We start from the raw sequence: 84,432 nt of genomic DNA, 5'->3' as shown, positions 1-84,432 counted from the left end.
GTCTTCGATAGGCAGCAGGAACGGCTTGTCGATTGCGCGCTCTGGTTCCGGGATGTAGTTATCCAGGTGGCCAGCCAGCTCAATGATTTTAGCTTCCCACTCAGCGTCGCCTTCCAGCGCTTTCAGAGCAGAACCGTGAACGATTGGCGTGTCGTCGCCTGGGAAGTCGTACTGTGACAGCAGGTCACGTACTTCCATTTCTACCAGTTCCAGCAGCTCTTCGTCATCAACCATGTCGCACTTGTTCAGGAACACGATGATGTAAGGAACGCCAACCTGGCGACCCAGCAGGATGTGCTCACGGGTCTGAGGCATTGGGCCGTCAGTTGCTGCAACAACCAGAATTGCACCGTCCATCTGCGCAGCACCGGTGATCATGTTTTTCACATAGTCGGCGTGGCCTGGGCAGTCAACGTGCGCATAGTGGCGAGACGGGGTGTCATATTCAACGTGTGAAGTGTTGATGGTGATACCACGTGCTTTTTCTTCTGGTGCGTTATCGATCTGGTCGAATGCACGAGCAGAACCGCCGTAGGTTTTAGCCAGAACGGTGGTGATAGCAGCAGTCAGGGTAGTTTTACCGTGGTCAACGTGTCCGATGGTACCAACGTTGACGTGCGGTTTGTTACGTTCAAATTTCTCTTTAGCCACGACAATATTCCTTACTTTAATGCTCTCACCCTTTGGTGAGAGCATAGGATCAATATTTTAAAACTGTAGCTTATTTGCTACGAGCTTCAATAACGGCCTGAGCGACGTTATTCGGCGCATCATCATACTTCAGGAACTCCATGGAGTATGAAGCACGGCCTTTAGTCAGAGAACGCAACTGAGTCGCGTATCCGAACATTTCAGACAGCGGAACTTCAGCGTGAATCTGAACGCCAGTAGCGTTAGATTCCTGTCCTTTGAGCATACCACGACGACGGCTAAGGTCACCGATAACGTCACCGGTGTTCTCTTCAGGAGTCTCTACTTCAACCTTCATGATTGGCTCAAGCAGAACCGGACTCGCTTTCTTAAAGCCGTCTTTGAACGCGATAGAAGCCGCCAGTTTAAACGCCAGCTCAGAGGAGTCAACGTCATGGTATGAACCGAAGTGCAGACGAACGCCCAGATCAACTACTGGATAACCAGCCAGAGGACCAGATTTCAGCTGCTCCTGGATACCTTTGTCCACCGCAGGGATGTATTCACCAGGAATCACACCACCTTTGATGTCGTTGACAAACTCGTAACCTTTAGGGTTAACGCCCGGCTCCAGTGGGTACATGTCGATAACAACATGACCGTACTGACCACGACCACCAGACTGCTTGGCGTGTTTACCTTCGATATCGGTAACTTTCGCGCGAATCGCTTCACGGTAAGCAACCTGAGGTTTACCGACGTTCGCTTCAACGTTGAATTCACGCTTCATGCGGTCAACGATGATGTCGAGGTGCAGCTCACCCATACCGGCGATGATGGTCTGGTTAGTTTCTTCATCAGTCCATACGCGGAATGATGGATCTTCTTTCGCCAGACGACCCAGAGCCAGACCCATTTTTTCCTGGTCAGCTTTGGTTTTTGGTTCAACAGCGATTGAGATTACCGGCTCAGGGAACTCCATGCGCTCCAGAATGATCACGTTTTCTGGGTCACACAGGGTGTCACCAGTAGTCACGTCTTTCAGACCGATAGCAGCAGCGATGTCGCCTGCGCGAACTTCTTTAATCTCTTCACGTTTGTTGGCGTGCATCTGAACGATACGGCCCAGACGCTCACGAGCAGACTTAACCGGGTTGTACACGGTATCACCTGAATTCACGACACCAGAGTAAACGCGGAAGAAGGTCAGGTTACCTACAAACGGGTCGGTAGCGATTTTGAACGCCAGCGCAGCAAACGGTTCTTTGTCGTCTGAGTGACGAACAGCCGGAGTGTCTTTACCGTCGTCTAACATACCGTTAATCGCGGTAACGTCAGTCGGAGCCGGAAGATACTCAACAACCGCATCCAGCATCGCCTGAACACCTTTGTTCTTAAATGCAGAACCACAGGTAACCAGGATGATTTCGCTGTTCAGAACGCGCTTACGCAGTGACGTTTTGATCTCTTCTTCAGTCAGCTCTTCGCCACCAAAGAATTTCTCCATCAGCTCGTCAGAACCTTCAGCTGCGGCTTCAACCAGCTTGCCGCGCCATTCTTCGGCCAGTTCCTGCATATCAGCTGGGATCTCTTCGTAAACGAAGGTAACGCCCTGATCGGCATCGTTCCAGTTGATAGCTTTCATTTTCACCAGGTCAACAACACCGGTGAATTTCTCTTCTGCGCCGATAGCCAGCTGCAATGGCACCGGGTTTGCACCCAGGCGCTTTTCCATCTGGTCAACAACTTTCAGGAAGTTAGCACCCATGCGGTCCATTTTATTAACGAACGCAATGCGTGGAACTTTATATTTGTTCGCCTGACGCCATACGGTCTCAGACTGTGGCTGAACACCACCAACTGCACAGTAAACCATTACTGCGCCATCAAGCACACGCATAGAACGCTCAACTTCGATGGTGAAGTCAACGTGTCCCGGGGTGTCGATGATATTTACGTGGTGTGGCTCAAACTGCTTAGCCATACCAGACCAGTAACAGGTGGTCGCAGCGGAAGTGATGGTGATACCACGTTCCTGTTCCTGCTCCATCCAGTCCATGGTGGCCGCGCCATCATGAACTTCACCGATTTTGTGGTTTACACCGGTGTAAAACAGAACGCGCTCGGTAGTAGTGGTCTTACCGGCGTCGATGTGTGCGCTGATACCAATGTTACGGTAGCGCTCAATGGGTGTTTTACGAGCCATTTGATTCCTCTGATTCTTAGACGTTCTAAGTTAAAAAAGCCCAGCAGGTGAGTCACTGGGACGCCCGCTGGGTTTATAACAACTACAGAGCTGTTACCAGCGGTAGTGAGCGAACGCCTTGTTGGCTTCGGCCATACGGTGAACGTCTTCACGTTTCTTAACTGCAGTACCTTTGTTCTCTGCAGCATCAGAAAGTTCGTTCGCCAGGCGCAGAGCCATAGATTTATCACCGCGTTTACGAGCAGCTTCAACGATCCAACGCATTGCCAGAGCATTACGACGAACCGGACGGACTTCAACTGGTACCTGATAAGTAGAGCCACCAACGCGACGGGATTTAACTTCCACGGTTGGGCGGACGTTGTCCAGGGCTACTTCGAATGCTTCCAGTTCGTTTTTACCTGAACGCTGAGCCAGGGTCTCAAGCGCGGTATAGACGATTGATTCAGCAGTAGATTTTTTACCGTCTACCATCAGGATATTTACAAATTTAGCCAGCAGCTCTGATCCGAACTTAGGATCCGGCAGAATTTTACGCTGGCCAATTACGCGACGACGTGGCATGGAAATACTCCGTTGTTAATTCAGGATTGTCCAAAACTCTAGGAGTTTATTATGACATTTAAGATAAAACGTTTGGCCTTACTTAACGGAGAACCATTAAGCCTTTGGCTTCTTCACGCCGTACTTGGAGCGTGACTGCTTACGGTCTTTAACACCTGAGCAGTCCAGCGCGCCACGAACGGTGTGGTAACGCACACCTGGCAAGTCTTTAACACGACCGCCACGGATCAGGATCACGGAGTGTTCCTGCAGGTTATGACCTTCACCGCCGATATAGGAGGTAACTTCAAAACCGTTGGTTAAACGAACACGACATACTTTACGCAGTGCGGAGTTCGGTTTTTTAGGAGTAGTAGTATATACGCGAGTACATACACCACGTTTCTGCGGGCAGGCTTCCAGCGCAGGCACGTTGCTCTTTGCAACTTTGCGTGCGCGTGGTTTGCGAACCAGCTGATTAACTGTTGCCATTAAATAGCTCCTGGGATTTGCTTTTGCTTCGTAAACACGTGATAAATCGCCTCGTGGTATAACGAGGACGCGGAATTTTAGGGCTGAGCAGAAAAGGTGTCAAGAAATAACCAGGATATCGTGCATTACCAGGTCATTTGTTGCGGATTTTTTACCGTCAGCGCGACGAAATCAGTATAGCTTACTGTGGTCGCGCTGGTTGAAATTTGAGCAGAAAGCCCGCGCGCGACGATATCTTCCTGTAGCACATACAGGGATATAGGGGCAGATAACAGGATTTCAAGGGTGCGGCTGCCTGTAAGGGCTGCAATAACGCCATCCTGTAAAAGCAGCAGATCGTCACCGGCAGAAAAAAATCTCACCATCGCGTTAAAATCACAGCGATAGGGCGAATTTACCAGGGTATGCAGCATAGCGTCCTCAAAACGTAATGATCCGATCGTACTTTTCCAGCGCTGCGCGAAGTGCTTCAGGGGCTAAAACTTCAGCGGGCAGCACCGTCACCCGATCGGCGTTTATTCCCCTTTCAGCAAGCGAAGCTGCACAGACGTAAAAATGTTCAAGGTCATATAAAGGCAGCACGCCAAAGGTAGCGATGTAATTTCTCGCCAGAATCTGTTCAGGCTCCTGCCCCTTCAGCAGCTGGAAGACACCGTCGCTCACGAAAAACAGCGCCACCTCTTCGCTTAACGCCGACATAGCCATTACCGCATCCAGCCCTTCCCTTCCGGCACTGCTGCCGTGCGGCGGCTGGGTAAATATAAAGGCGACGCGGTTCATCAGAACTGCACCAGACGTTCACAGGTTAGTGCGGCTTCAGCCAGAGCGCCTAATCCGGCCAGCTGAAATCCTTCTGCCAGATTGGCTCCCGGCAGATTCAGATTATCGGCCTCCTGCCGATCGGTAATCCCCCTGCGCAATGCCGCCGCTACGCAGATATTGAGCCTGATGCCCCGTTCCCGGTGTAGCTGTTGCCACGCCTGGCTTAAATCAAACTCATCGCTGGCAGGGGAGATCAGCTCGCTGGCATTCAGCACCCCTTCCCGATAGAAAAATACGCTTTCCAGCTCATGTCCCGCCGCCAGCAGTGCCCGGGCAAAAAGGTAAGCGCTGCTGGCATGCTGCGTACCATAGGCCGGTCCGGTGACCAGCAAAGCGTAACGCATCAGCGCTCCTGTCCCTGGAAATCACCACTTTTGAACTGGCGGATATAGAGATAAACGGTGTGCTTAGAGATATTAAGCCGTTCGGCCACCTGGTTAATGGCATCTTTGATATCAAAGATCCCCTTCTCATACAGGTTAAGCACGATCTGCCGGTTTTTAGCATTGTTAGAGACGTTGCGATCGCCGCTCACCTCTTCAATGGTGAACTCCAGCGTTTGCATCACTAAATCGTCAACCGAGCTAGCGAAATTTACCGAGGAGGCAGCATCCTGCGTTTCCGGCGGCATAAACGTGGCCATAATTTGGGAGAAAGGTACATCCAGATTCATGTTGATACAGAGCAAACCAATCACGCGCTGCTCACCGTTACGGATGGCAATCGTCACCGACTTCATCAGCACGCCACTTTTAGCACGGGTAAAATAGGCTTTGGATACGTTGCTGTCTGCATCGGTCATATCATGCAACATCCGCAGTGCCAGATCGGTAATGGGGGAGCCAATTTTTCGACCCGTGTGTTCACCATTGGCAATTCTGACCGCCGAGCACTTTAAATCTTCCAGCGAGTGCAGCACGATTTCACAGTGAGAACCGATTAGCATCGCCAGCCCGTCAACCACGGCTTCGTAGGATTTAAGGATATCAAAGTCAGTTTGCGCGAAGGGATGCTGTTCCAGTAATTCCAGATCGGCCACATCACCGGTAAAAATTGAACCAGACATTAAGACACCACCCTTTTAAAGAGCCTGTCGCACGGCACAAGGGCAGACTCGTTCTGATGAAAATGCATGTGGGACAGTCTATCAAATATCAGAAACGCCTGTCCTGACCTTTGTCATGAAATGCCGGAGAGCGCATAAACTGGAAAAGCAGCAGGAGAAAAGCAAACCGCCACATGGGATGTGGCGGTTAAGAGATTATTTAGCCTGCGTTGCCGCTGGGGCTTCTGCCGGTGCTGGCGCATTCGCGTCGGCTTTAGCAGCTGGTTTAATGTCGAGCAGCTCAACATCGAAGACCAGGGTGGAGTTAGCCGGAATGCCCGGAACGCCATTTTTACCGTAAGCCAACTGTGGTGGGATAACCAGTTTGATCTTACCGCCCTTCTTCACATGCTTGAGACCTTCGGTCCAGCCTGGGATTACACCATCCAGACGGAAGGAAAGCGGTTCACCGCGAGTGTAGGAGTTGTCGAACTCAGTGCCGTCAATCAGCGTGCCTTTGTAGTTCACTACAACGGTATCGCTGTCTTTTGGCGCATCACCAGTCCCTTCTTTCTCAACCTGATAAAGCAGGCCAGACTCAGTTTTCTTCACGCCTTTTTCTTTAGCGAATTTAGTGGTGAAGGCTTCACCCTTTTCAGTGTTCTCTTTCGCGTCTTTTTCCATCTTCGCCTGCGCAGCGCCTTTCACGCGGGCTTCAAAGGATTGCAGAGTCTGTTCGATTTCCTGATCAGAGAGTTTGCTCTTGCCAGCAAAAGCGTCCTGAACACCTGAAATCAGCTGATCTTTATCCAGCTTGATGCCCAGTTTCTCTTGCTCTTTCAACGAGTTTTCCATGTAACGGCCCAGCGAGGCACCCAGCGCATAGGCGGACTGCTGGTCATCATTTTTGAAGGCTGCGTTCTTCGGAGCTTGCTGTGGTGCCTGCTGAGCCGTAGTGGCCGGCGTGGTCTCGGCGGACATTGCCAGAGGCGCATTCAGCGCAACGGCCATGGTGGTGGCTAACAGTGTGACTTTAAACAGTGATTTCATCCATTTCTCCAAAACCGAAGCCTCTCACCTCGGAAATCGTTTACAGGCAGGACCTGTATTATAACTGTGCGCGAGAAAATTCCCGCAATGAAAACTAAGTTAACTTCCGACCCCGTTCCTTTGCGAAAGTTTCACCACAGAGATGCAGGCACCGAAACGCTTTTTCAACTGCCAGGCCAAAATTTACCTGAATTGCCTATTTCAGCCTGCGCTTTCCCGTTAGAATCAACGCATTCGGCCAGCATAACGGCCAGCGCAGTAACAAGAGGAACGCGTATGCAACAATCATTGTTTGAAGAGCGAATGGAGATGCTGGAAAGCCGGCTGGCCTTTCAGGAACATACCCTTGAGGAGCTTAACCAAACTGTGATTCATCATGAGCTGGAGATGGCCCGTCTGCGCGAGCAGATGCGCCTGCTGACGGATAAGCTCAAATCTGCGGCGCCGTCGATGATCGCCTCGCAATCTGAAGAGACACCCCCGCCTCATTATTAAAGCCTGAGCGGGCTGGCGATGCAAAAAGCAAAAAGGCCACCCGAAGGTGGCCTTTTACGTCAGGGCAGACGCTTAGTGACTGCAGCCGCAGCCGCCAGTACCGCAACCGCCTTTACCATGATCATGGTCGTGATCGTGGTCATGGTCGTGATGATGACCATCTTCACCATGAACGTGGCCATGGGCCAGTTCTTCCGCAGTTGCTTCACGTACAGCAACCACTTCAACGTTGAAGTTCAGATCCTGTCCCGCCAGCATGTGGTTACCATCAACCACAACGTGCTCATCTTCCACTTCGGTGATTTCGACCGGCACCGGGCCCTGATCGGTTTCTGCCAGGAAGCGCATGCCAACCTGCAGTTCATCAACACCCATGAAAACATCTTTCGGAACGCGCTGTACCAGGTTGTCGTCATACTGACCGTATGCGTCATTGGCTGCGATGTGAACTTCAAACTTGTCACCCGCCTCATGGTCTTCCAGGGCTTTTTCCAGGCCTGAGATCAGGGAACCATGACCGTGCAGGTAGTCCAGCGGTGCGCTCACCGGAGACTCATCGACCAACACGCCGTCTTCTGTACGTACCTGGTATGCCAGGCTGACCACCAGGTCTTTAGCTACTTTCATGATTACTCCTAACCGTTGAGAACGTTGAGTCCTGAATTTGTTGACCTGTTTGCCAACGCATAAAACTCTTGATTGCGCCGATTGTAACGAATTTCAACGCCGCTGTGTGGTACAGCTTAAAAAAAGCTGAGCGATAACGCTACTCAGGATGAAAAATACCGATCACCTGCTCATTGGTTCTGACCTGCTCGCGCGCCTGTTTATCGGCCTCGCGCATCTGATGACCACATTTAACACATTCAACAACATCGATATTATTTTCCTGCCACAGCGCCAGCGTATCCTGAGCTTTACAGCTCGGGCAGGTGGCACCGGCAATAAATCTTTTACGCATAAAGCCTCCTATTCATATTCGTCCCAGCCGTCGAACTGACGTTTTTCGTGCTGCATCTCCGCCTGAAAAATATCTTCCAGCTCGCGTCTTGCCTCTTTCACGCGGGAGATTTGCTGACTGTCGCTATGATTTGGCATCAGTTCACGCAGCATACGCATATCCAGACGGCGGAAATGCTGCTGGGCGCGGAACGCCTGATGTGGATGCATACCCAGCGTCATCAGCGCTTTACGCCCCAGTTCAAGCGCACTGGAGAAAGTTTCGCGTGAGAACTGATTAACGCCCGCCTGCAGCAGTTCGTGAGCTTCCACACGACCTCTCGCCCGGGCAAGGATCTGTAGGTGTGGAAAATGATGCTGACAGAGATGCACAATCTCCATGGAATCTTCCGGGCCGTTACAGGTAATGACGATGGATTGTGCCGTCTCCGCACCTGCTGCTCGTAGCAGTTCCAGCTCTGTCGCATCACCATAGTATACTTTGTAACCATATTTTCGCATCAGACTTACGGCGCTGATATCGCGTTCCAAAACCGTAATGCGCTTTTCATTGGCCATCAGCAAACGGGCAACCACCTGACCGAAGCGGCCAAACCCAACCACGATAACCTGTGGCTTATCATCTTCAACAAAGGGCTTCTCTTCGTTTTCATCCGCCTCGTTAAAGCGCCGCTCAAGGATTTTATCGACCCCCTGCATCAGTAACGGCGTGGTCATCATCGACAGCGTTACGGTGACCAGCAGCAGCGGCATCTGGTCACCACTGAACAGTTTAGCGGAAGAGGCCGCAGAGAAGAGAACAAAGGCGAATTCCCCGCCCTGACTCAGCACGCCAGAGAACTGCAGCCGTTCAGAGCTGCGCAAACCAAAAATGCGCGACAGCAGATAAAGCACGCCAGCTTTGATCGACACCAGCGCTACCACACCCACCAGAATTTCAATAATGTGGGTGTAAAGCACGCCCAGATTCAACGCCATGCCTACCGAGATAAAGAACAGTCCCAGCAGCAACCCTTTAAAGGGATCGATAGCGATTTCCAGTTCATGGCGGTATTCACTTTCTGCCAGCAGAATGCCGGCGATAAAAGTGCCCAGCGCCATAGAGAGACCCAGCGCATCCATAAACAAGGCAGAGCCGAGCACCAGTAACAGCGCCGCCGCAGTAAAGACCTCCCGCACGCCCGAAGCGGCAATAAAACGGAAGATAGGCCGCAGCAGATAACGGCCACCCACTAACATACCGGCAAACGCCAGCACCTTCATGCCCACTTTTATCCAGTCGGTGTGGCCGCTGTCGCTACCGGCAAGCAAGGGTACCAGCGCCAGCGCAGGGATCACGGCGAGATCCTGGAACAGCAGCACGGAGAAGCCAAGCTGTCCGGACTCGTTACGGTTCATGCCCTTGTCGCGCATTAACTGCAGCGCCATCGCGGTAGAGGACATCGCCAGCCCAATGCCGCCGATGATTGCCGCCTGCCAGGAAAAATCAGTGAGCCACAGCAACCCGCCCAAAATGGCCGCGCTGAAGATCACCTGAGCGGCACCCACGCCAAAAATCGAGCGCCGCAGTTCCCAAAGCTTTGAGGGCTTCAGTTCCAGGCCGATGATAAACATCAGGAATACGACGCCCAGCTCGGAGAAGTGCAGGATCTCCTCAACGTCGCTGATAAAGCCCAGCCCCCACGGACCAATGGCAATACCGGCCAGCAGATAGCCCAGGACAGCGCCGATCCCCAGACGCGCAGCAATCGGCACGGCGATCACCGCCGCAAATAAATAGACCACGCCCGCCGTCAGGAGAGATTGTCCTTCCATTCAAATACCTCCATAGGGCAAAGGGGAAGCGAGCCAGTCACCGTAGGCCCGCGAGTAGTTCTTCATCACCTCAGGGGTCTGACGCCTGGCCCAGTAAACAATCATCGGCGTCAGCCAGTGCATACGGCACATCTGCGCCGTCAGCTCAAACGGGCGCATGATATCGGACATGGGATAGCGATTAAGCCCTTCCTGATGGTAGGCCGCTTCAGGTTCACCAGTGGTGATCACGCTGCGCCAGTATTTTCCTTCAAGCACATTGCCGCCGGGTCCGCTGGCAAAGCCGCGCGAAAGCACCCGGTCCAGCCACTCTTTCAGCAGCGCCGGGCAGCTGTAGGTATAGAGGGGATGTTGGAAAACAATGACGTCGTGCTCGCGCAGCTGCTGCTGTTCGTAGTGGATATCGATAAAGAAATCAGGATAGTGCGCGTAGAGATCGTGCACCGTCACATGTGGTAAATCCCCGGCGGCCTTGAGCAGAACCCGATTAGCTATCGAGTCCTGTGATTCCGGGTGTGCGTAAAGCAGCAAAACTTTAGGCGGCTGCGACATCATTCCCCTCCAAATCATCGTCACGGCGGGGAAATTCCGCTACCATGCTCGACGCAACGGAATTTGCGATTCCGAAATCAAATTGATGGTTTAATTTAACATATTCTCACTATTACGGCGCTTATGATTGTCTTCTCTTCATTACAAATTCGACGCGGTGTCCGCGTACTGCTGGACAATGCCACAGCCACCATCAACCCGGGCCAGAAAGTCGGCCTGGTAGGGAAAAATGGCTGCGGTAAATCCACGCTGCTGTCGCTGCTTAAGAACGAGATAAGCGCCGATGCAGGCAGCTTCAGCTATCCTGGCAACTGGTCGCTGGCATGGGTTAATCAGGAAACGCCAGCGCTTACCAAACCCGCTATTGAGTATGTGATCGATGGCGACCGGGAGTTCCGCCAGCTGGAAGCTGAACTGGCCCACGCTAATGAGATTAACGACGGGCACGCCATCGCCACACTGCACGGCAAGCTAGATGCTATTCAGGCCTGGACCATACAGCCTCGCGCCGCCAGCCTGCTTAACGGTTTGGGCTTTTCCCAGGAGCAGTTGCAGTATCCGGTCAGCGACTTTTCCGGCGGCTGGCGGATGCGCCTTAACCTGGCGCAGGCGCTGATCTGCCGTTCCGATCTTCTTCTGCTGGATGAACCCACTAACCACCTCGATCTTGATGCCGTCATCTGGCTTGAACGCTGGCTTAACAGCTATCAGGGCACGCTGATCCTGATCTCCCACGACCGGGACTTCCTCGATCCGGTGGTGGATAAAATTCTGCACATTGAACAGCACTCGATGTTTGAGTACACCGGCAACTACAGCTCGTTCGAGATCCAGCGCGCCACCAAGCTGGCTCAGCAGCAGTCGATGTTTGAAAACCAGCAGCAAAAAGTGGCGCACCTGCAAAGCTTTATTGACCGCTTCAAGGCGAAAGCCAGCAAGGCCAAGCAGGCGCAAAGCCGTATCAAAATGCTGGAGCGTATGGAGCTGATTGCCCCTGCGCACGTGGATAACCCCTTTACCTTCAGCTTCCGCGAGCCGGAAAGCTTGCCGAATCCCCTGCTGAAGATGGAAAAAGTCAGCGCGGGATATGGCGATAAAATTATCCTTAACTCGATCAAGCTGAACCTGGTTCCTGGTTCGCGCATTGGTTTGCTGGGCCGTAACGGCGCGGGTAAATCCACGCTGATAAAAATGCTGGCGGGCGATCTCGCGCCGCTAAAAGGGGATATCGGCCTGGCGAAAGGCATCAAGCTTGGCTACTTCGCCCAGCATCAACTGGAATTCTTACAGGCTGATGAATCTCCTCTGCAGCATATGGTTCGTCTGGCGCCAAAGGTGCTGGAACAGCAGTTGCGTGATTATCTGGGCGGCTTTGGCTTCCAGGGCGATAAGGTGACGGAAATCACCCAGCGTTTTTCCGGCGGCGAAAAGGCACGTCTGGTGCTGGCGCTGATTGTCTGGCAACGCCCTAACCTGCTGCTGCTGGATGAACCGACCAACCACCTGGATCTGGATATGCGCCAGGCGCTGACCGAGGCGCTGATTGATTTTGAGGGCGCGCTGGTGGTGGTATCGCATGACCGCCACCTGCTCCGCTCTACCACCGATGACCTCTATCTGGTGCATGATGGTCAGGTTGAACCTTTTGATGGCGACCTGGAAGATTATCAGCAGTGGCTGAGCGATCTGCAGAAGCAGAGCAGCGTGAGCGAACCAAAGCAGGATACCGCTAACAGTGCGCAGGCCCGCAAGGATCAAAAACGCCGCGAAGCGGAGCTGCGAACGCAAACGCAGCCGTTGCGTAAGCAGATTGAGAAGCTGGAAAAGCAGATGGAAAAGCTGAATGCGCAGCTGGCAGAGGCGGAGTCAAAGCTGGCTGATTCAGCGCTCTACGATCAGAGCCGCAAAGCCGACCTCACGCTGGCGCTGCAACAGCAGGCTACGGCAAAATCGGCGCTTGAAGAGTGCGAGATGGCCTGGCTGGATGCGCAGGAACAGCTTGAGATGATGCTGGCCTCCTGACCAGAGAGCGGCTGAGCGCCTGCTCAGCCGCGCCAGAAAGGCTTATCCCCCAGAATAGTGGCCCGGTGCATGATCCGCCGCTGCGGCATGTAGTCTGCATTGGCATAATGCTGCGTCACCCGGTTATCCCAGATCGCAATATCATTCTCCTGCCAGCGCCAGCGCACCTGAAACTCCGGCTTAGTGATATGCGCAAACAGGAAGCCCAGCAACGCTTCACTCTCTTTTTGTGGAATACCCACAATGCGCGTGGTGAACCCTTCGTTCACAAACAGCGCCTGCCTGCCGCTCACCGGATGGGTACGAATAACCGGGTGCAGCAGCGGCGGGTTTTTCTCTACCGCCAGCTTCCAGCGCGCATGCTCTTCCTCACTGCCGCGGTGTTTGAACTCCTGAAATGATTTAGTGAAATCATGTTCCGCCTTCAGGCCGTTCAGCAAGGTTTTGAACGAGTCGGACAACGCTTCATAAGCGGCGATCCCGCTGGCCCAAAGCGTATCCCCACCTGTCTCCGGCAGCCTTTTAGCCGCCAGAATAGCCCCTGCTGGCGGCGTGGCAATGAACGTCACGTCGGTGTGCCAGTTATCATTATCCGGCGGATTGTTATCGTGGGTATCCAGCACGATGATCTCTTCCACCCCTGGTGCGTGAGGATAAACAGGGTGGATATGCAGGTCGCCAAACTGCGCAGCCAGCGCCCGCTGCTGCTGCGGGGTGACCGGCTGATCGCGGAAGAATAACACCTGATGGCGGATCAGCGCGTGATAGAGCTGCTCAAACTGCGCATCGCTCAGCGGGCGGCTCAGGGTAATGTCAGAAACCTCGGCACCAATATATGGCCCCAGCGCTTTAATAGTCAGACGTTCGTTCATAGGTGTTCTCCATGCCAGGGGGTTAAACGGCGTTGCAGGGCGCGCAGCCCCACCTCAAGAGTGAAAGCGATCAGGGCGATGACGGCGATGCCTGCAAGCACCACGTCGGTAGCCAGAAACTCTCCAGCGGACTGCACCATAAATCCAAGCCCGCGCGTGGCGGCAATCAGCTCTGCGGCCACCAGCGTGGACCAGCCAACGCCTAAACCGATGCGCACTCCGGTTAAAATCTCCGGCAGCGCGCCGGGTAAAATTACATACCAGAGCACCTGCCATCGGTTGCCGCCCAGCGCCTGAGCCGCACGAATGCGAACCTGCTGGGCGCTTTTAACGCCAGCCAGCGCAGAGAGCGCAACGGGCGCAAAGATAGCCAGATAAATCAGCAGGATCTTGGAAGTTTCGCCAATGCCGAACCAGATAACCATCAGCGGCAGATAGGCCAGCGGCGGCACCGGGCGATAAAGTTCAATAAGCGGGTCGAGAATGCCGCGTGCTGTCTCATTCAGCCCCATCAGAATGCCAACCGGCACGCCGATGACTACCGCTGCCAGCAAGGCGATCACAATGCGGATCAGGCTGGCTGCCAGATGCTGCCACAGCGTTGCGTCCATAAACCCTTGTGCGCTGGCGATGGTCAGCAACTGATGGAATACCTGATAAGGCGCAGGTAAAAACAGCGGCGCGATCAGCTTCAACGCGGTAACCGTCCACCAGATGGCCAGCACCACCAGCAATGTCGCTGCGCTAAGCGTGATCTGGCGACTGAAGGGCCAGCTCAACCGCACGCGGCGAGTCAGCGATTTTTCGGTGGATAATAAACTCATGAGAAGACCTCGCGCTGCTGGAAGACCTGGCTCAGGACATATTCACGTTTTTCGATAAAAGCGGGGTCGGACTTGATGCTGCGGCAGGATTCTCCCGCAGCGTAGCGTCGGCCAAAATCCAGCGCCAGGCGTTCAGTCACCCGGCCCGGCCCAGGTGAAAGCAAGATTAGCTCGCTGGCGAGGAACACCGCTTCTTCAATATCGTGCGTAATCAGCAACACCTGCTTGCCGCTTTCACGCCACAGATTCAGCAGCAGTTCCTGCATTTGCTCACGAGTAAACGCATCCAGTGCGCCGAACGGTTCATCCAACAGCAGCAGTTGAGGGTTGGCCGCCAGCGCCCTGGCGATACCCACACGCTGACGCATACCGCCAGAAAGCTGCCAGATAAAGCGTTTTTCCGCGCCTTCCAGGCCAACTTTCTTCAGCATCTGGCGGGCAACGTCACGGCGCTGCGGCTTCGCCATCCCGCCAAGCTGTAAGCCCAGCGCCACATTATCCAGCACGTTGCGCCACGGCAGCAGCCCTTCATGCTGGAACACCACCCCGCGTTCTGCACCAGGACCCGTCACCACTTTGCCATCCAAAGTGATGCGGCCCGACTCTGCGGACAAAAATCCCGCAATGAGATTCAACAGGGTGGTTTTGCCGCAGCCAGACGGTCCCAGCACTACCACCAACTCGCCTGGCTCAATGGTCAGGTTGATCTCCTGTAAGGCGAGTTGACCGCCGTAGCGAGCCGTAAGGTTGGATACCGTCAGCATAGAGACTCCTTTTATTCGGCAAGAGGTTTGACGAAGCGGTCGGTGACATAGGCGCTGTAATCACTGGCGGCCTGCGGTACCTTGCCCTGCTCTTTGAGGAATTTCGCGGTATCGATAATGGCCCGATCCACCGGCTTGCCAAGCTGTTCAACCTGTTGCCGCGCGGTAAGGTAGGTATTCCCCTTTACCAGACCAGGGATCTGCTGTTCAGGCACGCCGCTTAAACGCGAGAGCTTGCTGAGATTGCCGCTCTCTTTCAGCCACTGTTCAGGATTATCGAGATAACCTTTCTGCGCGGTCAGCGCGCTGCGGGCGAAGGCAGTCACCACCTCAGGATGTTTTTCGGCAAAATCTTTTCGTACTACCCAGACGTCCAGCGTTGGAGAGCCCCACTTACCCACCTGCGCCGAGTCGGTCAGCACAGTGCCCTCTTTTTCCAGCTCATTTACTGCGGGCGCCCAGACGTAGGCGCCGTCAATATCGCCCCGTTGCCAGGCAGCAATAATGGCAGGCGGTTGCAGGTTAATGATTTGCAGCTGATCGGGGCGGATACCCCAGTGCTTCAGTGCGGAAAGAAGGCTGTAGTGCGTTGTGGAGATGAAAGGCACGGCGATGCGCTTACCAATCAGGTCTTTCGGGCTGCGGATGCTCTTTTTCACTACCAGCGCTTCAGAGTTACCCAGTTGGGAGGCAAGCAGGAAGACTTCAATGGGCACCTGCTGGCTGGCGGCAACCGCCAGCGGGCTGGAGCCGATATTACCTATCTGCACATCACCAGAGGCCAGAGCTCTGACCACGCTCGAGCCGCTGTCGAATTTGCGCCACTCTACTTTCGCCCCGCTCTCGCTGGCGAAGGTATTGTCGGCTTGTGCAATTTTGGCCGGTTCTGCCGAGGTCTGGTAAGCAACAGTGACATCCACGGCCTGTGCGCTAAGCGTGGAAAGCGAAAGTGCTGCTGCAATAAGTGTAAGAGTGAATTTTCCCGCCATGCCCTGCTCCGGTGGTCGTTATCATTTGAATAACGCCTTTGTAACCGAGAGCAACCATCGCGATAAAGTAATTAGAAATTATCTTTTATAACTAATCGTCCTTAGATCAAATAGTGGATAACTAAGTGAAAGGGTGGGTAAGCGCCATAAAAAAACCACCGCAGTGCGGTGGCTTCTCAGAGGCAGAGGCTGTTAATGCCAGATAAGCAGTACGCAGGCGGCGGTCAGCAGACCCATCGCAACGTTAAAAATAGTCCAGGCACGTCGGCTGCGCAGGACACGGCCAATCACCGCGCCAAAGCCCAGCCAGATTATACCTGACACCAAATTGACCAGCGCCATGCCAATGCTGATGGCGACCACCGAGCTTTGGTAGGCTTCCCCGGCCAGGCTGAAGCTGGCCACGGCCCCCAGAGCCATCAGCCAGGCTTTAGGGTTAATCAGCTGTAGCAGGCCACCCTGCCAGAAGGGCATTGGCGCGGTGGGTGCATTATCCGTTTCCAGCTTCTCATACTCAGCCGTGCCGATTTTCCATGCCAGCCAGAGAAGATAGAGGCTTCCGCCAATTTTCAGCACCAGGTGCAGAGAGGGATAAAGCAGAATCAGCCCACCAATGCCAAACGCTACCATCAGCAGCATTACCTGCATGCCAATCATGATGCCGATCATCAGCCATAACGAGCGAAGAAAACCAAAATTGGCGCCGGAGGCGGTGAGTAACATATTATTAGGTCCCGGCGTGATAGCCGCCACCCATAAAAAGCCCAACATTGATAAAAACAGACTCAGTTCCATATAAAACGGGTGCTCCTCACCCCCTGACCAGAAACGAACCACACGAAGCTAGCAATGTGACAGAGATCGTACAAGCATTTTGAACATGAATTTTAATCAACCTGCGTCCATGCCGTTTCAGCCACTCCCCGGCATGAGTAATGCACATCTGCAAACCATTCTGCCACGGCTGGTTCGCCGCCGCATGTTGCTCACGCCTCACTGGCAGAGACTTACCCTGCCAGATACGGATTTTGTCGATCTCGCCTGGAGCGAAGATCCGGCCCGCGCCCGACATAAACCGCGAGTGGTACTGTTTCATGGTCTGGAAGGCAGTGTTCACAGTCCCTATGCGCACGGGCTGCTTCAGGTCTGCAAAGAACGCGGCTGGCTGGGCGTCGTGATGCATTTTCGCGGCTGTAGCGGCGTACCCAACCGCCTGCAACGCATCTATCACTCCGGAGAAACCGGCGATGCCAGCTATTTTCTCACCTGGCTGCGTGAGGAGTGGGGGCGCGTCCCTACTGCTGCTGTCGGCTTCTCGCTCGGCGGCAACATGCTGGCCTGCCTGATGGGCGAACAGGGAGCAGCCTGCGCGCTGGATGCGGGTGTGGTGGTATCGGCCCCGTTAATGCTGGAACCTTGCAGCCTGAAGCTGGAGCAGGGAGTTTCCCGTTTCTATCAGCGCTATCTGCTCTCTCTTCTTAAACAGAATGCGGAGCGCAAGCTCCTTGCCTGGCCGGGCACGCTGCCCATCGAGCTAAAGGGACTCAGGGCGCTGAAAAAGTTGCGCGACTTTGATGATGCGATCACCGCTCGTGCCCACGGTTTCCTGGACGCCACCGACTATTATCGCCGCTGCAGCGCAATGCCTTTACTACCCAAAGTGGAGAAACCGTTACTGATCATCCATGCTAAAGACGATCCCTTTATGACTCATGAGGTGATCCCCGCCGCCCATTTGCTGCCTTCCGCTGTCACCTACCAGTTGACAGACTATGGCGGGCACGTGGGTTTTGTTGGCGGCACCCTGCGCAAGCCTCAGATGTGGCTTGAACAACGCATTCCGCAATGGCTTTCAACCTGGCTGGACAACTAACGTGATAATTCCCTGGAAAGACTTAGACAGTGACACCCTGGACAACCTGATTGAATCTTTTGTCCTGCGAGAAGGTACCGATTACGGCGAGCAGGAACGCTCGCTGGAACAGAAGGTGAAAGACGTTCGCCGCCAGTTAACCAGCGGCGAAGCGGTACTGGTCTGGTCTGAGCTGCACGAGACGGTCAATATTATGCCGCGCGGTTCGGTCACCCGTTAAAAGGTGGCTGAGCGCCAGGGCCGGGGTTTATCATTCCCGGTTCTGACCGCCAGCGACGAGGCAGCAAGGCGGGAGCGCAGCAGGACTTCTCGCTGATCAACCCGTGTTAAGGTGCCGTTACGCATCACCGGCTCACCATCGATAAAGACATCAGTCACTTCATGGCCTAGTGCAGAATAGACCAGCGCTGAAACAGGATGATGAATCGGCGTCATAGCGGGATGATCCGTGCCAATAACGATAACATCCGCTTTTTTACCCACTTCCAGCGATCCCACCAGATGGTCAAGCCCGATAGCTCGCGCACCATCGATGGTTGCCATCTCCATCACCTTTTCTGCGGTCATGATGGTCGGATCGCGATGGACACCCTTCTGCATCAGTGCTGCCGTTTTCATTGCCTGGAACAGACTGTGGTTGTTGCTGCTGGCTGGTCCATCGGAACCCAGCCCCACCGTCAGGCCGGCAGCCAACATTTCTGGTATCGGTGGAATGCCCGAGGCCAGGTAAAGGTTACTACAGGGGTTGTGGGAAACCCGGACATCATGGTGCTTCAATGCACGGATATCCCGCGAGCTGCACTGAACGCAATGGACGGCCAGCACGTCCGGTCCCAGAAAACCGATATCGCTTAAAAACTCCGTATCGCTACTCTGAAAGCGCAGTTGCGACTGAGCGATTTCAAAGTCCGTTTCGGCCACATGGGTGGTAATCAGCACGCCGGTTTCGTTCGCCAGCGCCCTTGTCCCACGCAAAACTTTTTCATCCAGCGCCCAGATCATGCTGGGAGCCAGTCCCACTTTTACCCGTCCATCAGGACGGTGATAGCGGTGAATAACCTGGCGGGCATCGGCCAGCGCTGCCTCAGGCGTTTCGATCAGCTCCGTAGGAATACCGTGTTCTGCGCCGGTAGTCAGAAATCCACGGCAGACATGCCCCCGGATGCCGCTCAGCTCAAAGGCTTCAATGACTTTTGCCGTTAATCCCGGACGGGGATGTGCATACATAAAGTCCACCAGGGAGGTCACGCCTGACCGGATTGATTCCACACAACCGTGTAAAGCCGCAGCAAACACATCTTCTTCCGTCAGTGCTACGGCACTGGGACCGGTCATGCAGGTAAACCACTTTTTCAGCACCATATCATCGCCCAGCCCTTTCAGCAGAGTCTGAAAAAGATGGGTATGCGTATTTACCATGCCAGGCATAATAATACTGTCACGGCAGTCGATAACCTCCGCCTCCGGGTTCGCTGCCTGTAGGGTTGCGCGCGAGCCAATCGCGGCAATGCGATCTCCGCTAATCAGCAGGCTGGCCTGCTGGAAAATATCGCGGTCCGGATTCATGGTGATTATCCAGCCATCGGCAAGAAGATAGGACAAGAAACCTCCTTAAAGTTGTGGCAAAAGCTCAGCCGAACTCACGACAAAACCAAAACATTGCTGCACGTTGTATAACGTCGCTTCCAGACAAAAAGCTGGAGAAGTAGTGGCGCTACAATCTTCCAGCAACAGGCAGTCATAACCATGGAAGTTCGCATCCTGCAGCGTACACAGCACACATTGATCTGCATTGACGCCCGCAAACAGTAGCGTGGTGATACCCAGATTGCGTAAAACGCTGTCGAGAACGGTGTCCTGAAAGCCCGACATACGATATTTGCTGATGCGAATATCCTCTGCCGCAGGCCGCAGTTCATCCACCACCTCCGCAGCCCAGCTTCCTTCCTGCAGCACCGGCGAGCCGGAGACTGGCAGCGGATCGCCCAGCCCAACACTGGCTCCGTCTGCATTATAAACATGCAGTAAAGCGGGGCTGAGATTCAGCTTGTCAGGCCGGTTGCCCCAGTTAAGCCAGATGATCGGAACGTTGGCAGCACGCAATGGCGGTAGCAAAGATTGCAGCGGTGCAATGGGCGTCCGCGCTGGCGTGATATCCACCCCGATATGACCGAGCCATCCCTCGGGATGGCAAAAGTCATTCTGCATATCAATCACCAGCAGCGCAGTTCGCTGTAAATCAAAGGTGATCTCCCTGCCCCGGCTGCGTAAAGTGGCTGGCTCCTGAGGCACGGATGCACGCACCATATTCACCTCACCAGCAGAGACGCGCCACTGATTACGCGCCGCGCTTCCCAGGGGATTCAGTCCTGATGACATATCAACCCCCGCTTAATACACGCAAATCTTCTTCATCCAGCGCCATCGGCTGGCCGCTGCGAATCAGCTCCGCAAAGCCTTCATCAGGCGTCATCACCGTAAGGGTGTAGAGCTTGCTGCTGCCGGTGTTGCGGATCAGGTGCTCATTACCCGGATGCAGCAGCAGAGCATCCCCTTTAGCAATCGACACTTCATCGCCGTTGCAGCTTGCCACGCCTTGCCCTTCCAGGACGTAGAAAAACTCATGCGCATGGGCGTGTTCGTTTGGTGGGGTGGCTCCCCCGACGGTGAAAATCTCCACCACAAAGATGTTTTCGATGCCGTCCTGATGCCGATCGAACAGCACGGCAAAGTAGTTGGTATCTTCAGGACTGATGCGGAAGACCTGAGCCTCCGCTGGATTGGTCAGGCGGAAATTTTTCATCCATTACTCCTTGCGATAAGGCTGAGTTAACGCCGCAGGCTGTACTGTACGTCCCACAACGCCCGACATGGCGAGGATCGTGAGCAGATAAGGCAGCGCCAGCAAGACCTGCGGGGGAAGGCTACTTTCAAACAGCTGAAGCGAAAGCTGCAGGGCATCGGCAGCGCCAAAGATAAAAGCGGCAATCAGGGCTTTCACCGGACTCCAGCGACCAAAAATAACGATAGCGAGCGCGATAAACCCCTGACCGCTGACAATATTATCGCGGAATAAGCCAATCTGAGCTGTCACCAGATAGCTGCCTGCCAGCCCACCGCCCAGGCAAGAGAGAAGCACTGCCCAGGTACGGATACGCAATACGTTAAGGCCGGCAGCATGGGCCGCCCGGGGATTTTCACCCACCGCTCGCAGCGAAAGGCCGAAGCGGGTATAAAACAGGCCATAATGAGCGACACCCACCAGCAGCAAGGTGAGATAGAGCGGCAACGGCTGGCTGAACAGGACTGGCCCTATGCCGGGTAGCGATGAGAGACCGGGTAGATAAATGGGATCGAGCATTTTGATCACCGGTGAAGAGGCATTCCCCATCACCAGAGAATAGATCCAGGTCGCCACGCCTCCGGCAAGAATATTAAAAACAATGCCGATGACTATCTGACTGGCATGAGCACGCAGATAGAGTGCCGCCAGCAGCAGGCCGACCATCACCCCGGCAAAGCCTCCGGCGATGAAGCCCAGCGCGGTGGATCCGCTGTAAACAGCGGTCATATAGCTGGCCAGCGCGCCCATCAGAATGGTGCCTTCAAGCCCAATGTTCAGCACGCCAGCCCGCTCGGCATAGATCTCTCCCAGCGCGGCCAACAGTACCGGACCGGCTAACCGCACAGCCGCCGCCAGCCAGGTCACAATAAAAGCCGTATCAATCGTCATTACCGTACTCATAATTTTTCCTCCGATAATGAAGAGTGAACGGCTCTGGCAGGCCAGCGCAGACGGTAATAACGTAAAATGTCGCCTGCCAGAATCAGGATCACCACCAGACTTTGCAGGATCAGCACCACGGAGGTGGGTAACCCCGTCTGGCGCTGCATTGCGCTTCCGCCCACTTCAAGACCGCCATAGAGTATGGCTGTGGGGATCACCAGCAAAGGATTGAGCCTCGCCAGCAGCGCAACCACCACCCCAATAAATCCCACTCCGCCAGAGAGTCCTTCCATCAGACGGTGTTGCACCCCTAATACCGCACAAAGTCCCGCCAGCGCGGCCAGGCCACCGCCTAACAGCACGGCGCTCATTTGCCGCCTGCCAACATCGATTCCGCTGTAGCGTGCCGCTTTCGGATTCAGCCCGCTCACGATAATTTCGAAACCGGCTGGAGTTGACCGGATCAGCCACCAGACGTAGAGCGTGGCCACCAGCGCAATACCCAGCCCCCAGTGCGCACGCATGCCGTCCATGATAAAGGGCAGCCAACTCTCTTTGGGTAAACGTGGCGTCTGCGGCAGATCGCCTGCTGCCCGCATCGGGCCGGAAACCAGATACTGAATTAAAAAGAGGGCGACATAATTTGCCATCAGCGAGATAAGAACATCATTACCGCCGAACTTCACCCGTAAATAGCCTACCCATCCCGCCCAGAGCGAACCGGCTGCGAAAGCGGCCAGGATAACCGCTGGCCAGTAGCCCCAAACTGGCAACGTCCATGGCATTCCCTGTGGCGTGCCAGCCAGCGCAACCCAGCTTGCCGCTGCAGCCCCCACTAAAAAACAGCCTTCAAAGCCGATATAGCCCAGCCCTGCTCGCCAGATCACAATCGTGCCGAGCGCGATCAGGATCAGCGGCGTCGCCTGCACCAACGTCAATCCTGCTCTGCGGACCGACCCGAAAGCTTCACGAAACAGAAAGCCATAGGCGCTCAGGGGATCGCCGCCAAAGGGAATAAACAGCAGGCCGGCAAGCAGGAAAGCCACCAGCATCGCGCCCAGGGTTGTAGCGGCAATGGCCGAAGAGGAGTCCGCTGGAGCCAGCCTTTTTTCAAGCAGCCTGATCATTGTCTGCCCCTGAAGAAAGTTTCCCGCCAGCCATCAGCTCGCCCAGCTTTTCTGGCGTGGCTTGTGAAGCATCAAGAATGCCGGCGATTTGTCCGCTATACATTACGGCTATGCGGTCCGAAAGATTGAGGATCTCTTCCAGTTCAGCGGAGATCATCACAATGGCGCATCCGCTGTCCCGTGCGGCCAGCAGGGCCTGCCATACGGCTTCTACTGCGCCAACATCCAGACCTCGCGTAGGCTGTTCAACTATCAGCAACCGCGGTTTGCGCGCCACTTCCCGGCCCAGAATTAATTTTTGCAAATTGCCGCCGGACAGTTTTCCCGCTTCGAAATCGATGTCGGGCGTGCGGACTTTGAAGTGATTAATTATCGCCCTTGCATGAAGAGCGATTTTCTTGCGGTCCAGCAACCAGCCGCGGGCATGGGTAAAACTTTGCTGCGCGCCCAACATGGCGTTGTCAGCAATAGAGAGAGAGGTAACCGAACCCACGCCACGGCGATCGGCGGGTATAAACCCCATTCCTTTAGCCCGCCGTCCCGCTGTTGAAAGTTCAGTGATCTCCTCGGCTCCCAGCCAGATCCGGCCAGCCTCTACTTCACGCAGATTCAGTAAGGCGTCCGCCAGTTCCGACTGCCCGTTCCCGTCTACCCCGGCAATACCCAGGATTTCTCCGGCGGCCACTTTCAGCGAGGCGCGCCAAATTTTCTGCTGTCCGGTTTCATCGCGCACGGCAATATTGTCCACATGCAGAACCTCCGGTCCTGGCTGGCAGGGGGATTTTTCCACCCGCAGCACTACGTCACGCCCGACCATCCGTCGTGCCAGATCGGTTTCTGAAGTTTCCGATACCGCAACGGTATCGATCATCTTTCCGCCACGCATCACGGAAACACGGTCTGCTACTGCCATGATTTCATAAAGTTTATGAGTCACAATAATGACCGAGCGACCTTCCGCCCGCAGGGATTTCAGGGTGGCGAAAAGCCCTGCTTTCTCCTGCGGAGTGAGCACGGCGGTTGGCTCATCCAGGATCAGTACGCTGGCATCACGATAGAGCAGCTTGAGGATCTCCACCCGCTGCTGCACGCCAATCGGCAAATGCTGAACCTGCGCCCAGGGATCGATCGCTAACCCATGCCGATCGGACAGATGTTGCAGACGTGCAGCGGCCGCCCGTAAATTCAGGTGGCCGCTATGGCTCTCTTTCAGTCCGAGGATCACGTTCTCGACCACGGTCATGGGCTGCACCAGCATAAATTCCTGATGCACCATGCCGATGCCGCAGGCGATGGCATCACCGGGATCGCGCAGCGTGACGGGCTTTCCTTCAATGACAATCTCCCCCTCATCGGGTTGATACAGGCCGTAGAGGATCTGCATCAGGGTGCTTTTCCCCGCGCCGTTTTCACCGAGCAGAGCATGAATTTCGCCTGATGCAACCTGCATCGACACACGGTCGTTGGCCGTGACGCGAGCAAAACGTCTGGTTATATTATTGAGCGCAACACGGATTGAAGGAGCTGGTGCCATGACAGAGGATCCTTTGCTTACACTGCAGGGACGATGCTGCCGTTATCCAGCTGTTGCCAGATAGCCGTGAATTTCTGCCAGGCCTCCGGGCTTACCAGCTTGCTGTTGAACTGCTCGCTGCCATGAACAACAGACCAGGCTTTAGCCACAGTTGGCGACCACTCTTTGCCACCCATAAAGGTTTTTTTCCCGACCGAGTCACCGACCTCCTGCACCATCCAGTCGAGATTTTGTTTCAGACTGCAGGCAATATAATCAGGCGAGACATCTTTTTGATCGGCATAGCAGCCTATGGCTTTGACTTTAGCTGCCGCCGCCCCCTGCAGAGCGCCTAATCCGGTGACATCAGCGGCGTGCCAGATAACATCTGCCCCGTTACCAATCATTGTTGTTGCAGCCTCCCGCCCTTTTGCCGCGTTATCATAGTCGCCGGTGACTACACCCAATCCTTTAACACCCGGACGCGTTTTCTCCGCGCCGGCAATAAAGGCACGCATCATCGCCTGCTGCGTGGGGTTGTCGCCGCCGCCCACAAAGCCGACGGCTTTGCCCTTGTCAGAGATCAGCGCAGCCAGAGCGCCAGCAGCATAGGCAGCCTGCAGATAAGCCAGGTTGACGTACTCCACGTTGTCCACAACCTTTTCGTCAGGTTTGAACGTAGAGGCAAAGAAGTCGGTATCCGGGTAATCAGGCGCGATTTCCGCAAAGGCGGAGCCATACTCAAAACTGTGGCCAATAATCAAGGTGAAACCGTCATCAGCATAGCCTCTGATGACCTGCTCCATTTGAGCCTGCGGCACGCTTTCGCTCCAGGCTACCGTAAAACCCTCTTTCTTCAGAGCCTGCAACCCCTGATAAGCCAGCATGCTCCAGCCGCCATCGGCGACTGAGCCGGGCAACAGCAGAGCTATTTTGATATTTTTATCGGCGGCCAGCGCATTGCTGGACAGTAACGGCGCCAACGCAGGCAGCAACACCGCGCCCGCCAGCATTTTTGCAAATCCCCTGCGACTTACACCTGCCATTTTTTATGCCCCCTTAGCTCAAGATGATTTAGTTATGCCGCGATTTTCGTTACCTTAAAAGCACGTATTTTCGTACTCATTGATGCCTTAAAGGCAACGCACGGAGATTTTCATGCTGCAACATCGGCTGTGGACCTATCTGGATGAGGTCGCTCGCAGTGGGTCAATTCGTAAAGCCGCTGGTCGGCTGCATATCTCTGCTTCTGCCATTAATCGCCAGATCCTGGCGCTGGAGGAGGAGCTGGGGACGCCCTTGTTTCAACGTCTGCCGCGTAAAATGGTGTTAACAGCAGCGGGAGAAGTGCTGATTCATCACGTGCGGCAAACGTTTAAAGAGCTGGAATGGGCACAGATCAAGATTGAAGAGCTGAAGGGACTGAGGCGGGGCGAAGTCACAGTGGCCATGATGAGCGGGCTGGCGGCCAATCTTATTCCACGTATGGCAGCAGAGTTTCGCAGGGCAAATCCACGCGTAAAACTGATCCTCAGACAAATGACTACGGGGGAAGATATTACCAGCGCAGTCGCTTCAGGAGAGGCAGATTTAGGGTTGGGATTTGACTTTGACCTGCCACCTTCTCTGCGCAAATTGGGCAGTGCGGTGGGCAGGCTGGGTGCGGTGGTCGCCCCTGGCCATCCCCTGGCGGATAAAACCAGCCTCCGCCTGAGCGACTGTGTTCCTCATTCTCTGGTCATTGCTGATAAATCGATGGTTATCCGTCCCTATCTGAATGAGCTTTTTTCAAGGGCGATGGTGACTGTACATCCTGTTATCGAAACGAATTCCATTGAGGTGATGCGCCAGGCGGCGATGGTCGATCAGGCCTTAACTTTTTTAACCCCGTTTGATATCGAATTCGATCTGCGCAGCGGTCGTTTAATCTATATCCCGGTAAGAGAGCTTTCACAGCAGGCGCAGACCTTAATGCTAATAGGGCACGATCGCGGAACCAGCGCCATCGGCAGCGTACTGGCGGAGACGATCAAAGCCATGATGAACCAGATGGCGTGATATCCGAAGGAAGCTGGCCTGTTCGGCCATCAGGGCAAAACAGGCGCAGCAGTAAAGCCGTCTTAGCGTTGGAAAGAGGGTGTAAAGGCCTGCACTTCCTGAATCAGTTTGATCAACGCTTCAGCAGCGCGATCGGTCTCAACCTTTCCGCGCTCAGCATCAGCCGCCGCCGCGTTCCCCGTGGTACCAGAGGGGTGCAGGTCTTCAGCCATCCAGCCAAATCCCACGCCGCCTTCAGGGGTGAGAATACCGCCCTTTTCGGCCAGAGCTACGGAGGCGGAAACAAAATTTTCCGCATGCTCCATTTGCACCAGTTCGGGGTGTAAATGGAGCATCACGCTGGTTTCTGATTCACCACCGTGGATCCCATGCTGTAACTCTTCAGCGCAAAACAGATCGGCAGAATCGATCGTGCGAAACCAGCTCGCCCCTACGGCAAACATGTTCAGCTCAATTCGCAACTGACGGCAGACGATTTCCATCAGTTGGGGCTGTCCGCCATGTGAGTTCCAGAAAATAAGCTTGCGGACCCCTGCCCGCCAGGCACTTTTAGCCACTTCAAACCATACTTTACCCAGCACATCATAAGGAAGGGTTAACGTGCCCGGAAAGTTAAGGTGCTCGTCTGACTTACCAATGGGCAGAGCCGGAAGGATCAGGACTGGAAGATTTTCAGGCATCATTTCCACTGCCCGGGCGACGATCCCGGCATTGATCGCCGCATCCACCCTGACAGGCAGATGAGGGCCATGTTGCTCTACTGCTCCAATCGGCAATATTGCGATAACTTTGTCCATTTCCAGCTCGCTGAACTCACGGGTGGAGAGATCCCACCACCAGCGGGAAGAAGGCATATTCATAAGGCGTACTCTCCTGCACAATTTTTTTAAGTCTGATCGTTTTCACGCGCGAATTGAAGCAGCAAAATTGCGGCGGAGCGTTGCTTTTTAAGCATCAGAAGGCGACAGAGATGACACCCATGCCTGAAACATGGTACCAATGCGAAGCGACTTTTCTCAGGGAGGTATATGCATGTCAGCCAAACATCCGGTGATTGCCGTAACGGGTTCCAGCGGGGCGGGAACCACCACCACCAGCCTGGCCTTCAGAAAGATTTTTCAGCAGCTTGGCCTGCATGCCGCCGAAGTGGAAGGGGACAGCTTTCACCGCTATACCCGCCCTGAAATGGATATGGCGATCCGCAAGGCGCGGGATATGGGCCGCCATATCAGCTATTTTGGCCCGGAGGCCAACGACTTTGCGCTGCTGGAACAAACCTTTACCGAGTATGGCCGCACCGGCAGCGGTAAATCCCGCAAGTATCTGCATACCTATGATGAAGCGGTGCCGTGGAATCAGGTGCCGGGCACCTTTACACCCTGGCAGCCGCTGCCCGAACCTACCGACGTGCTGTTTTATGAAGGGTTGCACGGTGGCGTGGTTACCCCACAGAATAACGTGGCTGCGCATGTCGATCTGCTGGTAGGCGTCGTGCCTATCGTTAACCTGGAGTGGATCCAGAAGCTGGTGCGAGACACCAGCGAACGCGGCCATTCGCGTGAAGCGGTAATGGACTCAGTGGTGCGCTCAATGGAGGATTACATTAACTTCATTACGCCGCAGTTTTCGCGCACGCACATTAACTTCCAGCGCGTGCCGACGGTGGATACCTCCAATCCCTTTGCCGCCAGGGCTATCCCGTCGCTGGATGAAAGCTTTGTGGTGATCCACTTCCAGGCGCTGGAAGATATTGACTTCCCCTACCTGCTATCGATGCTGCAGGGATCCTTTATTTCGCATATCAATACGCTGGTGGTGCCGGGCGGGAAAATGGGGCTGGCAATGGAGCTGATTATGGGGCCGTTGGTTAAACGTCTGATTCAGGGTAAGAAAATTGAGTAACGCCCCGGTAAAAAGACGTTACTCCCATGCTCAGCGAACTACTTTTCCTGTAATTCGATCACTTCATAGCTGTGGGTCATATTAACCCCTTTACCCAGCATCAGCGCCACAGAGCAATACTTCTCTGCGGAGAGATCGACGGCGCGCGATACCGCTTTGTCACCCAGCCCGACGCCGCTGATGATAAAGTGCAGATTAATGTGGGTGAAGAGGCGGGGAGCCTCTTCACGCCGCTCTGAGGTGAGCTTCACCTCACAATCCTTTACGTTATGGCGGCCCTTCTGCAAAATAGAGACCACGTCGATGGCGCTGCATCCGCCCGCTGCCATCAGCACCATTTCCATCGGACTTGGCGCTTTATCCCCGGCGTTTCCATCCATCAATACCTGATGTCCCGATGAGGATTCTCCCAAAAAGGTTAACCCTTCAACCCACTTGACCCGAGCCTGCATAACAAGTTCCTCTAATTCATTTAGTTAACCTCAGATTACGCTTTAGCCTGAAAAACGGCAATGTGGTAGTTTTCACACTATGCTGAAGCGAGACAACAGAAGACACTCACTGAAAGCTGTGCTACAAACAAAGCTGTAATATTTTCGTCAGTACTCTACAGGCACGACGAAACGAGACAACATAACGAGCCAGGCTTTTCACAGAGGCCCGAATACATTTCCTGATGGGAAACGCTTGATTATTTCAACGCCTGACAGGGAACTCTGCCCCTGTATTTAGGCACGATGACAACAGAGGATAACAGCGAATGGTTCTCGGCAAACCGCAAACAGACCCGACACTTGAATGGTTCCTGTCACATTGCCATATTCATAAGTATCCATCCAAGAGCACGCTGATTCATCAGGGTGAAAAGGCAGAAACCCTCTACTACATCGTCAAAGGCGCAGTAGCGGTGCTTATCAAGGATGAAGAAGGCAAAGAGATGATCCTCTCTTACCTCAACCAGGGTGACTTCATTGGCGAACTTGGCCTGTTTGAAGAAGGTCAGGAGCGTAGCGCGTGGGTACGTGCGAAAACAGCCTGTGAAGTGGCTGAAATCTCTTATAAAAAATTCCGTCAGCTGATTCAGGTTAATCCTGACATTCTGATGCGCCTCTCGGCACAGATGGCCAGTCGACTCCAGGTTACCTCAGAGAAAGTAGGCAATTTAGCTTTCCTTGATGTCACAGGTCGCATTGCGCAGACCCTGCTGAACCTGGCGAAGCAACCCGACGCCATGACCCACCCGGACGGGATGCAGATCAAAATCACCCGTCAGGAGATTGGGCAGATTGTTGGCTGCTCACGCGAAACGGTAGGCCGTATTCTGAAAATGCTGGAAGATCAGAACCTGATCTCGGCACACGGTAAAACTATCGTTGTCTACGGCACACGCTGATCGGCTCTGATCCACGGCGCAACAGCTCTTGTTGCGCCTTTTTATTTGGTACGGAGTGATGTGGCGTCGACTGATCTATCACCCTGAAGTAAACTACGCGCTGCGCCAGACGCTGGTGCTCTGCTTACCGGTGGCTGTCGGCTGGCTGCTGGGTGACCTGCAACGGGGCCTGCTTTTCTCTTTGGTGCCTGCCTGTTGCAACATCGCTGGTCTTGATACTCCTCACAAACGCTTCTTCAAACGCCTGATCATCGGCGGAAGTCTGTTCGCCTTCAGCAGCTTCCTGATCCAGTATCTGGGCGGACATGCGGTGCCTTTACCCGTTATTCTCTTCACCATGGCGATGCTGCTGGGCATAACCGGTGAGATCAGCCCGCTGCATGGCCGACTGCTGCCCGGCTCGCTGATTGCCGCTATTTTTACCCTCAGCCTGGCTGGCCGGATGCCCATATGGGAACCGCCAATGCTCTACGTGCTGGGCACCATCTGGTATGGCCTCTTCAACTGGTTCTGGTTCTGGCTGTGGAAAGAGCAGCCGATGCGGGAAACGCTCAGCCTGCTTTACCGCGAGCTGGCGGGCTACTGTGAAGCCAAATATACCCTGCTGACCAGGCTGACGGATCCTGAAAAGGCGCTGCCGCCGCTGCTGGCACGGCAACAAAAAGCCGTCGATCTGATCACTACCTGCTACCAGCAGATGCATATGCTTTCCGCTACCCGCTACAACCATCACAAACGTCTGACCAGAGCGTTCCAGGTGGCGCTGGATTTGCAGGAACATATTTCGGTCAGCCTGCATCAGCCCGAAGAGGTTCAGAAGCTGGTAGAGCAGAGCCATGCTGAAGCGGTGATCCGCTGGAATGCGCAAACCATCGCCGCCCGGCTTCGCATACTGGCTGACGATATTCTCTATCACAAGCTGCCTGAGCGCTTCACGATGGATAAGCAGCTACAGGCGCTGGAGAAAATCTCCCGCCAGCACCCGGACAATCCGGTGGGCACCTTTTGTTATTATCATTTCAGCCGTATCGCCAGGGTTTTACGTACCCAGCGGCCTCTGTATCAGCGGGATTTGATGGCTGACCGCCAGCGTCGTCTGCCTTTGTTACCCGCTATCAGAAGTTATCTGTCGCTGAAATCAGCCGCGCTGCGCACTGCCTCCCGCTTTGCCGTGATGCTGACTTTTGCCAGCTCGCTGGCGCTGTTCTTCAACTTGCCGAAGCCTTACTGGATCCTGATGACGGTGATGTTTGTCAGCCAGAACGGCTACAGCGCAACCCGCGTGCGGATCCAGCACCGTGCGCTGGGCACGCTGGCGGGACTGATTATCGCCGCCATCACGCTGCGCCTTCATGCGCCAGAATCGGTGGTGCTGCTGGTGATGCTGGCGATTACGCTTATCAGCTATCTGTTTATCCGTAAATTCTACGGCTTCGCGATGATTGGCTTCACGGTAACCGCAGTCTGGTCCCTTCAGCTTCTGTCGCTTAACGGCGCGGACTTCCTGCTGCCCCGCCTGCTTGATACGCTGATGGGCTGCCTGATCGCTTTCGGCGGCATGATCTGGCTCTGGCCACAATGGCAAAGCGGTCTGCTACGGCAGAATGCGCATGATGCGCTTGGTACCTATCAGGATGCATTACAGTTGCTGCTGGGCAACGAGCAGTCACCTGAGAAGCTTGCCTGGCAACGTATGCGGGTGAATCAGGCACATAACGCCCTGTTTAACTCGCTGAATCAGGCGATGCAGGAGCCAGGCTTCGATTCACGCTACCTTTCCGATATGAAACTTTGGGTGACGCACAGCCAGTTTATCGTGGAGCATATTAACGCGATGACCATCCTGGCGCGTGAGCATACGATGCTGACCACTTCGCTGGCAGAACGCTATTTACAGGATTGTGAAGTGGCGTTACAGCGCTGCCAGCAGCGTCTGGAATATGACGGGCCAGGCCCGGAAACCAACGTGATGGATTCGCAGACTGGGGTAAGTCAGGGGCCGACCACTATTCTCGAAAGACACGTAAAGCGTATTCTGGGGCACCTGAGCGTGATGCACACCATCTCTTCGCTGGCATGGAGCGCACGTCCCCATCATGGACGCTGGTTGATACGGAAGCTGAGAAGATTATCCTGATAACGTGTTTTGAAGGGAAAGTGCCGGGGAGCTGCACGGTACAGCTCCCAAGGGCCTGTTAAGCGAGCACTTTTTCCACTGCGCGGGCAAAGCGAACCATGCCCTCCTGGATATCCGTTGGTTCAATCACCAGCGAAGGGGCAAAACGGATCACCTCCGTTCCGGCATTCAGGATCATTACGCCTTCGTCAGCAGCAGCGTTCAGGATATCGCGCGCTTTACCGGCATGTTGCGGCTTCAGCGCCGCACCAATCAGCAGTCCTTTGCCACGAATATCGCTGAACAGATCCAGCTTCGCATCAAGCGTTTGCAATGCTGCCACGAAGAGTTCACGGCGCGCTTCCACGCCGCTCAGCACTTCATCGGTGTTAATGATGTCCAGCGCCGTCTCCGCAATGGCACAGGCCAGCGGATTACCGCCGTAGGTGGTGCCGTGCACGCCGGGCGTCATGGTGGCAGCAATCTCGTTAGTCGTCAGCATCGCGCTGATTGGGAAGCCGCCGCCCAGCGCTTTGGCGGTAGTCAGAATATCCGGCTGCACGCCATAATGCTCATACGCAAACAGCTTGCCGCTGCGGCCCATGCCGCTCTGCACTTCATCCAGCACCAGCAGCGCCTGATGTTCATCGCAGAGTTTACGCAGGCCCTGCATAAATTCAGCGGTGGCAGGCATCACTCCGCCCTCGCCCTGGATCGGCTCCACAACGATGGCGCAGGTATGGTCATCAATTACCGCTTTCACTGCCGCCAGATCGTTAAACGGCACGTGAACGATGTCGGCAGGTTTAGGGCCAAATCCATCAGAATATTTTGGCTGTCCGCCTACGGAGACGGTAAAGAACGTGCGTCCATGAAACGCATTGTGGAAAGCGATGATTTTACTTTTATAAGGAGAATGGCGTTTGGCGGCGTAATAGCGGGCCAGCTTGAAGGCAGCTTCGTTGGCTTCGGCACCCGAGTTAGCAAAGAATACCCGCTCAGCAAAGGTGGCAGCAATCAGTTTGCTGGCCAGACGCAGCGCGGGTTCATTGGTGAACACGTTGCTGGTGTGCCACAGCGTTTCTCCCTGGGTCTTTAACGCTTCAACCAGCGCAGGATGACAATGCCCTAACGCCGTCACCGCAATGCCGCCGGAGAAATCGATATACTCTTTTCCCTGCTGATCCCAGACGCGGCTGCCTTTGCCCTTAACAGGCACAAACGCCGCTGGTGCATAAACAGGCAAAATCACCTTATCGAACGTCGCCCGCGTTACCGCTAATTTATCCGCCGCCATTAACTACCTCATCGTTTTATTCTGTTACAAGAGAGTGAAATTATAATCATAAAATATGCATAAAAAATCACTCAAAAGCAATTTTTTCACGCTTTCAGGAAATTGCTCAGCAACTGATGCCCCTGCTCGCTAAGGATGCTTTCAGGATGGAACTGTACCCCTTCCAGCGGCAAAGAACGGTGACGAAATCCCATGATTTCATCAGGCTTGCCGTCGCAGAGCGTCCAGGCTGTTATCTCAAACGCTTCCGGCAGCGAGTGGGTTTCAACAATTAACGAGTGATAACGCGTCACCTTCAGCGGGTGGTGCAGTCCGGCAAAGACGCCGCCTTCATTATGTTCAATAGCCGAGACCTTGCCGTGCATCACCTGCCGCGCCCGGATGACACGGCCGCCAAAAACCTGAGCGATAGCCTGATGCCCAAGACAAACGCCCAGAATGGGCAGTTTTCCGGCAAATTCGCGGATTGCCGCCAGCGAAACCCCTGCATCGTCGGGCGTACAGGGGCCGGGTGAAATCACCAGCCGCTCAGGGCGCAGGGAAGCTATCTGCTCTAACGAGATCTCATCATTTCGGTGAACCTGGACCTCGGCGCCCAACTCGCAAAAATATTGGTAGAGGTTCCAGGTAAAAGAGTCGTAGTTATCAATCAGCAGTAGCATGGTAGCTCCAGGCAGGTTCAGGACGGCGCTATTCTACGCACTTTCCGGCCGCTTGCTTACCACTTTGCCAAAAGCCGCCGTCAGTAAGCTGAGATCGCCCGCCAGGCTCGCCTGGTTAGCGGCCCGCCAGCTTTCCGCATCAATTTTCGCCCACTGAATATCAAAACCGGCGTGGATAATTATCTGTTCAAACAGCATGCGCTGAGCGCGTCCGTTGCCTTTCAGAAAAGGATGCAGAACCGTCAGCTCACAGTAGTACCAGGCCAGACGCTCAGTCAGCGCCGCAAGAGGCAGATCGGCCAGGCCGTTTTCATCCTCCAGCGCCTGCATCAGCGCATTCCCCTCTTTTTCGATATATTCAAAATGGCAGCAGGGCGTATCACCAAGCTGAATATCAACCTGACGCAGCTCGCCAGCGTCTGCTAAAACGTCCTGAAAAAGCGCATGGTGAAGCGCCTGCAGATGAGGCAGTCCCGGATGTTCCGGGCCGGGCTGAAGCGGAGTGCCGCCAAGCAGAAAGCTGGCGTAAAAGTTGGCTTCCTGCCGTTGTTGCCACAGGGTGAACTTCTGTTTTTCTGTGATTTTTTTTGTCATGCGGTCTCCCAAAACCAGGTGATTGCTGCGCGGTGCGGCCTGATGACCGCATTACTCGCACTAATTATAAGCAGCAATCACCCAACGGGAGATTAAGGAAGCACTTTTGCGGAAAGGATCACCACCGGTTTAACCGGAACGTTCTGGTAAGGGCCAACGTTCTGCGCCTGAACCTGAGAAATTTTATCGGCCACATCCTGACCTTTCACCACTTTGCCAAAAACGGCGTAGCCAAAATCACGCTGCCCGTGATCGAGGAAGGCATTGTCTGCCACGTTGATAAAGAACTGGCTGGTAGCGCTGTCTTTGTCGGAAGTACGGGCCATTGAGATGGTGCCGCGTTTGTTCAGCAGACCGTTGTCAGCTTCATTTTTAATAGGTGCATTGGTCGGCTTCTGCTGCATATCCGCCGTGAAACCGCCACCCTGAACCATAAAGCCTGGGATAACGCGATGGAAGGTGGTGTTGTTATAAAAACCGCTGTTCACATAGTCGACAAAGTTTTTTGTGGAGATGGGGGCTTTCTGATTATTGAGCTCCAGCTCAATATTGCCGGCAGAAGTGGTCAGCAGTACATGCGTATCTCCCTTAGCGGCAAAGGCGGAAACGGAGAGGGTGGACAGTGCAAGCACGGCGGCTACCGCAGTCAAAGTACGTTTTAACATGAAAGATTCCTTACGAAGGGCTACAAGCCAAAAAAATGATTGTAAAGAGGCGCTTATCACGGCGCCAGTGTTTTACTTTTATTTACTCGCGAACGTCGCCAGGCAAACGCTTGCGAAGCGGTTAAAACAGTGACTCCAGTCACGAAATTCATGTATTTGAAAACAAATGTTTCATTATTTATTTAAGCCGATCACGATTCTCGCTACACTTCCGCTGCATACCGTGGACGACCCGCGCCACGCTCCCTTTGACTCACAGGTTTCCAACTTATGACTAATCGCGATCGCATCGGGCTTACCTGGATCAGTTTCTTCTCTTACGCACTTACAGGCGCAGTGGTTATTGTGACCGGGATGGTGCTGGAAAATATTGCTGATTATTTTCAGTTACCCGTCGCCCAGATGAGTAACACCTTTACCTTCCTGAACGCTGGTATTCTTGTTGCGGTCTTCCTGAACGCCTGGCTGATGGAAATTATTCCGCTGAAGCGTCAGCTGATCTTCGGCTTTGTGCTGATGGTGCTGGCGGTACTGGGGCTGATGACCAGCCACAATCTGAGCGTTTTCTCGCTGTGCATGTTTGTGCTGGGCGTGGTGAGCGGCATTACTATGTCGATTGGCACCTTCCTGATCACTCATCTGTATGAAGGACGTCAGCGCGGGTCACGCCTGTTGTTTACCGACTCCTTCTTCAGCATGGCCGGTACGATATTCCCGATCATTGCTGCAGCAATCCTGGCACGTTCGCTGCCGTGGTACTGGGTTTATGCCTGCATTGGCGTGATCTATCTGGCTATTTTTGTGCTCGCACTCTGCTTTGAATTCCCGGTACTCGGCAAGAAAGCCCCTAATCAGCCCCAGGGCGAGAAAGAGAAGTGGGGCCTGGGCGTGCTGTTCCTGGCCATTGCGGCACTCTGCTATATCCTTGGTCAGCTGGGCTTTATTGGCTGGGTTCCGCTCTACGCCACGAAAACGATGGGCATGGATATCAGCCAGGCCGGTGGGCTGGTGGGCAACTTCTGGACCTCCTACATGATTGGTATGTGGGCCTTCAGCGCCATTCTGCGTTTCTTCGATCCGCAGCGTATTCTGACCGTGCTGGCGTTGATGGCTACGGCGCTGATGTTCTGGTTTGTCAGCGCAACCGACGCTTCCATGCTGAAATGGATCATGATCGCCCTGGGCTTCTTCTCCAGCGCCATCTACACCACTATCATCACGCTTGGTTCACTACAGACTAAAGTTTCCTCACCGAAGCTGGTGAACTTTATCCTTACCTGCGGCACCGTAGGCACTATGCTGACGTTTGTGGTCACCGGCCCGATTGTGGAAAAAGGTGGCGCGCACGCCGCCCTGCTTACCGCAAACGGCCTGTATGCCGTGGTCTTCGTGATGTGCCTGCTGCTGGGCTTTGTCAGCAGGCATAAGCTGCCAGGACATATGTCCGCGCATTAATCATCAGCAGACAAAAAGAGAAAGGCCAGATAAATCCGGCCTTTTTTTATGCCCAGCAACAGGCCCAGAGCGCGTTCAGTAATGCCCCTTCAATAAGCGTGTGCCCGGTATCAAATACATATACGGCGACGGGCCAGCCATCAGCCAGATACAGCGTGACGTCTTCAGTCGGATTGCCCGGCTCATCAATGGCCTGGTAACGGGACAGCGTCTGCCAGTCCATGCCTGACCAGCCGGTAAACTGGCCGTTGGCACCCACGCACAGAGTCAGATCAAGAAACTGGTCAGGGGTCAGGGGTAAATCACGCATGGTCGTCACTCCGTATGCCTGTTTACTGTTAAAGAGCCTGCCGCTGGTTGAGATCCTGATCGGGCGCTGCGCCCTCAAAAGCCTCCCTTTGACGCGGCCTTTATCTTTCCGGTCGTGCCTTTCGCGGCGAAGGGCAAAGGAGCGACGGCGGCCCGTGAATGAAGGTCTGCAGTTGCGGGAACACGGAGAAAAAATGAGGAACATCAGCAGAAAGAACAAGCCGGGGAGGCTTTACCTGGCTGGAGAGCGCATTGCCCGGCCAGGTGAGAATGGCCGCGCCGGAGGCGCAGCTGTCACTGCGAAGTTATCCGTGGCTCAGGCGGCCACGGACTCGCTGATTTCAATGGTGCCAATCTGCATACCGGCATGGGCCAGCATATTTATGAGTTTGTCCACGCTGAACAGCTGAATTTTTCCTTTCGCAAGCTCGGAAATACGCGGCTGGCTGACACCCAGCAGCGCAGCCGCCTCAAGGGTGTTCAGGCCACGCTTTTCGATCAATCCGTTCAGCGCCATAACCAGCTGAGAACGTACCTTCATGCTTTCTGCTTCTTCAGGCCTGGGGCTGATGGCAACCCATACGCTTTCAAATTTCTGAATTTTCATGCTTTACGCTCCTGAATAAGTTCTTTGTATCGTTTACGGGCCAGTTGGACGTCAGGCTGGCTCGTGGCCTGCGTTTTTTTCTGAAAGCAGTGCAGTACGTATACCGACTCTTCAAATTTTGCGACATACATGGCGTGGTAAATACCGTCCGTGCCCTTAACGCGTATCTCACGAACGCCTGCCCCCACCGTACTGAACGGCTTCCACTCATCCGGTTCAAGGCCCAGCTGGACCCTGTCCAGCTGGTGCCCGATCTCACTTTGCATATCGCCCGGGAAGGTTTTTAAATCATCCAGGCTGCTGTCAATAAAACTGAGTGGTTTGCGCATCCGTGGCCTTATATTATCTCTTTTACGTAATTACGTATATTTTATTCTTCCGCGGCAAAACCACCAGGATTATTTTGCTGTCGGACATACCCACCGTTATATTTTCCGCTGAAAAACCAGTGCGTAAGGCACCGCCTTAACCCGGCCCGCAGGTCTTTCAGGGCACGCTTTGGGGGCCGGGGCATCAGCGCCCCGACGCGTTCAGATGTCGTTTTCGGCCTCGTCTTCAAATGCAATTCAGCCATCGTGACCAGTGAAGAAAAGGAAGCGGCGCATCCTTCACAAATGCCGTAATTTCTCCAATAATTTCCATCGTGCAGCCATCAGTTCGCTTTCGATGCGGATCTCAACCCCCGTAACAAGTGCCGTTGGCCTTTACCCTGTTTCCATGCCGCTCAGGGTTTTCAGCGTGGTGGAGAGATTGCGGAGCTGCCCAATCGCATTAGCGGCCGGCGGTTCGTCTGCCTGCGGAAGATAAGTCCCGATGGCAATCCGGACAAAATTCAACTCAGCGCCGGAAATCCACTTTCTCGCTCTCCGCTAAATGAATGGTGGTACTGGCTGGCTTTGTCTCGGCAATCACCCTGCCCTGACGGATGGAATAGCGCACCGGCACCTGACGGCGAAGCGCATCAAAACCATTATCGGCAGGGAGAATAATCAGATTGGCACTGTTGCCGGTCTGGATGCCGTAATCCTTCAGCTGCAGCGTTCGCGCGCTGTTATGGGTGATGAGATTGATGCCCGCATCAATCTGGCCGTAGCCCATCAGCTGGCAGACATGCAGCCCCATATGCAGTACCTGCAGCATATTGGCCGTGCCCAGAGGATACCAGGGATCGAACACGTCATCATGACCGAAACAGACATTGATCTCCGCTTCCAGCATCTCTTTCACCCGCGTGATGCCGCGGCGCTTGGGATAAGTGTCGAAACGCCCCTGAAGATGAATGTTTACCAGCGGGTTTGCCACAAAATTGATGCCGGAAAGCTTGAGTAACCGAAACAGACGCGACGTGTAGGCGCCGTTGTAGGAGTGCATCGCGGTAGTGTGGCTGGCGGTTACGCGCTCTCCCATCTTTTCCCGCAGCGCCAGCGCCGCTACCGTTTCCACGAAGCGGGACTGCTCATCATCAATTTCATCGCAGTGCACATCGATCATGCGCTGGTATTTCTGCGCCAGCGCAAAGGTCTTATGCAGCGATTCCACGCCGTACTCGCGGGTGAATTCAAAATGCGGAATAGCACCGACCACATCTGCCCCCAGCTTTAGCGCCTCTTCTAACAGCGCTTCGCCATCCGGATAGGAGAGAATGCCCTCCTGAGGAAAGGCCACCAGCTGAATATCCACCCACGGCGCCATTTCGGCCTTCACTTCCAGCATCGCCTTCAGCGCCGTCAGCGTGGGATCGGAAACATCAACGTGGGTGCGAACGTGCTGAATGCCATTCGCAATCTGCCATTTCAACGTCTGGGTGGCGCGCTGCTTAACATCCTCATGGTTCAGCAGCGCCTTACGCTCAGCCCAGCGCTCAATCCCTTCGAACAGCGTGCCTGATTCATTCCAGGCAGGTTCTCCAGCGGTTTGCGTGGTATCAAGATGAATATGCGGCTCGATAAAAGGCGGAAAAGCCAGTCCGCCTTCTGCATCCAGTGAATCGCCGGCGGACGGGCTTTGCGGCTGGGGAGAAAGAGAGGCGATTTTGCCATCGCGGATCTCGATTTGCCACAGGCCCTCACGCCAGGGCAAACGAACGTGATTAATCCATCTCAAATTAACACTCTGCATGCCAACGCTCCTTAAGGTGATGGGGTTATTTATCACCATAGCACTGTTCTGCCCGCCGCACGATCGTCTGCCCCGGCATCGGGTGACTCGATTCAGTTGAAGTGCTTGCTTTTCCGCTACTTACAAAAGTATTGCCAAATCAGCAATATACCTATAAAGGAGTATTTGAAAAGGGGATTGATCGATATCAATAAGTGGGGGTTTTGGCGCGCTATTGTAGCCACAATACATAGCATTGTGAGGCAATATGAGCACCCGACTCGTCATTATTGGCAACGGCATGGTGGGCCACCGGTTAATTGAAGAACTGGTTGAAAAAGCTGCGCCCGGCCAGTTTGCCATCACCGTCTTCTGCGAAGAACCCCGCGTGGCCTATGACCGCGTACATCTTTCCGCCTACTTCTCGCACCATACAGCTGAAGAACTTTCGCTGGTGCGCGATGATTTCTATCAGAAAAACCAGATTGAAGTGCTGGTCGGCGAGCGGGCGATCACCCTGAACCGTCAGGAAAAGATGATCCACTCCAGTACCGGACGCGCGGTGCAGTATGACAAGCTGGTTATCGCCACCGGTTCCTATCCGTGGGTGCCGCCCATTGCCGGAGCAGAGGGTCAGGACTGTTTTGTTTATCGTACCATTGAAGACCTGAATGCCATTGAAGCCTGCGCCCGGCGAAGCAAGCGCGGCGCCGTAGTTGGCGGTGGGCTGCTGGGGCTTGAAGCGGCCGGTGCGTTAAAAAATCTTGGTATTGAGACCCACGTTGTCGAATTCGCTTCCGGACTGATGGCCGAACAGCTCGATCCGCTGGGTGGCGATCAGCTCAGGAAAAAAATTGAGCGCATGGGCGTAAAAGTCCATACCAGTAAAAATACGCAACGCATTGTTGACCGGCCCGCTGGCGGTAAAACCATGCAGTTTGCCGATGGCAGCGAGCTGGAGATTGACTTTATCGTCTTCTCAACGGGTATCCGTCCGCAGGACAAGCTGGCAAAACAGAGTAATCTGCCGCTTGGTCAGCGTGGCGGCGTGCTGATTGACGATCGCTGCCTGACTGCAGATGCGGATATCTACGCTATCGGCGAATGCGCAGCCTGGCAAAACCGCATTTACGGGCTGGTGGCGCCCGGTTACAAGATGGCGCAGGTCGCCTGTGATCATCTGCTGGGCAAGGGCAATGCGTTCACGGGTGCGGATATGAGCGCCAAACTCAAACTGCTGGGCGTGGACGTTGGCGGGATTGGCGATGCGCATGGCCGGACGCCGGGTGCCAGAAGTTACGTTTATCTTGATGAAAGCAAGGAAGTTTATAAACGTCTGGTGGTAAGCGAGGATAATAAAACGCTGCTGGGCGCAGTGCTGGTTGGTGATACCAGCGACTATGGCAACCTGCTGCAACTGATGCTTAATGCCATTGAACTGCCTGAAAATCCCGACGCGTTGATCCTGCCAGCCCATGCAGGCAGCAAGCCCGCTATCGGCGTGGAGTCGCTACCCGATACGGCGCAGATCTGCTCCTGCTTTGACGTGACTAAGGGCGACCTGATCGCCGCTGTTCAGGGCGGTTGCCATACCGTTGCCGCGCTAAAAACAGAAACCAAAGCGGGCACAGGCTGTGGCGGTTGCGTGCCGTTAATGACTCAGGTGCTGAATGCGGAACTTAGCCGTCAGGGTATTGAGGTCAACCACCACCTGTGTGAACACTTCAGCTACTCCCGTCAGGAGCTTTACCATCTGATCCGGGTGGAAGAGATCAAAACCTTTGATCGGTTGCTGGAAAAACATGGCCAGGGCTACGGCTGTGAAGTGTGCAAACCAACCGTAGGTTCGCTGCTCGCCTCCTGCTGGAACGATTATGTGCTGAAAGCGGAACACACGCCGCTGCAGGATAGTAACGACCTCTTCCTTGGCAATATTCAAAAAGATGGAACCTATTCGGTCATCCCCCGCTCCGCCGGAGGAGAGATCACGCCGCAAGGCCTGGTTGCCATCGGTGAAGTTGGCCGTCGCTACAATCTCTATACCAAGATTACCGGCTCCCAGCGTATCGGGCTGTTTGGCGCGCAGAAGGACGATTTGCCCGCCATCTGGTCTGAACTTATCGCCGCTGGTTTTGAGACTGGCCATGCCTACGCTAAAGCGCTGCGGATGGCAAAAACCTGCGTAGGCAGCAGTTGGTGCCGTTTTGGCGTTGGCGACAGCGTCAGCCTCGGCGTCATGCTGGAAAACCGCTACAAGGGCATCCGCACGCCGCACAAAATGAAATTTGGCGTCTCTGGCTGCACCAGGGAATGTGCGGAAGCGCAGGGTAAGGATGTGGGGATCATAGCCACCGAAAAAGGCTGGAATCTCTATGTGGCCGGTAACGGCGGTATGAAGCCACGACATGCGGATTTGCTGGCTGCGGATCTGGATGAAGAGACGCTGATCGCTTATCTCGACCGGTTTATGATGTTTTATATCCGCACTGCCGATAAGCTGCAGCGCACCTCGCTGTGGCTGGAAAGTCTGGAAGGCGGCATCGATTATCTCAAACAGGTCATTATCCATGACAAGCTGGGGCTGAACAGTCAGCTGGAAGCTGAAGTTGCCCGCCTCCGCGCGCAGGTAATCTGTGAATGGAGGGAGACTATTGAGGACCCGCGCCAGCTTGCGCGTTTCGCTCACTTCATCAACAGTCCACAGCGCGATCCGCTGGTTCAACATGTGCCTGAACGGGAACAGCATCGCCCTGCCCGCCCTGCAGAACGCATTCCTGTGGTACTCCTGGAGGAACAATCATGAGTCACTGGTATCCCATCTGTCCGCTGGAGAGCATTCTGCCCGCCACCGGCGTCTGCGCTAAAGTGAACGATTTGCAGATAGCCCTGTTCCGCCCGCGGGCTGATGATGAGGTATTTGCGCTGAGCAATATCGATCCTTTCGCGCAGGCAAGTGTGCTGTCTCGCGGCATTATCGCGGAGCATCAGCAGACGCTGTGGGTAGCCAGCCCGCTGAAAAAACAGCGTTTTCGCCTGCAGGATGGTCTCTGCCTGGAGGATGAAAGCCACTCCGTAGCCAGCTATCCCGCCCGCGTGCGGGAGGGGCTGGTAGAGATTTCTGTCTGAAGCCGCGCTGACTGGCGCTCTGGCCGCCCTCTGGCGGCCCTTACTTAAGTGAGCCTCCCTGTGGATTATCTTCCTCTCTTTTGTCAGCTGCGTAACAGAGCCTGCCTGCTGGTGGGTGGTGGCGAAGTGGCAGAACGTAAAGCCCGTCTGTTACTGAAAGCGGGTGCAGACCTGCGGGTCTGCTCAACTCATTTTTCCACCCCGTTTACTCTCTGGCAGCAGGAGGGAAAGCTGACCCTTCTGAGCGAAAACTTCCATTCCGCCATGCTTGAGGGCTGCTGGCTGGTGATCGCCGCTACTGACGACGCGGCTATGAATCAACACGTCAGCGCCTGCGCGGATGCCAGGCAAATTTTTTGCAACGTGGTGGATGCACCAGAGCAGGCCAGCGCGATTATGCCCTCCATTGTTGACCGCTCGCCGCTGATAGTGGCCATTTCCAGCGGGGGTAAAGCGCCGGTGATGGCGAGGCTGCGGCGGGAGAAGATCGAAGCCTTGCTGCCTCAGCATCTGGGGAAAGTGGTGGCCTGCGCGGGTTCACTCCGTCAGCGCGTTAAAAATAAGTTCTCAGAAATGGGGCAGCGGCGCCGGTTTTGGGAGAAGCTTTTCAGCCACGATCGTCTGGCCCAGGCCCTGGCTAACGGGCAGTCTGCTCAGGTTGAAGAGCTGACCGAAGCGCTGTTTGCCACGCCGCTGGAAGACAAAGGCGAAGTGGTGCTGGTCGGCGCCGGGCCTGGCGATGCCAGTTTGCTGACGCTGAAGGGCCTGCAGCAGATCCAGCAGGCGGATGTGGTGGTTTATGACCGGCTGGTATCGGATGAAATTCTTGAACTGGTCAGACGCGATGCAGAGCGCATCTTTGTGGGTAAACAGGCGGGCTATCACTGCGTCCCTCAGGAGTCGATCAATCAGCTGCTGCTGGAGCAGGCGCAGCGGGGCAAACGGGTGGTGCGCCTGAAAGGCGGCGATCCCTTTATCTTTGGCCGTGGCGCTGAAGAACTTGAAGCGCTGCTGGCGGCAAAGATCCCCTTTTCCGTGGTGCCCGGTATTACCGCCGCTTCCGGCTGCTCGGCCTATAGCGGGATCCCGCTAACCCATCGCGATTATGCGCAAAGCGTGCGTCTGGTCACAGGGCATGTTCAGGCCGATGGCGGGCTGGACTGGCAAAACCTGGCGGCGGAAAAGCAGACGCTGGTGTTTTATATGGGTCTGGCGCAGGCGGGAGAGATTCAGCATCAGCTGCTTGAGCACGGTATGTCAGCCGATATGCCGGTCGCCATTGTGGAACGAGGAACCTCAACACAGCAGCAGGTCGTTACTGGAGAACTTCACGCGCTGGCCACACTGGCTGCCGGAGCCAGTAGCCCTTCACTGATTATCGTAGGGCGCGTTGTGTCGCTAAGGGATAAACTTCGCTGGTTTTAAATAAGGGGCTTTAAATAAAGAGCTGACTGCTGGCTTAGCAGCAGGACGCTGCCTGTGAAGCATTGATGTTAAAGGAGGGTGAACCAGAAACCGCGTAACGCCGCTTCTGGTTCCTCAGCTGGCTGATTAAGGCTGAGCGACAAAGCCCACAGCTTCGTAGACTTTCTTCAGCGTTTCCTGAGCCTGCGCACGCGCTTTGGTTGCGCCATCACGCATGATCTGCTCCAGGAGGGCTTCATCGTTACGGTAGCGGTTATAACGCGCCTGCAGATCGATCAGCATCCCGGATACCGCGTCAGCCACGGCCCCTTTCAGATGACCATACATCTGCCCCTCAAACTGCTGTTCCAGTTCAGGAATGCTTTTGCCCGTCACGCCCGACAGAATATCCAGCAGGTTAGAGACGCCAGCCTTGTTTTTGACGTCATAACGCACCACTGGCGGCTCGTCGCCGTCGGTCATCGCCCGCTTGATCTTTTTCACTACCGATTTCGGATCTTCCAACAGGCCGATCACGTTGTTACGGTTATCATCTGACTTGGACATCTTCCTGGTCGGCTCCAGCAGCGACATCACGCGCGCGCCAGATTTCGGGATAAACGGCTCCGGCACCTTAAACACATCGCCATACAGCGCATTAAAGCGGGCGGCAATGTCGCGGCTCAGCTCCAGATGCTGCTTCTGGTCTTCGCCCACCGGTACCTGGGTGGTTTGATACAGCAGGATATCGGCCGCCATCAGCACCGGATAGTCAAACAGACCGGCGTTGATGTTCTCTTCGTAACGGGCAGATTTGTCTTTGAACTGCGTCATGCGGCTCAGTTCGCCGAAATAGGTGTAACAGTTCAGGATCCAGCTCAGCTGAGCATGTTCAGGCACGTGCGATTGAACAAAGATAGTGCTCTTTTCCGGGTCGATACCGCAGGCCAGATAGAGCGCCAGCGTATCCAGCGTGGCTTTACGCAGCGCCTGAGGATCCTGACGGACGGTGATGGCATGCAAATCAACGATGCAGTAGATGCAGTCATGGGTATCCTGCATGCTGACCCACTGACGCAGCGCACCCATATAATTCCCGATGGTCAGTTCGCCGGATGGCTGTGCGCCGCTAAATACGATGGGTTTCATGTTTTTCGTCCTGATAATTACAGCCCTAAAGCGGGCAACAAATCGGTAAAGTGATCCAGTACAACGGTTGGCTGGCTGGTGGCAATGGACTCACCGTAGTTATAGCCAAAGGTCATGCCTACGCAGGGGCATCCTGCGGCCTGGGCGGCAAGAATATCATTGCGCGAGTCGCCGACAAACACCAGCTCCTCCTGCAACAGGCCAAATTTGCCCAGCACCAGAAACAGCGGCGCGGGATGCGGCTTTTTCGCGACCACATCATCACCGCCGACGATCAGCGAGAAGTACTGCGCAATCCCTAACGAGGCGAGCAGCGGCGCGACAAAAGGCGTTGGCTTGTTAGTGACAATGGCCATCGGCAGGCCTTTCTCAGCCAGCGCCGCCAGCCCTTCCTTTACGCCAGGGAACAGCTTGCTGCCGCTTTCGATGGTAGTGGCATAGTGCTTATCAAGCAGTACGCGTGCATCGCGAATCAACTCCCCTTCCGGCGCATGACCCAGCGCCCAGGTCAGCGCCCGCTCAATCAGAATATCAGCCCCATTACCAATCCAGGTGGATACCCGCTCAATGCCTGCCGCAGGAAGGCTGAGCGACGTTAATGCGGCATCTACCGCGCTGGTTAAACCCGGCGCGCTGTCGATAAGCGTCCCGTCGAGATCAAATGCCAGCGCGCGAACTTTAGTGAAATGAGCCATGACGTGATTTCTCCAGTTCGTTGCGCATATCCTCGATCACTTTTTTATAATCGGGTTTGCCAAAGATGGCGGAACCGGCAACAAACATATCTGCGCCCGCTGCGGCAATTTCGCCAATATTTTCGACCTTCACGCCGCCGTCCACTTCCAGACGAATGTCATAGCCGCTTTGATCAATCAGCTTACGAACCTGGCGCAGCTTATCCAGCGTGCCGGGAATAAAGGATTGTCCACCAAAGCCCGGATTAACAGACATCAGCAAAATGACATCCAGCTTATCCATCACAAAATCCAGGTAACTGAGCGGGGTTGCCGGATTAAACACTAAGCCAGCTTTGCAGCCATGCTCTTTAATCAGCTGCAGCGAGCGGTCAACGTGATCAGAGGCTTCCGGATGGAAGGTGATATAGCTGGCACCCGCTTTGGCGAAGTCGGGGATCAGTCTGTCCACCGGTTTCACCATCATATGCACGTCAATGGGGGCGGTGATGCCGTAGTCGCGCAGCGCTTTCAGCACCATCGGACCCATGGTCAGGTTGGGAACGTAATGGTTATCCATCACGTCAAAATGCACAACATCGCCACCGGCGGCCAGCGCTTTCGCCGTATCTTCACCCAGACGGGCAAAATCAGCAGACAGAATTGATGGGGCAATTAAAAACTGTTTCATCCATTTCTCCCAATTAGCGCGCCTTACGGCACGTACCGCAGTTGAGGGTTATTTGCTGGCAAACAGCGCCAGCAGTTCATCCACCTGATTACGTCCGTTACTGTTGCGGCTGATTGAACGCCGCGCCTTGATTTGATGCAGCTCGGCTGCCTGGTACCAGACCCTGGTCAGCGGCGTATCATGATTAGAAATCAGCACCGGAATACGGCTTTCAGCGGCCAGCTTCTCCGCCAGCTCCGCCAGATGCTGCTGTTGCAGCAGGCTGAAGCTGTTGGTGTGGTAGGCGGTGAAGTTCGCCGTGGCCGACAGCGGCGCATAGGGAGGATCGCAATAGACAACCGCCCCTTGTGGCGCCCGGTTAAGGGTAACATCGTACGATTCACAGACAAAGGTCGCATTCTGCGAGCGCTCAGAGAACCAGTAGAGCTCATCTTCCGGGAAATAAGGTTTGCGATAGCGGCCAAACGGCACGTTGAACTCACCACGAAGGTTGTAACGACACAGGCCATTGTAGCAATGGCGGTTCAGATACAAAAACAGCAGGCCGCGGCGATAAGGATCGGCGCAGCGATTGAATTCTGCACGACGGGCGTAATAGAACTCTGAGTCGTTGGTCTCGCTGGTAAAAAGCTCGCGGGCATCGGTGACAAACTCGCTGACGCGGGTTTTGACGATGTTATAGAGGTTAATCAGATCGCTGTTGATATCCGCCAGGAGGTAGCTTGAAAAATGCGTGTTAAGAAACACCGAGCCGGCCCCGACAAAAGGTTCGATCAGGCAGTCCCCATCTGGCAGATGGCGCTGGATATCATCAAGCAGCGGGTACTTGCCACCCGCCCATTTCAAAAAAGCGCGATTTTTTTTCATGCCGTCGTTTTATTACACTTACTCTTGTGGCTGCGGTTACACCGACAGCATATCTGCGCTTTGAATAGTTAGCCCTCCGAAGAGGGCTAACGGTTCCTGCTTAAATCATACCTGGAGAAAGCGGTTAGTTAGCCGCTTCTTTTTTCACCTGGCTTACCGGCTTCACCCACGGGCTTTGCGCCCGGACTTCGGCCGGAAGCGAAGCTACGGCGCGCTTCGCTTCAGCTGGGGTAGCGTAAGAGCCGCTGACCAGCACGTACCAGGGTTGTCCATTACGGGTCGTTTTATAGACGTGGTAACTGCTCAGGTTTTGCTTCTTCGCCCAGGCGTTAAGCGTATCCGATCTTGAAGCGCTACTCAGCTGGAGCGTATAGCTTCCACCCAATGCCGAAGAAGCCGCTTTGGCAGGCTCGGAAGCAGTATGGCTGGCAGCAGCGCTACTTTTCGGCTTGCTCTCTTTAACAACAGGCTTTGCCGCTGGTTTATGTGCAGCAGCGGGTTGATTCTGATGAGCCTGCCCCGTAACTGCTTTTGGTGCAGAAACGTTGCCGCCTGGCGCAACCGTAGCGGGTGCCGTTGGCAATGAGCCACTCTGCTGTGCGCCCTGCGCCGCCACATCCACCTGCCCCTGCTGATTAGATAAGGCGTTGTTCAGATCGCCCGGCAGTTCAACACGCTGTTGATTTGCCGGGGTCGGCACAGGCTCAGCCTGAGTTGGCGTGGAAGAGATAGGCGGTACGCTGATCTCCTGCGGGCCGTTGCTGGCTGGCGGCTGGTTCGCTGTCGTCTCTGAGGTTGGCGCAGCGGGCGTGCCGCTCTGCCCACTCATGGAGGAGGAACCAGAAAGATCGATGTTTTTATCGCTGCCCGTGCCAGAGGTACCCGAAGTGTTTGCGGGCTGCTGGGCGCTCTTGTTTGCGCTATCATCAGAGGAATTCAGCGCTGATCCGATGCCAATCACCAATAGCAGCAGCACCAGAATACCAATGCCCATCATCATATGCTGACGGGAAACGGGCACTTTAGGGGCAGAAGACGTTTTGCGGGACCGCTGCGGACGGCGATCGCTGGTGTCGGGTTTTAACTCGTCTTCCGGTTTAAATTCGTCCATTCAACCTCCTACTGTAGAGCAGCGACGCCTCTCAATACCCTCTGATTGGCGGATTACTTGTTCCTGGGCCGAAACCCGTTCTAACGCTTTCAGCCTGGCTGACAGTCGTTAATAGCAGCCAGCACCGTATCATGTGCAACGCCGCTGCGCACTTCCGCTTTACCGATAGTCAGAGGCAGCACCAGACGCAGCTCACCCGCCAGCACTTTTTTGTCGCGCAGCATATGCGGCAAATAGGCTTCAGCGGACATGCTCTCCGGCCCGGTAACGGGCAAGCCTGCCCGCTGCAATAAGGCGATAATCCGGCTGGTCTCCTGTGCTGAGAACGATCCCAGCCGCTCGGCTGTTCTTGCCGCCATGACCATACCGGCCGCCACAGCTTCACCGTGCAGCCAGTTACCGTACCCCATATGCGCTTCAATGGCGTGACCGTAAGTATGCCCGAGGTTTAACAACGCCCGCTGGCCATGCTCATGCTCGTCTGCCGCCACCACCTCTGCTTTCAGCTCGCAGCAGCGGCGAATGCACCAGGTCATCGCTTTGGCATCAAGAGCCAGCAAAGCATCGAGGTTGTTCTCCAGCCAGGTAAAGAATTCGCCATCCAGAATGATGCCGTATTTGATCACTTCCGCCAGGCCAGATGCCAGCTCACGCGGTGGCAGCGTGCTCAGGCAGTCGATATCAATCACCACGGAAGCGGGCTGATAAAACGCGCCAATCATGTTTTTACCCAACGGGTGATTGACGGCGGTTTTTCCTCCCACAGAGGAGTCAACCTGGGAGAGCAGCGAGGTAGGAGCCTGAATAAAGCGCACGCCGCGCTGATAGCTCGCCGCCGCAAACCCGGTAAGATCGCCAATAACCCCACCGCCCAAAGCGATCAGGGTTGTATCACGACCGTGAGGTTTTTCCAGAAGTGCAGTAAAGACCCGATCCATCACCTCCAGCGTCTTGTACTGCTCGCCATCAGGAAGGATCGTCTGGTCTACCTCTACGCCAGCGCTTTCCAGCCGCTGACGAAGGGGTGTCAGATAGAGAGAGGCCAGCGTCTGGTTAGTCACCAGCATGGCCCGATCGCCCGCCTTAAGCGGCCAAAACGAAGCCGGATCGTTAAACAATCCGGCAGCTATGGTAATGGGGTAACTTCTCTCCCCCAAAGTGACGGTAATCTTCTCCATGAAGCGTTATCACCTTTTTATTACTTTGGCCCGCAGGCGGTCAGAGCGGAACTTAGCTCTTTTCCAACATGTTGATAATCTGATTCGCGACCACTTTAGCGCTCTGGTCATCGGTACGAATCGTCACGTCGGCAATCTCTTCGTAAAGCGGATTACGTTCACCGGCCAGCGCTTCCAGCACCTCGCGCGGGGGAGATTCCACCTGCAGCAAAGGGCGTTTTTTGTCGCGCTGAGTACGGGCTAACTGTTTCTCGATGGTGGTTTCCAGATACACCACTACGCCACGAGCCGAAAGACGGTTGCGGGTTTCGCGTGATTTCACAGAACCACCACCGGTAGCCAGCACAATGCCCTGCTTCTCGGTGAGTTCATTGATGATTTTTTCTTCGCGATCGCGGAAGCCTTCTTCGCCTTCGACGTCGAACACCCAACCCACATCCGCTCCGGTACGTCGCTCAATTTCTTGATCGGAATCGAAAAATTCCATATTGAGTTGCTGAGCTAACTGACGCCCAATAGTGCTTTTGCCGGCACCCATAGGCCCAACCAGAAAGATATTGCGTTTCTCTGCCATTTTTTCGGTATTACTAAGACAATTCGTTAATGATACCCCGTCCAACCGGACAGGACATGAACTGAAACCTCATGAGCGATAGTGCGAGAGTCAGATGAAAATTATCTCAACACTGAAGGTGTTTTGGCAACCGATTAAATTGACCTTGCCCATTGCGCACTCAGGGCGCGTTTCAGTCCGCTTCATTTATCAGCCCGATGTCACTGCATCGGCTACGCCGGTTGCGCACGATAAAAAACGGGTTCTATGCATTCTCTGAAGCCAAACCGAGGCCCATAAATCAAAATCGCTAAACCTTGTAAGCTAATTCGGCTCTTGCGTCAAACGCATATGCCTTCATTGCCAGAAAAAAGCATCCGGTTCCTTAGTTTGCACTAAAAAACGCATTACTCATCACGGATCAGTCGTGGCGTGATGAAGATCACCAATTCCCGCCGTTTTTGCTGATGAATATCATAACGAAAAAGCGATCCCACTATCGGAATATCGCCAATCAGCGGTACTTTTCTTTGCCCGTCTGCATTTTCGCGCTGGAAAATCCCCCCTAACGCCAGCGTTTGCCCATCTTTCAGCGTGACCTGAGTCTGAATTTCCTGTTTATCTATGGCCAGGTACTCCCCCTCTCCGCTGCGCATCGTGCGACCGGGCACATTTTGCGAAAGATGCAGCTTGAGTAAAATCCGCCCGTCATGCTGTACAACCGGCGTAACCTCCATCCCCAGAACCGCCTCTTTAAATTCCACGCGGGTATTGCCATTGTTGCCGCTGGAAACCTCATAAGGGATTTCGGTGCCCTGCTTAATGCTGGCAGTTTGCTGATGGGAGGTAAACAGACGCGGACTGGCGATAATCTCCAGCTTGTTTTCCTGCTCCAGCGCGTTCAGCTCCAGATCAAGCAACCGGCCATCGAGCCTGGCAAGAGTAAAGCCCGCCGTCAGCGCGGCTTCCGTCACCGGTAAATTAACGCTGAACTGGCTGGCGCGTAAGGCGCGAGTAATCTGCTCCTCGCCTGAAAGCCCCCAACGCACGCCCAGCTCCCGCAGACTCTCTTCGTTGACGGTTACGATATGTGCCGCCAGCTCAATCTGCTCAAGCGGGACGTCAAGTGCCTGCACCCAACGGCGGATAGCTGCCAGAGCGGGTTTAGTCTCCCGTAACAGCAGGCTGTTAGTTCTTGTATCCACGGTTACACTACCGCGATCGCTCATTAATTTTGCCCGTTCGGCCAGCAAACTGCTGCTGACCGTGCTGGCATCGGCATGGGCCAGCGCCAGCACCTCCGTGATTAATGGCCGTTCGCCCTCCGCTTTTTCCCGCGCTTTTTCCAACTGACGCTGCTGCTCCAGTACGCTGCTTTCCGGCCAGACCAGCAGGACATTCTCCTGCTGCTCAATCGTGACCTTAGCCATTCTGGCAACCAGCGCTATGGCCCGATCCCATGAAACGTTTTCCAGCCTCAACGACAGCGTGCCTTCGACCTCCGGCGCTACCACCAGATTAAGCTGCTGCCAGGCGGCAAGCGCCTGAAGTACCTGCCCTACCGGAGCCTCGTCGAATGCCAGAGAGAGGGGACTTTTTTCAGCCCGAGAAGGGGGTAAGCAGAGGAGTAACAGCAGGCAAATCATCCTTTTCATAGAGGCTTCCTTTTAAGCGTTTTTCTACTGGCGGCTGGCACCCTTTTCGATCGCCAAGCGTAATGCTGAGCGGTCCAACGTTGAGCAAATACCAGCGTTCGTCCACTGGCTCCCCCTGGCGTCGTTGTGCCCATTTTCCTTTTGCCGTTAACAACAAGGCCCGGTAATTCTGTTTTTGCCCGACAATCCCTTTTAATCGCCAGTGGTCAGGAAAAACCTGTGCCGACTGGCAGGCGTCCTCGACCGGCCTGAACGGGTCCCTGTTGGCCTGGCACTCTGCCGTCAGCAGCAGCAGAAGGCTGGCTGCCAGCCGACAGCTTATCCTGAAGTCAGTCCTCATCTTTTACGGCCAGCGATAATTGCAGACGTAACTGCTGTTTATGTGGTTTCAGGGTGAAGTTCGGTAGCGCCATGCCTGCCGGGAGTGAGCTGAGATAGCCGAATACGCTCTCAACCTGCGGCCAGTTAAGCAGCAGAGCCAGGCTGCCACCCTGGCTGGCTGGTTGCCACTCTGCCAGTGAACTCGCTGAAATTTCTGTTAGCCTCCGCAGTGAAAAAATTTCGCGCCCGTCCGGTTCTGCTGCCTGTCTGAGCCGGGCAATATCTGCCTCAATACCCGCCAGCGTTCCCTTTGCTGCCAGAGACCGTATAAGGCGCTGATAATCACCCATTTGCTGCTGGCGCAGCGGGATCAGCCTGAGGCCGTTTTGCTGCACAGGCGCGCCCCAGAACCCCCACCATGGCACCGCCAGCAGTGAGAAAAAGAGGCTCACTGATATACCTTGTAGCCAGAGGGAACAACTTAACCAGCGATAGAAAAGTTTACTCATCAGCGCTGTTCTCCATAGTGAGTGAAGCAAGCAGATGGAAAAGCATCTGGCCTTCTTTGCTCCGGCTTAAGGGGCCAATCTTTACCTGCCCAATCAGTGCCATCTCCTGCAAACGCTGGCGGAAAGCGTCAAGATCGCTGACTCCCTGGCAAATTCCTGAAACTGTCAGACTCTGCTGACTTTTTGTCAGGCCAGTTAACCACAGCGTATCGGGCATCGCTTTCGACAGATCACGGACAAAAAGTGACCATCGCTTAAGCGCTTCTCTCCGCCTGAGCTGGCTTGCTGCTGAGTGATGCAACGCCTCTCTTTCCGTTTCCAGTGACGTTAACTGCTTCAGACGTTGCTTCGCGCTCTGCTGAGCCTGTTTAACCTGCTCAATCAGCTTAAGGGTCTGCTGATTCACCGCCTGTTGTCCCCGGAGCGGCACGCTTGCTGTTAGCAGCATCAACATCAGCACCACAATCACCAGCAGCCAGCGCTGCCACTGACTTTTAAGCCGTTCGGCTCGCCACGGCAGAAGATTAACCCAGACCATCAGGCATCCCCTGGTCGTAGCGCCAGTCCTGCCGCCAGTGAAAAAGCGCCGGCAAGCTGAGGTAAAGGGGGTTGTTTCAGGGAAAATGCCGCTAACGGATCCAGCCATTGCGCAGAGGCGGGAAGAGGCTCTTCCAGCACCGAGCTGTAGTAAAATGCGCTAATCGTCGCCAGCTGCTTCTGTTGCAGGGCGGCAAAATCGGGCGCCTCCTGCAGGGAGCACCATCCCCAGCGTGGGTGGCCTGGCAGCGCCGAGTACCATAACCAGTGATCGTGGAGTCGGTGCACTAATGTTGCGGAAGGCGCGAGCGAAAGCGAGCAGGACAAAGCCCGGAGCGCTGCGGGCGTCAGCTCCAGCACGTTCGTCTTCAGGTTGGCCTGTTCAAGGCAGTGCAGCCAGGCCTGCAGCGCGTCACGACGTGCTGCGGTGATGCAGAGAGCCTGCTCCTGCTCCGTGTCTGCCCGGTAGTCGAGCGCCAGCGTCTCCGGTTCAATTGGGAAAAATCGCCTCGCCGCTGCGGTGATGTACCTGCTACGCTCTGGCTCTCGTAATTGGGTGCCCGGCAGTTCAACCTGCCGTTGCAGGACCAGCTGCGGTGGGAATCCCACCCGTAGTGAGAGGCGATAAGGCAGCAGCTTGCGCCAGCGTTGCAGGAGGGGAATGAGCGGTTCAGGACGTTGCAGCAGCCCGTTAACTAACGTATCTTGCGGCAACGCATGCTGCCACCAGTGGCGAAGTTGCCAGCCGTTCCGACAACGCTGGATGCCGAGGGCACAAAGCTGCCCGTTTTGAATATCCAGGCCGACTTGCCATGTCTGAAATGCCATTAAGCGCGATCTCCATATCGTCAGTAACTAATAACGTATCCAAGCTTCAGGCTTGCCTTTATACTACCGCGCGATTGTTGATAAACTGCCCAATCGACTCAGAATGGAAAATATCAGGTGAAGTTCGTAAAGTATTTTTTGATCCTTGCAGTGTGTTGCATTTTGCTGGGAGCAGGCTCGATCTATGGTTTGTACAAATATATAGAGCCGCAGCTGCCCGACGTCGCCACGCTGAAAGATGTGCGTCTCCAGACGCCTATGCAGGTGTACAGCGCCGATAATGAGCTGATTGCTCAGTATGGTGAGAAGCGCCGTATTCCTCTGAAACTGCCGCAGATCCCCCCTGAGATGGTGAAGGCGTTTATTGCTACCGAGGACAGCCGTTTCTACGAGCACCACGGTGTCGATCCTATCGGGATCTTCCGTGCGGCGAGTATTGCTCTGGTCTCCGGCCATGCTTCGCAAGGGGCGAGTACCATCACTCAGCAGCTGGCGCGTAATTTCTTCCTCAGCCCTGAGCGCACGCTGATGCGTAAAATCAAAGAGGCGTTTCTTGCCATCCGCATCGAGCAGATGATGAGCAAGGACGAGATCCTTGAGCTGTACCTGAATAAGATCTATCTGGGCTACCGCGCTTATGGCGTGGGGGCTGCTGCACAGGTCTATTTCGGCAAAACTATCGATCAGCTCTCTCTTAGCGAGATGGCGATGATCGCTGGTCTGCCAAAAGCGCCGTCAACCTTTAACCCGCTTTACTCCCATGAGCGCGCCGTTCAGCGCCGCAATGTAGTGTTAAGCCGCATGCTCGATCAGCAATATATTACGCAGGCCCAGTACCAGGATGCCCGCAACGAGCCGCTGGTTGCCAATTACCATGCGCCTGAAATTGCGTTTTCAGCTCCCTACCTGACAGAGATGGTTCGCCAGGAGATGGTCAAACGTTATGGCGATAATGCTTATAACGACGGGTTTAAAGTCACCACCACTATCACGCGTAAACTGCAGCTGGCTGCTCAGAAGTCGGTACAGAATAATGTGATGAACTATGACATGCGTCATGGCTACCGCGGCCCGGCTAACGTGCTGTGGAAAGTGGGTCAGAATCCGTGGGACCACGCTGAAATAATGAAAACGCTTAAGGCGCTGCCTGTATATGGCCCACTGATCCCGGCGGTCATTACCGAAGCCAACAGCGACGCAGCGACAGCAACCCTGCGTGATGGCAGCAGCGTTACGCTGAACCTGGCGGGCATGCGCTGGGCTCGTCCTTACAAGTCCGATACCGTTCAGGGGCGTACGCCAAAATCTGTTACCGAAGTGGTGCAAGCCGGCCAGCAGGTGTGGGTTCGCCAGGTGGATTCAGAGTGGTGGCTTGGACAGGTGCCAGACGTAAACTCTTCTCTGGTCTCACTCGACCCACACAACGGCGCGGTCCGCGCGCTGGTAGGCGGGTTTGATTTCAACCTGAGTAAATTTAACCGTGCCACCCAGGCGTTGCGTCAGGTTGGTTCGAATATTAAACCTTTCCTCTACACCGCAGCGATGGACCGTGGACTGACCCTGGCTTCCATCCTTAACGACGTGCCGATTTCACGGTGGGATGCGGGTGCGGGTTCTGACTGGCGGCCCAAAAACTCACCTGCGACCTATGATGGCCCTATCCGTCTGCGTCAGGGGTTGGGTGAGTCGAAAAACGTGGTGATGGTTCGTGCCATGCGTGCAATGGGCGTGGATTATGCGGCCGAGTATCTGCAACGCTTCGGCTTCCCGGCGCAAAATATCGTGCATACCGAATCGCTGGCGCTGGGTTCCGCTTCCTTCACTCCGCTGCAGATGGTACGCGGCTATTCGGTTATGGCGAACGGCGGCTTCCTGGTTGATCCCTACTTCATCAGCAAGATTGAAGATGAGCAGGGCAACATACTCTTCGAAGAAAAACCGAAAATCGCCTGTCCGGAATGTAACCTGCCAGTGATCTACGGCGATACGAAAAAGGCGGTTGCCCTGAGTGAAGAGAGCGTGGAAAACGTTGCCATCTCTAAAGAAGGGGAAAAACCTGCCGTTCCGCAACCTCAGCTTGAGCAGGTTTCCCGGCAGCAGGTTCAGCAGGATGGCGAACAGCAGTATGCTCCTCACGTGATTAATACGCCGCTGTCGTTCCTGATTAAAAGCGCCATGAATTCCAATATCTTCGGGGAACCGGGTTGGATGGGAACTGGCTGGCGTGCGGGCCGCGATTTGGGACGTAATGATATCGGCGGTAAAACGGGAACCACTAACAGCTCAAAAGATGCGTGGTTCTCTGGCTACGGTCCGGGCGTAGTAACGTCAGTCTGGATTGGCTTTGACGATCATCGCCGCGATCTGGGGCGTACCACGGCTTCCGGTGTCATTAAGGATCAAATTTCTGGTTACGAAGGGGGCGCGAAGAGTGCGCAACCGGCGTGGGACGAGTATATGAAAGCCGCGCTGGATGGCGTACCGGTCCAGCCGCTAACGCCGCCAGAAGGGGTGGTGACGGTGACGATTGACCGCAGCACCGGCAAGCTGGCAAACGGCGGCGGCAACACGCGCCAGGAGTACTTTATCGAGGGCACACAGCCAACCGAGTACTCGGTACATGATGTTGGCACTACCCTGATGGATAACGGTCAGAGCCACGAACTGTTCTGATCCTGCCACAAAAAAGGGATGCGTCGGCTTACGTCGCATCCCTTTCAGCTAAAGCGAACCCCGGTTCGCTTTTTTAATAGCTCAACCGCCCCTGCTTCACCAACCATTCCCGTACCAGAAACAGTGCGCTGACATTGCGCGCTTCACGGAAATCGGGTTCCTGTAGTAGCCCAAGCAGGTTGTCGAGCGGCCAGCGCAGCTGAGGAAGCGGCTCAGGCTCATCCCCTTCCAGCTTTTCTTCGTAAAGATTTTCGGCCACTACGATATTCATCTTGCTGGAAAAATAGGAGGGCGCCATCGTCAGCTTGCCCAGGGTTTCCAGCATTTCAGCACCGTAACCCGCCTCCTCTTTCAGCTCGCGGTTAGCGGCTTCAAACGGCGTTTCGCCCGGATCGATTAGCCCTTTGGGGAAGCCTAGCTCATAGCATTCCAATCCCACCGCATATTCCTGAATCAGAATAAGGTGATCGTCAATGATGGGCACAATCATCACCGCTTCACGATCGGATGGTTTCATCCGCTCATAGAGACGCCGGGCACCGTTACTGAATGCCAGATCGACGGCTTCAACGGTGAACAGGCGAGAACGCGCCACGGCTTCAACGTTAAGAATTTTGGGTTTTTGCAATTGTCTGGTCATCATCGCCCCAGGAGTCAAGCCGGTAAAAGAGCATCATAGCCCGTAAGTTGCGGTGCGCTGACCGTCATTTCCCCATTGTGCTGTAGCAGAACGAGGATGCCAATCATCGCATGGATTATTTTATGCGGTTATAACAATTCCGGCACAGCGGGGGAAAAGGTTTTCGCTAATGTCAATCAGGGCCATAAAAAATAGGAATATGCCGATACTGATCCCCCTTGATGGTTGATAACATTTGCGCAGAGAATCTTATACTATTATTCTAATTTTATGATTTTGTGCGTTATTTGTGTATACACAGCGGATTGCCAGAGCCGTCTAAACCCGCCACAATGTCGGTAACGATATGATCATGACCGGGTATCATCATAATAATGACGGGAGCATCGTGGCAGGAATGAGGGAAGCATGAGCACGATAGTCATTATATTGGCTGTAATGCTGTCTTGCTCGATTGGGGCGGGTTGTTTCTTTTGGTACGCTATGCGGCATCGTCCGCCGTTGGCGAAACCACTGCCATTCATCAGTCCCCCCTTTCGCAAATTAAGCGAGGACGAGCGTAAAGCCGTCGAGCGCTATATTTCCCTGCTTGGAAAACAGCGCGACAATACGCTACCCGGCGGCGTGAGCAGGACGGCAGAGCCGTTAACCCTCACCTCACAAAGCAGCAACGTCTACCCGGTTACCCGCTCCATCACCCGCTACGGCCTCTCTACCGATGAACCCAACAAATGGCGCTATTACCTTGATGCGGTAGAAGTACACCTGCCGCCATTATGGGAGCAGTACATTGCGGAAGAGAATTATGTCGAGCTGATCAAAACGCACTCTATTCCGCTGGTGATTTCGCTTAATGGCCATTCGCTGGTCAATTATGTCTATGAGCAACCTTCGCTGGCACCCGTTGTGCGGCCCGTATCGCAAAACGCCTCGATCAGGAAAGAAGAGAGCGAAAACGTTGAGTTGATTAGCGTACGTAAAGAGAGCGCCGAAGAGTATGCGCTCAGCCGCCCGGACGGCACGCGGGAAGCGGGTGCCATCTGCGTCGCCTTCCTGCTGTTTTTTATCAGCCTGGTCGGCCCTGAACTGCTGATGCCCTGGCTGGTACTGGCCGGATTTGCGCTGCTTGTGGTGAGCTGTTGGTTCCTGATCCGCCGTCCGACAGAAAAAGATCTGCGGGAAATCCACTGCCTCAGAGGTGCGCCCAAGCGCTGGGGGCTGTTCGGTGAATCGAATCAGGGGCAGGTCAGCAACATCTCGCTGGGGATCATTGATCTGATCTATCCTCCTCACTGGCAGCCCTATGTTTCCAACGATTTGGGGCAATCCACCGAAGTGGATATTTACCTTAGCCGCCACGTTGTCCGTCAGGGTCGCTTCCTTTCCCTGCAGGATGAGGTGCGTAACTTTCCCATCCAGCGCTGGAAAAAGAATCTGGTGCTGGCGGCGGGTTCTCTGCTGGTGCTGGTGCTGCTGGTGGCGTGGATCCCGCTGAGTATGCCGCTTAAGCTGAGCATTGCCTGGCTGAAAGGCACCGAGAGCGTGCAGGTGCATTCGGTGAATGATCTGGAAAAAATGTCGCTGCACATTGGCGACAGCCTGAAAGTCAACGGTGAAGGCATGTGTTCTATCCCGGCGACTTATCAAGGTAACCGCACCTATGCGTTTATGCCTTTCGACTGTTCCGCCGTCTACTGGAATAACGCCGCTCCCCTGCCCCAGCCTCAATCCGATATTATTGATAAAGCCACCGCGCTGCTAAGCACCACCAGCCAGCAGCTTCACCCCCAGAACAGCACCGATCCCAAGCTCAACCCGCAGCTGGCCACCGCTATTCAAAAATCGGGCATGATCCTGCTGGATGACTTCTCCGATATCGTGGTAAGAACGCAGGAATTGTGCAGCCAGGAGCAGGATTGCGTCAGGCTGAAAAATGCCCTGGTTAATCTGGGGAACGCCAAAGATTGGGAAACGCTGGTGCACCGTGCGGATTCCGGCGCATTAAACGGCATGAACGTTCTGCTGCGTCCGGTCAGTGCAGAAGCGCTGGAGAACCTGGTCAACACCGCGACATCCTCTTTCTTCTACCGGGAAACGCGACGTGCTGCTGAAGCCCTGAACAGCCCGCCGCCTGGGGGTTTCCTGATCCTCAGTGATGAAGGAAAGCAGTTAGTGAATCAGCAGGCGCCTGGCGTCTCGCTGTTTGATTACAATGCCCCCGATCAGTGGCCCGAGCTGCAAAGGCTTGCCGGCATGCTGCTGCATACGCCCTTCGCCGCTAACGGCATTATAACGAATATCAGTACTGATGCGAACGGCACGCGTCATATCGCGCTTCACAACGCGCCAGACACGCTGACGTTATGGCGCTATCTCGGCACCAGCCTGCTGCTGCTGGTAGCAGCACTCTGTTTCGTCATCAATAGCTTGCTGGCGCTCCGGCGGATTCACCGCAACCGCCAGCGGATTATCGCTATTCAAACCTACTATGATAAGTGTTTCAGCCCCGCGCTGAGCACCACCCAGAGTATTCGCCCGCTGTTCTGAGCAGGTCAGTTTTATGCTATTTTTAAGACTGACAAGGTGAATCTCCTTCCCTTATCTTCTCCCCGGATTAACCTGCAACAGAGCGCCTTGAATTCCGGTGTTTCACCCATACATAGGGGTATTCCCACCAAGGAGCAGCGATGAAAGAGAAATCCGCAGAGGCAGTTCGGCTCGATAAATGGCTGTGGGCCGCTCGCTTCTATAAAACCCGCTCTGCCGCACGTGAGATGATTGAAGGCGGCAAGGTTCATTACAACGGTCAGCGTAGCAAGCCGAGTAAAATCGTGGAGCTTCACGCCCGGTTAACGCTCCGGCAGGGTAACGATGAACGTACCGTTGTGGTTCAGGCCATCAGCGAACAGCGTCGTCCCGCTGTAGAAGCCCAGTTAATGTATGAAGAGACGGCAGAAAGTATTGAGAAACGGGAAAAGATTGCGCAGGCGCGAAAAATGAACGCGCTGACTATGCCGCATCCCGATCGTCGCCCTGACAAAAAAGAGCGACGGGACTTAATGAAATTTAAAAATTCAGGCGACGAGTAGCCGCCCAAACGAGAGAGAATTATGGCTCATCAAGACCAAATGCACCGTTATCTTTTTGAAAACTACGCTGTGCGTGGCGAGCTGGTGACCGTTTCCGGGACCTGGCGTGAAATCATCAGCGGACACGATTATCCGCTGCCGGTGCAAAACATTCTGGGCGAACTGCTGGTGGCGACCAGCCTGCTGACCGCGACGCTGAAGTTTGACGGGGATATTACCGTTCAGCTTCAGGGTGACGGCCCACTCACTATGGCGGTAATTAACGGCAACAACCGCCAGGAAATGCGCGGTGTTGCGCGTATGCAGGGTGAGATTGCTCCTGAGAGCAGCCTGAAAGAGATGGTAGGCAATGGCTATCTGGTGATCACCATCTCACCAACGCAAGGCGAACGTTATCAGGGCGTGGTCGGGCTGGAAGGCGAGACGCTGGCCGAGTGCCTGGAAGATTACTTTATGCGTTCTGAGCAGCTTCCTACCCGTCTGTTTATCCGCACGGGCGAGCACGAAGGCAAGCCAGGCGCCGGAGGCATTCTGCTGCAGGTTCTGCCCGCACAGGATGCGGATCCTGATGATTTCACCCATCTGGCAACGCTGACCGAAACCATTAAAACGGAAGAGCTGCTGGGCCTGCCTGCCAATGATGTGTTGTGGCGTCTCTACCACCAGGAAGAAGTGACCGTTTACGATCCGCAAACCGTATGCTTCCGCTGTACCTGCTCCCACGAACGCTGCGGCGAAGTTCTGGCGACGTTGCCAGAAGAGGAAGTGGATCAGATCCTGGCGGAAGATGGCAAAATCGATATGCATTGTGAGTATTGCGGCAGCCACTATACCTATGATGCGGTTGATATCGCTGCCATTCGTAACGGCTCTCTCTCCAGCGACGAAAACCTTCACTGATCGCTGTTTCAGGTCAGGCCTTAACCGGTCTGGCCTTCTCATTACGCGCTGTCTCTCATTTCTGCTGCTTTTCCCTTTTACTGCGATCTCACCCGTGTACACTGCGCGCGATCCTGTTTTCCGCTGGCAGTTGAACATGCGGAACATCACGGTTAATGGGCACCCATTCCTCTAAACTACGTTGCAGCAAAGAGCCGAAAAGGAGCAGTAACATGCGTGATCTGACCCCGCAGGACCTCGTCGCATATGGCATCACTGAGACGGTAGAAATTCTCTATAATCCCGATTTCGATACCCTGTATCAGGAAGAAACACGCCCGGAGCTGACCGGCTATGAGCGTGGAATAGTTACCCAATCGGGTGCTATTGCCGTGGATACCGGCATTTTTACCGGCCGATCCCCTAAAGATAAATATATCGTTCGTGATGAGACCACCCGCGACACGCTCTGGTGGAACGATCAGGGCAAAGGCAAGAATGATAATCAGCCGCTCTCTGCTGAAACCTGGCAGGCCCTGAAAAAGCTGGTCACGAAACAACTCTCTGGCAAACGTCTGTTTGTGGTGGACGCCTGGTGCGGCGCCAACCCGGAGACCAGACTCAGCGTGCGCTTTATTACCGAAGTGGCGTGGCAGGCGCACTTTGTCAAAAACATGTTTATCCGGCCCGATGAACAGGCACTGGCAAGCTTTAAACCTGACTTCGTGGTGATGAACGGATCTAAATGCACCAACCCGGACTGGCAGGCTCAGGGGCTGAACTCCGAAAATTTTGTCGCCTTTAACCTTACGGAGCGCATCCAGCTGATTGGCGGCACCTGGTACGGTGGCGAAATGAAGAAAGGCCTGTTCGCCGTGATGAACTATCTGCTGCCATTACAGGGCATTGCCTCTATGCACTGTTCTGCTAACGTGGGCGAAAAAGGGGATGTTGCGATCTTCTTCGGCCTTTCTGGCACCGGAAAAACCACGCTCTCCACCGACCCGCAGCGCCAGCTGATTGGGGATGATGAACATGGCTGGGATGATGATGGCGTCTTTAATTTTGAAGGCGGATGCTACGCCAAAACCATCAAGCTTTCTGAGCAGGCAGAGCCGGAAATTTATCACGCGATTCGCCGTAACGCGCTGTTGGAAAACGTGGTGGTGCGCGCCGATGGCTCCGTCGACTTTGATGATGGCAGCAAGACCGAAAATACCCGTGTCGCCTATCCCATTGAGCATATCGACAATATTGTTAAACCTGTTTCCAGAGCAGGCCATGCCCGCAAGGTGATCTTTCTGACGGCGGACGCCTTTGGCGTATTGCCGCCGGTTTCACGTCTCACCCCGGACCAGACGCAGTATCACTTCCTGTCGGGCTTTACCGCCAAGCTGGCGGGTACGGAACGTGGTGTGACGGAACCTGTACCAACATTTTCAGCCTGTTTTGGCGCCGCCTTCCTGACATTACACCCCACACAGTATGCAGAAGTGCTGGTTAAAAGGATGGAAGCGGCAGGCGCGGAGGCGTACCTGGTCAATACGGGCTGGAACGGCAGCGGCAAGCGGATTTCCCTCAAAGATACCCGCGCGATTATCAACGCTATCCTCAACGACGAGTTATCGGGAGCAGAAACGGTAACGCTGCCTCTCTTCAACCTGGAGATGCCTGTTGCCCTGCCGGGCGTGGAGAGTCATATCCTCGATCCCCGTCATACCTATGCAGACGAAGCAGAGTGGGAACACAGAGCGCGCGACCTGGCGGCGCGGTTTATCGCTAACTTCGATAAATATAGCGATACGCCGGCAGGAAAAGCTCTGATTAAAGCGGGGCCGCAGTTGTAAAAAAAAGGGCGCAGTCGTAAAGACTGCGCCCTTTCAGGTTCCACTCAGACTACGGGCGGAGAAGGCAGGCTACTGGCGGCAGGCAAAGGTAACCAGGCCCGAATACGCAGGCCGCCCCGCTCGCTGTCGCCAATCTCCAGCGTGCCCTGATGCGCATCAATGATACGCTGTACAATCGCCAGCCCCAGCCCCGTCCCGCTGGTGCTGCGGGCGCTGTCGCCACGAACGAAGGGCTGGAAAAGGTGCTTTAACTGGTCGGGTTTGATTCCCGGCCCATCATCTTCCACCTGGAACCAGGCGCGCTGCAATTCACTGCCGCTGCTGACTTTGATCCAGCCGTTGCCATAACGTGCCGCATTAACCACCATATTGGCCGCAGCTCGTTTGATGGAGAGCGGATTGATCTCCACCATCAGTTCGGCAGGCATCACCGCGTTCTCTATCTCGCGTTCATAGCCGCTTTCAGCCGCCACCACTTCACCAAGCACACCATTGAGATCGGCTCGCTCAAACTGCATCTCCTGGCCCGTGCGCAGATAATCAATAAACTGCTCGATGATGGCGTTGCACTCTTCGATGTCTTTATTGATCGACTCCGCCAGATAGCCATCCTCCTGCGACATCATTTCCGTCGCCAGACGGATACGCGTCAACGGGGTACGTAAATCGTGGCTGACGCCAGCCATTAACAGAGTCCGGTCATCGGCCAGCAGCTTCACGCCCGCCGCCATCTGATTAAATGCCCGGGTAACAGAGCGAACTTCAGAAGCGCCATACTCCCGTAGCGGAGGAGGAATTATCCCTTTTCCGACCTGCAAAGCCGCATGCTCAAGCTCCACAAGAGGCCGGTTCTGGATGCGGATAAACAGCCAGGCGCCGCCTATCGCCAGCAGCATAATAGCCAGCGTGTAGCGGAAAAGCGGTGAGAAGTCGCCCTGATGGATCTCTGTCAGCGGCACCCTGACCCAGATATCCGGCGACAGCCAGGTTTTCAACCAGACCACCGGGGAGTTTTTATTCACCTCAACACGCACATCGGTGGGGCCACCAAGCTGCTGCGCCATCTGCTGGCTGAGGAATTCGTAATGCTGCGCCCAGCGTAATCCGCTCTCTTCCGCCGCCGCGTTGGTATACAGCGAGATGCCTAACTCGCGATATATTTCACGGCGAAAAGCAGGAGGCACCTCAAGCTGCGTGCCATCCTCAAGCTGTAACCGGTCGGTCATCAGCATGCGCACTTCATAAGCCAGCACTTTGTTGAACTGCTGCAAGCTGGGCAGGATGGCAAAGTTCAACACCACCAGGTAGGTTGTGACCAGACTGACAAACAGCAGGGTCACAATCAGCAGCAACGTGCGGGCAAAGGAACTACGGGGAGAGAAGCGGAGCCGCCTCATGCCTTACTGCCGTCCGGCACAAAAACGTAGCCCAGGCCCCAAACGGTCTGGATATAGCGTGGATGGGCCGGATCTTCTTCCACCATGCGGCGCAGGCGAGAGATCTGCACGTCGATAGAGCGCTCCATGGCACTGTATTCGCGGCCACGGGCCAGGTTCATCAGCTTGTCGCGGGAGAGCGGCTCACGCGGGTGGCTTACCAGCGCTTTCAGCACGGCAAATTCACCGCTGGTCAGCGGCATAGGCTCATCTTCACGGAACATTTCTCGGGTACCGAGGTTCAGTTTGAACTTGCCGAAGGCGATAACTGCCTCTTCCTGGGAAGGCGCGCCCGGCAGCTCATTGGCCTGACGGCGCAATACGGCACGGATACGGGCCAGCAGTTCACGGGGATTAAAGGGTTTGGGAATGTAGTCATCCGCGCCGATTTCCAGCCCCACGATGCGATCCACCTCTTCGCCCTTGGCCGTCACCATAATGATCGGCATAGGGTTGCTCTGGCTACGCAGGCGGCGACAGATAGAGAGACCATCTTCGCCCGGCAGCATCAGATCGAGCACCATCAGGTGGAAGGATTCACGAGTCAGCAGGCGGTCCATCTGCTCAGCGTTGGCCACGCTACGCACCTGGAAGCCCTGCTCGGTCAGATAACGCTCCAACAGCGCACGTAAACGCATGTCGTCATCCACGACCAGAATTTTGTAATTTTCTTGCATATCGATACTCCCAAAGGCGCAATTGCCCGAGCCATTATTCTTAAAAAAGATGCCTGAATGTAACAGTCAATATTGGTTTATATTCTAGCCGAAATTGTTACAAAGCATATTAAACAGCAGCTTATCTTTAATTTTGAGAGAAAAATCAGCGCTGGCGCACACCTTTTTACGTGCGAATACTCTGCACAAACAAACAGTAAGCGTTAGCAAAAAAATGGCGAAGAGATTTGCATCGGTGTCCAACGCGAAACAAAATAACTGCAGCACTCCTGAGAAAGAAATGGATTACGATGAAAACCCAACTGATTACCCGCGAAGGTTACGACAAGCTGAAGCAGGAACTGGACTTTCTCTGGCGGGAAGAACGGCCTGAAGTGACCAAAAAAGTCACCTGGGCCGCCAGCCTGGGCGACCGCAGTGAAAATGCCGACTACCAGTACAACAAGAAGCGCCTGCGCGAAATCGATCGCCGCGTCCGCTATCTCACCAAATGCCTTGAGCAGTTGCGAATTGTGGATTACTCCCCGCAGCAGGAGGGCAAAGTATTTTTTGGTGCCTGGGTAGAGATTGAGAATGACGAGGGCGAACTGAAACGCTTTCGCATTGCTGGCTACGACGAGATTTTTGGCCGTAATGACTATATCTCCATCGATTCGCCAATGGCGCGGGCGCTGTTGAAAAAAGAGGTGGGTGACCTGGCCACTGTGCAGACACCGGCAGGTGAAGCCAACTGGTATGTGGTCGCTATCGATTACGTTAAACAATCCTAATCATGCCGCTGCGGGTGCCGGGGATAGCCCGTTAACTGGCATTTTCCGCCCGCAATCCGTATAACTGTCCGCTGTCTTTAAGCCATAAAGTAACCAATGATGAAAGATTCGCTGAGCCGCATAATTGCAAGTGAGCTGCAGGCGCGAGCAGAACAGGTTGATGCCGCTGTTCGTCTGCTGGATGAAGGGAATACCGTGCCGTTTATCGCACGTTATCGTAAGGAAGTGACGGGAGGCCTGGATGATACCCAGCTCCGCCAGCTGGAAACCCGCCTGGGTTACCTCCGGGAGCTTGAAGAACGACGCCAGTCGATTCTGAAATCTATCGGCGATCAGGGCAAGCTGACCGATGAGCTGGCTGCTGCCATTACCGCTACGCTGAGCAAAACCGAACTCGAAGATCTTTACCTGCCTTACAAACAGAAGCGCCGCACGCGCGGGATGATTGCCATTGAAGCCGGTCTGGAACCGCTTGCTGATACTTTATGGCAAGATCCATCCCGGCAGCCTGAGCAGCTGGCAACGGGTTTTGTCGATGCAGACAAAGGCGTTGCCGATACCAAAGCGGCGCTGGACGGCGCGCGCTACATTCTGATGGAACGTTTCGCTGAAGATGCCGCTTTACTGGCTAAAGTCCGCGCCTATCTGTGGAAAAATGCCCATCTTGTTTCCCGCGTGATTGCCGGGAAAGAGGAGGAAGGCGCGAAATTCCGCGACTATTTCGATCACCACGAACCGCTGGCTACCGCGCCTTCGCACCGTGCGCTGGCTATGTTCCGTGGCCGTAACGAAGGTATCCTGCAACTTTCACTGAATCCCGATCCGCAGTTTGATGAACCGCCGAAGGAGAGCCACGGTGAGCAAATCATCATGGATCACCTGCAGCTGCGCCTGAATAACGCGCCGGCCGATGGCTGGCGTAAAGCAGTGGTGAGCTGGACCTGGCGTATCAAAGTGCTGCTGCATCTGGAAACTGAACTGATGGGCACCGTGCGCGAACGCGCAGAGGATGAAGCCATCAACGTATTTGCCCGCAACCTGCACGACCTGTTAATGGCCGCACCGGCAGGTATGCGCGCCACAATGGGGCTGGATCCTGGTCTGCGCACCGGCGTGAAGGTTGCCGTTGTGGATGCCACCGGCAAGCTGGTTGCCACCGACACCATCTACCCACACACCGGCCAAGCCGCGAAAGCCGCCGCAGCCGTGGCTGCACTCTGTATCAAACACAAGGTTGAGCTGGTGGCTATCGGTAACGGTACCGCCTCACGCGAGACCGAACGCTTCTATCTGGACGTGCAAAAGCAGTTCCCGCAGGTGCAGGCGCAGAAAGTGATTGTAAGTGAAGCGGGCGCTTCGGTTTACTCCGCTTCCGAGCTGGCCGCGCTGGAGTTCCCGGATCTGGATGTCTCTATCCGTGGTGCCGTTTCCATCGCCCGCCGTCTGCAGGATCCGCTCTCTGAGCTGGTGAAAATTGACCCGAAATCGATCGGGGTCGGCCAGTATCAGCACGATGTCAGCCAGAGCCAGCTGGCGAAAAAGCTCGATGCGGTAGTGGAAGACTGCGTAAACGGCGTCGGCGTGGATCTGAACACGGCCTCGGTGCCGTTGCTGGCCCGCGTGGCGGGGCTGAGCAAAATGATGGCGCAGAATATCGTCAGCTGGCGTGACGAGAACGGCCGCTTCCAGAATCGTCAACAGCTGCTGAAAGTGAGCCGCCTCGGCCCGAAAGCCTTTGAACAGTGCGCAGGCTTCCTGCGTATCAACCAGGGCGACAACCCGCTGGATGCCTCTACCGTTCACCCGGAAGCCTATCCGGTAGTGCAGCGCATTCTGGCCGCCACGCAGCAGGCGCTAAATGAAGTGATGGGCAATCCCGCTGAACTGCGCAATTTGCGCGCCGTCGATTTCACCGACGAGAAGTTCGGCGTGCCCACCGTCACCGATATCATCAAAGAACTGGAGAAACCAGGCCGCGATCCTCGCCCTGAATTCAAAACCGCCCAGTTCGCTGAAGGTATTGAAACCATGAACGATCTGCTGCCGGGCATGGTACTGGAAGGCGCGGTCACTAACGTTACCAACTTTGGCGCCTTCGTGGATATCGGGGTGCATCAGGATGGTCTGGTGCACATCTCCTCTCTGGCTGATAAGTTTGTTGATGACCCACATAAAGTGGTCAAGGCTGGCGATATCGTCAAAGTGAAGGTGATGGAAGTCGATCTGCAGCGTAAGCGTATTGCGCTGACTATGCGTCTTGATGAGCAGCCAGGTGAAACCAACGCCCGCCGTGGCGGCGGAAACCGCGAAGCGGGCAAGCCTTCTGGCAAAGCGCGCCCGCGTCCTGCCGCGCAGCCTGCAGGCAGTAACAACAGCGCGATGGGTGATGCTCTGGCCGCTGCGTTCGGTAAAAAACGGTAAGGCTTCAGGGGGGCGGAAGCGCGATCCCGCCCCCTGAGATTAACTCACGCCAATCTGCCTCTCTCAGGCTGCAAGTTGTTCTGCATCAATAATAGCGATAATCGTTCTCATTATACTTACCACCGTTAATTATCACGGCGCGTTGTTTAACCGCCCAGGTGGAACCATGCAAATCACTCCTCTTCAACAGTATGAAATCATCAGCTTTTCCCCAGACGTCAGCGCTGCTTTCCGACAAAAACTGCTCGCGTTGGGGCTGTTACCCGGCGTCCGTTTTTTAGTCAGACGTGTTGCACCGCTGGGCGATCCGGTACAGATCGAAACCCGCTGCGTCAGCCTGATGCTGAGAAAAAAAGACCTGGCCTTTTTGCAACTGGCACCCTTAGGTTGAAGAGGAGCGCGTGATGAAAACCTGTACCATTGGACTGATTGGCAATCCTAATTCTGGAAAAACCACGCTGTTTAACCAGCTTACCGGCGCCCGCCAGCGGGTTGGCAACTGGGCAGGCGTTACCGTAGAGCGTAAAGAGGGCCGCTTTACCACCGCCAGCCACACCGTACGGCTGGTGGATCTGCCCGGTACCTATTCTCTTACCACCCTCTCTGCCGACAACTCGCTGGATGAGCAGATTGCCTGCCACTTCATGCTGAGTGGCGAAGCCGATCTGGTTATCAACGTAGTGGATGCCAGCAATCTGGCGCGCAACCTCTGGCTGACGCTTCAGCTTCAGGCGTTGGGCATTCCCTGCATCATCGCGCTGAATATGCTGGATATTGCCGCCAGCCAGCAGATTGATATCAATATAGCCGAGCTGGAGCACCAGCTTGGCTGTCCGGTTATTCCGCTGGTTTCTACCCGCGGCAAGGGCATAGAGCGCCTCAGGCAGGCGATTGACGACACTGCCAGAGTGCCTGGCCGCTGTCAGGTCACCTGGCCCGCAGAGATAGCTCAGCATATTGCCTCGCTCTGCGATTTGATGCCTGGCAGTCGGCCGCAGCGCCAGCGCGAATGGCTGGCAGTTCAGATGCTGGAAGGGGATATTTACAGTCAGGCTCAGGCACCTGAAGCGACTGCAACATTGGCTGGCTTAGCAAATCTGCAGGCAGCGCCAATGCAGATTGCCGCAGCAAGACATCAAAGGATTGACGCGATTTGCCACGCCGTCACCAATGCCAGTGATGCTACACCTCACCGGCTGTCCGCCCTTCTCGACCGGGTAGTGCTGAACCGCTGGCTGGGTCTGCCAGTTTTCCTGCTGGTGATGTATCTGATGTTTTTCCTGGCGATCAACCTGGGCGGCGCTTTGCAGCCTTTGTTTGACCTGGGATCGGCAGCGTTATTTATTCATGGCGTGCAGTGGCTGGGTTCTGTGCTGCATTTCCCTCTGCCGCTCACGCTGTTCCTGGCCCAGGGACTGGGCGGCGGCATTAACACCGTAATGCCGCTGGTGCCGCAAATTGGCCTGATGTATCTGTTCCTCTCGCTGATGGAAGACTCTGGCTATATGGCGCGCGCCGCGTTTGTAGTGGACAGGCTGATGCAGGCGCTGGGGCTGCCGGGGAAATCCTTCGTGCCGTTAATCGTGGGATTTGGCTGTAACGTGCCTGCGGTAATGGGCGCCCGTACGTTGGATGCGCCGCGTGAGAGGCTGATGACGGTGCTGATGGCGCCATTTATGTCTTGTGGCGCAAGGTTGGCGATCTTTGCCGTTTTCGCCGCAGCCTTTTTCGGTCAGCGCGGCTCGCTGGTGGTTTTCAGCCTCTATTTGCTGGGCATTGCGGCAGCTATTTTCACCGGGCTGATCCTCAAGCATACGCTGCTGAAAGGCGAAGCTTCGCCGTTTATTATGGAGTTGCCGACCTGGCACATTCCTCATCTTAAAAGCCTGTTTTTACAAGCCTGGCAGCGGCTGAGCAGCTTTGTGCTGCGGGCAGGCAAGGTTATTGTGCTGGTCAGCGTGTTTATTGGGGCGCTTAACAGCTTCTCTTTCAGCGGCAGACCGGTAGACAGCATCAACGACTCGGCACTGGCCAGCGTCAGCCGGGCGTTAACACCGTTGCTGTCGCCAATGGGTGTCCATAACGATAACTGGCAGGCTACCGTAGGGCTGGTGACCGGGGCGATGGCGAAGGAGGTGGTTGTCGGTACGCTGAACACGCTCTATACCGCTGAAGCGCTGCACGAGCAGCCTTTTGATCCCGACACCTTCACTCTGACGGGCGAACTCAAAGAAGCGGTAACGGAAACCTGGGACGGCGTTAAATCCACACTCAGCCTCAGCGTTCTGCTCAATCCCCTTGAAGCCAGTAAAGGAGATGGCGAAATGGCTTCCGGCTCGATGGGCGTTATGCACAGCAAATTCGCCAATGATGCCGCCGCTTACAGCTACCTGATCTTTGTGTTGCTATACGTACCCTGCGTCTCCGTCATGGGCGCTATCGCGCGGGAAAGCAGCCGCGGCTGGATGCTCTTCTCTATCGGTTGGGGACTGAACCTGGCTTATTCGCTGGCAACGCTCTTTTATCAGCTGGCCACTTTCACCGACCATCCGCAATCCAGCGGCATGATCGTGCTGGCCGTGCTTGGTTTTAATCTGCTGTTGTGGTGGAAGTTGAAGCGAACCACGTTACCCCCGGAGCGGCTGGAAGTCAGGGTAATAACCGGAAAAGCCTGCACTGGCTGCACTAAAAGCGAGAGCTGTCACTGATACTCCCGCAAAATAGCCGCGATTAAGGCCGTTGAAGTTGCGATCCTGCCTCAACGGTCTACAGTGAAATCTATCGTGCTTTGAATAAATGCGGCGGCTCACTGCGTCACGATGGATATTATCACTCCCCTTCTCGACAAAATTTATGACGGGACTTTTCCTCGCCACTGCAGGGAAAAGCTGGAAGAAGCTATTCGTCACACGCGTACCACGCTGGATCATCAGCGGAAAGCGCACTGGGACGAAAAAGATGTGGTGCTGATCACTTATGCCGATCAGTTCCGCGAAAGTGAGGCGCCCACGCTTCGCACCCTTTCCCGTTTCTATCAGCAGCATCTGCAATCCAGCTTCAATATTGTCCATCTACTGCCTTTTTTCCCCTACTCCTCTGACGACGGCTTTTCAGTGATTGATTATCACCGGGTCAACGGAATTTGTGGTGAATGGTCAGATGTGGCAGAACTGCACCAGCAAACCCGACTGATGTTTGATTTTGTCTGCAACCATATGTCAGCCCACAGCGCCTGGTTTAAGCACTACCTGGCGGGCGATCCCGGCTGGGATGATTTCTTTATCAGCCTGCCGCCCGCGACCGATCTCAGCGCGGTAACGCGCCCGCGCACCTCTCCTCTGCTGACGCCGTTTAAAACGGCAAATGGCGATACCCGTTTTATCTGGACAACCTTTAGCGCCGATCAGATTGACCTTAACTTTGCCAATCCCAACGTGCTGTTAAGTATGGTGAATGTGCTGCTGGATTATCTGGCGAAGGGCGCGGATTATGTCAGGCTGGATGCCGTCGGCTATATGTGGAAAACGCCGGGTACATCATGCATCCACCTGGAAAAAACGCATCTGCTGGTGAAACTATTTCGCGCCATTGCCAATGAGGTGGCACCCGGCACGGTGATCATCACCGAAACCAACGTGCCGCATAAAGATAACATCAGCTATCTGGGCAACGGTCAGGATGAAGCGCAGATGGTGTATCAGTTCTCCCTGCCGCCGCTGGTGCTGCATGCCATTCACTACGGCTCCGCGCGTGCGCTTAAACAGTGGGCTTCCACGCTGGATACTTCAGGCGGGACAACCACCTGGTTTAATTTTCTGGCTTCTCATGACGGCATTGGGCTTAATCCGCTGCGCGGCATTCTTCCGGAAACTGAAATCGTTTCGCTGGTCAGGGATTTGGCGTTAGAGGGGGCGCTGGTCTCCTATAAAAATAACCCGGACGGGAGCACCAGCCCTTACGAAATCAACGTTACCTACATGGATGCGCTGAATAAACAGGACGACGACGACACTACGCGGCTACAACGTTTTATGCTGGCGCATGCGCTGCTGCTCGCTTTTCCGGGCGTACCGGCTATCTACGTTCAAAGCATCCTTGGCTCGCGTAATGATATGGAAGGTGTAAAAAGCGCAGGCTACAACCGGGCTATCAATCGGGAGAAATATGCCATTGGTGAGATTGAGGCGGCGCTGAGCGACAACCATGCGTTACGGCATCAGGTTTACCATTCGCTGTCACGATTGATCCAGCTGAGGACCCGCCAGCCAGCCTTCCATCCCGATAATCCTATGCAGGTGCTGGAAAGCGAGAATGCCATATTTGCCTTTTATCGCTGGTCGGAGAAAGGGCATCAGACGCTGTTGTGCCTCTACAATCTGAGCAGCAGAGAGATCTCCTATAGGCTGCCGGATGCGCGACGCTATCGCGATATTGCCAGTGAGATGAATTTTGAAGGAGAGACGCCGCTGAAGCTGGCACCCTGGTCTTTCCGCTGGCTGAAAAGCTGAGAAAGTACCGCAGGCAGGTTAATCTCCGCCTGCGGAAGATCGGTTATTTATATACGTCTGCTACTGCACTAAATTTGCCATGTTCACGACCGGCAATCACCAGATAGTATTTTCCGCCCTTTTCATCCGCCAGTTTCGACAATGCCGCTTTCGCATCCATTGGCGAGGTGGTTTCCGCCGTGGTGGTTACCGTGCCGATTTTTTCCAGATTCATCGTTTTCACTTCTTCTTTAGTCACTTCTTTAGCCGCCATGGCTGCAAAAGAGACCGAGCCTGCCAGCAGGCTAATCGCAACAGTTTTAAAAATTTTCATCAAAGACACTCCTGTATTGTTGTTAGGAATAAGCAATCGCTTGATGAGAAGACAGGGAGGAACACAGCCAACTCCCTGGACAGCTCAGAGGGACCAAAGTAAGCGATCCTGCTTACTTCAATAATTATTACCTGAAAGTAATAATTCGCCAGTTTTGAGCAAAATTAACTTCCAATTTTTATGCCGAAATCAATCAGTTGCTGACAGAAGATCGCGGGATGAGAGATAAACGGGGCATGAGCCGCTTTCTCAATAACCACGGATTCGCTTGCAGGCCAGGTGGTGTCCAGCAGCGGTGCAACCTTACGCGGCACCAGACCGTCCAGCGCGCCGTATAAACGCAGCAGCGGGACCTGCAGGTGCTGCATCGCTTCACGCAGATCCAGAGTGCGCAATATTTCCAGCCCCGCGTGCAGTACTGCAACCTGAGGCGGAGGCAAGGTCAGGACCACGCTTTTCAGCAGACGGGCATCCTGTCTGGCGCTCTCCGTACCCAACGTTTGCAGCGCCAGAAAACGCTCAACGGTTCGCTGAAAGTCTTCACTCAGCTGCTGCTGGAAGTTGCCAAGCGTCTCAGGCCTGATACCTGGCCAGCCTTCCGTGGCGGCAAAACAGGGTGAGGAAGCCACGGTAATCAGACCCTCAACGCGCTGTGGCGAGGTAAGCGCCAGCTGGCTTGCCACCAGCCCGCCCAGTGACCAGCCCAGCCAGATCGCTTTTTCAGGCGCCTGCGGCAGCAGGGTTGCCACCATCTGTTCAACGCCCATCGGGGCAAATCCCTGGCTGCGACCGTAGCCAGGCAGATCCACCAGATGCAGACAAAAATGCGGGCTGAGTCGCTCCACCACGCTTTGCCAGACACCGGCATTCAATCCCCAGCCGTGCAGCATCACAAGATGGCGATCGCCGGTGCCGATTGTCTGCCAGTAGAGCTGTGTCATGCGTTATTTTCCTGTTTTTGTCATGGAGGACGCTATGCTACCAATGCCCGCTACCTGTTGGCTATGTCAGATGCCGCTGGCGCTGGCCAGTCACGGCCTTTGTTGCTTCTGCCTGCGCCATCTTCCTGCGTTACCTGTTTGCTGCCCACGCTGCGGTTTAGCCTCGGCCAGCGCCGACAAAGCATGCGGTGCCTGCCTGAAAAAACCGCCTTACTGGCAGCAGATGATTTTTGTCAGCGACTGGCAGCCTCCCGTCAGCAGTTGGGTTAAGCGCCTGAAGTTTTTTCAGGCCACCGCACTTTCAGCCATGCTGGCAAGGCTGCTCTTGCTAAGCTGGTTAACAGCCCGCAGGCAGCACAACCTGCGCAGACCAGACCTGTTGCTCTGTGTACCCTTGCATAAAACGCGTGCGTGGCAACGGGGCTATAATCAGATGGATGAGGTAGCCCGACAGCTCGCACACTGGTTGCAGTGCCACTATTCTCCGACAGGCGTTTCCCGGCGGAGAAAGACCCGGATTCAGCATCTGCTGCTGGCTACCGCCAGAAGAAAGAATCTACGTGGAGCGTTCAGGGTTGAAATTGCCGTAAAAGGGCTGCATATCGCTTTAATAGATGATGTGGTCACCACCGGCAGCACCGTGGGAGAAATCAGCCGCATTCTGCTGGCTGCAGGTGCCGCCAGCGTAGAGATATGGAGCCTGTGCCGAACCTTGTAGAGCGTCGGTGATGGGCGTAATATATTCGATTAATTGTCTTAACTGTTGAGCAATCGCCATGATCCTAATTACTGATTCTGCGCAAGAGCATTTCGCAAAACTGCTGTCGAAACAGGAAGATGGCACACAAATTCGCGTATTCGTTATCAATCCGGGTACGCCTACGGCTGAATGTGGCGTCTCTTACTGCCCGCCTGATGCGGTTGAAGCCACAGATACTGAACTGAAGTTTGAAAAGCTCTCTGCCTATGTGGATGAGCTGAGCGCCCCTTATCTGGAAGATGCGGAAATTGATTTCGTTACCGATAACCTGGGTTCGCAGCTGACGCTGAAGGCACCGAACGCCAAAATGCGTAAGGTAAATGACGACGCCCCGCTGATTGAGCGCGTTGAGTATCAGCTTCAGGCAACCATTAACCCACAGCTTGCCAGCCACGGCGGTAAAGTGTCGCTGATGGAAATCACTGACGAAGGCTATGCCATTCTGCAGTTTGGCGGCGGCTGTAACGGTTGTTCGATGGTCGACGTGACGCTGAAAGAAGGCATCGAGAAAGAGCTGCTGGCAGCGTTTCCGGAGCTGAAAGGCGTGCGCGACCTGACTGAGCATCAGCGCGGTGAACACTCCTTCTACTAAGCTGGTTCAACGGGCAGATCCCTCTGCCCGTTTGCGTTACCGGCTCCGCGACTTCTCTGCTTTTCCCTCCTGTTTTACCCTTGACTGGCCCGCCTTTACGGTTTTCTTAACCGGCTCACTCGTCTGCGCCAGTTGCTGATTTGCCGTACCTGATTTCTTACCCGCTTTCCTTCTGCGGTTGAGATCCTTAAGCAGCCGGTTGATGCGCGGCTCGGCAAACATCGCTTCCAGCGTCATACTCAGTTTTCTGCGCCAGTTGGGATACTGATCGGTGGTGCCCGGCACGTTAACCGGCTTCTCCATATCCAGCCAGTCCTCCGGCTGCAACCCCAGCAGAGCACTGCTGCTGTCAGCGATAAACCGCTGCATACCGCGGTTCAGCTCCGACGTCATTTTCATTACGCTGGCCTTTTTACCGCTGCTGGCTGACAGGCAACCATACTGATGCAGTGCTTTCAGCAGAGCCTGTTTCTGCCTGGCGCGATCCTGATAAAGGCTGTGTAACACGGTTTTATCCGGGTATAAGCCTAACCGCTCGCCCAGTTGTAAATCTCCGGCGTGCCAGAATCCCCGCAACGTCGGCAGATCGTGCGTGGTAGCGCTGGCCATTGACTGGCGCGGCCACTTAGCCGGAGCGCGATAGCTGTCCATTCCCTCCTGCTCGAAATAGAGCACTTTCCAGGAGTAAATGCCGCTGTTACGCAACAGCGCAACGATCTCTTTTGGCACGGTACCCAGATCCTCACCTATCACCATGCACTGGTTACGCTGGCTCTCCAGCGCCAGAATGGCCAGCAGATCTTCAACCGGATAATAGACATAGGCGCCAAAGTTGGCGGTTTCCCCGTAAGGTATCCACCAGAGCCGCAGCATCGACATAACGTGATCGATGCGCAATGCCCCGCAGCTGGTCATATTTGCGCGGACAAGATCGATAAAGGGCTGGTAGCCCCTGGCGGTCATAACGTGAGGATCCATTGGCGGCAGCCCCCAGTTTTGCCCCAGCGGACCGAGAATATCAGGAGGCGCGCCCACTGAAGCCTTCAGGCAATAAAGCTCCCGATCGCACCAGGTTTCCGCTCCTCCTTCCGCCACGCCGACCGCCAGGTCGCGATAGAGGCCTATCGGCATACCCTGCTGCTGGCTTACCTGCCAGCATTCATCAAACTGCCGGTTTGCCAGCCACTGCAGCCAGAGCCAGAAGCGCACTTCCTGCTCCTGCTGCTGGCAGAACTGCTTCACCTGTTCTGAATGCGCATCCTGCAAGGATTTCGGCCAGACGGGCCAGCCCCAGCGTTCTGGGTTATCTGCCACCATAGTGCCATGCAGCGCATCATAAGCCGCCTGCCAGTAAAGGCTGCTGCCGCCCTCGGTGATAAACTCCTCAAAGTGGACGCGGGCAGGATCGTCACTCTGCCGTTGAGAAAAGTGCTGCCAGGCGTGGCGCAGCCCGTTGATTTTCAGCTCCGCCACCCGGCTATAATCGACCCACTCCGCTTCCCGTGCCCTGGCCAGCGATTTTTGCGTATTTTTCTGCTGCCACCAGCGTTGTGCCGCCTTTCCCTGCTGAAAATCGGGGACGCCAGCAACATCTATATAGAGCACGTTAAGCCAGCGTCGGGAGGAGGGGCTGTAAGGGCTGGCATTTTCCGGGCTGGCTGGATAGAGCGAATGGATGGGATTCAGCCCGATAAACGCCCCGCCGCGGCTCGCGACTTCAGTCAACATCCGTTTCAGGTCGCCAAAATCGCCCATGCCCCAGTTCTGCTCTGAGCGCACGGTATAAAGCTGCACGCAGGCTCCCCACAGCTTTTTTCCTTCCAGCAGCGCTTCAGGCTCATAACACCGTGCAGGCGCCACGATAACTCTGCATTGCCACTGTTTTTTGCCCTGCTCAAGCTGAAGCTGGTGATAACCAAAGGCCAGATTTGCCGGCAGCTTTATCGCATCGCCTCCGCTGACTGTTCCCCTGTACTCCCGACCCTCTTCCAGCCTCAGCAGCCACTGAAATTCCCCCTTTCCTGCCACATCAAGCTGCAATGAACGTTTGCGAACGAACACTTTGCATAAAGGAACCGGACCGGGCTTTGCGCTACGCTGATTTGACATGGCCGCCAGCAGTCGCTGCCGGATATCAGCCGAGACCTCTTCCGGTTCACCCCTGGCATTGATGTACTTAGTGGCGATGCCCGCTGCCGCTGCCGCCTGCTCAAATTTTTTGTTCTCCATCGGCTCTCCTTATCGCTTTGCCTGCCAGATACGCTGCTGGTAATCCCGAACTGAACGATCGGAACTGAAAACGCCGGTGCGCGCCGTATTGAGGATCGCGGCGCGCGTCCAGGCTTGCTGGTCACGCCACAGGGCTTCAACCCTCTGCTGCGCCTCGATATAGCTGGCAAAATCCGCCAGCACCAGCCAGGGATCGCCACCTTTGCCCAGGCTGTTAAGCATCAAATCGAACGCATGCTTATCCCCGTCGCTGAAGAACCCTTTTTCCAGCTCTTTCAGCAGGCCGTTAAGGTGTTTATCCTTTTTACGCACCTTCTGCGGAGAATAATCGCCAGCCTTTAACGCTTTCACGTCGTAAACCGAGTGACCAAAAATAAAAATGTTCTCTTCACCTACCTGTTCGGCAATTTCGACATTCGCGCCATCCATCGTGCCGATGGTTAATGCCCCGTTCAGAGACAGTTTCATGTTACCCGTGCCGGAAGCCTCATAGCCTGCCGTGGAAATCTGTTCAGAGAGATCCGCTGCCGGGATCATCAGCTCCGCCGCCGTGATGCGATAATCAGGAATGAACACCACTTTCAGCCTGTCGCCCACCAGCGGATCGTTATTGATCTTTTCAGCCACTTTATTGATGGCATAGATGATGTTTTTCGCCAGGTAGTAGCCGGGTGCGGCTTTTGCACCAAACAAGAACACACGCGGCACCCGCTCTTTTTCCGGATTTTCGCGCAGCTCTTTATAACAGTGCAGGATATGCAACAGCCCCAGATGCTGGCGTTTGTATTCATGCAGACGTTTGATTTGCACATCAAACATCGCATCCGGGTTAACCACGATACCGGTGAGATGCCTGATGTAGTTGGCGAGACGTAGCTTGTTATCCTGCTTTATTTGCCGGTATTGCTGGCGAAAGGCCGGGTTATCCGCAAATGGCTCAAGCCCTTTCAGGGCCTCCAGATTGTTCACCCATTCCACCTTTAACGTGTCGTCAATCAGCGTGGAGAGGGCAGGATTACACTGTTTCAGCCAGCGGCGTGGCGTGATGCCGTTGGTGACATTGTGGAATTTCGCGGGCCAGAGCTGGTGATATTCCGGGAACAGATCCTTTACTACCAGATCGGAATGAAGCGCCGCCACGCCGTTGACCGCAAAGCCGCTGACCACACAGAGGTTCGCCATGCGCACCTGATGGTTGTAGATCACGGCCAGCTTTTCCCATTTCTCCTCGTCGCCCGGCCAGTGCCGATCCACCAGTTTTTTAAAACGCTGATTGATCTCATTCACAATCATAAAGTGACGGGGCAACAGCTTGCGGAAAAGCCGCTGATCCCAGCACTCAAGCGCTTCCGGCATCAGCGTATGGTTGGTATAGGCAAAGGTTTTGCTGGTGATTGCCCAGGCTTCATCCCAGTTCAGCTGGTGCTCATCCAGCAGAATACGCAGCATCTCAGGGATGGCGAGCGTAGGATGCGTATCATTCAGCTGAATGACTTCATATTCTGGCAGTTCGCTGACAGGGCGCCCGGCAAGATGGTGCCGTCGCAGAATATCGGCCACCGAACAGGCGCACTGGAAATATTGCTGCATCAGGCGTAGCTGTTTCCCCGCCTGATGATTATCGTTGGGGTAAAGCACCTTGGTGAGCTTTTCCGCCTCAATGCCCTGTTGTTCAGCTTTCAGAAATTTGCCGTTGTTGAATTTAGTCAAATCGAAGGGATGGACGTGCCTGGCCTGCCAGAGGCGCAGCGGCTGAGTGATGCCATTACGATAGCCGGTAACGGGCAAATCCCAGGCTTCTCCACGCAGAGTAAACGCGGGTTCCCAGCGAGAGCCACCACCGTTTTTCACCACTTTCCCCCCTAAGCCAACGTTCACATCCAGCGCAGCATTGTGCCGGAACCAGGGATAGCGGTCGCGGTGCCACTCATCGGGCGCTTCATGCTGCTGGCCCTCTTCAAAAGACTGGCGAAATAAACCGTACTGATAATTCAGGCCATAGCCGGTTGCAGACTGTCCTACGGTGGCCATCGAATCGAGATAGCAGGCTGCAAGGCGTCCCAGTCCCCCGTTACCGAGAGCAGGGTCCACCTCTTCCTCAAGCAGTTCACTCAGATCGCACTGGTGTTGAGCAAGGCTCGCCTTCACCTCGTCATACCAGCCCAGGTTCAGCAGGTTATTGCCGGTTAGCCTGCCGATTAAGAACTCCATAGAGATGTAATTCACGTGGCGCTGCTTCTTTACAGGCTTTACCACTGGCAGCGCTGCCAGCATTTCGGCTAACGCTCCGCTGAGCGCCTGCCACCATTGTTGCTGTGTCATTTCACTGGCTGAAGAGAGACCAAGATGCTGCCACTGACGCGTCAGTGCCGCGTCAAAACGTGCCTGACTGAATTTCTGTTGGGGCATACCACTTCCTTCCTGGCAGAGACAACGTGTTAATGACGGTGACTCTTACAGTTAAGACCGGAACAGAAAAAAATGCTCACCGGAGATTAAGATAAAGCGAAGATGAGGATGATAATAAAGAGAATGTGGGGAAAAGAGTAAGCGGAAACGCGCGCGGCATCCTTGCCGCCTGCCTCAGGAGGTGGGGTCAGCACAGCTCCAGATGAACTTCATGCTCTTCGATGGTTTTCAGTACGCCAGGAGGCGGCGTCTCATCGGTAAAGAGATAATCGATCAGGCTCATATTACCCAGATTCACCATCGCGTTACGGCCAAATTTTGAATGGTCCGCCACCAACATCACGCAGCGTGAGTTTTCGATAATGGCGCGCTTGGTTCTGACTTCGTGATAGTCAAAGTCCAGCAGCGAGCCATCCATATCGATACCGCTGATACCAAGAATGCCGAAATCCAGGCGGAACTGGGAGATATAGTCCAGCGTCGCTTCGCCCATAATGCCGCCGTCGCGGGTTCTGACCTCGCCACCCGCCACAATCAGGCTGAAGTCGGGCTTTGACATCAGCAGCATGGCAACGTTGAGGTTGTTAGTCACCACCCGCAGATTACTGTGGTTTAACAAGGCATGGGCTACCGCTTCAGGCGTGGTGCCGATATCAATAAACAGCGAAGCCCCGTCCGGGATCTGGCTGGCAACACGCTGGGCAATACGCGCCTTTTCCGCCGACCACATCATTTTACGATCCTGCCACGCGGTGTTTTCAGAGCTGGAGGGCAGGGCCGCGCCGCCGTGATGGCGCTGAATTTTATTCTGTTCTGCCAGGTCATTCAGATCCCGACGAATAGTCTGTGGACTGACGGTAAAATGCTCCACCAGCTCTTCCGTGCTGACATATCCCTGACGACGCACCAGTTCGATAATGGCGTCATGACGTTGCGTTTGCTTCACATAACTCTCCTGTACGGGTATCCCTGCAAATCGTTGCGCTAGGATCTGATGTGACGGGTATCGACAAAGGCCATAGCCAGCCCAACCAGCAGGCCGGTAACATGCGCCGCATTAGCGATAGAGAGGCCAAACCAGCCCATATAGCCAACGATTAGCCAGACCACTGCGAAGGCCATCAGCCCACGTTCAAGGAATATCCCGCTCTCGGGGTCTCTTTCCCCTCTCAGCCAGGCGTATCCCATCAGCGCATAGACCGCGCCGGATAAGCCGCCAAACAGCACGCCGCTGAACTTAGCCTGCATCCAGCCGCTGAGCAGCGCAGAAATCAGCAGGATCACAAACAGCTTGCCGCTGCCAAGACGTTTCTCGATCACCCCGCCGAGATACCACCACCAGAGCAGGTTAAAGGTGATATGCAGAAGGGAGAAGTGTAGAAACGCATGGGTAAACCAGCGCCAGAGCTGGAAATGCTGATCCTGATCCGGCCACGCCAGCCAGCTCATTACCGTGCCGTCGCCCAGCAGCTGCATCAGGATAAAAATTGCGATGCACACTACCATCACCAAAAGCGTCAGCGGCCCGGCCCGCTGGCGAATATTCGCCAGCAGTGAGGAGCTTTGATAATGGATACCGGAACTGGTGGTGCCGGAGTGCCAGCTGGCCGCCTGATAGCGTGGATGGTTAGGCTCACGGATAAACTGGTTAAGTTCGTTTTCGACCAGATTGACTTTCGAATCATCATCCAGCCAAACCGTATAGTGGTTATCATGCTCCACGCGAAGCAGGATGCCACGGGTAGCCATATAGTCCACAAAGGCTTGCGCCATGCGGGGGTTGGAGAATTCAGTGATGCGCATCATCGCCGTCGAAAGTCTCTGTTATTAAAACGAAAGAACAGTATACCGCACTGTTTCAACGGGTACAGTTAAAGCGCAGCGGCATCAACCTGCTGCGGGAACGCCAGCCGCCAGGCATCGTAGCCGCCATCAATGCTGTAAGCCTGGTCAAAACCCTGGGTCAGCAAATACTGCGCCGCGCCTTTACTGCTGTTGCCGTGGTAACACATCACCAGCACCGGGCGGGTAAGATCAGCCTGTTCGATAAAGCTGTGCAGGGAGGTGTTAGTAAGATGAAACGCTCCGCTGGCATGACCTGCGGCATAGCTTTGCGGGTCGCGAATATCCACCAGCAGCGCATTATTTTCGCTCAACTGTGCCTGCGCCTGCTGCACGTTAATGCACTCAAATTGTTCCATGGGATCCTCGTTAATATCAGGCTGTATCTCGCTATTGTACCGCGAAGAAAGCCGGGAATAACCCAGAAAGCTGTAAGGCTAATGTGCTTTTCTCAGGCAAATTATGTTACCTGCATCACGCATAAATGTTTTTATTCGGTTAACGCTGGCATCAATGTGCGTTTACGATTATTATTATGCTCGAAAACGAACATTAAAGAACTATTCCGAACATCGGAGGAGATGACGTGGAAACCAAAGACTTGATCGTAATCGGCGGCGGTATCAACGGCGCTGGCATTGCGGCTGACGCTGCAGGACGCGGCCTGTCTGTGCTGATGCTGGAAGCGAAGGATTTGGCGTGCGCCACCTCTTCTGCCAGCTCAAAGCTGATCCACGGTGGCCTGCGCTACCTGGAACATTATGAATTCCGCCTGGTCAGCGAAGCGCTGGCCGAGCGCGAGGTGCTGCTGAAGATGGCGCCTCACATCGCTTTTCCTATGCGCTTCCGACTGCCGCACCGCCCGCATCTGCGCCCGGCATGGATGATCCGCGTGGGTCTGTTTATGTATGACCATCTGGGCAAGCGTACCAGCCTGCCCGGCAGCAAGAGCTTGCGTTTTGGCTCAGATTCAGCCCTTAAGCCAGAAATTGTGCGCGGTTTCGAATATTCAGATTGCTGGGTAGACGATGCCCGCCTGGTGGTGCTTAATGCCCAGGAAGTTGAAAAGCGCGGCGGTGAAGTGCGTACCCGCACTAAAGTGACCCGCGCCTGGCGTGAAAATGGTCTGTGGACGGTGGAAGCGGAAGATATCGATACCGGTAAAACTTTCACCTGGCGGGCCAAAGGTCTGGTGAACGCCGCCGGCCCGTGGGTTAAGCAGTTGTTTGATGAAGGCCTGAAGCTGAAATCGCCTTACGGCATCCGTCTGATCAAAGGCAGCCATATTGTAGTTCCCCGTGTGCATACGGAGAAGCAGGCTTATATTCTGCAGAACGAAGATAACCGCATTGTGTTTGTGATCCCGTGGATGGATGAGTTCTCTATCATCGGCACCACCGATGTAGAATATAAAGGCGATCCGAAAAACGTTCACATTGACGATAGCGAGACCGAATACCTGTTAAAAGTGTTCAATGGTCACTTTAAAAAGACGCTGAGCAAAGAGGATATTGTCTGGTCCTACTCTGGCGTGCGTCCGCTGTGTGATGATGAGTCCGATTCACCGCAGGCTATTACCCGTGACTATACGCTCGACGTGCGTGACGATAATGGTCAGGCTCCTCTGCTCTCTGTATTTGGTGGCAAGCTCACCACGTATCGTAAGCTGGCAGAACATGCGCTGGAGAAACTGTCGAAGTATTATCCGAACGCTGGCCCGGCATGGACCAAAACCTGCGTTCTGCCAGGCGGAGACATTGCCGGTACGCGAGAGGATTATGCTGCAAGCCTGCGCCGCCGCTATCCTTTCATTACTGACTCAATGGCGCGCCATTACGCCCGCACCTATGGCAGCAATACCGAGAAGCTGCTGAGCGAAGCGAAAAGCCTGGAAGATTTAGGCGAGCTGTTCGGCCATCATTTCTATGAAGCTGAGCTGCGTTACCTGGTAGAGAACGAATGGGTGCGCGAGCAGGATGATGCGCTGTGGCGTCGTACCAAAAACGGTATTTTCCTGAGTGATGAGCAGCGCGCCCGCGTCGGCGAATGGCTGGCAGAGCACGGCAAAAAACCGGCGCTGTCGCTGGCTTCCTGAAAGCCTGAGTCTGCACTGAGCCGGTGAATGATGGCAGGCCAGAATGCTCCCGTCAGGGTGCATAAGCAGTAAGCTTCGGCAGCCAGGGTTCGCTCCCATGCAGGGAGAGAGCCTGCTCTCAGGTTGAAATAGCGGTAAAAAAGGGGGGCGGAATTTATTTCCGTCCCCCTTTTATCTTTCCGTCTGCTACAGGCGAATCGGTTTAATGCCCCAAATCTCGTCCGCATATTCC

General features: G+C 54.8%; 83 protein-coding genes and 1 pseudogene (1 of these 84 cut by a window edge). 25 read left to right on the top strand and 59 right to left on the bottom strand.

The window, feature by feature from the left end:
- From SD961_RS05555 to fkpA, 9 genes are all read right to left on the bottom strand, one after another.
- On the bottom strand, positions 1-651 hold a 651-nt coding region (locus SD961_RS05555; RefSeq protein ID WP_318789383.1), incomplete at its 3' end, for a GTP-binding protein.
- Positions 652-721: 70 nt separating this feature from the next.
- Positions 722-2,836, bottom strand: a complete 2,115-nt coding sequence (gene fusA, locus SD961_RS05550; RefSeq protein ID WP_318789382.1) for an elongation factor G — start codon at positions 2,834-2,836, stop codon at positions 722-724.
- Between the two features lie 93 nt (positions 2,837-2,929).
- Positions 2,930-3,400 (bottom strand): 30S ribosomal protein S7, encoded by a 471-nt coding sequence (gene rpsG / locus SD961_RS05545; RefSeq protein WP_008457106.1) that lies wholly within the window; start codon positions 3,398-3,400, stop codon positions 2,930-2,932.
- A 96-nt stretch (positions 3,401-3,496) separates the two neighbouring features.
- Entirely contained in the window at positions 3,497-3,871 is a 375-nt protein-coding gene (gene rpsL, locus SD961_RS05540) for a 30S ribosomal protein S12 (RefSeq protein ID WP_013204141.1), read from the bottom strand.
- A gap of 125 nt (positions 3,872-3,996) precedes the next feature.
- Positions 3,997-4,284, bottom strand: a complete 288-nt coding sequence (gene tusB / locus SD961_RS05535) for a sulfurtransferase complex subunit TusB (RefSeq protein WP_318789381.1) — start codon at positions 4,282-4,284, stop codon at positions 3,997-3,999.
- A gap of 7 nt (positions 4,285-4,291) precedes the next feature.
- Positions 4,292-4,651 carry a sulfurtransferase complex subunit TusC gene (gene tusC, locus SD961_RS05530; protein ID WP_318789380.1) on the bottom strand — a complete coding sequence of 120 codons (360 nt, stop codon included), beginning with the start codon at positions 4,649-4,651 and terminating at the stop codon, positions 4,292-4,294.
- A complete protein-coding gene (gene tusD / locus SD961_RS05525) occupies positions 4,651-5,037 on the bottom strand; it encodes a sulfurtransferase complex subunit TusD (RefSeq protein ID WP_318789379.1) in 387 nt (128 codons plus the stop codon). The genes tusC and tusD overlap by 1 nt, the downstream gene beginning before the upstream one ends.
- Entirely contained in the window at positions 5,037-5,759 is a 723-nt protein-coding gene (locus SD961_RS05520) for a transcriptional regulator (protein WP_318789378.1), read from the bottom strand. Before SD961_RS05520 ends, tusD begins: the two co-directional genes overlap by 1 nt.
- Before the next feature lie 195 nt (positions 5,760-5,954).
- Positions 5,955-6,788 (bottom strand): FKBP-type peptidyl-prolyl cis-trans isomerase, encoded by an 834-nt coding sequence (gene fkpA, locus SD961_RS05515; RefSeq protein ID WP_318789377.1) that lies wholly within the window; start codon positions 6,786-6,788, stop codon positions 5,955-5,957.
- A 276-nt stretch (positions 6,789-7,064) separates the two neighbouring features.
- Here fkpA and SD961_RS05510 point away from each other — a divergent pair, with 276 nt between their 5' ends.
- Positions 7,065-7,283 carry a SlyX family protein gene (locus tag SD961_RS05510; RefSeq protein WP_034895544.1) on the top strand — a complete coding sequence of 73 codons (219 nt, stop codon included), beginning with the start codon at positions 7,065-7,067 and terminating at the stop codon, positions 7,281-7,283.
- Between the two features lie 72 nt (positions 7,284-7,355).
- Here SD961_RS05510 and slyD read toward each other — a convergent pair whose 3' ends face one another.
- From slyD to kefG, 4 genes are all read right to left on the bottom strand, one after another.
- Entirely contained in the window at positions 7,356-7,910 is a 555-nt protein-coding gene (gene slyD, locus SD961_RS05505; RefSeq protein ID WP_306209964.1) for a peptidylprolyl isomerase, read from the bottom strand.
- Positions 7,911-8,049: 139 nt separating this feature from the next.
- Entirely contained in the window at positions 8,050-8,244 is a 195-nt protein-coding gene (locus SD961_RS05500; protein WP_318789376.1) for a YheV family putative zinc ribbon protein, read from the bottom strand.
- Positions 8,245-8,252: 8 nt separating this feature from the next.
- Positions 8,253-10,058, bottom strand: coding sequence for a glutathione-regulated potassium-efflux system protein KefB (gene kefB, locus SD961_RS05495; RefSeq protein ID WP_318789375.1), 1,806 nt, complete (start codon positions 10,056-10,058; stop codon positions 8,253-8,255).
- Complete coding sequence (gene kefG, locus SD961_RS05490) at positions 10,059-10,610, bottom strand: glutathione-regulated potassium-efflux system ancillary protein KefG (protein WP_318789407.1); 552 nt, start codon at positions 10,608-10,610, stop codon at positions 10,059-10,061. It abuts the gene before it with no gap.
- A gap of 123 nt (positions 10,611-10,733) precedes the next feature.
- On the opposite strand from kefG, the gene SD961_RS05485 reads away from it, so the two are divergent.
- Positions 10,734-12,632, top strand: a complete 1,899-nt coding sequence (locus SD961_RS05485) for an ABC transporter ATP-binding protein (RefSeq protein WP_318789374.1) — start codon at positions 10,734-10,736, stop codon at positions 12,630-12,632.
- A gap of 23 nt (positions 12,633-12,655) precedes the next feature.
- On the opposite strand, the gene tauD is transcribed toward SD961_RS05485, so the two are convergent.
- The 5 genes from tauD to SD961_RS05460 all read right to left on the bottom strand — a co-directional run bounded on the left by tauD (position 12,656) and on the right by SD961_RS05460 (position 16,876).
- Positions 12,656-13,504, bottom strand: coding sequence for a taurine dioxygenase (gene tauD, locus SD961_RS05480; RefSeq protein WP_318789373.1), 849 nt, complete (start codon positions 13,502-13,504; stop codon positions 12,656-12,658).
- Positions 13,501-14,328: a taurine ABC transporter permease TauC gene (tauC, locus tag SD961_RS05475; protein ID WP_318789372.1), complete on the bottom strand. Its 828-nt coding sequence runs from the start codon at positions 14,326-14,328 to the stop codon at positions 13,501-13,503. The genes tauD and tauC overlap by 4 nt, the downstream gene beginning before the upstream one ends.
- Positions 14,325-15,092 carry a taurine ABC transporter ATP-binding subunit gene (gene tauB / locus SD961_RS05470; RefSeq protein WP_318789371.1) on the bottom strand — a complete coding sequence of 256 codons (768 nt, stop codon included), beginning with the start codon at positions 15,090-15,092 and terminating at the stop codon, positions 14,325-14,327. The genes tauC and tauB overlap by 4 nt, the downstream gene beginning before the upstream one ends.
- Before the next feature lie 11 nt (positions 15,093-15,103).
- Entirely contained in the window at positions 15,104-16,081 is a 978-nt protein-coding gene (gene tauA, locus SD961_RS05465; RefSeq protein WP_318789370.1) for a taurine ABC transporter substrate-binding protein, read from the bottom strand.
- Between the two features lie 192 nt (positions 16,082-16,273).
- Positions 16,274-16,876, bottom strand: a complete 603-nt coding sequence (locus tag SD961_RS05460) for a LysE family translocator (protein WP_318789369.1) — start codon at positions 16,874-16,876, stop codon at positions 16,274-16,276.
- An 85-nt stretch (positions 16,877-16,961) separates the two neighbouring features.
- Here SD961_RS05460 and SD961_RS05455 point away from each other — a divergent pair, with 85 nt between their 5' ends.
- A complete protein-coding gene (locus SD961_RS05455; protein WP_318789368.1) occupies positions 16,962-17,954 on the top strand; it encodes a hydrolase in 993 nt (330 codons plus the stop codon).
- Between the two features lies 1 nt (position 17,955).
- Entirely contained in the window at positions 17,956-18,174 is a 219-nt protein-coding gene (locus SD961_RS05450; protein ID WP_318789367.1) for a YheU family protein, read from the top strand.
- Here the strand turns inward: SD961_RS05450 and SD961_RS05445 are convergent.
- From SD961_RS05445 to SD961_RS05415, 7 genes are read right to left on the bottom strand one after another with little or no spacing between them, the layout of a single operon-like run.
- Positions 18,171-19,556, bottom strand: coding sequence for an amidohydrolase (locus tag SD961_RS05445; protein ID WP_318789366.1), 1,386 nt, complete (start codon positions 19,554-19,556; stop codon positions 18,171-18,173). The genes SD961_RS05450 and SD961_RS05445 overlap by 4 nt on opposite strands.
- 9 nt (positions 19,557-19,565) lie before the next feature.
- Complete coding sequence (locus SD961_RS05440; protein ID WP_318789365.1) at positions 19,566-20,333, bottom strand: cysteine hydrolase family protein; 768 nt, start codon at positions 20,331-20,333, stop codon at positions 19,566-19,568.
- 1 nt (position 20,334) lies between these two features.
- On the bottom strand, positions 20,335-20,757 hold the full coding sequence (locus SD961_RS05435) for a cupin domain-containing protein (protein WP_318789364.1): 423 nt from the start codon (positions 20,755-20,757) through the stop codon (positions 20,335-20,337).
- 3 nt (positions 20,758-20,760) lie between these two features.
- The gene (locus tag SD961_RS05430; RefSeq protein WP_318789363.1) at positions 20,761-21,699 is read right to left on the bottom strand and encodes an ABC transporter permease; all 939 of its coding nucleotides are present in this window, start codon (positions 21,697-21,699) and stop codon (positions 20,761-20,763) included.
- The gene (locus tag SD961_RS05425; RefSeq protein ID WP_318789362.1) at positions 21,696-22,808 is read right to left on the bottom strand and encodes an ABC transporter permease; all 1,113 of its coding nucleotides are present in this window, start codon (positions 22,806-22,808) and stop codon (positions 21,696-21,698) included. The genes SD961_RS05430 and SD961_RS05425 overlap by 4 nt, the downstream gene beginning before the upstream one ends.
- Positions 22,792-24,342: an ABC transporter ATP-binding protein gene (locus tag SD961_RS05420; RefSeq protein ID WP_318789361.1), complete on the bottom strand. Its 1,551-nt coding sequence runs from the start codon at positions 24,340-24,342 to the stop codon at positions 22,792-22,794. Before SD961_RS05420 ends, SD961_RS05425 begins: the two co-directional genes overlap by 17 nt.
- Positions 24,343-24,359: 17 nt before the next feature.
- The gene (locus SD961_RS05415) at positions 24,360-25,367 is read right to left on the bottom strand and encodes a BMP family protein (RefSeq protein WP_318789360.1); all 1,008 of its coding nucleotides are present in this window, start codon (positions 25,365-25,367) and stop codon (positions 24,360-24,362) included.
- 112 nt (positions 25,368-25,479) lie between these two features.
- Here SD961_RS05415 and SD961_RS05410 point away from each other — a divergent pair, with 112 nt between their 5' ends.
- The gene (locus SD961_RS05410; RefSeq protein WP_318789359.1) at positions 25,480-26,379 is read left to right on the top strand and encodes a LysR family transcriptional regulator; all 900 of its coding nucleotides are present in this window, start codon (positions 25,480-25,482) and stop codon (positions 26,377-26,379) included.
- A gap of 62 nt (positions 26,380-26,441) precedes the next feature.
- Here the strand turns inward: SD961_RS05410 and SD961_RS05405 are convergent, their stop codons facing one another.
- Positions 26,442-27,239 carry a creatininase family protein gene (locus SD961_RS05405; protein ID WP_318789358.1) on the bottom strand — a complete coding sequence of 266 codons (798 nt, stop codon included), beginning with the start codon at positions 27,237-27,239 and terminating at the stop codon, positions 26,442-26,444.
- Positions 27,240-27,411: 172 nt separating this feature from the next.
- Here SD961_RS05405 and SD961_RS05400 point away from each other — a divergent pair, with 172 nt between their 5' ends.
- Positions 27,412-28,281: a phosphoribulokinase gene (locus SD961_RS05400; RefSeq protein WP_318789357.1), complete on the top strand. Its 870-nt coding sequence runs from the start codon at positions 27,412-27,414 to the stop codon at positions 28,279-28,281.
- 38 nt (positions 28,282-28,319) lie between these two features.
- On the opposite strand, the gene SD961_RS05395 is transcribed toward SD961_RS05400, so the two are convergent.
- On the bottom strand, positions 28,320-28,733 hold the full coding sequence (locus SD961_RS05395; protein WP_318789356.1) for an OsmC family protein: 414 nt from the start codon (positions 28,731-28,733) through the stop codon (positions 28,320-28,322).
- Between the two features lie 308 nt (positions 28,734-29,041).
- On the opposite strand from SD961_RS05395, the gene crp reads away from it, so the two are divergent.
- On the top strand, positions 29,042-29,674 hold the full coding sequence (gene crp, locus SD961_RS05390) for a cAMP-activated global transcriptional regulator CRP (RefSeq protein WP_034895576.1): 633 nt from the start codon (positions 29,042-29,044) through the stop codon (positions 29,672-29,674).
- 58 nt (positions 29,675-29,732) lie between these two features.
- Entirely contained in the window at positions 29,733-31,811 is a 2,079-nt protein-coding gene (locus SD961_RS05385; protein ID WP_318789355.1) for a YccS/YhfK family putative transporter, read from the top strand.
- Between the two features lie 58 nt (positions 31,812-31,869).
- Here the strand turns inward: SD961_RS05385 and argD are convergent, their stop codons facing one another.
- The 4 genes from argD to ppiA form a co-directional block, all read right to left on the bottom strand.
- Positions 31,870-33,087, bottom strand: coding sequence for a bifunctional acetylornithine/succinyldiaminopimelate transaminase (argD, locus tag SD961_RS05380; protein ID WP_318789354.1), 1,218 nt, complete (start codon positions 33,085-33,087; stop codon positions 31,870-31,872).
- 86 nt (positions 33,088-33,173) lie between these two features.
- A complete protein-coding gene (locus SD961_RS05375; RefSeq protein WP_318789353.1) occupies positions 33,174-33,749 on the bottom strand; it encodes an aminodeoxychorismate synthase component II in 576 nt (191 codons plus the stop codon).
- Between the two features lie 33 nt (positions 33,750-33,782).
- Positions 33,783-34,343, bottom strand: a complete 561-nt coding sequence (locus SD961_RS05370; protein WP_318789352.1) for a putative adenosine monophosphate-protein transferase Fic — start codon at positions 34,341-34,343, stop codon at positions 33,783-33,785.
- Positions 34,344-34,435: 92 nt separating this feature from the next.
- A complete protein-coding gene (gene ppiA / locus SD961_RS05365; protein ID WP_318789351.1) occupies positions 34,436-35,008 on the bottom strand; it encodes a peptidylprolyl isomerase A in 573 nt (190 codons plus the stop codon).
- 270 nt (positions 35,009-35,278) lie between these two features.
- Between ppiA and tsgA the strand changes: the two genes are divergently transcribed.
- Positions 35,279-36,463, top strand: coding sequence for an MFS transporter TsgA (tsgA, locus tag SD961_RS05360; protein WP_318789350.1), 1,185 nt, complete (start codon positions 35,279-35,281; stop codon positions 36,461-36,463).
- A gap of 46 nt (positions 36,464-36,509) precedes the next feature.
- Here the strand turns inward: tsgA and SD961_RS05355 are convergent, their stop codons facing one another.
- The 5 genes from SD961_RS05355 to SD961_RS05335 all read right to left on the bottom strand — a co-directional run bounded on the left by SD961_RS05355 (position 36,510) and on the right by SD961_RS05335 (position 39,497).
- On the bottom strand, positions 36,510-36,773 hold the full coding sequence (locus SD961_RS05355) for a hypothetical protein (RefSeq protein WP_318789349.1): 264 nt from the start codon (positions 36,771-36,773) through the stop codon (positions 36,510-36,512).
- Positions 36,774-37,088: 315 nt separating this feature from the next.
- The gene (locus SD961_RS05350; RefSeq protein ID WP_318789348.1) at positions 37,089-37,379 is read right to left on the bottom strand and encodes a helix-turn-helix domain-containing protein; all 291 of its coding nucleotides are present in this window, start codon (positions 37,377-37,379) and stop codon (positions 37,089-37,091) included.
- A complete protein-coding gene (locus SD961_RS05345) occupies positions 37,376-37,708 on the bottom strand; it encodes a type II toxin-antitoxin system RelE/ParE family toxin (protein ID WP_318789347.1) in 333 nt (110 codons plus the stop codon). The genes SD961_RS05350 and SD961_RS05345 overlap by 4 nt, the downstream gene beginning before the upstream one ends.
- 375 nt (positions 37,709-38,083) lie before the next feature.
- Positions 38,084-38,215 carry a hypothetical protein gene (locus SD961_RS05340; protein WP_318789346.1) on the bottom strand — a complete coding sequence of 44 codons (132 nt, stop codon included), beginning with the start codon at positions 38,213-38,215 and terminating at the stop codon, positions 38,084-38,086.
- A gap of 1 nt (position 38,216) precedes the next feature.
- The gene (locus tag SD961_RS05335; RefSeq protein ID WP_318789345.1) at positions 38,217-39,497 is read right to left on the bottom strand and encodes a cytosine deaminase; all 1,281 of its coding nucleotides are present in this window, start codon (positions 39,495-39,497) and stop codon (positions 38,217-38,219) included.
- 247 nt (positions 39,498-39,744) lie between these two features.
- Between SD961_RS05335 and nirB the strand changes: the two genes are divergently transcribed.
- Genes nirB through cysG form a run of 3 tightly spaced genes read left to right on the top strand, consistent with a single transcriptional unit; the run spans position 39,745 to position 44,027 of the window.
- A complete protein-coding gene (gene nirB, locus SD961_RS05330; RefSeq protein ID WP_318789344.1) occupies positions 39,745-42,279 on the top strand; it encodes a nitrite reductase large subunit NirB in 2,535 nt (844 codons plus the stop codon).
- Positions 42,276-42,602 (top strand): nitrite reductase small subunit NirD, encoded by a 327-nt coding sequence (gene nirD, locus SD961_RS05325; RefSeq protein WP_318789343.1) that lies wholly within the window; start codon positions 42,276-42,278, stop codon positions 42,600-42,602. Before nirB ends, nirD begins: the two co-directional genes overlap by 4 nt.
- A 60-nt stretch (positions 42,603-42,662) precedes the next feature.
- A complete protein-coding gene (cysG, locus tag SD961_RS05320) occupies positions 42,663-44,027 on the top strand; it encodes a siroheme synthase CysG (RefSeq protein ID WP_318789342.1) in 1,365 nt (454 codons plus the stop codon).
- 126 nt (positions 44,028-44,153) lie between these two features.
- Here the strand turns inward: cysG and trpS are convergent, their stop codons facing one another.
- From trpS to pilM, 12 genes are all read right to left on the bottom strand, one after another.
- Positions 44,154-45,155 (bottom strand): tryptophan--tRNA ligase, encoded by a 1,002-nt coding sequence (trpS, locus tag SD961_RS05315; protein WP_318789341.1) that lies wholly within the window; start codon positions 45,153-45,155, stop codon positions 44,154-44,156.
- A 17-nt stretch (positions 45,156-45,172) separates the two neighbouring features.
- Entirely contained in the window at positions 45,173-45,850 is a 678-nt protein-coding gene (locus tag SD961_RS05310; RefSeq protein WP_318789340.1) for a phosphoglycolate phosphatase, read from the bottom strand.
- Entirely contained in the window at positions 45,834-46,520 is a 687-nt protein-coding gene (rpe, locus tag SD961_RS05305) for a ribulose-phosphate 3-epimerase (RefSeq protein ID WP_318789339.1), read from the bottom strand. The genes SD961_RS05310 and rpe overlap by 17 nt, the downstream gene beginning before the upstream one ends.
- A gap of 48 nt (positions 46,521-46,568) precedes the next feature.
- On the bottom strand, positions 46,569-47,387 hold the full coding sequence (gene dam / locus SD961_RS05300; protein WP_318789338.1) for an adenine-specific DNA-methyltransferase: 819 nt from the start codon (positions 47,385-47,387) through the stop codon (positions 46,569-46,571).
- A 124-nt stretch (positions 47,388-47,511) separates the two neighbouring features.
- Positions 47,512-48,498 (bottom strand): SPOR domain-containing protein, encoded by a 987-nt coding sequence (locus SD961_RS05295; protein WP_318789337.1) that lies wholly within the window; start codon positions 48,496-48,498, stop codon positions 47,512-47,514.
- A gap of 89 nt (positions 48,499-48,587) precedes the next feature.
- Positions 48,588-49,676: a 3-dehydroquinate synthase gene (aroB, locus tag SD961_RS05290; RefSeq protein ID WP_318789335.1), complete on the bottom strand. Its 1,089-nt coding sequence runs from the start codon at positions 49,674-49,676 to the stop codon at positions 48,588-48,590.
- 52 nt (positions 49,677-49,728) lie between these two features.
- The gene (aroK, locus tag SD961_RS05285) at positions 49,729-50,250 is read right to left on the bottom strand and encodes a shikimate kinase AroK (protein WP_318789334.1); all 522 of its coding nucleotides are present in this window, start codon (positions 50,248-50,250) and stop codon (positions 49,729-49,731) included.
- 386 nt (positions 50,251-50,636) lie between these two features.
- Entirely contained in the window at positions 50,637-51,884 is a 1,248-nt protein-coding gene (gene hofQ / locus SD961_RS05280; RefSeq protein ID WP_318789333.1) for a DNA uptake porin HofQ, read from the bottom strand.
- Positions 51,829-52,224 (bottom strand): HofP DNA utilization family protein, encoded by a 396-nt coding sequence (locus SD961_RS05275; RefSeq protein WP_318789332.1) that lies wholly within the window; start codon positions 52,222-52,224, stop codon positions 51,829-51,831. Before SD961_RS05275 ends, hofQ begins: the two co-directional genes overlap by 56 nt.
- Positions 52,214-52,657 (bottom strand): hypothetical protein, encoded by a 444-nt coding sequence (locus SD961_RS05270; protein ID WP_318789331.1) that lies wholly within the window; start codon positions 52,655-52,657, stop codon positions 52,214-52,216. The genes SD961_RS05275 and SD961_RS05270 overlap by 11 nt, the downstream gene beginning before the upstream one ends.
- A 49-nt stretch (positions 52,658-52,706) precedes the next feature.
- A complete protein-coding gene (locus tag SD961_RS05265) occupies positions 52,707-53,252 on the bottom strand; it encodes a PilN domain-containing protein (protein ID WP_318789330.1) in 546 nt (181 codons plus the stop codon).
- Positions 53,252-54,079 carry a type IV pilus biogenesis protein PilM gene (gene pilM / locus SD961_RS05260; protein WP_318789329.1) on the bottom strand — a complete coding sequence of 276 codons (828 nt, stop codon included), beginning with the start codon at positions 54,077-54,079 and terminating at the stop codon, positions 53,252-53,254. The genes SD961_RS05265 and pilM overlap by 1 nt, the downstream gene beginning before the upstream one ends.
- A gap of 117 nt (positions 54,080-54,196) precedes the next feature.
- Between pilM and mrcA the strand changes: the two genes are divergently transcribed.
- Positions 54,197-56,752 carry a peptidoglycan glycosyltransferase/peptidoglycan DD-transpeptidase MrcA gene (gene mrcA / locus SD961_RS05255; RefSeq protein ID WP_318789328.1) on the top strand — a complete coding sequence of 852 codons (2,556 nt, stop codon included), beginning with the start codon at positions 54,197-54,199 and terminating at the stop codon, positions 56,750-56,752.
- A 73-nt stretch (positions 56,753-56,825) separates the two neighbouring features.
- Here the strand turns inward: mrcA and nudE are convergent, their stop codons facing one another.
- A complete protein-coding gene (gene nudE, locus SD961_RS05250; protein WP_318789406.1) occupies positions 56,826-57,392 on the bottom strand; it encodes an ADP compounds hydrolase NudE in 567 nt (188 codons plus the stop codon).
- 408 nt (positions 57,393-57,800) lie between these two features.
- Between nudE and SD961_RS05245 the strand changes: the two genes are divergently transcribed.
- The 4 genes from SD961_RS05245 (at position 57,801) to pckA (ending at position 63,207) form a co-directional block, all read left to right on the top strand.
- Positions 57,801-59,939: an intracellular growth attenuator family protein gene (locus tag SD961_RS05245; protein WP_318789327.1), complete on the top strand. Its 2,139-nt coding sequence runs from the start codon at positions 57,801-57,803 to the stop codon at positions 59,937-59,939.
- 140 nt (positions 59,940-60,079) lie between these two features.
- Positions 60,080-60,481 (top strand): ribosome-associated heat shock protein Hsp15, encoded by a 402-nt coding sequence (gene hslR, locus SD961_RS05240; RefSeq protein WP_318789326.1) that lies wholly within the window; start codon positions 60,080-60,082, stop codon positions 60,479-60,481.
- 21 nt (positions 60,482-60,502) lie between these two features.
- Entirely contained in the window at positions 60,503-61,381 is an 879-nt protein-coding gene (gene hslO / locus SD961_RS05235; protein ID WP_318789325.1) for an Hsp33 family molecular chaperone HslO, read from the top strand.
- Between the two features lie 212 nt (positions 61,382-61,593).
- Positions 61,594-63,207, top strand: coding sequence for a phosphoenolpyruvate carboxykinase (ATP) (gene pckA, locus SD961_RS05230; RefSeq protein WP_318789324.1), 1,614 nt, complete (start codon positions 61,594-61,596; stop codon positions 63,205-63,207).
- A 44-nt stretch (positions 63,208-63,251) separates the two neighbouring features.
- Here the strand turns inward: pckA and envZ are convergent, their stop codons facing one another.
- Together envZ and ompR are read right to left on the bottom strand one after the other, a co-directional pair.
- The gene (gene envZ / locus SD961_RS05225) at positions 63,252-64,604 is read right to left on the bottom strand and encodes a two-component system sensor histidine kinase EnvZ (protein WP_318789323.1); all 1,353 of its coding nucleotides are present in this window, start codon (positions 64,602-64,604) and stop codon (positions 63,252-63,254) included.
- Positions 64,601-65,320, bottom strand: a complete 720-nt coding sequence (ompR, locus tag SD961_RS05220; protein WP_001157751.1) for a two-component system response regulator OmpR — start codon at positions 65,318-65,320, stop codon at positions 64,601-64,603. The genes envZ and ompR overlap by 4 nt, the downstream gene beginning before the upstream one ends.
- Positions 65,321-65,610: 290 nt before the next feature.
- Here ompR and greB point away from each other — a divergent pair, with 290 nt between their 5' ends.
- The 5 genes from greB to SD961_RS05195 all read left to right on the top strand — a co-directional run bounded on the left by greB (position 65,611) and on the right by SD961_RS05195 (position 73,019).
- Positions 65,611-66,090: a transcription elongation factor GreB gene (gene greB, locus SD961_RS05215; protein ID WP_306209877.1), complete on the top strand. Its 480-nt coding sequence runs from the start codon at positions 65,611-65,613 to the stop codon at positions 66,088-66,090.
- Between the two features lie 96 nt (positions 66,091-66,186).
- A complete protein-coding gene (locus tag SD961_RS05210; protein ID WP_318789322.1) occupies positions 66,187-68,511 on the top strand; it encodes a Tex family protein in 2,325 nt (774 codons plus the stop codon).
- 166 nt (positions 68,512-68,677) lie between these two features.
- Positions 68,678-68,902: a ferrous iron transporter A gene (gene feoA / locus SD961_RS05205; protein WP_318789321.1), complete on the top strand. Its 225-nt coding sequence runs from the start codon at positions 68,678-68,680 to the stop codon at positions 68,900-68,902.
- A 13-nt stretch (positions 68,903-68,915) separates the two neighbouring features.
- Positions 68,916-71,219: a Fe(2+) transporter permease subunit FeoB gene (feoB, locus tag SD961_RS05200; protein ID WP_318789320.1), complete on the top strand. Its 2,304-nt coding sequence runs from the start codon at positions 68,916-68,918 to the stop codon at positions 71,217-71,219.
- A gap of 111 nt (positions 71,220-71,330) precedes the next feature.
- The gene (locus tag SD961_RS05195; RefSeq protein WP_318789319.1) at positions 71,331-73,019 is read left to right on the top strand and encodes an alpha-amylase family glycosyl hydrolase; all 1,689 of its coding nucleotides are present in this window, start codon (positions 71,331-71,333) and stop codon (positions 73,017-73,019) included.
- A 43-nt stretch (positions 73,020-73,062) separates the two neighbouring features.
- Here the strand turns inward: SD961_RS05195 and SD961_RS05190 are convergent, their stop codons facing one another.
- Entirely contained in the window at positions 73,063-73,332 is a 270-nt protein-coding gene (locus SD961_RS05190) for a DUF1471 domain-containing protein (protein ID WP_318789318.1), read from the bottom strand.
- A 164-nt stretch (positions 73,333-73,496) separates the two neighbouring features.
- Positions 73,497-74,273, bottom strand: a complete 777-nt coding sequence (gene bioH / locus SD961_RS05185) for a pimeloyl-ACP methyl ester esterase BioH (protein ID WP_318789317.1) — start codon at positions 74,271-74,273, stop codon at positions 73,497-73,499.
- A gap of 34 nt (positions 74,274-74,307) precedes the next feature.
- On the opposite strand from bioH, the gene gntX reads away from it, so the two are divergent.
- A complete protein-coding gene (gene gntX / locus SD961_RS05180; protein WP_318789316.1) occupies positions 74,308-74,991 on the top strand; it encodes a DNA utilization protein GntX in 684 nt (227 codons plus the stop codon).
- A gap of 58 nt (positions 74,992-75,049) precedes the next feature.
- Positions 75,050-75,625 carry a Fe-S biogenesis protein NfuA gene (gene nfuA / locus SD961_RS05175; RefSeq protein WP_318789315.1) on the top strand — a complete coding sequence of 192 codons (576 nt, stop codon included), beginning with the start codon at positions 75,050-75,052 and terminating at the stop codon, positions 75,623-75,625.
- A gap of 141 nt (positions 75,626-75,766) precedes the next feature.
- On the opposite strand, the pseudogene malQ reads toward nfuA, so the two are convergent.
- From malQ to glpE, 5 genes and pseudogenes are all read right to left on the bottom strand, one after another.
- Positions 75,767-77,854, bottom strand: a pseudogene (gene malQ / locus SD961_RS05170) (4-alpha-glucanotransferase); the annotation flags it as partial.
- 9 nt (positions 77,855-77,863) lie between these two features.
- Positions 77,864-80,263: a maltodextrin phosphorylase gene (gene malP / locus SD961_RS05165; protein WP_318789314.1), complete on the bottom strand. Its 2,400-nt coding sequence runs from the start codon at positions 80,261-80,263 to the stop codon at positions 77,864-77,866.
- A 187-nt stretch (positions 80,264-80,450) separates the two neighbouring features.
- Complete coding sequence (locus SD961_RS05160; RefSeq protein WP_318789313.1) at positions 80,451-81,209, bottom strand: DeoR/GlpR family transcriptional regulator; 759 nt, start codon at positions 81,207-81,209, stop codon at positions 80,451-80,453.
- Positions 81,210-81,247: 38 nt separating this feature from the next.
- Positions 81,248-82,066 carry a rhomboid family intramembrane serine protease GlpG gene (glpG, locus tag SD961_RS05155; RefSeq protein ID WP_318789405.1) on the bottom strand — a complete coding sequence of 273 codons (819 nt, stop codon included), beginning with the start codon at positions 82,064-82,066 and terminating at the stop codon, positions 81,248-81,250.
- 68 nt (positions 82,067-82,134) lie between these two features.
- A complete protein-coding gene (gene glpE, locus SD961_RS05150) occupies positions 82,135-82,464 on the bottom strand; it encodes a thiosulfate sulfurtransferase GlpE (RefSeq protein WP_318789312.1) in 330 nt (109 codons plus the stop codon).
- A gap of 227 nt (positions 82,465-82,691) precedes the next feature.
- On the opposite strand from glpE, the gene glpD reads away from it, so the two are divergent.
- Positions 82,692-84,200, top strand: coding sequence for a glycerol-3-phosphate dehydrogenase (gene glpD, locus SD961_RS05145; protein ID WP_318789311.1), 1,509 nt, complete (start codon positions 82,692-82,694; stop codon positions 84,198-84,200).
- Between the two features lie 186 nt (positions 84,201-84,386).
- Here the strand turns inward: glpD and glgP are convergent, their stop codons facing one another.
- A protein-coding gene (gene glgP, locus SD961_RS05140; RefSeq protein ID WP_318789310.1) for a glycogen phosphorylase crosses the window boundary here: on the bottom strand, positions 84,387-84,432 show its 3' portion. The gene runs 2,402 nt beyond the window's last position; only the last 46 of its 2,448 coding nucleotides appear in the window; its start codon lies off the right edge, out of view; the stop codon is at positions 84,387-84,389.

This window comes from Erwinia sp. MMLR14_017 (genome assembly GCF_033657285.1).
In the GTDB taxonomy this organism is placed as follows: domain Bacteria; phylum Pseudomonadota; class Gammaproteobacteria; order Enterobacterales; family Enterobacteriaceae; genus Erwinia.
The sequence above is the reverse complement of the archived record's forward strand: the minus strand, read 5'-3'. Positions and strand labels throughout refer to the sequence as shown.

Coding starts and splice junctions, on each gene's coding strand:
- fusA (WP_318789382.1), bottom strand. CDS start 2,836: ATGGCTCGTAAAACACCCATTGAGCGCTACCGTAACATTGGTATCAGC.
- rpsG (WP_008457106.1), bottom strand. CDS start 3,400: ATGCCACGTCGTCGCGTAATTGGCCAGCGTAAAATTCTGCCGGATCCT.
- rpsL (WP_013204141.1), bottom strand. CDS start 3,871: ATGGCAACAGTTAATCAGCTGGTTCGCAAACCACGCGCACGCAAAGTT.
- tusB (WP_318789381.1), bottom strand. CDS start 4,284: ATGCTGCATACCCTGGTAAATTCGCCCTATCGCTGTGATTTTAACGCG.
- tusC (WP_318789380.1), bottom strand. CDS start 4,651: ATGAACCGCGTCGCCTTTATATTTACCCAGCCGCCGCACGGCAGCAGT.
- tusD (WP_318789379.1), bottom strand. CDS start 5,037: ATGCGTTACGCTTTGCTGGTCACCGGACCGGCCTATGGTACGCAGCAT.
- SD961_RS05520 (WP_318789378.1), bottom strand. CDS start 5,759: ATGTCTGGTTCAATTTTTACCGGTGATGTGGCCGATCTGGAATTACTG.
- fkpA (WP_318789377.1), bottom strand. CDS start 6,788: ATGAAATCACTGTTTAAAGTCACACTGTTAGCCACCACCATGGCCGTT.
- SD961_RS05510 (WP_034895544.1), top strand. CDS start 7,065: ATGCAACAATCATTGTTTGAAGAGCGAATGGAGATGCTGGAAAGCCGG.
- slyD (WP_306209964.1), bottom strand. CDS start 7,910: ATGAAAGTAGCTAAAGACCTGGTGGTCAGCCTGGCATACCAGGTACGT.
- SD961_RS05500 (WP_318789376.1), bottom strand. CDS start 8,244: ATGCGTAAAAGATTTATTGCCGGTGCCACCTGCCCGAGCTGTAAAGCT.
- kefB (WP_318789375.1), bottom strand. CDS start 10,058: ATGGAAGGACAATCTCTCCTGACGGCGGGCGTGGTCTATTTATTTGCG.
- kefG (WP_318789407.1), bottom strand. CDS start 10,610: ATGTCGCAGCCGCCTAAAGTTTTGCTGCTTTACGCACACCCGGAATCA.
- SD961_RS05485 (WP_318789374.1), top strand. CDS start 10,734: ATGATTGTCTTCTCTTCATTACAAATTCGACGCGGTGTCCGCGTACTG.
- tauD (WP_318789373.1), bottom strand. CDS start 13,504: ATGAACGAACGTCTGACTATTAAAGCGCTGGGGCCATATATTGGTGCC.
- tauC (WP_318789372.1), bottom strand. CDS start 14,328: ATGAGTTTATTATCCACCGAAAAATCGCTGACTCGCCGCGTGCGGTTG.
- tauB (WP_318789371.1), bottom strand. CDS start 15,092: ATGCTGACGGTATCCAACCTTACGGCTCGCTACGGCGGTCAACTCGCC.
- tauA (WP_318789370.1), bottom strand. CDS start 16,081: ATGGCGGGAAAATTCACTCTTACACTTATTGCAGCAGCACTTTCGCTT.
- SD961_RS05460 (WP_318789369.1), bottom strand. CDS start 16,876: ATGGAACTGAGTCTGTTTTTATCAATGTTGGGCTTTTTATGGGTGGCG.
- SD961_RS05455 (WP_318789368.1), top strand. CDS start 16,962: ATGAATTTTAATCAACCTGCGTCCATGCCGTTTCAGCCACTCCCCGGC.
- SD961_RS05440 (WP_318789365.1), bottom strand. CDS start 20,333: ATGTCATCAGGACTGAATCCCCTGGGAAGCGCGGCGCGTAATCAGTGG.
- SD961_RS05435 (WP_318789364.1), bottom strand. CDS start 20,757: ATGAAAAATTTCCGCCTGACCAATCCAGCGGAGGCTCAGGTCTTCCGC.
- SD961_RS05430 (WP_318789363.1), bottom strand. CDS start 21,699: ATGAGTACGGTAATGACGATTGATACGGCTTTTATTGTGACCTGGCTG.
- SD961_RS05425 (WP_318789362.1), bottom strand. CDS start 22,808: ATGATCAGGCTGCTTGAAAAAAGGCTGGCTCCAGCGGACTCCTCTTCG.
- SD961_RS05420 (WP_318789361.1), bottom strand. CDS start 24,342: ATGGCACCAGCTCCTTCAATCCGTGTTGCGCTCAATAATATAACCAGA.
- SD961_RS05415 (WP_318789360.1), bottom strand. CDS start 25,367: ATGGCAGGTGTAAGTCGCAGGGGATTTGCAAAAATGCTGGCGGGCGCG.
- SD961_RS05410 (WP_318789359.1), top strand. CDS start 25,480: ATGCTGCAACATCGGCTGTGGACCTATCTGGATGAGGTCGCTCGCAGT.
- SD961_RS05405 (WP_318789358.1), bottom strand. CDS start 27,239: ATGAATATGCCTTCTTCCCGCTGGTGGTGGGATCTCTCCACCCGTGAG.
- SD961_RS05400 (WP_318789357.1), top strand. CDS start 27,412: ATGTCAGCCAAACATCCGGTGATTGCCGTAACGGGTTCCAGCGGGGCG.
- SD961_RS05395 (WP_318789356.1), bottom strand. CDS start 28,733: ATGCAGGCTCGGGTCAAGTGGGTTGAAGGGTTAACCTTTTTGGGAGAA.
- crp (WP_034895576.1), top strand. CDS start 29,042: ATGGTTCTCGGCAAACCGCAAACAGACCCGACACTTGAATGGTTCCTG.
- SD961_RS05385 (WP_318789355.1), top strand. CDS start 29,733: ATGTGGCGTCGACTGATCTATCACCCTGAAGTAAACTACGCGCTGCGC.
- argD (WP_318789354.1), bottom strand. CDS start 33,087: ATGGCGGCGGATAAATTAGCGGTAACGCGGGCGACGTTCGATAAGGTG.
- SD961_RS05375 (WP_318789353.1), bottom strand. CDS start 33,749: ATGCTACTGCTGATTGATAACTACGACTCTTTTACCTGGAACCTCTAC.
- SD961_RS05370 (WP_318789352.1), bottom strand. CDS start 34,343: ATGACAAAAAAAATCACAGAAAAACAGAAGTTCACCCTGTGGCAACAA.
- ppiA (WP_318789351.1), bottom strand. CDS start 35,008: ATGTTAAAACGTACTTTGACTGCGGTAGCCGCCGTGCTTGCACTGTCC.
- tsgA (WP_318789350.1), top strand. CDS start 35,279: ATGACTAATCGCGATCGCATCGGGCTTACCTGGATCAGTTTCTTCTCT.
- SD961_RS05355 (WP_318789349.1), bottom strand. CDS start 36,773: ATGCGTGATTTACCCCTGACCCCTGACCAGTTTCTTGATCTGACTCTG.
- SD961_RS05350 (WP_318789348.1), bottom strand. CDS start 37,379: ATGAAAATTCAGAAATTTGAAAGCGTATGGGTTGCCATCAGCCCCAGG.
- SD961_RS05345 (WP_318789347.1), bottom strand. CDS start 37,708: ATGCGCAAACCACTCAGTTTTATTGACAGCAGCCTGGATGATTTAAAA.
- SD961_RS05335 (WP_318789345.1), bottom strand. CDS start 39,497: ATGCAGAGTGTTAATTTGAGATGGATTAATCACGTTCGTTTGCCCTGG.
- nirB (WP_318789344.1), top strand. CDS start 39,745: ATGAGCACCCGACTCGTCATTATTGGCAACGGCATGGTGGGCCACCGG.
- nirD (WP_318789343.1), top strand. CDS start 42,276: ATGAGTCACTGGTATCCCATCTGTCCGCTGGAGAGCATTCTGCCCGCC.
- trpS (WP_318789341.1), bottom strand. CDS start 45,155: ATGAAACCCATCGTATTTAGCGGCGCACAGCCATCCGGCGAACTGACC.
- SD961_RS05310 (WP_318789340.1), bottom strand. CDS start 45,850: ATGGCTCATTTCACTAAAGTTCGCGCGCTGGCATTTGATCTCGACGGG.
- rpe (WP_318789339.1), bottom strand. CDS start 46,520: ATGAAACAGTTTTTAATTGCCCCATCAATTCTGTCTGCTGATTTTGCC.
- dam (WP_318789338.1), bottom strand. CDS start 47,387: ATGAAAAAAAATCGCGCTTTTTTGAAATGGGCGGGTGGCAAGTACCCG.
- SD961_RS05295 (WP_318789337.1), bottom strand. CDS start 48,498: ATGGACGAATTTAAACCGGAAGACGAGTTAAAACCCGACACCAGCGAT.
- aroB (WP_318789335.1), bottom strand. CDS start 49,676: ATGGAGAAGATTACCGTCACTTTGGGGGAGAGAAGTTACCCCATTACC.
- aroK (WP_318789334.1), bottom strand. CDS start 50,250: ATGGCAGAGAAACGCAATATCTTTCTGGTTGGGCCTATGGGTGCCGGC.
- hofQ (WP_318789333.1), bottom strand. CDS start 51,884: ATGAAAAGGATGATTTGCCTGCTGTTACTCCTCTGCTTACCCCCTTCT.
- SD961_RS05275 (WP_318789332.1), bottom strand. CDS start 52,224: ATGAGGACTGACTTCAGGATAAGCTGTCGGCTGGCAGCCAGCCTTCTG.
- SD961_RS05265 (WP_318789330.1), bottom strand. CDS start 53,252: ATGGTCTGGGTTAATCTTCTGCCGTGGCGAGCCGAACGGCTTAAAAGT.
- pilM (WP_318789329.1), bottom strand. CDS start 54,079: ATGGCATTTCAGACATGGCAAGTCGGCCTGGATATTCAAAACGGGCAG.
- nudE (WP_318789406.1), bottom strand. CDS start 57,392: ATGACCAGACAATTGCAAAAACCCAAAATTCTTAACGTTGAAGCCGTG.
- SD961_RS05245 (WP_318789327.1), top strand. CDS start 57,801: ATGAGCACGATAGTCATTATATTGGCTGTAATGCTGTCTTGCTCGATT.
- hslR (WP_318789326.1), top strand. CDS start 60,080: ATGAAAGAGAAATCCGCAGAGGCAGTTCGGCTCGATAAATGGCTGTGG.
- hslO (WP_318789325.1), top strand. CDS start 60,503: ATGGCTCATCAAGACCAAATGCACCGTTATCTTTTTGAAAACTACGCT.
- pckA (WP_318789324.1), top strand. CDS start 61,594: ATGCGTGATCTGACCCCGCAGGACCTCGTCGCATATGGCATCACTGAG.
- envZ (WP_318789323.1), bottom strand. CDS start 64,604: ATGAGGCGGCTCCGCTTCTCTCCCCGTAGTTCCTTTGCCCGCACGTTG.
- ompR (WP_001157751.1), bottom strand. CDS start 65,320: ATGCAAGAAAATTACAAAATTCTGGTCGTGGATGACGACATGCGTTTA.
- greB (WP_306209877.1), top strand. CDS start 65,611: ATGAAAACCCAACTGATTACCCGCGAAGGTTACGACAAGCTGAAGCAG.
- SD961_RS05210 (WP_318789322.1), top strand. CDS start 66,187: ATGATGAAAGATTCGCTGAGCCGCATAATTGCAAGTGAGCTGCAGGCG.
- feoA (WP_318789321.1), top strand. CDS start 68,678: ATGCAAATCACTCCTCTTCAACAGTATGAAATCATCAGCTTTTCCCCA.
- feoB (WP_318789320.1), top strand. CDS start 68,916: ATGAAAACCTGTACCATTGGACTGATTGGCAATCCTAATTCTGGAAAA.
- SD961_RS05195 (WP_318789319.1), top strand. CDS start 71,331: ATGGATATTATCACTCCCCTTCTCGACAAAATTTATGACGGGACTTTT.
- SD961_RS05190 (WP_318789318.1), bottom strand. CDS start 73,332: ATGAAAATTTTTAAAACTGTTGCGATTAGCCTGCTGGCAGGCTCGGTC.
- bioH (WP_318789317.1), bottom strand. CDS start 74,273: ATGACACAGCTCTACTGGCAGACAATCGGCACCGGCGATCGCCATCTT.
- gntX (WP_318789316.1), top strand. CDS start 74,308: ATGCTACCAATGCCCGCTACCTGTTGGCTATGTCAGATGCCGCTGGCG.
- nfuA (WP_318789315.1), top strand. CDS start 75,050: ATGATCCTAATTACTGATTCTGCGCAAGAGCATTTCGCAAAACTGCTG.
- malP (WP_318789314.1), bottom strand. CDS start 80,263: ATGCCCCAACAGAAATTCAGTCAGGCACGTTTTGACGCGGCACTGACG.
- glpG (WP_318789405.1), bottom strand. CDS start 82,066: ATGCGCATCACTGAATTCTCCAACCCCCGCATGGCGCAAGCCTTTGTG.
- glpE (WP_318789312.1), bottom strand. CDS start 82,464: ATGGAACAATTTGAGTGCATTAACGTGCAGCAGGCGCAGGCACAGTTG.